This is a genomic window from Pseudomonas sp. ERMR1:02, from assembly GCF_002277815.1.
In the GTDB taxonomy this organism is placed as follows: Bacteria; Pseudomonadota; Gammaproteobacteria; order Pseudomonadales; family Pseudomonadaceae; genus Aquipseudomonas.
The window spans coordinates 1-115,343 of sequence record NZ_NKJI01000014.1; the positions used below are offsets into that span (position 1 = coordinate 1).

The window sequence follows — 115,343 nt, forward strand, 5'->3', positions numbered from 1 at the left end:
CCTGTACGAAGCCTCCGTCCCTGTTTTCCAGCAAATGCTCAATGCCCTGAGCGATGTGCTGAAAAAGGCCGAAGCCCACGCCACCGCCAAGAACATCGACCCGAACGCCTTCCTGCAAGCCCGCCTGTACCCGGACATGTTCCCGCTGGTGCGTCAGGTGCAGATCGCTGTTGATTTCAGCAAAGGCGTATCCGCGCGTCTGGCCGAGATCGAATTGCCGAAGTACGACGACACCGAACCACCTTCGCCGAGCTGCAAGCGCTGATCGCCAAGGTGCTGGCGTTCATTGGCGATATCAAACCCGAGCAGATCAACGGCAAGGAAGGCATCGAGATCGTGACCCGTCCGGGCACGCCGAAAGAGAAGCGCTTCTCCGGCCAGGCTTACCTGCTGAGCTACGGCCTGCCCCAGTTCTTCTTCCACGTCACCACCACTTACGCGCTGCTGCGTCATAACGGTGTGGAAGTGGGCAAACGCGATTACATGGGCGCGTTCTAAAACGCGCGGATACAAAAAAGCCCCCGCAGCCTTGGGTTGCGGGGGCTTTTTCATGGGTAAACATTTTCCTGTACACCGTTGAACCTGTGGGAGCGGGCTGCTCGCGAAAGCGGCGTGTCAGTCAACGTTCATTTTGAAGCTGATGCCCCTTCGTGAGCAAGCCCGCTCCCACAGGGGTGGTGTGAAGCCAGACGTTCGGCTTTCGCTTCTTCACCCAAGGCAAGCCGCAGCGGTGAACAGCGCATCAGTCGAAGGATCAAACCGGCCATGTTGATGGTGGCGCCGAGCGGGATCGTGTCAGACGTGATTTGCAGGTTCGTGCAACCCCGTTCGCAAACACTCTGTTAAGCTTCGCCATCCTCATTTCATGTCTGCCAGTGAGCCTTCGGGCTATCGCTGGTGTCGTCGTTTTCTGGAGTTCTGCATGCTGTTGCCCATTCTTCTGTTGTCGGCCGCCGGTTTTACGGTGCTGACTACGGAGTTCATCATCGTCGGCCTGTTGCCGGCCATCGCCCGTGACCTTGATGTCAGCATCCCGCAAGCGGGTTTGCTGGTGACGTTGTTCGCCTTCACCGTCGCCGCGTTCGGGCCGTTCCTCACGGCATATTTGCCCGCTTCGAGCGGCGCAAGCTGTTTATCTCGGTGCTGATCATGTTCGGTCTGGCCAATACTTTGGCTGCGCTGGCTCCGAACATCTGGGTGATGGCGTTTGCCCGTTTGATTCCGGCATTGGGCCTGCCGGTTTTCTGGGCGTTGGCCAGTGAGACGGCGGTGGACATCGTCGGGCCGGACTACGCCGGGCGCGCCATCGCCAAGATCGGCTTCGGCATCGTCTGCGCCACAGTGTTCGGCATTCCGGTGGGCACGCTGATTTCCGATGCGTTCGGCTGGCGCAGTGCCTTCGCCATACTCGCGTTCATCGCCTTTGCCAAGGCGCTGTTGCTGTTTATCTACCTGCCGAAAACCAACCTGCACCAGCATCAAGTCAGTTTTCGCTCACAGTTAAAGATCCTGCGCAGCCCATTGATGGTGGGGCATGTGCTGCTGTCGATTGTGGTGTTTAGCGGCATGTTCACCGCCTATACCTACCTGGCGGACATCCTTGAGCGCCTGGCCGGCTTCAACGGTACGGTGGTCGGCTGGTGCCTGATGGGCTTCGGCGCGGTCGGCTGATCGGTAATTCGCTGGGTGGCCGCGCGGTGGATCGTCATCCGCTGGTGGCTTCGATGATGTTCTGCGCGTTCATGATTGCCGGTCTGGTAACGCTAGTGCCGAACATTCATTCACCCTTCGGACTGGCGGCGGCGATGGGCATCTGGGGCGTGACTCAGGCCGCGTTGTTCCTGGTCAGTCACGTACGCCTGATGAAGGCCGCGCCCGAAGCGCCGGCGTTCGCCGCGTCGCTGAACATCGCCGGGGCCAATCTCGGGATCGGCCTGGGCGCCATGATCGGCGGTCGGGTGATTGACAGTGTCGGCCTGCAAGGCCTTGGTTTCGCCGCAGCCGGGTTTATTCTCGCCTCGATCCTGTTGGCCATCGCGCTGATGACCTTCAAGCCCCGCGAAGTCTGCGTCTGAAGCCTCACAGTTCGGTAAACAACTCGCGTCGGGCACCTTCGGTAATGGCGACAATGCCGGGGTGCTTGACCTTGCGTTCCACCGAAATGGCGTAGAACGACTCGCTCACCGCGTCGGTCTGGCCAATCACCTCTACGCCATATTGGCGCTTCACTTCATCGGCGATCACGCTCGGACCGATGAAAATCCCGCTACCGGATTGGCCGAAGGCCTGCATCAATGCGCTGTCGTCGAACTCGCCGACAATCTGCGGTTGTATCTGCTGTTCGGCGAACCAGCGTTGCAAGCGACTGCGCACCACGGTTTCCGGCCCTGGAATCAGCAGGGGCGCGCCGTGCAGGCTGTGGGGAAAGTCCTGACCGTAACGCGTCGCCAATTGGACTGTGGCGAAGAAGCTGATCCCGCATTCGCCGAGTTTCTGGCTGTAGCCCTTGATGTCCAGGTGCGACGGCATCGGGCTGTCGGAAATCACCAGGTCCAGGCGCTGGATCGCCAGGTCGGCCAACAAACGTTCAAGCTTGTCTTCGCGGCAGGTGATGCGCAGCGGCTCGCTCAATTCCATGGTCGGCGCGATCAGGCGATAGACGATGGATTTGGGCACCACATCGGCGACGCCGACCCGAAACAGAATCTGCTGTTCATTGGGCTGCGCCCGCAGCATCAATTCCAGTTCGCCGCCCAGCTGAAACATTTGCTCGGCGTAGGGCAGGGCCTGCCGCCCGGCTTCGGTGAGTTCAAGTTGGCGGCCGACTCGCCGAAACAACTCTATGCCATAGGTTTGTTCGAGCAGCGATATCTGGCCGCTGATGGTCTGGGGCGTGAGATTAAGCTGTTCGCAGGCGCGCACGATGCTGCCGGTCTTGGCCACCACCCAGAAGTAATGCAATTGCCGATAGTTGAGCATGGCGATCTACAGTTCGTAAAAACCGAAGTATAACCGCTGAAAATACGAATTTTCCTGAAGTGTTCATCTCCCTAGAATGCGTCGCTATCAACGGGCCATCGTTATGGTGCCGTTTGTTCTATCGAGGAAAACAACATGAAGCTTAAAACCACGGCACTGCTGATTGCGTCTTTACTGGTTCTGGCCGGTTGTGACCAAGCCGAAAAAAGCGCTCAGCAACTGATGGGTAAGGCTGCCGAAAGTGCCAAACAGGCCATCGACGACACCCACAAAGCCGCCGAGCAGGCGCTCAGCCAAGCCACCGGCGGGTTGACCAGCAAAAAAGAATCATCGGAAAAAGATGCGGAAAAAACCGAATCTTCCTCCCAGGAAATCTAAACCGTCTTACAGCGAGTCAGGACTGACCCATGGAATACCTTTTACAGCTAGCCGCCAGCCCCACTGCCTGGGTTGCCTTGGCCACCCTGGTGGTGATGGAAATCGTGCTTGGCATCGATAACCTGATCTTCATCTCGATCCTGACCAACAAACTGCCCGAGCAGCATCGCCAAAAGGCGCGGCGCATCGGTATCGGCATGGCGCTGATCCTGCGACTGGGCCTGCTGAGTACCATCGCGTTCATTGTCCAGCTGACAGCGCCTGTGATCGAAGTTCTCGGCCACGCGTTTTCGTGGAAGGACATGATCCTCATTGCCGGTGGTCTGTTCCTGTTGTGGAAAGCCACCACCGAGATCCATCACAGCATGGACCCGGCACCGGAAGATCCGAAGTCGGCGACCTCGACCGTGACCCTGGGCTTCGCCGCGGCAATCGGTCAGATCCTGATGCTGGACATGGTGTTCTCCATCGACAGCATCATTACCGCTGTCGGCATGACCGAGCATTTGCCGATCATGATCATCGCGGTAGTGGTGTCGGTACTGGTGACGTTGCTGGCGGCTGATCCTTTGGCCAAGTTCATCAACGACAACCCGACGGTGGTGATGCTGGCCTTGGCTTCCTGATCATGATCGGCATGACGCTGATCGCCGAAGGCTTCGGCGCCCACGTACCGAAAGGCTACGTCTACGCTGCCATGGCGTTCTCGGCTGCGATCGAGGTGTTGAACATGATGTCCCGTCGGGCCAGGCAGAAGCGCGTCGCCGCTGAAGCTTGACGTGCGCTAACTGAAACGGCCGCATGAATTCGAAAGAGTTCAGGCGGTCGTTTTTTTTTGCGGTTTAAAATGCGCGCTAGTGGGCGGTAGCGTGACGCATAGCGGCTTTATCGGCTTTATCGGCTTTATCGGCTTTCGCCGGGGCTGCCGGTGGAACAGGGAGGTGATGGTGGCGGCGGGTGATACGCAGAACTCCCCATAACATGGCGGTGGCAACGGCCAACCAGCCGGAAATCAACATCACGATTGTCAGTGCCAGGCTCATCGATGCCTCCTCTTTGCCCTGCGGCGGGCGCACGCGCTATGCAAGTGACAGTCTAGTCGCTGGCGTGTTTCAGGCTATTGACCGAAGGTCGACTGTGACCAACCAGTTCGCTCTATCGATCGCAATCAACTACCGGTTAAAGCTATACCGCTGCCGCGCGGCGCCCTATGATCGACGGCCAAGCCGGGAAGAGGATTGCCTGGCGTCTGAACAAGAGAGTGATGATCGTGCGGGTAATTTCTCGAATTCTATCGGTGGCACTGATTGCGGGTTGTGTTGCCGGGTTGGCCGGCTGTGCGGGGAACGTTGCGCCGCAGATCAAGCGTCTGCCGGAACGGGTCGAACTCACTGGCAGGTTCTACCGAGGCGTGGCCAATCAAAGCGGGCCGCAAGTGCTGGCAAGCATGTTGTCCCAGCAAGGCATCGTGATCACCCCGGGTCTGCTCGACAAGCCGCTGCATTTGCCGGGTGGTGAAGCCCAACTGCAACAAAACATGCAGAACCTGGCCCGTGAATACGGAATAATGGTCTATCCACTGGACAGCAATCTGCCAGCCTTGTTGACTCAAGTGGCGGCCGGTTATCCGGTGATGGTGCGCTTTACCGAGGGTTCTGCGCTCTGGGCCGAGCCGCGTTATGCCATTCTGTCCGGGTATAACCGTCAGAAGCAGACCGTTTTGCTGCGTGCCGGGATGGATCAGCGTTTGCTGATGAGCTTCGGCTCGTTCGAATCGGCTTTCAAAGACGCTGGCGGATGGGCGGTGCTGATTCAGGCACCGACGCAGGTTCCGGCCGAAGTCGATCAGCAGCGCTGGCTCAAGGCGGCGAACGAGCTCGCCCAGGCCGGGCAGGAGCAGGCGGCGGCCAGGGCCAAAAATGCCTTGAGCGCAAAATAAGCCCGTTCGTCAACTGCCGTGCACCGCGGGGCGCAGGAGGTATCTGATAGATAAGTCCCTGGACTCCGCGGAGGTGCGTATGTCTACCGATTCGAGTTTCAACGACAAACGTCCGGAAAACGTTCCGACAACACCTGAAGAAAGTATCGATCCAGTGTTGGATCCGGACAGCCCGTTGCGAGATCCGCTGGCTCGACCGAATGTGACGCCAGCGGAGCATCCGAAAGTCTGGAGAGATCCAAGCACTGGCGACGGTATTCCGGATGACGACCAGATGCCGTTGCCCAACGATTGATAGACGAAAAAAAGCCCCGAGTGATCGGGGCTTTTTGATGCTGCTGCGTTGTTACTTCGAAGCTTCAACCACGCCACTCTGACGATGCTTGAGGTTCTTGTCCGATTTGTATTGCAAGGCGACGGAAGGCACGGTTGTACCCTTGCCGGTTTCAACCCAATTGCGAATGCGAGTGGCGTCAGCAAAGTGGGTGTACTTGCCATAGGCGTCGAGAATCACCAGTGCAACAGGGCGATTGCCCATGTGAGTCACCAGTACCAGGCAGTGGCCTGCTTCGTTGGTGAAGCCGGTTTTAGTAAGTTCGATGTTCCAGTTCGCTTTATTGACCAGATGGTCGGTGTTGCGGAAGCCCAAGCTGTAGTTGGGCTTGCGGAACGACACGGTTTTTTCCTTGGTGGTACTCAATTGCGTTAGCAGCGGGTACTTGTGCGCGGCGATCAACAGTTTGCTCAGGTCGCGGGCAGTGGATACGTTGCGTGGCGAGAGACCGGTCGGCTCGACGAAATGGGTGTTGGTCATGCCAAGCGCCCTGGCCTTGGCATTCATCGCGGCGATAAACGCGGCATAACCGCCCGGATAGTGGTGGGCAAGACTCGCGGCAGCGCGGTTCTCAGAAGACATCAGCGCAATCAGCAGCATTTCCCGGCGCGGCATTTCGCTGTTGAGTTTGACCCGGGAAAACACGCCTTTCATTTCTGGCGTGTCGCTGATGTTGATGTTGATGTACTCGTCCATGTTCTGCCTGGCTTCAACAATGACCAGGCCGGTCATCAGCTTGCTGACGGAAGCGATCGGTACAACCACGTCAGGTTTGCTGGCGTAGATGACTTTGTTGGTCTGCAGATCCAGCAGCAATGCACTGCCGGAAGCGATCTTGAGTTGCGAGGTGTCTCGCGGCGCCGCGGTAGTATCGCCAGCGCTGGCAATTGGCGTGATGAAAGTCCCTGTAACTGCAAACAATACGCTCAGGATGGAAAGACGGATTTTCACGCTGGCAGACTCATAAAGTGTTGATACGCCGTTTATGTAACGGGCTATTTCGTAAAAAGCGCGACATTCTGGAGTATGGCTGAATAACTGTCGATGGTTGTTCGCGGGAGGGGTGAAAACCCTTGGAAACATGAAAAAAAAGTCATTTTCCGGCGGATGGTCGATCCTGTTTCGCGGGCAAAAAAAACCCCGCCATGGGCGGGGTTCCTTGAGTCACTGGCTAGCTCGGCAACGAGGCTCAGCTGTGCAGGGTTTCGGCCGCGTACAGCGTGTTTTCCAGCAGGCAGGCTCGGGTCATCGGACCGACGCCGCCCGGTACCGGAGTGATCCAGCTGGCGCGGGGCAGGGCGGTTTCGTAAATAACGTCACCGACCAGTTTGCCGTCGTCCTGACGGTTGATGCCGACGTCGATCACGATCGCGCCTTCCTTGATCCACTCACCCTTGACCAGGCCAGGCTTGCCGGCGGCCACCACGACCAGGTCGGCACGACCGACGTGGCCGGCCAGATCCTTGGTGAAGCGGTGAGTGACGGTCACGGTGCAACCGGCCAGCAACAGTTCCATCGCCATCGGGCGGCCAACAATGTTGGAAGCACCGACAACCACCGCGTTCATCCCGTACAAATCGGCACCAGTGCTTTCCAGCAAGGTCATGATGCCTTTGGGCGTGCATGGACGCAGCAGCGGAATGCGTTGGGCCAGGCGACCGACGTTATAAGGATGGAAGCCGTCAACGTCTTTGTCCGGGCGAATGCGCTCCAGCAATTTGGACGCGTCCAGGTGTTCAGGAAGGGGAAGCTGCAACAGAACGCCGTCAATCGCCGGATCGTCATTGAGGCGATCGATCAGATCGGCCAGCGCTTCTTGAGTGGTTTCGCAAGGCATGTCATAAGCTTGGGAAAGGAAGCCAACCTCTTCACAGTCTTTACGCTTGTGCGAGACATAAACCTGAGAGGCAGGATCGCTGCCGACCAGGATCACCGCGAGGCCTGGCGTGCGCAGGCCTTGCTGGCGACGCTCGGTGACGCGTTGGGCGATCTGCTGGCGCAGGCTGGCGGCGATCGATTTGCCGTCGATTAGTTGTGCAGTCATTGCGCGTGATTAACCATCGAGAGGGGAAAAAAAGAGAACGCATTCTCGCATGTCGTGAGGTGAGGGCAAAGGCGCTTGGTCTGCAAATTGCCCTAACTCCTTTAATTAAATGAATTTTTTTTAAAAAGCATTTGACGACCTTCGGGGGGCTCTATACTATTCGTCGCACTTGTCGGGCACAGCCTAGCACTGGTTAAGAAGGTCGAGTGGAATCAAGGTTCTGCAAGGCTGGAAAGCACTTAGTATGTAGTCCTCCAAGAGTACAGACTAATAAGGCGCCCGTAGCTCAGCTGGATAGAGCATCCGCCTTCTAAGCGGATGGTCGCAGGTTCGAGTCCTGCCGGGTGCGCCATTAGGCAGCTTTGGCACAAGTAACGCGATATGGTGGGCGTAGCTCAGTTGGTAGAGCACGGGATTGTGACTCCCGTTGTCGTGGGTTCGATCCCCATCGTCCACCCCATATTTCGAAAGGCGCCAGATGAACAGTCTGGCGCCTTTGCTTTAAGGCTTCAATCCGCGGATGTGGTGGAATTGGTAGACACACTGGATTTAGGTTCCAGCGCCGCGAGGCGTAAGAGTTCGAGTCTCTTCATCCGCACCAAATAAAGCTTCACTCATGCCGGTTGGCTTGGTTGGGGCTCAACAAGAAGTCGTTTGGCTTCGTTGTTGGTAAGTTGTTACGCAATATGGTGGGCGTAGCTCAGTTGGTAGAGCACGGGATTGTGACTCCCGTTGTCGTGGGTTCGATCCCCATCGTCCACCCCATATTTTGAAAGGCGCCAGATTTAACAGTCTGGCGCCTTTTTTGTTTCAGAGATTTGAGAGTTCGGCGGCCGCCGGTTCCGGGTCGCAGGGGTAGGGCGTTTCGTCGTATTTATGTTTCTCGATGATGCTGCGCTGCCCGCCGGCCTTGCGCGCAAGATCGGCTGTCAGGGAGATGATTGGCAACCTCTTCTATATATAGAAGGGTTGGCGCAGAGCCTTGGCGTGATTGGCTGTATTTGCCACCGGGGCGAGGTGCATTCGTGCATTCGCACCTATAAATTGCCTGGTGCGTTTTTACCCGTTTTCAGTAGGGTGACTTCTTGAGTTTGACCCACTAGAATGCATGCCCTTGATTCTGGGGTCGGAAACGGCCGGCTAACGTCTGTGCAACGAGGAATATCCATGCAAGTTTCTGTTGAAAATACTTCTGCTCTTGAGCGCCGCATGAGCATCACCGTGCCGGCTGAGCGCATCGAGACTCAGGTCAACAAGCGTCTGCAGCAGACTGCCCAAAAGGCCAAGATCGCAGGCTTCCGTCCAGGCAAAGTGCCTATGAGCGAAATCAAGCGCCGTTTTGGTGCTGAAGCTCGTCAGGAAGCTGTAGGCGACGTGATCCAGTCCTCCTTCTACGAAGCAGTCGTTGAGCAAAAGCTGAACCCGGCTGGTTCGCCTGCCATCGAGCCAAAGTCGCTGGAAGCGGGCAAGGACCTGGAATACGTCGCTATATTCGAAGTGTTCCCTGAGTTCACCGTTGCCGGTTTCGAAGGTATCACCGTAGAGCGTCTGAGCGCTGATGTGGCTGATGCCGATCTGGACAAGATGCTGGACATCCTGCGCAAGCAGAACACCCGTTTCGAAGTGGCCGACCGTGCTGCTCAAAACGAAGACCAGCTGAACATCGATTTCGTCGGCAAGGTCGACGGTGAAGTGTTCGCTGGCGGTTCCGCCAAAGGTACTCAGCTGGTTCTGGGTTCCGGCCGCATGATCCCTGGCTTCGAAGATGGTCTGGTTGGCGCCAAGGCTGGCGAAGAGCGCGTTCTGAACCTGACCTTCCCAGAGGACTATCAAAACCTCGACCTGGCTGGTAAAGCTGCTGAGTTCACCGTGACCGTGAACACCGTTTCCGAGCCAAAACTGCCAGAGCTGACCGAAGAATTCTTCGCTCAATTCGGCATCAAGGAAACTGGTCTGGAAGGCTTCCGCACCGAAGTTCGCAAGAATATGGAGCGCGAGCTGCGCCAGGCGATCAAATCCAAGGTCAAGAATCAGGTAATGGACGGTCTGCTGGCCACCAACCCGATCGAAGTGCCTAAGGCTCTGCTGTCCAACGAAATTGACCGTCTGCGCGTGCAGGCTGTTCAGCAGTTCGGTGGCAACATCAAGCCTGACCAGCTGCCGGCCGAGCTGTTCGAAGAGCAAGCCAAGCGCCGTGTTGTCCTGGGTCTGATCGTGGCCGAAGTGGTCAAGCAATTCGACCTGAAGCCTGACGAAGGCCGCGTTCGCGAAATGATTCAGGAAATGGCTTCGGCTTACCAAGAGCCTGAGCAAGTTGTGTCCTGGTACTACAAAAACGACCAGCAACTGAACGAAGTCCGTTCGGTTGTGCTGGAAGAGCAAGTTGTGGATACTGTTCTGCAGAAAGCTAGCGTGACCGACAAATCGGTCTCTTACGAAGAAGCTGTCAAGCCGGTAGAAGCTCCACAAGCCGACTGATCGTTTTTGCGGTAAGAAGTACACACCATAAGCCAGCTTTCGAGCTGGCTTATGCGTATTCAAGACATAACTATTTGGGAGTGACTGCAGAGCATGTTCCGTAATTCGTATATTCAGCAGAACTCTGATATCCAGGCCGCAGGCGGCCTGGTCCCGATGGTTGTCGAGCAGTCCGCTCGTGGCGAGCGCGCCTACGACATTTACTCGCGTCTTCTCAAGGAGCGAGTGATCTTTCTGGTCGGCCCGGTAGAGGACTACATGGCCAACCTGATTTGTGCGCAGCTGCTGTTCCTTGAAGCGGAAAACCCGGACAAGGACATCCATCTCTATATCAACTCCCCGGGCGGTTCGGTGACGGCGGGCATGTCGATTTATGACACCATGCAGTTCATCAAACCGAATGTATCGACCACCTGTATCGGTCAGGCGTGCAGCATGGGCGCGTTTTGCTGACGGCCGGCGCCCCTGGCAAGCGTTACTGCTTGCCGAACTCGCGTGTGATGATTCACCAGCCACTGGGCGGTTTCCAGGGCCAGGCGTCGGATATCGAAATCCATGCCAAGGAAATCCTCTTCATCCGTGAGCGTCTCAACATGCTGATGGCCAAGCATAGCGGGCGCACTCTTGAAGAAATCGAGCGCGATACCAACCGCGATAACTTCATGAGTGCAGAAGCCGCGCGTGAGTATGGGTTGATCGATGAAGTGATCACCCAGCGCCCCGCTTAAAATAAGCAGCTCAAATAGGGTTGGTCGGCTGGTCTGATCACCGGCGGGCTTGAAAAAGCCCGCAATAGCCTTCATCTTGTGTTGCAAGCCTATCGGATTTGGATCGAACGAATGACTGACACCCGCAACGGCGAGGACAACGGCAAGCTGCTCTATTGCTCCTTCTGTGGCAAAAGCCAGCATGAAGTGCGTAAATTGATTGCCGGCCCCTCGGTCTTTATCTGCGACGAGTGCGTCGACCTGTGCAATGACATCATCCGCGAGGAGGTGCAGGAAGCACAGGCCGAAAGCAGCGCGCATAAATTGCCTTCGCCTAAAGAAATCAGCGGCATCCTTGATCAGTATGTGATTGGTCAGGAACGCGCGAAAAAGGTTCTGGCCGTAGCGGTGTACAACCACTACAAGCGTCTGAACCAGCGTGACAAGAAAAATGACGACGTCGAACTCGGCAAGAGCAACATCTTGCTGATCGGCCCGACAGGCTCGGGTAAAACCCTGCTTGCCGAAACACTGGCCCGCTTGCTGAACGTTCCGTTCACCATTGCCGACGCAACCACCCTCACCGAGGCGGGTTACGTGGGTGAAGATGTCGAGAACATCATTCAGAAGCTGCTGCAGAAGTGCGATTACGATGTGGAAAAGGCTCAGATGGGCATTGTCTACATCGATGAGATCGACAAGATCTCGCGCAAGTCTGACAACCCGTCGATCACCCGGGACGTTTCCGGTGAAGGCGTACAGCAGGCCCTGCTCAAACTGATCGAAGGCACGGTCGCTTCCGTTCCGCCTCAAGGTGGTCGCAAGCATCCACAGCAGGAATTCCTTCAGGTTGACACCCGTAACATCCTGTTCATCTGCGGTGGTGCGTTCTCCGGTCTGGAAAAGGTTATTCAAAACCGTTCCACCAAGGGCGGCATCGGTTTCAACGCGGAAGTACGCAGCAAGGAAGAAGGCAAGAAAGTCGGTGAGTCCCTGCGTGAAGTCGAGCCTGACGATCTGGTCAAGTTCGGTCTGATCCCGGAATTCGTCGGTCGTCTGCCGGTCCTCGCAACGCTGGACGAGCTTGATGAAGCTGCTTTGATGCAGATACTCACCGAGCCGAAAAATGCTCTGACCAAGCAGTATGCCAAGTTGTTCGAGATGGAAGGTGTGGACCTGGAGTTCCGGGCCGACGCGCTGAAGTCGGTAGCCAAGCGCGCGCTGGAACGTAAAACCGGTGCTCGTGGGCTGCGTTCGATTCTAGAAGGTGTATTGCTCGACACTATGTATGAAATCCCCTCGCAGTCCGAGGTGAGTAAAGTAGTGATCGATGAAAGCGTTATAGAAGGCAAGTCCAAGCCACTGTATATCTATGAAAACAGTGAGCCTGTTGCCAAGGCTGCGCCAGACGCCTAAGCGTCACGCTGTCGGTACAAAGAAGGGGCCTTCGGGCCCCTTTGCTATTGTGGGCGCTGGCCAATGTGGGCGCTGGCTTGTCGGGCCGCCGCATCGCAGCGAAGGCGGCATGACAGCCGACCGGATTTTTCGATGTATCCGGACCTCGCAGGCGCTGCCGTAAAACAGCGATCTTTTAAGTCGTTCTTTTATCCGCTTGTTTTTTTCCAAACGAGCCCCCATCTTGGTTTCAAGCTTACTTCCATCTGTTTCCGGCCTTATGGCCGCGTAGAGGCGAAATCATGAAGACAACCATCGAATTGCCTCTCCTGCCATTGCGTGATGTCGTGGTTTATCCGCACATGGTTATCCCGCTGTTCGTGGGGCGCGAGAAATCCATCGAAGCCCTCGAGGCAGCGATGACGGGTGACAAGCAGATCCTTCTGCTTGCTCAGAGAAACCCCGCTGACGACGATCCCGGTGAAGACGCGCTTTATCGCGTGGGTACGATTGCCACCGTACTGCAGCTGCTGAAGCTGCCTGACGGCACGGTCAAGGTTCTTGTAGAAGGCGAGCAGCGGGGCGCCGTGGAGCGCTTCAGCGAAGTGGACGGCCATTGCCGTGCTGAAGTCTCGTTGATCGACGAAGTCGACGCGCCTGAGCGCGAGTCGGAAGTGTTTGTCCGCAGTCTGTTGTCCCAGTTCGAGCAATATGTGCAGCTGGGCAAGAAAGTCCCCGCTGAAGTCCTGTCGTCGCTCAACAGCATCGACGAGCCTGGGCGCCTGGTCGACACGATGGCCGCGCATATGGCCCTGAAGATCGAGCAGAAGCAGGAAATCCTCGAAATCATCGATTTGTCGGCACGTGTCGAGCACGTCCTGGCGTTGCTGGATGCCGAGATCGACCTGCTGCAAGTTGAAAAGCGCATTCGCGGTCGCGTCAAAAAGCAAATGGAGCGCAGCCAGCGCGAGTACTACCTGAACGAGCAGATGAAGGCCATTCAGAAAGAACTCGGCGACAGCGATGAAGGTCACAACGAAATCGAAGAGCTGAAAAAGCGTATCGATGCCGCCGGCCTGCCAAAAGACGCGCTCGCCAAGGCTCAGGCCGAGCTGAACAAGCTCAAACAAATGTCACCAATGTCCGCGGAAGCGACTGTGGTGCGTTCGTATATCGACTGGCTGGTTCAGGTGCCGTGGAAGGCTCAGAGCAAGGTGCGTCTGGATCTGGCGCGCGCAGAAGACATTCTCGATGCCGACCACTATGGTCTGGAAGAAGTAAAAGAGCGGATTCTCGAATACCTCGCCGTGCAAAAACGGGTGAAGAAAATTCGTGGTCCGGTGTTGTGCCTGGTAGGTCCTCCTGGGGTGGGTAAAACCTCTCTGGCGGAGTCGATCGCCCACGCCACCAACCGCAAATTCGTGCGCATGGCCCTCGGTGGTGTGCGTGATGAAGCGGAAATTCGTGGTCATCGCCGTACTTACATCGGTTCGATGCCAGGAAGATTGATTCAAAAGATGACAAAAGTGGGGGTCCGTAACCCGCTGTTCCTGCTCGACGAAATCGACAAAATGGGCAGCGATATGCGTGGCGATCCAGCGTCGGCGTTGCTGGAAGTGCTCGACCCAGAGCAGAACCACAACTTCAACGATCACTATCTGGAAGTCGACTACGACCTGTCCGATGTGATGTTCCTGTGCACCTCGAACTCCATGAACATTCCACCAGCCTTGCTGGACCGGATGGAAGTGATTCGTCTACCGGGCTACACCGAAGACGAGAAGATCAACATCGCTGTCAAATACCTTTCGCCGAAGCAGATTACGGCCAACGGCTTGAAGAAAGGCGAGCTGGAGTTCGACGCCGAAGCGATCCGCGACATCATCCGCTATTACACCCGCGAAGCCGGTGTGCGTGGCCTGGAGCGCCAGATTGCCAAGGTTTGCCGCAAGGCGGTCAAAGAGCATGCACTGGAAAAACGCTTCTCGGTGAAGGTCTCCGCAGACGATCTGGAGCACTTCCTGGGCGTGCGTAAATTCCGCTACGGCCTGGCTGAACAGCAAGACCAGATCGGTCAGGTAACCGGGTTGGCATGGACTCAAGTGGGCGGCGAATTGCTGACCATCGAAGCCGCTGTCGTACCGGGCAAAGGCCAGTTGATCAAGACCGGTTCCCTGGGTGACGTGATGGTCGAGTCGATCACCGCAGCCTTGACAGTGGTGCGTAGCCGCGCGAAGAGCCTGGGGATTCCCCTGGACTTCCACGAGAAGCGCGATACCCATATCCACATGCCGGAAGGGCGACGCCTAAGGACGGTCCTAGCGCTGGTGTGGGCATGTGCACGGCGCTAGTGTCGGCATTGACCGGCATTCCTGTGCGTGCGGACGTGGCCATGACCGGTGAAATTACCTTGCGTGGTCAAGTACTGGCGATCGGTGGCTTGAAAGAAAAACTGCTCGCCGCACACCGGGGTGGAATCAAGACTGTGATCATTCCCGAAGAGAATGTTCGCGATCTGAAGGAAATTCCTGACAATATCAAGCAAGATCTCCAGATTAAACCGGTTAAATGGATTGACGAGGTCCTGCAAATTGCGCTGCAATACGCGCCGGAGCCCTTGCCGGATGTGGCTCCGGAGATTGTCGCGAAGGATGAAAAGCGCGAGTCCGATTCTAAGGAAAGAATTAGCACGCATTAATACGTATTTGCCTGGGGGGCTTCCTTGACAGTTTTTTAGAGCCCTTGTTATAAAGCGGCTCTTAAGTGTCTGTAGGCCATTCAGCACTCGTTTTTGCTTTCACCAAAAAACTTAGAATCATACTCAAATAGATATAAGGGACTTAGAGTGAACAAGTCGGAACTGATTGATGCTATCGCTGCATCCGCTGATATCCCGAAAGCTGCTGCTGGCCGTGCGCTGGACGCTGTAATCGAATCCGTCACTGGCGCTCTCAAGGCTGGCGACTCCGTTGTTCTGGTTGGTTTCGGTACTTTCTCCGTAACTGATCGTCCAGCTCGCATTGGTCGCAACCCACAGACCGGTAAGACGCTGGAAATCGCAGCAGCTAAAAAACCAGGTTTCAAAGCCGGTAAAGCACTGAAAGAAGCTGTCAACTAAGTTCGATTCAGGTTTTTACCTATCCGGGTCGGGGTCATGCCTGACCTGGCAGCGGAGCGGTAGTCCAGTCGGCAGGTCGCCGGTCCGAGACACCGAGGCTCGCAAGTTCGAGTCATCGGTCCGCTCCGCCAGTTACGAGAAGGCGCATCCTCGGATGCGCCTTTCTTCTATCCGGATTCTACCCACGCTCCACGGTTGCCTAATCTTTGAAGTTCAACCGTTTATGGGGGACGCATGCTGCAGAATATCAGGGACAATTCACAAGGCTGGATTGCCAAGACCATTATCGGGGTCATCGTTGCACTGATGGCTTTGACCGGTTTCGACGCCATTTTCAAGGCCACGACGCACAAAAATGAGGCGGCGAAGGTCAATGGTGATGAAATCAGCCAGAACGAGCTGAGCCAGGCGGTCGATATGCAACGCCGTCAACTCATGCAACAGCTGGGCAAGGATTTCGATGCTTCCTTGCTCGACGAAAAGATGCTGCGCGAATCGGCCCTCAAAGGGCTGATCGATCGCAAGCTGCTGCTGCAAGGCGCAGAAAGCTCGAAGTTCGCCTTCTCCGAAGCGGCACTGGACCAGGTCATCCTGCAAACGCCTGAGTTTCAGGTGGATGGCAAGTTCAGTTCTGAGCGTTTCGATCAGGTTATTCGTCAACTCGGTTACAGCCGTATGCAATTCCGCCAGATGCTGGCTCAGGAAATGCTGATCGGCCAACTGCGCGCCGGGCTGGCGGGCAGCGGTTTCGTCACCGATGCACAGGTGCTGGCCTTCGCCCGTCTGGAAAAGCAGACCCGCGATTTTGCTTCCCTGAACATCAAGGTTGACCCGGCGGCGGTGAAGTTGACCGACGATGAAGTCAAAGCCTATTACGACGAACACGCCAAGGAATTCATGACGCCGGATCAGGTGGTCATCGATTATCTGGAGTTGAAGAAGGCTTCCTTCTTTGATCAGGTCAGCGTCAAGGACGAAGACCTGCAAGCGGCGTATCAGAAAGAAATCGCGAACCTGTCCGAGCAACGCCGGGCTGCGCATATTCTGATCGAAGTGAATGACAAGACTACCGAGGCGCAAGCCAAGGCCAAGATCGACGATATCCAGGCCCGTCTGGCCAAAGGCGAGAAGTTCGAGGCCCTGGCCAAGGAATTCTCCCAGGATCCGGGTTCGGCGAACAATGGCGGTGACCTCGGCTACGCAGGTCCTGGCGTCTATGATCCGGTGTTCGAAAAAGCACTGTATTCGCTGGCCAAGGATCAGGTTTCCGTGCCGGTTCGCACCGACTTCGGTTTCCACCTGATCAAGCTGTTGGGTGTGGAAGCGCCTGAAGTGCCGACATTCGCCAGCCTGAAAGACAAGCTGACCCGCGAATTGAAGACCCAGCAGGTTGAGCAGCGTTTCGTCGAGGCAGCCAAGCAACTGGAAGACTCCACGTTCGAAGCCTCCGACCTGGCCCAACCGGCGCAGGACCTGAAGCTGACCGTTCACACCTCCAAGCCGTTCGGCCGTGAAGGTGGCGAGGGTATCGCGGCCAACCGTGCCGTGGTCACCGCAGCGTTCAGCCCGGAAGTGCTGGATGAAGGTGCCAACAGCACCGGCATCGAGCTGGATCCTGAAACCGTGATCGTGTTGCGCGCCAAGGAACACCTCAAGCCTGCGCAACTGCCACTGGAAAGCGTGGCGGGTCCCATCCGCGCGCAACTGGCCAAGGAGCACGCCAGTGCTGACGCCAAGACCAAGGCTGATGAGCTGATTGCCAGCCTGCGCGATGGCAAGACCCCACTGGACAGGCCAATCGACGGTCAGAGCTGGAAGGTTACCGAAGCTGCGACCCGCGCCCAGGAAGGGATTGACCCAACCGTGTTGCAAGCGCTGTTCCGCATGCCCAAGCCTGCCGCCAAGGACAAGCCGACCTTCACTAGCGTGACGTTGCCTGATGGCAGCCTGATGATCGTGCGACTGAACGGCGTCAACGAAGCCGCAGCGCCGACCGATGAAGAGAAGGCTCAATACCGTCGCTTCCTCGCTTCGCGCGTTGGCCAGCAAGACTTTGCGGCTTACCGCAAGCAGCTGGAAAGCCAGGCCGACATCAAGCGTTTCTGATGTTGGACTGAGTTATGCAGTACACAAGAACCCCGGCCGAAAGGCCGGGGTTTTTTTGTTATGGCTGCTCTGACAAACGTGCGGGACTTTTGCCGAATATCGGAGTCAACACCTCTGTAACTGTTTTAAGACACAATCGATGCCACGCTAAGCATCGATCTGTTGCACAATACGCCCCGAACCGTTTTTCTCAGGATGTTCAATGTCTAAATCATTTCCCATGCGTGTTGCCGGGCTGGCGCTGGTACTGGCCGCTGCGGCCGGGTGCTCGTCGAAGAAAGCCGCCATCTATGAGCATGAGAATTTCGACGACTCCGGAACGTTTTCCCGCAACTACCCCGTGACTGACGCACAAAGCTGCGAAGCCGCTCGTCGGGCCTTGCTGAGCCAGGGCTACATCATCACCAGCAGTGATCCGAAACTGGTCAGCGGACACAAGAGCTTCCAGCAGACAGGCGAGACCCACATGGAAATCAGTTTCAGTGTGGTCTGTGCCGATGACGGCAGCGCCGGGCATCACGCCACAGTGTTCGCCAACGCCTTGCAGGATCGTTATGCGCTGAAGAAGACCAACAACTCCGCCAGCCTTGGTGTAGGCGTGTTGGGTTCGGTATCGATGCCGATCGGTTCGTCGGATGACTCGATGGTCAAGGTGGCGAGCGAAACCGTGTCGGCGGCCAAGTTCTACGAGCGTTTCTTTACGCTGGTCGAACTGTTCCTGCCCAAGGAAGCGAAAGAAGCGGCACATATCACCGAGAAGCCGAAAACCGATCTGGGCGTTCCAGAGCCTCAAGCCGCACCGGCGCCATTGGCCCCGCAAACCACGGCTGAACCTGTTCCGTCTGCAGGAGCCGCGAAGACGCCGGCCGAAACCGCGCCCGTTGCATCCGAGCCAGTAGCACCACCACCTGAACCCGCGCCGTTTACAGCGACCCCGAGCGCGGAACCAGCGCCTTCTACGGAAACGATTACGCCACCAGCCAACCCGAGCGATATCCCGCCACCTTCAGAGCCGATTAAGGCCATGCCGATCACTGGTCAGTGATGGCATTGCGGGGCCGTGTGAACCCACACCGGTCCCGTCATTGCGGTAAAGATTGATCCGCGTCAAACAGATCGCCGTCCTGCGGCCTCTAACGAAAAAATCCTGTGATAAATTCCTGACTGCCTGCTACGTTTTATCTTGTAGCGACGAAGCGTCGTGCCCGCGTCATTTTTCTTTCATTCGGGCACTTTATGCTCAAGGCGCTGGTCATTTATTCAGATTTTTTTCAATGAGCTTTGGGGATTCGAAAATGGACGATTATCAAGAAGAACTGCTCGAGTATCAGGCATTTGAACTGGACCCGCTTGAGCCGGCCGAAGATGCTACAGAGCTCTAATCAACGCTTTTAAGGCTTGTAGCTTATAGCTTGCAGCTTCAAGCTGTTTTTCTATGACTGCGGCGAAATTCGCCGGGTGTCTGGCCGGTCCAGCGTTTAAAGGCGCGTTGAAAGGCTTCGGCTGAGGCAAAACCCAGCAGGTAGGCGATTTCTCCGAACGCCAGTTCTGTATCGCGAATGTAGGTCATGGCCAGGTCGCGACGGGTGTCGTTGAGAATCGCGCGAAACTGCGTGCCTTCTTCAGCCAGTTTGCGGCGCAGCGTCCAGATGGGCAGCTTCAGGCGTGCCGCCACTTCTTCCAGGTCGGGTTCCCGGCCGCCATTGAGTAACGGCCCCAGCAACTGGGTGATGCGTTCACGCAGGCTGCGGGTGCGTGTCAGTTGCTCCAGTTCCCGTTCACACAGCTTCAGTAAATGCCTCCAGGTGCTCGGGCAATGCTCCGGGTTACGCTGAGCGAGACTGGCGAGGCTCAGGCGCAGTTGATTGTGCTTGGCACCAAACTGAATCGGGCAGTCGCCCAGTATGTCGTAAGTCGCGTGATAGTCAGGTTCTTCGAACTCGATTTCGATGCGTTCGGCGCGTAGCGGGGCAGGGCTTACGCTGGATAGCTGCTGCAACCAGCCAGCGATGATCGAGTCCACAACGAAGCGGTTATAGCTGTTGTAGGGGCTGATGGAATAGAAGCGTAGCCAGGCACCCTGGGCGTCTTCGTGAAAGCTCGATTGGCCGCGATAGTTGGAACCATACAAGGCTTCGAAGCGAATCAGGCAGCGCGCCGCCTCGCGCACGGTCGGTGCCTGGGCGGCAGTGACTCCGGCGAGGCCGGCCTGGCTAAGGCGACTGAGTTGACCCATGCGCAAGCCGAGCGCCGGGTTGGCGGTCAACTGAATGGCACTGTGGCCCAGGCGCATGTAACGCGGAATCGAGAGTCGGGCACCCGCTTCGCTCAGACGGGCCGCATCGAGGCCGTATTGCTCGAGCAGCGGTTGCGGGTCTGCACCATGGCTGCGCACGGCGTCGGCCAGGCTGTGAACGAAGCCCACCGAGAGATCGCCGAGACGCATAGGCTGCGGCTTCATGGTTTATAGCCACAGGTTCAGCAAACGCGCACCACGGGAGTTGCCGTCGGCGAAGTGCTGACCGTTGCTGCTGAGAAAACTTTGGCCGGTACTGGCCTGATCCCAGAACTGCCCACGCAAAAACACGCTCATGCCGGCAATCGCCTGGCTGGAAGGTGGTTGAGCGGTCAGGGTCAGGCGATGCCAGGCCTGGCCCTCACTGAGCTCACCGGCCTTGAGGCTGACGGAGCCTGGTGTCGACGAGCCCTTATAACCGCGCCATGGTTGATCCCAGATACCACGGCCAGCAATGAATGCCGGGACCGCGACGATCCGTGCCTGCTGATCGTCGAGCTTGCGATAGTTATCCGGGTACCAACTGTCGCTACCGATCAATACGCCCAGGCGTCCAGCCGGGGTATCGACAACGTTGAGCGTGTGCTCGCCATTGGCCTTGATCGCGTCCTGATGTTCAAACGCCGGGTGCATCTGCCGCTGTGGCTGGCCGATCGGTACGCCGTTGCTGCCGAACACAACGCTGCTGTTGTACAGCGCGCCGCGACCGACTTTCAGGGTGCCATCGATGATGCTCGGTTCGGGCAATACGATGGAGCCCGCCACCAGGGTCACGTGGAATTCTCTCGCCAACCCGCCGAACAATGCTTGGTAATCCTTGGCCATGCCTTTGGCTTTCATGCGCAGGTGGGCGTCATCCAGACGGCTGCCGCCCTCGGCGCTGATCAGTGCACGAATGAATTTCAAAGGATTGCTCACTGCCAGCCAGTTCATCGCTTCCTTGAGGGTGGTGGCCTGGTACAACTCATCCTTTTCGCCGCTGACCATCAGCCAGGTGCCGATATGTTCGGGCAGCACGACGATGGTTTTCTCGCTCAGCAAACCTTGTTCCTGGGCTTTCTGCAGGTAAGCCGCGAGTTTGCGGTGCAAGCGCTCGGGGCTTTGATAGTCGGTGGGAAACAACTCGGGCTGGATGCCCAGCAGGTTGCCACGGTCGGCGGGGGTGCCCTGATCGATCGCCAGATCGATCCGCAGGTCCGAAAGGTAATGCCCCACCGGGCGGTCCGCGGCCCACATGGCGTAGGTCGTAAGTGCGGCGATCAGCGCCATGGAGAAGGTTAGGTACAGAAGTTTGCGCATGGAAAAACAGTCAACGGCCGTGTGCAGGGTTCATGATTGTGCGTCTCGATTTTGATCGAGCCTACGCTAAAACAATGGGTTAGGTATAAACCTCTCGTTCTTTTCAAAGTTCATCGCTCATGTAAAGCCAATCTACGCGAGCATTCTGTTCGAAAAATGGGCGAGCGTCTGCTCTCTTGACCCCGGGAAAGCTTTAACCTTTCGGTCGTATGGCGATGTCGCCTCGATGGCGGGCAAGGATGGCGTGCAGTACATTTCGGCCTATTCGGCCTATTCGGCCTATTCGGCCTATTCGGCCTATTCGGCCTATTCGGCGGCCAAGGCGGGCGTGATCGCCTTTATCAAAGCGGCGGCCAAGGAGTTGGCGCCAGGCTTCTCACTCTGGAGACATTCTCAATGTGCAGGATCAGCGGTTAGGCTGGTTTAAAGCAGTATACGGCTAGCTTGTTCCCATCCAAGTCTCGCGCATAAGCGGCATAAGCCTCCGGCGCCCAGTCACGAGTACCTGGAGCGCCTTCGTCGGTACCACCGGCAGCGAGGGCCGCTGCGTGGAAAGCATCGATCGAGGCGCGATTCGGGGCTTCGAAGCTGACGGTCACGCCGTTACCTACGCTGGCAGGGGCACCGTTGGCCGGCTTCAAAACGAAAAAGGAGGGGGCGTTAACGCCCCAGATCGAGCCATTGTCGGCCAGATCGGCAATGCGCTTATGGCCCAACTGACCCAAAGCACTGTCGTAGAAAGCACGGGCTTTGTTCAGATCGGCGCTGATTGAAAATTGACCCAGGCGGCTGATTTTGACTGACCCCATATCCAACCTCTGAAATCCCGCGCAAAGCCATCGCTGGCTGAGTATTCGAATGGGGCAATGAGTTCCGGCAGCTTGGGTCAAAATCGCATCAGCACCTACAACGGTCCAGACATCCTAGCGAATGAGAACGGCCTTACAGGTGTGCCAGTCGACGTGCCATGGTTCTTCAAACAGCTCGCGCTTGAGGTCGCTATCAACTACGTCATGCCATGGATAGTGTTCAATGTCTGCTTTTGGCCCAGGCGGTGTGAAAACGTTTTAGAGCGAACTTGGCAGTCAGAACCGCAAAGAAAATCGCGCACCTACTCAAATTTCAGGTCTGCTGACTATCCAAACACTGGCAGATTTTACGTAGCAACGCAGACTTCCAAACGGTGCCTGCGTTTTTTCACAGCCTGGGCCGATTGCTGCCTGTCGCGACGGACCGCAAACGACCCAATGGCAAACTTTGAAAGTACGCGAACTCAGTAAAGGTTTTCGCAACGAGCAATGGATCTCCTCCATCGCCGCACCCTTGCTCAGTGAGATGCTGCAGGAAGTCGTCTGGCCTACCGACCTGTGCACGCTGGGCGGTAATGCCATGGCTATTAGCGAGACCATTCACCGCTTCGGCCGCGTGTCGTTTCACCGCTCAATGGTCGGTCTGCGTCTTCTTTGCATGTCACGCAGGTAGTGCTTCAGGAATCAGAATGTGCGCCATCCGAGCGCTGCGATCTTTGCGGTCCTGCGCAGTGTCTTCGCTGTGCAGCAATGACAAGCTGATTTGATAGGCATAGATCAGATAAGCGCGATCGCTGGCTTCGCTCTGCGTCACGTCAGCTTGTATCAGCAGCCCCTCGATATAGTTCAGGCGGTAGCGGTCGACTTCGTCGATGGCTTGTCGGGCTTTATCGTCCCGGCGTGCCCAGGCGCGTATCCCCAATTCAATGGCGGCGGCGTCGCGAGCTGTCTGGCCATGGGATGGCAGCTCCAGCAGGCGTTGCAATTGCTGCAGCGGTGAGGTGTGTGCGGTACGCAGTTGAAGGATGACATCCTCGGTCGCACGGGACCGCCAGTTGCCGAGAATGCCTTCGAGTAATTCACCACGGCTTTTGAAGTGGTAGTAGAAGCTGCCACGGGTGATCTTCAACTCCTTGGCCAAAGTGTCGACCCGAACGGCGTCTACGCCGCTGGTAACCAGGACATGCTGTGCGGCATGAATCCAATCTTCTCGAGTGAGACTGGTGCGTGTTGACATTGTGCTAGGGCCTTGTCCAACCAATTAGATTAGTGCCGGGGGCGGGTAGGGCGCCTCGGGCAAGGAAAAACATTCTAACGCCTGGCGGCTTTCCAGGCAGCCGCAATTCACTGGTGTATTGAACAGCTCTTTTTTGTACCAGGCTGACCGTTCATCATAAAGATACAGTTCTGTATCCTTTCAGGAAAATGATTTTTCCGCTCTAGCACCTCATTCCGCGCCCAATACTGAGATACATGTCTGTATTTTGAGTGTTGACGCGTCCGGCTTTCCTCTCTAGCATACAGATACACATCTGTATCTTAATAAATAAAAACAACCGGAGGCCTTATGGACGGTATTGGAAAAACCCTGCTGGCAGCAGGACACAAGACCAACTATCACGAAGCAGGTCAGGGCGATGCCCTGTTTCTGCTCCATGGCTCCGGTCCTGGCGTTTCGGGCTGGACCAACTGGTCGCGAAGCATGTCGGCCTTCTCTGATAAGTGGCGAGTCATCGTGCCGGACATTGCCGGCTTCGGTTTCACGGAGTTCCAGGAAGAGGCCAAGTACGACATCAAATTGTGGGTCAGCCACCTGGTCGGCATCATGGATGCGCTGGATATTGCCAAGGCCTCTTTCATCGGCAATTCCTTTGGTGGCGCGGTCGCCATTGGCCTGGCGGTGTTCGCCCCGGAGCGGGTCGACAAGCTGATCCTGTTGGGAACTCCTGCCGGTGAATTCGTGCAGACGCCGGGGCTACGCGGTGCCTGGGAGTACGAGCCATCGCTGGAAAACATGCAGCGCTTGATGGAGTTGTTCCCTTACAACCAAGCCTTGATCACGCCCGAGTTGGTCAAAGCGCGTTACGAAGCCAGCGCCCGCGCCGGTTCCCAGGAAGCCTTGCGCAAGCTCATTCCCAAGCCGGCCGCCGAGGGCGAAACGCTGGTCAAGGGTTTCCCTGCCGCGGCACTGGCCAAGATCGTCGCGCCGACCCTGGTCGTGCATGGCCGTGAAGATCGCGTGGTGCCGCCATCCTGCGGAATGCTGATCGCCAATAGCGTACCGAATGCCGATTTGCATCTGTTCGGCCGTTGCGGCCACTGGGTGCAAAGCGAGCAGCCGCGTCGCTTCGTGGCGCTGGTTCGCGACTTCCTGAGCGAGTGATCCGACATGAGCCGAAATCTACTGGAGCGAGCGCTGTGGCAACTCTCAGTTGATCGCGCCTCCAAAGAGCGTTTTCGCGAAGACCCCAAAGGCTTCCTCGGGCGTTTCGCATTGAGTGAAGAAGAAGTTGAAATGGTCGTGGGCTTCGATGTCGCCGCTCTGCAAGCGGTCGGGGTCAATCCGATGCTGACCATGGGCTTCTGGCAGGAGTTGGCACCTCAGCGAAGCATGTCGCTGTACAAGCAGCGCTTGGGTGCAACCGACGAACAACGCGCGGCTTTCTCCGCGGCACTCAAGGGGTGATCCGATGGGCAAGATAGTAGGTGGTTTCTGGATGCCGCATGACCCGGTCATGTTCGTTGCCCCCAACGCGCCGCCGCAGGCCCAAGGTGATGCGGTCTGGGGTGCATACGAGCAATGTGCTCAGCGCCTGGCGCAGTTGGCGCCGACCTCGGTGATCATCGTGGGCTGCGATCATTACATCCTGTTCGGCACCCAGTGTCTGCCGCGCTATGTCATCGGTACCGGTGATGTCGATGGTCCACTGGATCGGTTGCCGGGGCTGGAGCGAGGTGTGGTGCGCAACCAGGAAAAACTGGCCGGTCATATCGTCTCGCATGGCGAAGGGCAGGGCATCGACTGGACAGTGGCGCGCAGCTTCACCGTGGATCACTCGTTCTCGATTCCTCATCAGCTGACGGTCAAGCCGGCTGAGCAGATTCTCGGTCGAGAGTTGCCGACTATTCCTGTGTACCTGGCCTGTGGCGTGGATCCTTTCATTTCGCTTAAGCGAGCTGCTGACCTGGGTCGCCAGATCCGTGCGGCGGTGGAGTCGTTCGATGCTGACGAGCGCGTCGTCATTATCGGTAGCGGCGGCATCAGCCACTGGGTAGGGACGGCGGAAATGGGTCGGGTTGCGGAGGACTTCGACCGAGAGATCCTTGCCCACGGCGTCAACGGCGATCTGCAAGCGCTATGCGCCTATTCGGATGAAGAGATTTTGCGCCGCGCCGGCAATGGCGCCATGGAAATCCGCAATTTCGCCTGCGCTATGGCTGCCGTCGCCAATCCGGCCGGTCAAGTCATCGCCTATGAAGCCGTGCCTGCCTGGGTCACCGGGTTGGGTTTCTTGCAATTGATCGTCGGGGAGGAAAAGCCATGAGCCGTGTATTGCTGTGCCAGCGCGATGAACTGTCGCCGGGCGAATTGAAAAAAGTCAGCCATGGCGCTGCCGACGATATCTGCGTGTACAACCTGGACGGCACGTTCTATGCCACTTCGGACATGTGTACACACGCCACGGCCTCACTGGCGGAAGGCGATCTGGAAGATCACCTGATCACCTGTCCGGTGCATTGGGGGCAGTTTGATATCCGGACGGGCGAGGCAGTGACTTTCCCCTGTGAAAAGCACCTTCGTACGTATCGGATCATCGTCACTGACAAAGAGGTCTATGCCGACCTCGAACATGCCAGCGATGCCGCACTGGCCGATGCCTGACGCCCGGCACGAAGGCCTGTCTTTCCACCCGTATTCCTTGTGAGTCCAGAACAATGGATAACTGCAAACACATACCCCTCAGAACTATTGAGCCCACACCCAGCCTGCCCAACCTTGATCGGGTGTGCGACATGCAGGAAGGCCGCTTGTCCGGCAAGGTGTTCTGGGACCAGGCGATCTACGAGCAAGAACTCGAGAAGATTTTCGCGCGGTGCTGGCTGTTCGTCGCCCATGAATCGCAATTGCCAAAGTCGGGTGACTACCTCGCCACCAGCATGGGCGAGGACGAGGTTCTGGTGGTACGTCAGAAGGACGCATCGCTGAAGGTGTTCCTCAATGCCTGCCCGCACCGTGGCAACAAGATCTGTTTCGCCGAGGCGGGCAATGCACGGGGCTTTATCTGCAACTACCACGGCTGGTCATTCGGCGCCGATGGCGGCCGGTTGCTGGGTATGCATGAATCCAAGTGCTATGAAGAAAGCAATTTCGACAAGTCTAAACATGGACTGCGCGAAGCGCGCGTTGCGACATACAAGGGCCTGGTGTTCGCCACTTTTGCCGACGACGCACCGACCCTGGAAGAGTACCTGGGGCCAATGACCTGGTACCTGGATGTCATGCTCGACATGGACGAGGGCGGCAGTGAGTTCCTCGGTGGCTGCATCCGTTCCACCATCGAATGCAACTGGAAAGTCGCGGCGGAAAATTTCGTCGGCGATATTCTCCATGGCGGCTGGACTCACGACTCCGCAGCCAAGGCCATGCTGGGCGGGCCGGTGGCCAATGTCGGCGACCTTCCCGAGTCCTACTCGGTGAACTGGAATGGCCACGGCTACGAGTTCGCCACCGATGTGGTCGGCAATGCTGCCACCCTGGGCGAGAAAGACATCAACAAATACCTGCACGTATTGCGCCCGAAAGTGGCGGAGCGTCTGGGCGAGTTCCGCTCCAAGCTGATCGGGTCAATTTCGTCGTTCACCGTTTTCCCTAACTTCTCCTTCTTGCCAGGGCAGAACACGGTGCGCATCTGGCAGCCGCGCGGGCCACACAAGATCGAGCTGTTTACCTGGGTCATCGTCAACAAAAATGCGCCGCAGGACATCAAGGACAAATGGCGCCGTGGCGCAATGATGACCTTCTCCCGACTGGCGTGTTCGAAATGGACGATGGCGAGAACTGGGAATACTGCACCAAGACCAGCCGCGGCATGGTCACACGCTATCAGGATCTGTACGTCGGCCTGGGCATGAATACGCGCATTGAAAACAGCGAACTGCCTGGCAATGTGTTCAAGGGGCAACTCAACGAATGCAATTCCCGTGCGTTCTACCAGCGCTGGAAAGACCTGCTGCAATCGCCCACCTGGGCGGACGTACCAGATCGTAACGGCACGATGCGTTGAGGGGATCGAAGATGAATGCTTTGCCAGTGGAACAAACAGTTGCAATCAACGATACGCGCGCGGTCGAGGCCTTCTTGTTGCGTGAAGCCCGCCTGCTCGACAACGAATCCTGGGATGAGTGGCTGCAGACCCTGAGCGAGACCATTCACTACTGGATGCCTGGCATCGAGAACCGCCGACGCGAGGACAAGTCTGGCCCCTACCGGCTGGAACACATGGCCTTCTTCGACGATGGCATGCGCGATCTGCAACGCCGCGTGGCGCGCTTCAAGCAGCCGTCGGCCTGGGCTGAAAATCCCCGACGCGCAACGTTCACCTGATCAGCAACATCGAGGTGTTTGCCGGTGAGCAGGAAGACGAGTTCATTGCGTTCTCGTGCTTCATGAACATCCGCAGCCGTGGTCTGGACGAGTCCCATCAACTGGTCGGACGCCGTGAGGATGTGCTGCGCCGCGAGGCTGACGGGCTGAAGTTGTTGAAGCGCAAGATCCTGATTCCAAACGCGATGTTGTTGTGCAAGAACATCAACACTTTCCTCTGAGGGCACGCACATGGGTTGGCTCGAAGGACAAGTAGCATTAGTCACTGGCGGTACCGGCGGCATCGGTAGCGCCATCGTTCGGCGCTATGTGAACGAAGGCGCGCGGGTGTGCGTGATGGCGCGTGACGACGAACAGTTGAGTGCTCTGCGTGATGAGTTGGGTGACGCCATCATCACGGTGCAGGGCGACGTATCCAGTCATGAGGACAACCAGCGTGCGGTCGCGGCTGCGCTGACCACGTTCGGCAAGCTCGACACGTTTGTCGGCAATGCCGCGGTGTTTGACTATTTCACACGCCTGGACCGCATTGCCCCTGAAGACTTTGAAAGTGCGTTTCAGCGCTTGTTCGCCATCAATGTTCAAGGCTACATGCTCGGTGCACGATGCAGTATCGATGCCCTGCGCGCCAGTCGCGGCAGCATGATCTTCACGCTGTCCAACAGTGCTTTTTATGCCGGTGGTGGGGGCATTCTCTATGTCACCGCCAAGCATGCGCTGGTCGGAATGATCCGGCAGCTGGCCTACGAATTGGCACCGGATATTCGCGTCAACGGCGTAGCGCCTGGCGCGACCAATACGCCTATGAAAAGTCTGGAGGGGCTTAATACGCGCAGTGTTCCGCTCAACCAGATTCCAGGTTTCGAGCAAGGTGCTGCGCAGGCGGTTCCGCTTCAGCGTATCGCTGAACCAGAGGATCACACGGGCCACTATGTGCTGTTGGCCTCGCGTGAAAACTCAGGGTTGACCACCGCCAACATCATTCACAGCGATGGTGGCTGGGAAGTCCGCAGCCCGGGCGCGGCCAGTCACAGAAAGGTCTGACGCCAGGCCTGTCCGTGTAACCCATAACAAGAGAAAAGACCGATGAGCGCCAATAGCCGTTCCTTGAGTGCACCCCAACAGAAGTTGCTGGATCTGTTTGCTGGCTTACCTTTGCCGGTGCTAGCCGCGCCGATGTTCCTGGTTTCCGGGCCGCAGTTGCTCAATGCCTGTTGTCAGGCCGGCATTGTCGGCAGCCTGCCGGCGCCCAATGCGCGTACCGTCGAGCAACTGGACCACTGGCTGGCTCAGATCGTTGTCGAACGTGAAGTCGCGAAATCACAAGGCCAGGCCTGGGCACCCTGGATGCTGAACATGATCGTGCACAGCACCTACGATCGGTTCGAATCCGAGTTGGAATTGATCAAACGCTACCAGCCGCCGATCGTTTCCACGGCCTTGGGTAGCCCCAAGCGTGTGCTGGAAATTGTCCATGGTTATGGCGGTGTAGTGATCGCTGACGTCATCACTCCGGCCCTGGCACGCAAGGCGGTCGATGCGAGTGTCGATGGTTTGGTGTTGGTCTGCAACGGTGCCGGCGGCCATACCGGTAGCTACAACCCCTTTGCCTTTGTAGCAGAAGTCCGCGAGTTCTGGACGGGCCGCTCGGTCTGGCCGGTGCTGTTTCGAATGGGCGCGACATCCATGCAGCGCAAGTCCTGGGTTGCGATTTCGCCCTGGTGGGCACCCGTTTGGTCGCGGCTCACGAGAGCTTGGCCGAAAACGCCTACCGGGACATGCTGGTGAACTGCTCCATGGATGACGTGGCTACAACCAAAGCGGTCAGTGGCGTACTCGCCACCTGGATGAAACCCTCGCTGGAAAAGGCCGGTATCGACCCAGCCGCCGACAATCGTACCGCCATCGATTTTTCCGGTGACATTGCCTCCGCCAACAAAGCCTGGAAACACGTGTGGTCAGCGGGGCAGGGCGTAGGGCAGATCAAGCGCAGCTACAGCGTCGCCGAGTTGGTCGATGAGCTGCATCAGGGTTACCTGGCAAGTCAGCAACGCTCGCATTGAGCGTCCACCACCATCTGTTGAGGAGTTATCCCCGTGAGCCACGATTCCATCCAGGCTGCCGCCGCGGTTCTTGCGCAAGCGCGCATGACGCGAACCCCGTGCGGTCGTATCTCCGAGCGCTTCCAGATCTCCACACTGGCTGATGCTTATGCCGTACAGGAACTCAATACCCAGGCCGCGTTGGCCGCGGGGCGCCGTCTCAGCGGGCGTAAAATCGGCTTGACCTCGCTGGCCGTGCAAGATCAGTTGGGTGTCGATCAGCCAGACTTCGGCATGTTGTTTGCCGATATGGAATACGGCGATGGCGAGGCCATTGACAGCTCCCGCCTGATTCAGCCCAAGGCAGAAGGTGAGATCGCTTTCGTGTTGGGGCGTGACTTGCCCAATCCGGACACAACACTGGGCGAGCTGATGAGCGCGGTGGAGTACCTGGTGCCGGCGCTGGAAATTGTCGATTCGGCGATCGAGAACTGGAAAATCACCTTGGTCGATACGGTGGCCGACAATGCTTCTTCGGGGCTCTACGTCCTGGGCAAGAGCCCTGTGCGCCTGGCCAATCTGGACCTTGCGCTGGAAGGCATGCTGCTGGAAAAAAATGGTGCTCAGGCGTCGATCGGTGTGGGCGCAGCCTGCCTCGGCAATCCGCTGGACGCCTGCTTGTGGCTGGCGCGAACCATGGCCGAATTTGGCCGGCCATTGCGCGCAGGCGACGTGCTGTTATCCGGAGCCTTGGGGCCCATGGTGCCAGTGACAGCCGGTGACAGCCTGCGCCTGAAACTGACCCGTCTGGGTGAAGTGAGCTGTCGATTCGTATAAGTGTGAAGCGCTGACCAACTGCGTCTTGCGAAAGGGGGCCGGGTTATTGAGCCGGCACTCGTAACAACAAAAACAATGATGATGAGACAACAGGCCTGCCTGTTGATCTCGTGAGGGCGTGCCGTGTACGACTTTTTCGACGATCCTGCCAAGTTGGCACCTGCTCGTGTGTCTGTCGAGCCAGGTGAGGCGGGCAGTTTCATACTGCGATCCCCTGAACAGCTGCAACCTTATGCCCGTTGTATCGGCGAGTGGCTGGAGCGATGGGCGCGCGAGACTCCGCTGCGTCCATACCTGGCTGAGCGTCGCAATGGCATCTGGTTCACCCTGAATTACAGCGAGGTTCGCCAACGCGTCGGCGCTCTGGCGCAGGGGTTGCTGGAGCTCGATACGGTGCCCGGTCGGCCGGTGCTGGTGTTGTCGGAGAACGACATCGACCAGGCATTGATTTCGCTTGCAGCCATGCATGTCGGGATTCCCGTAGCCACGGTTTCGGTCGCGTATTCGCGCAATACACAGAGCGGCTGCAGCAAGCTCAAGTCTATCGTGGCGCAGCTGCAACCCGCGTTGATCTTCATCAACGATGGAGACACCTATCGCCGGACAATCGAATTGATCCGGCCGGACTGTCCCGTCGTGGTTGCGCGCAACGCCCAGGCAGTTCCTGGCGCGCTGCCGCTGCCCATGCTTTACCGGGTCGAAAGTGCGCAGGTCATGGAGACTTTTCTGCGCCTCGATGGCGACGTCCCCGCCCGCTATATGCTGACCTCCGGCTCCACTGGCACACCCAAGGTGGTCATCAATACCCATCGCATGCTGTGCGCCAATCAGCAATCGATCGCCCAATGCTGGCGCTTCCTCGAAGGCAGTGAAATGGTCGTGGTGGATTGGCTGCCGTGGAGTCATACCTTCGCCGCGAACCACAACTTCAACATGGTGCTGCGCAACGGCGGCACGCTCTATATCGATGATGGATTACCGGTGACCGGGCGAATAGAGCGCACGGTGGAAAATATCAAATCCGTCCAGCCAACGGTGTTCTTCAACGTCCCTCGTGGCTATGAAGCGCTACTGCCTTATCTGGAGCGCGACGAGGAGTTGGCGCAAGCGCTTTTCGGTCGCCTAGACATGCTGTTCTATGCCGCTGCGGCTTTGCCACAGAGCACGTGGGATCGGTTGATGGCCTGTGCGGAAAAGGTCCGCGAAAAGCCCCTGTTCTTTACCAGCGAATGGGGAGCGACCGAGACCTCTCCAGTGCTCACCAACGTTCATTACCGTTTGGACAAGCCAGGCAACATCGGCCTGCCAGTACCGGGCGTAGAGATCAAGTTCGTGCCCAGCGGCGACAAGCTGGAAATGCGTGTACGCGGACCCTCAGTGTTTCAGCAGTATCTCAATGACCCGCAAGGCAGCCTTGAGGCGTTCGATGAACAGGGCTTCTATCAGATTGGCGATGCCGGTCGACTACTCGATCCCGAGCGCCCGGAGAAGGGCATCGTGTTTGATGGGCGAGTCACCGAAGACTTCAAGTTGACCACTGGCACGTGGGTTTCCGTCGGTACGTTGCGCCCGCGGCTGGTGAGTGTCTTGGCGCCTTACGCTTCTGACTCTGTCATTTGCGGTCACGATCGAGACGTGATCGGCGCATTGATCTATCCGACACCGGCGCTGCGCGCGTTGGCCGGAGCCGCCGGCAAGCGAATGACCGCTGAACAACTGTCTATGCAACCTGCCGTTCGTCTGGCCCTTATTACGGGCATGCAAACACTGGCCCAGCAGTTTCCTGCGTCCTCGCAGCACGCCGTGCGCATGGTCATCCTCGACTCGCCACCGAGCCTCGATGATGGGGAAATAACTGACAAGGGCTACATCAACCAACGTGCTGCGCTAGGCCTGCGTGCTGGTGCGGTCAAGCGTCTGTATGCAGAGACGCTGGACCCGGCCGTGATTCTTCTCGACGAAGCTTATGGAGAAAGTAAATGAGTGCCAGAAAACTGAAAGTCGCCATTATCGGTTCCGGCAACATAGGCACCGACCTGATGATCAAGATCCTGCGTAACGCCAAACACCTGGAAATGGCGGTCATGGTCGGTATCGACCCGGCCTCCGATGGTCTGGCCCGCGCCCAGCGCATGGGCGTGGCCACCACCCACGAAGGCGTTGAAGGCCTGACCCGCCTGGACGTGTTCAAGGACATCGACTTCGTGTTCGATGCCACTTCGGCTGGCGCCCATGTGAAGAACGACGCGTTCCTGCGCTCGATCAAACCCGGCATCCGCCTGATTGATCTGACGCCCGCGGCCATTGGCCCGTACTGCGTGCCGGTGGTCAACCTGGAGCAGAACCTCGCTCAGCTCAACGTCAATATGGTGACTTGCGGCGGTCAGGCGACGATCCCGATGGTGGCGGCGGTGTCGCGCGTGGCCAAGGTGCACTACGCGGAAATCGTCGCCTCGATTGCCAGCAAATCTGCCGGCCCCGGCACTCGCGCCAACATCGACGAGTTCACCGAAACCACCTCCAAGGCCATCGAAGTGATCGGCGGCGCGGCCAAGGGCAAAGCAATTATCGTGATGAACCCGGCCGAGCCACCGCTGATGATGCGCGACACGGTGTTTGTGTTGTCCGAGGCAGCCGATCAGGCTGAGATCGAGGCGTCTATCGTGGAAATGGCGGCGGCCGTGCAGGCCTATGTGCCGGGCTATCGCCTTAAGCAAAAAGTCCAGTTCGACGTGATTCCTGAAGACGCGCCGCTGAATATCCCCGGCCTCGGCAAATTCTCCGGGCTGAAGACCTCGGTGTTCCTCGAAGTCGAAGGCGCCGCCCATTACCTGCCGGCCTACGCCGGCAATCTCGACATCATGACCTCCGCTGCCTTGGCCACCGCCGAGCGCATGGCGCAGTCGATGCTGAACGTCTGAGGAACCCGACATGACTTTTAACCCCGGCAAAAAGCTCTACATCTCCGACGTGACCCTGCGCGACGGCAGCCACGCAGTGCGTCACCAGTATTCGCTGCAGAACGTGCAGGACATTGCCCGCGCCCTGGACAAGGCCAAGGTCGACTCGATCGAAGTCGCCCACGGTGACGGTCTGCAAGGGTCGAGCTTCAACTATGGCTTCGCCGCGCACACCGACCTGGAGTGGATCGAAGCCGCCGCCGACGTGATCAGCCACGCCAAAATCACCACATTGCTGCTGCCCGGAATCGGCACGGTGCATGACCTCAAGGCTGCCTACAACGCCGGAGCCCGGGTGGTGCGCATCGCCACCCATTGCACCGAAGCGGATGTCTCGAAACAGCACATCGAGTACGCCCGCGAGCTGGGCATGGACACCGTCGGTTTTCTGATGATGAGCCACATGATCCCGGCCGAGCAGCTGGCCGCGCAAGCCAAGTTGATGGAAAGCTACGGCGCGACCTGCGTGTACATGGCCGACTCCGGCGGCGCGATGAACATGCAGGACATCCGCGACCGCTTCCGTGCCTTCAAGGCCGTGCTTAAACCGGAAACCGAAACCGGCATGCACGCCCACCACAACCTGTCGCTCGGCGTGGCCAACTCGATCACCGCGGTCGAGGAAGGCTGCGACCGTATCGACGCCAGCCTCGCGGGCATGGGCGCGGGTGCCGGTAACGCGCCGCTGGAAGTGTTTATCGCCGCCGCTGAACGTCTGGGCTGGAACCACGGTACCGATCTTTACACGCTGATGGACGCAGCCGACGACATCGTCCGCCCGCTGCAGGACCGTCCGGTACGGGTGGATCGCGAAACCCTGGCGCTGGGTTATGCCGGCGTTTATTCGAGCTTCCTGCGCCACGCCGAAATCGCTGCCGCGAAGTACGGCCTCAAGACCCTCGACATCCTCGTCGAACTGGGAAAACGCCGGATGGTGGGTGGTCAGGAAGACATGATCGTCGACGTCGCGCTCGACCTGCTGACGGCCCAGCGCCGTTAATTTTTCATCACACAGTGAATGAGCAAATGCCATGACCTATCACGTAGATATTCAACCAGCTGGGCAACAATTCGATCTGGATGCAAGCAAGACCATCTTGGATGGTGCGTTGGCGGACGGGCTGATGCTAAAGCACAGTTGCCGTGAAGGGACGTGTGGCAGTTGCAAGGGCAGGGTGGTGAGCGGCAGTGTCGATCATGCCAATAGTCCGCTGGAGGTTCTGAGCGAAGAGGAACGTGCTGCCGGCCTCGCTTTGTTCTGCTGTGCCAAAGCGACCTCGGACCTGGTCATTGATGCGCCGGAGGTGACTGAACTGCGCGGTATTTCGATTCAGCAGACGGCTGCCCGCGTGGCCAGCGTCGAAAAGGTCGCCGACGATGTAATGATCGTGCGACTGATGTTGCCGCCCACGGTCACCTTCAACTATTACCCTGGCCAATATGCGCAGGTATTGCTTAAGGACGGCAGCCGTCGAAGTTATTCGATGGCAACTCGTTCGACAGTGGACAATCAATTTGAGTGGCATATCCGTCATATGCCAGGGGGCAGTTTCAGTGGGCATGTATTCAATACGTTGAAACCACGGGAATTGCTTCGTCTGGAAGGTCCTTATGGATCTTTCTATTTGCGTGAGAACGATCAACCGATGATCTTTCTGGCCAGTGGTACCGGTTTTGCGCCGATCAAGGCGTTGCTTGAGCAACTGCGAGAACAGGGTAATAACACACGTCCGGTTTATCTCTATTGGGGGGGCCGGCAACGCAAGGATCTTTACCATCACGAACAGTTGCTGGAGTGGCAGGCCGAGTTGCCTTGGTTGAAGTACATCCCGGTGCTCTCGGAACCGAATGATGCCTGTCAATGGCAAGGCGCTTGCGGATTTGTACACCAACAGGTCCTGTCCGACTTTGCTTCGTTGAAGCGCTTCGAGGTGTATGCCTGTGGAGCACCGGTCGTTGTGGACTCCGCCCGTCGCGACTTTATCGGGCAGCGAGAGTTGCTGGAAACCAATTTCTACGCCGATGCATTTGTATAAACGCAATAACGTTAACTAACGGATTAAAACGCTATACAGCCGAGCTTGATTGGGCACGCCTGCGTGGTCGCTTAACAGGTTCGGTGGCAGGGACACGCCGGCAGTAAGGATCCGTTCAATACTAATAAAAATAGAGAAAACCATGAAAACTCAAGTTCGCGTTCCCTCGAGTATCGCTGTTTGTTTTGTTCTTTCAGTTCTGGCAGGGCAAGTAAAGGCCGCCGGTTTTGTCGAAGACAGTAAAGCCAGTCTGACAATGCGTAACTATTACTTCGATCGCGACTACAAAGGCACTTCCGCGCAATCGGCAGCCAGGGAGTGGGCCCAGGGCTTTATTCTCAAATACAGTTCGGGATTCACTCCGGGGCTTGTGGGTTTCGGTATTGATGCCGTGGGGCTGCTGGGCGTCAAGCTTGACTCGTCGCCGGACCGTACCGGTACGGGTTTATTGCCGTACAACCCGAGTACTCGTGAGCCCAACGATGATTATTCGGAGCTTGGCTTGACCGGGAAAATGAAGATCTCGAAGACGGAACTGCAAGCCGGGACCATCAGCACGTTCCTGCCGATCGCCTTCGCCAGCCCCACACGCCTGCTGCCGCAAACTTTTCGTGGCACTTACTTGCGCTCGCAGGACCTGGACAATCTGTCGTTGAGTGTCGGGTGGTTGGACCGCATCAACCTGCGCGATTCCACCAATTACCAAAAAATGACCGTCGCCTCGCCCAATGGTCGTTTCAACCCCAAGGCCGAATCGGACAAGTTCATTTTCCTGGGGGGTGACTACAAATGGTCCGATAGCCTGACACTGAAGTACTACCACGCCGTACTGGACCAGATGTATCGCAAGGACTACTTCGGCTTCGAGCAGATACAGCCTATCGGTCCCGGGAAATTGAAGACGGACGTCCGCTACTTCATCACAGGGGAAGACGGTGCGGCCAAGGCCGGGCATGTCGACAACCGAAACCTGGGGACGATGTTCACGTACTCCGTGGGCGCCCACAGCCTGGGAGCAGGCTACATGCAGCTCAACGGCGACACCGCGATGCCGTATCTAACCGGGACCGAACCCCTGGTGGTTTCCGAAGGCTCGCTCAGTTCCGAGTTCATCAACCCTAAAGAGCGCAGTTGGCAAGTGCGCTACGACTACGACTTCGTCGGCGTTGCTCTGCCGGGACTCAAAGGCATGGTGCGCTACCTGAATGGCAGCAATATCGCATTGCCGACGGCTTTGGGGGGAGATGGTCTCAGCGAAAGCGAAAAAGATGTCGAGCTGTCCTATGTGGTGCAGTCGGGCACGTTCAAGGGGGTCAGCTTGCGTCTGCGTCATGCCTGGTACCGCAATGATTTCGCTCCGGCGGCGACCTTCCGCGATGACAACGAAACGCGGGTCAACATCGATTACACCTTGGCGCTCTGGTAACCCTCTAAGGCAGTAACGGCGGGCCGAACAGACGTCATCGCGCGGTTGTTCGTCTCTTGCTGTGGTCCATGGCAAGCCAAAAGAGACACCTGCTTGTGTGTACATATGATCTCAAATAGGAGCCTTTCCGTGCCCAGTCTGCGAAACATGCCCATCAGCCGGCGCCTTTGGCTGATTTTGCTAGCGTCCATGTTGATGTTGTTGGCACTTGTCACGTTGATGCTGCAAAACAGTTACAGCCATCTCTACATGGCCAAGGTTCAGCAAACCCGAAACGCGGTGGAAAACACCCTCGGTGTATTCAGTTACTTCCAAAGCCTGGAGCAGGCTCACAAGCTGACTCGAGAACAAGCCCAGGAGCAGGCTCGGGAAATGGTTCGCGGCATGCGCTATGCCGGCCAGGAATACTTTTTCATCGAGAACCTGCAGCCGGTCATGATCATGAATCCGGTCAACACAAAGTTGGAGGGGCAGGATGTCAGCGACTTGAAGGATAGCAACGGTTTTCAGTTCAGCATGGAGATCATGCGCATCGTCCGAGAGCAAGGTGCAGGGATGCTTGCGTACACCTGGCCCAAACTGGGTCATAACGAACCCGTGGACAAGGTTTCCTACGTCGCCTTGTTCGAACCCTGGGGCTGGGTGCTCGGCACGGGTATGTACATCGATGACATCAACGCACAGTTTCGCAAAGACCTGACGCAGATGGCGCTGTTGGGGCTATTGAGCGCTCTGGTGCTGGCCACTTTCATCAGTCTGATCGTGCACAGTATTTCACGCCCCCTCAGGCAAACCGTCGAAGCCATGGCCAATATCGCCAGTGGCGAAGGCGATCTCACTCTTCAATTACAGGTCAGCGGTCGTGACGAGCTAAGTGCTTTGGGCACGCACTTCAACGTGTTCACTGACAAATTACGCCAGGTCATTGCAGAGTTGCTGGGGGTGGCGCAGCTACTCGAGGACGCCGCCCATTCCCTCAGCGACAGCGCCAATATGGCGCAGCAGCAAAGCGGCGAACAATCCCAGCAAATGGAAATGGTGGCAACTGCAATCAATGAGGTGGCCTACAGCGTGCAGGATGTTGCCAAGAATGCTGAGCACGCCTCCAATGAAGTGCGCAGTGCCGAGCAGCAGGCTGAGCGCGGTTTAGTCAGTATCGATCGCAGTTTGAACCAGATTGATCAGTTATCCACGACCATTGCGCAGGCCGTCGATGCGATTCAGGCGCTGGCGCTGGACAGTACTCAAATTGGCGGCGTGCTGGCAGTGATCCATGCGATCGCCGAGCAGACCAACCTGTTGGCGCTTAACGCGGCCATTGAGGCGGCTCGAGCGGGGGAGCAGGGGCGAGGTTTTTCCGTGGTGGCTGACGAAGTACGTCTGCTGGCTCAGCGCACCCAGCAGGCAACGTCGGAAATTCAAGTGATGGTCGAGCAGCTGCAGAGCAAATCCAGCGCGGCGGTCGAAGCGATCAACGACAGCAGCGAAGCCTCCAGACTGACAGTGGAGCAAGCCAGTCAGGCCGGTGCCAGCTTGAATCAAATCGCCGGGATGTTACGCAACATCAGCGGGCTGGGGGCCTCTATCGCCAGCGCGACGCTGCAACAGACGCATGTGGTCGACGAAATCAATCAGAGCGTCGCCCATACGACCAGCCTGGCGCACAACAACGCGCAATCGGCAGCGGAATCCAACACCGCCAGCAAGAACCTGGGGCAGGTGGCGTTGCAATTGAATCGGCTGCTGGGGCAGTTTCGGGTCTAGAGCATCGTCGTTGCAGCAGTGTACCGGTTGTTGTTCCGTTCACTATCGACCCTCGATAGTGCCTATTGAGAGCGTGAGGTTGCCAGGATGTTTGTTGTTGATGCTGTCGAGTCGCAGGGGCTGTGCCATGACCTCGACGAGCCCAAAGCCTGTGCGCAACGACTCAGGCAGATGATCGAACTGCAGGAGCGCGAGCGTTGTCATCTCGCACGGGAACTGCATGACGATGTGGGGCAATTGTTAACCCTCATCAAGATCAGCGCCAACTCGGTCCTGCGTCATCTTGTAGGGGACCAGGAACAGCGTCAGGCCGCGTTGGTCCGGGTAGTCGACGAGGCGCTGGACAAGGTGCGCGATCTGTCGAATATGTCGCGTTCGGCGCATTTGGACGGCGTGGGCCCGATCGAAGCCATACACCGGTTGGTGGAGAGAATTCCGCCTGATATGCCCGATAGCATGCGCGTTCGATTGGAGTGTGCCGAGTTGGAGCCGCGTCCGGATGCCTGTGTTGAAGTCGTGCTGTTCCGAATATCCAAGAGGCATTGAACAACGTGCTCAAGCATGGCAGTGCCGGCCTGATCGAAGTAAGACTCAGGCGGCGCAATGACGGGATTCACTTGATGATCGACGATAACGGAAGCGGTTTCGACACGGCCGCCGTGATGCACAGCGGTAAGGGTACGGGCTTGAGGAACATGGCCGAAAGAGCCCGGCTTTTAGCCGGGGAGTTCACATTGGACTCAGGCTTAGGTAGAGATACGCGGATAGAGGTGGTTATACCGGATTCAGCGGCTTGATCACTCTGGCAACTTCTTCAGCCTGTAGGCTAAGTGGGCGTCTGTTTATCCACGCACGATGTAGGCGGATGCTACGAGAATGATGCCTTATAACCACAACAGGTTATGGCATTCTGAATCTTAATTCGGCTTCAAGAAACTAATTGGAAAGATGTTAAGGAGAGAAGTTATGAACCGTAAGATTGTTTCCGGGCTTGTTTTATCAGCAATTGGAATATACATCCTAGGGCCTCAATCGCCGTTACGTACGGAGGCGCAAGAACTGTCCACCGCAAGCCCTGTAGCGGTTGTGGATAGCCAAACCACACCTACAGCGGTCGCATCTGATGGTGCTGATCATGTCGCCGCCGGCGCATTGGCACGAAGCGGTGCTGAGCATGGCACAGGCCAGGTGGCCGCCGATGGCGCCGATCATGTCGGCGCAAAAGATCTGGCCGCTGACGGCGCCGATCATGTCGGCGCAAAAGATCTGGCCGCTGATGGAGCCGATCATGTCGGCGCAAAAGATCTGGCCGCTGACGGCGCCGATCATGTCGGCGCAAAAGGTCTGGCCGCTGATGGCGCCGATCATGTCGGCGCAAAAGATCTGGCCGCTGACGGCGCCGATCATGTCGGCGCAAAAGGTCTGGCCGCTGACGGCGCCGATCATGTCGGAGCAAAAGGTCTGGCCGCTGACGGCGCCGATCATGTCGGCGCAAAAGGTCTGGCCGCTGACGGCGCCGATCATGTCGGCGCAAAAGGTCTGGCTGCTGACGGCGCCGATCATGTCGGAGCGAAAGGTCTGGCTGCTGACGGCGCCGATCATGTCGGCGCGAAAGGTCTGGCCGCTGACGGCGCCGATCATGTCGGCGCAAAAGATCTGGCCGCTGATGGCGCCGATCATGTCGGCGCAAAAGGTCTGGCCGCTGACGGCGCCGATCGCGTGGGTAGAAATCAAGTAGCTTCCAATGAAGCTAGAATTCGGATCGGTGGTATTGGCTCCGATGCGGTGGCTTCATATAGGTAGTTTTTCTATCTGTAGGAGTGGCTTCCTCATTCGATTCCTATGGATATGTATCTCTAAAGTAGGCGTCCGCCCAACACACCGTGTGTGGTTAAACGGACGCCCACTTATGCGGTAGCAGGTCGGTGATCTCACTCACGCACGAACCCGTTTTTTTTCAAAAAGGGATCGTCAACTTCACCCGGTAGGCATTGCCTTCTGCGCGGTTACGAACCCGGGTCTCCTGCTCCCACTTGGCTGTTAAAAACCAGCCCTTATCGTTCGTATATTTCACAGAAGGGCCGATCGCTATCGTTCTGCCCTTATTGCTTTCGATACGATCACCGTCTTGCCGGTCGTCCGTGGTCTGGTAGAGCATGTAACCGCCCACACCCACCACCCAGCCATTACCCAGGCCCCAACCTACTGCTTAGTCCACGTGCAGTTCCTGGCCGGAGCGGTAGTCAGTAGCGTTATTGCGCTGGTTGAAGTCATACATGGTTTTCGCATCGACGTTGAGCCCCTGCGGGTCAACGGAGGACACCGCCACCACTGGTTCAACCACCCAGTAATTACGCCCAATATTGGCCAGGTCACCGCGATCGTATTCACCTGATGGCGCAATAAAATCCAGGGCGACAATGCTGTGTAGCTTTTCGCTGTGATGAAAGCCGAGCGCCGGCCCGAAGATGATGGCGCCCAATCCCTGTTTACTCTGCGACTGGCCGTTGAGCTCAACCTTGAGGTCCACCAGCGGCACGATGGCGTGGAAGGCAAGGTTTCCACCCAGCGCCTGCTGCTCGGTGACCCAGATCAATCGCGGTGCTATGGCGTTTGCCCGTACCCTGAAGTCCACCGGTACTTTCTCGCCATGTTGCCTCGCAGGGAATCGGCCTCGTAGTGGCTGACAAAGAACTGCGAATACAAGCCCGGTGGTGGCATGGCGCCGGACATGTAGTTTTCCGCCCCCATCGGGTAGGAAGATCCACCGCCTTCGGTGGCGTGAACCCCTGCACTGGCAGCCGCCAGCAGGTTCAATCCGACACGGCACAGATGACTCGCATGCTTGATTCGCGATACAGCGTTCATGGTTAATGACCTTTTGTTGTTTTTATGGTCACCCGAAACCCTACTGACCGTTTGAAGGTCAGCAGCGTCCGGCGTTTTGTTGTGGTTGAATTCAGATGCGTTTGAACAGCGCCGACCGTGTGGTCTCAGTGGCGCCATCGGCAGCGCTGTAGAAACGCTCCATGAAGATGTCGCGTTCAAACAGTCGCCCTTGCATTAGGCAAGAAATCGCCGAATCGATCATCACGGGCGGGCCGCACAAGTACGCTTTGCGGCTGCTGAAGCGACCGTCGAAATGCTGTTTCGCAGCGTCGTGCACGTAGCCCTTGAAGCCCGTCCATTCGGCGTCTTCCGCGGCTTGGCTGAGCGCGGGCACGTAGGTGAAGTTGGCATGGTCCCGCGCCAACGCCTCGAACAATTCGTGGTTGTAGAGTTCGGCCCGGTTGCGTGCTCCCTGGAACAGCACAATCTGACGCGTATCGCCGGACTCCAGCAGGTCGAGAATCATCGATTGCGGGCTCGATAGCCCCGAGCCTCCAGCGATGAAAATCAGGTCGCCGCTTTGCGAGGTGCGGACGAAAAACTGCCCATACGGCCCGGATAATTCCACCGCATCACCGACCTTCAAGCCTTCGTGAATCTTGCCTGTGGCCCGCCCGCCCTCGACCCGCCGCACGTGCAGTTCAACCTCATCGGCCCGGCTCGGTGGATTGGCCAGCGAGAACGCCCGCGTGCCGTCCACCCCGGGCAATTGCAGGTTGATGTACTGACCGGCCTGGAATGCCATCGGCCGCTCGAGTTTGAGGTGCACGCCCTTGATGGTCGGCGACAGATCCACCAGCGCGCTGACCACGGCGCGATAGTCCTCGACGGGATGCCCGAGGAAATCCGGGTCGGCGTCGATGTCCGCCTCGATCACCATGTCGCTTTGCGGAATCGCACAACAGGCCAGCACCTTGCCTTCGTCACGTTCGATATCCATCAAGGCAAAAGACGATGCCGCGCCCAGGTCAGCTTCGCCTTCCAGCACCTGAACCTTGCAGGTGGCGCACGTGCCATGGCCGCAGGCGAATGGCAGCCAGACGCCCTGGCGCAACGCCGCCTGGAGAATGGTCTGGCCCTCTTCCACTTCGATCTGCTCGCCAGTGGGTTCGATGGTTACTTGGTAGCTCATCGCCGTATCCTCAGTTGAAGCTGCCGGCAATGCCGTTCAAGCCAGGTGTATTGAGGTGCAACAGGCTTTTGTGGGCGATTCCGTTATCGATCAGGCTCAACCCGTTGTCTGGGGTGAACGGGTGATCGTTCAGACGCCACAGCGCCTGGCTGAAGTCGACCCGCTCGGCATCCGGGTGCTGGGAAATCGAGGGCTTGACCACGTGTTCGATGAAGTCGGCGAAGGGCATCGCCGGTGGCAGGGGAAAAGTAAACGGGGCGCAGAACATCAGGTGTTTTTCCCAGCACAGGTACACCAGTTGCAGGCCATGGAAATTTTCCTGGCGATCCAGGGGTTGGGCCTCATAGGCACCGATGGAAGTCACGGGCATAATCTTGTCCTTCTTGTAATGTGGGTTTGAAGTGGGCCCGCAGGGCCACTTCGGCGCATGGGGTCAGCCGGTCTTGAGCAGGTCCGGGTCTACGGGGGGCGCAGGCGCGCTGTTGCGATCGTTCGGGTGCCAGTCCTGCCAGCGGCGATGCTCGGCGGAGCCCAGGTATTCGAAGTTGTCTTGGCCAGGATTGATGTTGTAGTAGTCGCGCACCACCGACTCGACATCGCTGCCACCGCAGTTGCCTTGCAGAATCTGGTGCACGGGTAGCCAGGCCTGGATGTACTTGGTTGGCTCGTATTGGAAAATGTCGCAGCAGCCCTGGGAGCAAAAGTGATAGCGCTCGCCTTCGTGCTCGGCACTGCGATGGCTGAGGGTGGTTTGGTCATCCGGTTCGCCGAACGACAGCGGGATCTGGCAGATCTGGCACAGCATCGGCAGGGTCGGGTTGTAAAAACGCTCGCCCTTCTCTTGCAGCGCACGCCAGTGTTCAAAACGTGGGCGATAGATCTTGTCGAAGGTGTCCGGGTACTTTTCCGAGAGCCAGTCGAGCTCTTCGTCGGTTGGCATCCAGGTGTGGAAGTTGGTTGCTTGACTGTATTGGTAGAAAATCGACCAGGCTTGGTGGCTGACGTGATCCTTAGCGATATTGGCCTCTTCGACATGTTTGGGCGGACGGATGCCGTAGCGCTCAAGGTCCTTGAACAGCGCACCACCCGCCTCTTCGAAATACACGCCCCAGGCCTCGGACCAGGACATGACTTTGTTGGGCAACATGTAGTCCATCATCATTCCGACCAGCGTCAGCAGGCGGTAACCGCGCCAGAACCACTTGTCGATCCAGCGCTGGATAATCGGCACGTTGTCTTCGTGTTGCTCCAGCAGAAACTTGATCACCTCAAGGCCCAGGGTCATGTGCCGGGCTTCGTCGGACTGCGCGGAGAAACCGAAGGTGACTGTGGCCATGTCGCCGTTGAACGCCGCACCGGACATAAACGGAACAAACAGCAAGTTGGTCAGCACGTACTCGAACGAAAACGAGATCGCCGTGAGGAACTCGAACGGACCCGCTGTGCGCGCATCTTCGAAGAACGATTTGGGCACCGAAAGGAACCACACGCGGTCGTGCATGTGGGCGAAATCATGCAGGCCGTTGAAGTGCTTGTTGTAGTGACTCATCGCGTGAATTTGGGTCTGCACGTGGCGCAGTTCGTCGATGGCCTGCATCTGGCAGGCGATGCGCGCACCGGCGCCGCTGAATTGCCGGCCGACCCGGGCGAAGCCTTGATAGGCCTGGTATTCCAGCGGCGTGACGCCTGACAGGAACAGCTTCAATGCGTTGACGTAACGGGCGTCTGACAGTGTGGTATGGCCGTTGTTTTGCGAGAACGCATCGAAGATCGCGTAGAGCTTTTTCTCTTTTTCGGCCTGGTATTTCCAATAGGTGTCCATGGTCAGGCGGAACGGATCTTCCCACTTGTCCCAATCGGTAATCTTGATCCCTTCAAAACGTTCGTGCGGGTAGATGTCCTCGTGGGTCTGGTAGCTCGGCTCCCAGTCCAGGTCACGGGTCATGCAGCGATATTTTTCTTTGGCATTAAGGCGTTTTTTCACGGCCATGATGGCGCTCCCGAATTCTTGTTATGGATCAAACGCGGCTGGCGGTTGGTGATCAGCTGTTCCAGTACAGGGAGAAGCTGTCGTCCTCTTCCACAACGTTGCCGCCCAGGGTGATCACGTACATCAGCATTTCCTGGATATCCCACGGGCTGCCGGTCAGTTGCTCGACGGTTTCACGACGAATATCCAGCCGGCCCTTGGCCTCGATGCGGATCATCGAAGGCTGGTGCTGGATCTCGACATGCGGGTTGTCTTGGACAATCGCGTCGACGATCGAGCGCACGTAGTCGGTGTCTTGCAGGTTCATGTAAACAAGGGAAGTCATACGCTTGCTCCTGTCAGGCCGATTTTCTTCAGGCGTGCGCTGAACTCGGTACACACCGCGTCCAGCGCGGACTCATCGAGGCCCAGGCCGGCCAGTGGCTGCAGCGCCTCGACGGAACGGGCACTCCAATGATCGATCCAGGCTTGCACCAGCGACCCGTTGGCGGGGCTTTCGTTGATCACGGTCTTGAGTAGCGCATCGACCCAGCGCTGGCTCTCGGCGAACCACAGGCGCATGAACTCGGTCAGCATGCCGACCTGGCCGGCACCGTTGGCTGACAATTGCTCGTCGAGTTTATGGAACAGCAACGGGTACACCAGGCCATCGCTGACCAGGTTTTGCGCCACAGTCAGTTCGAACCAGTCACGGACCACCAGTGTGTCTTCGACATAGCGGCGCAGGCCCTGCCATGCCGGGTCGTTCAGCCACTGTTGTTTGGCCTGGGCCAGCAGTAACACGTCGCCGTCATCGAGCATCAGACCGATGCGCGACAGGTACTGGGCGATGCCCAATCGGTCCATGGCATGAAACATGTGCATCTGCGTGACGCTGGTGCCAAAGCCGTCGGCGGCGATGTTGCTGTTGTTCATGTTGGCCCCCATTTCGGCGTGCCGAAGGGGCAACAACAGCTTGCTGATCAGTTGGACGTTCCGGGCGGACAGGCTGGCGAGCATGTCGCGCTTTTCGCAGAACGCGTAATCGTGCTCGGCGTTTTCCTGCATCTTGGCCCGGGCCTGGACATAGGCGCCGTAGTAGTACTGGCGCGGGTCAGTGACCGCGTACCAGTCGGCCATGACCACCGCGGTGCGGGTGGCGTCATTGAGCAATTTGTCCGGCTGCCACAGCGGCCGGTAATGGAAATTGGTCGCGGACTCTAGATCGAAACTCGCTTCCTGGTAGCGGCTGGCAACTTTGTCGCCAAACCGGCGACGCGTGTGGCTGAAGGTGTTGCGGATCGTCTCGACGGTGGTCGTCTTGATCTCGACGCTCATGGAGTGGACTCCTGTAGTTATTGTTGGGGCTTATTCGGTGTCGCGGGTTTCGCCGTAGCGCCACTTCCGCGCATCGGCGTCGAGGGCATCGGACATTTGTGCGTCCATGTGCTGCACGTGGTTGTTTTCGCAAATTGCTGGAACGCCTGATGCGGCAGCACCAGCTCGACGAACAGGTCGGGATAGCCGATGGCGAAGTCGAATTCGACGAACGCATCGCCTGGCTCGCTGCGTACACGGACGTACCGCGGCATTTGATCGAAAGTGCTGTCAGATTGGGCCATGCTCGGGTACTCCCTTGTTGTTATGCAGGGGTACAGAGCAACAACAGTGCCAGCGTTGTAACCGCTATTTAATAAACCAATAAAAACAATAAGTTAAATACCTTTTTAAACTCTATACGAGTGACCAATGCGGTACTTGGGAGAGATAGCAATTAGACGAGTTGATCATTTAATCAACCTCAATCCGACCTCTCGAGCAAATGATCAATCAGGAAAGAACAGGCCTGCACCCGGTCCCGCAGCGACCGCAGTGAGTTGCTGAATTTCAATTTGACTTTCAGGAGCATTTCAGGACGTTCTATATAGACTTTAAGCGAACCCAAGTCGTCGCGAGAGTTCTGACACACTGCCTCGATCACGCCTCAGCCTAGGCGTCAGGCCCGGGTCATCCCCACAAACAAAAAGATAGAGGGGTGTATTTGCATGACCATGAAGTACCGAGCCGCTGAGCATTCCGCACTGCTCAAGGATCTGACCGATCGGATTCATTTCCTCGGCAGCGAAGGAAAGATCTGGCTTGATGAGCAACGCATGTTGCTGATGCAGGTTTCGGCTATGGCATCGTTTCGTCGGGAGCTGATCGAGATGATTGGCGAAGAACGTGCAAAGGGCTTTTTCCTTCGCCTGGGCTACCAGTCCGGGCTGAAAGACGCGGAGCTGGCGCGAAAGCTACGACCCAACGGCAGTGACATCGATATGTTCCTGATAGGACCTCAGTTGCACTCGCTCAAGGGCATGGTCAACGTCCGTCCGGTGGAGATGGACATCGATATCGAGGCTGGAATCTTTTATGCCGAAATCGAATGGGTTGACTCTTTTGAAGTAGAAAACCACCAGAGTGAACACCTGCATTCTGATCAGCCGATTTGCTGGACGCTGCTCGGCTACGCGATCAGCTATTCGTCGTTCTTCATTGGCCGGCAGATCATTTACAAGGAAGTCAGTTGCCGCGGATGCGGAGACAAAATGTGTCGGATCATCGGCAAGCCAGCTGAGGAATGGGAGGATGCCGATACGTTCATGCGCTATTTCCAAAGTGATTCAATCATCGACGAACTGCACACCCTGCAGCTCCAAGTCGAGAATATGAGCCAACGTCTTCAGTTGCGTGCAGGTCAGTTTTACGGCATCGGTCGTTCGGCGATATACCGCAAAACCTGCGAGCTGATTGATAAGGTTGCCCCGGGTAAAGCATCGGTGTTGTTGCTAGGTGAAACCGGGGTTGGCAAGGAAGTCATCGCTCGAAGTTTGCATTTGCGAAGCGAGCGCCCCGGAGGTCCGTTCATTGCCCTTAACTGCGCAGCCATTACGCCAGATCTGATTGAGGCCGAGCTATTTGGAGTCGAAAAAGGCGCCTACACCGGTGCTCAACAATCTCGCATGGGTCGCTTCGAGCGGGCACATGGCGGCACGCTGTTTCTCGATGAAATCATCGAGCTGACGCCACGGGCCCAAGCCAGTTTACTGCGCGTTTTACAAGAGGGGGAACTTGAACGGGTGGGCGATAGCCAGACCCGCAGTGTCGATGTGCGCGTCATCGGTGCTACTCATGACGACCTCGGCCAGGCTGTGAAGGAAGGACGTTTTCGCGCTGACCTTTACTACCGATTGAATGTCTATCCAGTCCGAATTCCCGCGTTGCGTGATCGTCGGGAAGACATCCCGCCGTTAATTGAGCATTTCCTTGAAAAGCTGCATTTAAGCTACCAGAAAAAAACCCTCGGCCTTTCGGATCGTGCCAGCGAGGCCTGCTTGCGCTACGACTGGCCAGGCAATATTCGTGAGTTGGAAAACCTTATAGAGCGCGGAGTGATTATTACCGATAGCAACCAGAGCATTTCGGTAGAGGCACTGTTCCCACTCCAGTCCGCCGAAGCTCATAGCATTGGCCTGTCGAGCGAAGGTAATTTGATCAGTCAGAAGTTAGAGCCAACGCATGCGTGGGTGGATCAGTTGCTCGACTTAGGGGTGAGCCTGGATACGATGGAAGAACAGCTCTTGCAAGGTGCTATGGAGCGCGCTGAGCAAAATGTCTCAGAAGCTGCGCGTCTGCTAGGAATGACTCGGCCTGCACTAGCCTACAGGCTTAAGAAGTTGCCAGAGTGATCAAGCCGCTGAATCCGGTATAACCACCTCTATCCGCGTATCTCTACCTAAGCCTGAGTCCAATGTGAACTCCCCGGCTAAAAGCCGGGCTCTTTCGGCCATGTTCCTCAAGCCCATACCCTTGCCGCTGTGCATCACGGCGGCCGTGTCGAAACCGCTTCCATTATCGTCGATCATCAAGTGAATCCCGTCATTGCGCCGCCTGAGTCTTACTTCGATCAGGCCGGCACTGCCATGCTTGAGCACGTTGTTCAATGCCTCTTGGATATTCGGAACAGCACGACTTCAACACAGGCATCCGGACGCGGCTCCAACTCGGCACACTCCAATCGAACGCGCATGCTATCGGGCATATCAGGCGGAATTCTCTCCACCAACCGGTGTATGGCTTCGATCGGGCCCACGCCGTCCAAATGCGCCGAACGCGACATATTCGACAGATCGCGCACCTTGTCCAGCGCCTCGTCGACTAAACGGACGCCCACTTATGCGACAGCAACTCGGTGATCTCACATCGTTATTGAAACGCCCGTCCGCTTTGGCGCCAGAGGTCATAGGCTTGGCTAGGTAACACAACGTCGCAAGCGAGATCTCCATGAGACCTTGCGGCTCACTGATCAAAGCCATGGAATGTCGTGAAGCCCGCAACCGGTTCCGGTGACGAGCACAAGAACAAACCCGGAGAAATACCCATGGCCAACAAAGCAAGCTTCAACTGGATCGACCCACTGCTGCTGTATCAGCAACTCTCTGAAGAAGAGCGCATGGTGCGTGATAGCGCTCAACAGTTCGCCGCTGACAAACTGGCGCCCCGCGTGATCGAAGCTTTTCGCCAGGAGAAAACCGATCCGGCGATCTTCCGCGAGATGGGCGAAACCGGCCTACTGGGCGCGACCATTCCCGAAGCCTACGGCGGCAGCGGTCTGAACTATGTGTGCTACGGCCTGAGCTTGGGTCGGATCAGTGAGAGATCGCTGTCCAAGTGCTCGTGGAATGAGTGTCCAAGTCAGCGTGGAATCGCTGTCCAAGTGTTCGTGGAATGGGTGTCCAAGTGCGCATGGAATCCCCAACCCGGGCGAAGAAAGTCGACGGCGGCTACCGCCTGACCGGTGCCAAGATGTGGGTCACCAACAGCCCGATCGCCGACGTGTTTGTGGTCTGGGCGAAAGACGATGCCGGTGAGATTCGCGGTTTCGTCCTGGAAAAAGGCTGGCAGGGCCTGAGTGCTCCGACGAATTCACGGCAAGGTCGGCTTGCGTGCGTCGATCACCGGAGAAATCGTCATGGACAACGTGTTCTGCCCGGAGGAAAACGCCTTCCCGGATGTGCGCGGTCTGAAAGGTCCGTTCACCTGCCTCAACTCTGCCCGTTACGGTATCAGGGCGCTTTGGGTGCTGCTAAAGATTGCTGGCACACCGCACGCCAGTACTGCTTGGATCGCAAACAGTTCGGTCGTCCCCTGGCACAGACCCAACTGATCCAGAAAAAGCTGGCCGACATGCAGACTGAAATTACCCTGGCCTTGCAGGGTTGCCTGCGTCTGGGGCGGATGAAGGATGAAGGAATCGCGGCGGTGGAAATAACCTCGATCATGAAGCGCAACAGTTGTGGAAAGTTACTGGATATCGCCCGTCTGGCTCGCGACATGCTCGGTGGTAATGGCATCAGTGACGAGTTCGGTGAAGCGCGCCACTTGGTCAATCTGGAAGTGGTCAACACCTACGAAGGCACCCATGACGTCCACTCGCTGATCCTTGGTCGTGCTCAAACCGGCCTGCAGGCGTTCTATTAAACTACTCTCGGATCCGTCAAATTCGCGCCTGTTTTGCAGGCGTCGAGTCTAGGGGAGGCGAGCTATGGAAAATCATTTTTTACAGAGGTCGTAATCCTGTATAGAAAGTCTGCTTTTGGCCGAGAGTATGTAAAACTCATCCGCGAACCCTTGCAATGATTTCTGAGGATTTCATCGCAGGGATCGCCCATGAACCGGTTTATTCTGTTCCTGGGCGGGTAAGAGTTCACTTAAAAGCGGATTACTTTAGCTTTCAAGTTTTTCGAGTCGATAAGCAAGCTGAGGACGAGTCAATCCTAGCATTCTGGCAGCTTTTGACACATTACCGGCAGATCTGGCCATCGCCGTGCGTATAAGTTTCGACTCAAACTCCTCGAGATCGAAATTTTCATCAAGTAACGACTCGCACAATGGATCCGTACCTGCGGTTGGTGTCGGCCGATCCGGCCTGAGGTTTCCTTTTGTGTCGACATGATTTGACGATGGAGGAGCACCCTGTAGCAAGGGGAATAACGCCTGCATCTCAATAGCCTGATTATTATCAGAAAGAATAACGCCACGCTCCACCATGTTTTCCAGTTCACGAATATTGCCAGGCCAACTGTAGTCCATTAGCGCTGTCATGGCTTTATCGGAAACACCGGTAATTCGCTTGTTATACAGTGCTTGATATTTACCCAAGAAATGCTCAATCAGTAGCGGAATATCGTCCTTGCGCTCCCGCAGTGCAGGAATGGGTATTGGGTATACATTCAGGCGGTAGAACAGGTCCGCGCGAAACTTACCTTCCTTCACGGCTTCTGAGAGGTCGACATGACTGGCCGCAACAAGGCGTACATCCACCGTTCTCGTTTGGGTGTCACCCACTCTTTCCAGCTCGCCTTCCTGCAAAACTCGAAGAAGGGCTGCCTGTGCTCGAGGCGTTAACTCAGCGACCTCATCGAGAAATAACGTTCCACCGTTAGCGCGCTCAAATTTACCTTCTCGGCTAGTGTTTGCTCCCGTGTAGGCGCCTTTCTCGACGCCGAACAACTCTGCCTCGATCAGATCAGGGGAGATACAGGCACAATTTAGCGCGATGAAAGGTTTGGATGCTCTGGGTGAGTTCAAATGCAGGCTACGAGCGAAAATCTCTTTGCCAACTCCCGTCTCACCTTGCAAAAGGACGCTTACACGGCCATTGGCAGCACGCTGCAACAACTGGGTGGCATGCCGAAAGCTGCTCGAACGGCCAACAGAGTTTACGATCAGATCGTCGTGGTCATCGTTGTCCCGAACACGGTCTTGTAATTGACTCAGCTGGTATTGAAGTGACAGCAATTCGTCAGCCATTGAATCAGGTTGCAAAAGTCGTTCGATTTCCTCGTGGTCTTCCCATTCTTCTGCCGGCTTACCTACGATTCGGCAGTGACTGGCCCCGCAGCCTACACACTCAACTTCCTTAAAAAATATGTTGCGGCCCATGTAATAGGTGGTGAATCCGCTGGAGTAACCGACGAGTAACCAGCAGACCGGATCACTGACAGGACCGTACTCCTTAAGGTGCATCTCCGCTTCATACGCATCCTGCCATTGGAACTCACCGTAAAAGGTGCCTTTGCCAACATCGAATTCGAGCTTTATAGGTTTGACGTTCACCATGCCTTTGATGAGCGCCAACTGAGGGCCTGCGAAGAAGGCATCAGCCGTGGATAGATTCGGACGAACATTGCGAGCCAGGGTGGCGTCTCGCCATCCTGAGTGATACCCCAGACGCATCAGCATCCCTCGGGCACGTTCAGTGCCCAATGTCTGGATCAATTCATTGCGTAAATTGGCGAACAAGCTGCTGTGGACAAGCAGCATGCGCTGCTCATGCATCCAGATTTTTCCCTGTTCAGTATCAAAACTGATTTGCGCGACGAGATCACGGCTAGCAGGAAACTTTGGATCGATGGTGTTAGGCATTAATTTCCCGCTTCTTAATGAGCTTGATCGAGGGATTGGTCGATGGGGAACTGCGCCACGCATTTTTCGGGTTCAAAAACTCGTGTGCAGAATTCCTGATTTGCTTAACCAGCTTGCGCAAATCGTGAAATCTTTCCGTTCGTTGCTGACCATCCAATCTGGATCACCACTCAACCAAGTATTTTTATTGTTATAAAACATAGCATTAAAGGTAACAGGGCCTCTCAGAACATAGTGGCATAGCCATTGCTCTACGTTCAATAACAACAAAAAAAACACAGAGGTGATTCATGGCTCTTGATGCTGCAAGTCTTGCCCTCCTTGGCCAGTTGGCTGAGCAAGGGGTCAAACCCTTCCACAAAATGGACGTTTTCCAATCACGATCCATCATGTCGAGCCTACGCGATCTTCTCGGCACGGGGCCGGCAATGCATCGCATTGAAGAAGTTGTTCTCGGTCAAGGCAAGGAACGCATCCGAGTCCGCGTTCTATTCCCTGATGTTTTGTCAAAGGGAACCATCATTTATTACCATGGCGGTGGCTGGACCCTCATGTCGATCGACGACTATGACAGTCTAGGGCGATTCATCGCCGCAGAAACAGGTTGCACCGTAATACTGGTCGATTACCGGCTAGCCCCCGAACACCCTTACCCTGCGGCAGTCGATGATGCCTGGCTAGCCTTGACCTGGGCGGATGCTCAGCGAAGCGCACTGACGGGATCGTCGGATACTCCATTGATCGTAATGGGAGACAGTGCGGGTGGCACTCTTGCAGCAGTCATCGCACAAAAATCACGGGATGAGGGGGGGCCAAAACTAGCTCAACAGGTACTGGTATACCCAGTGACTCAACCTGACTTGAATACGCCAGGGTATCTCGATCCGCTCAACCAAGGTCTGCTCGGGAAAGAGGATATGGCTTGGTTTTGGGATCAATATCTGCCAAATGTCCACTTGCGGAAAGATCCCCAAGCATCGCCGCTGCTTGCCACATCGTTGAAGGGGCTACCCCCGGCAATATTAATTACCGCAGAACACGACATATTGCGTGACGAAGGGGAAGCATACGCTTTAGCGTTAATGTCCGCGGGAGTTATGGTTCAGCGCCGATGTTTTGAGGGGCAGATTCACGGTTTTTTTACGCTGCTTAATCTCCTGCCGGAAAGCGCAACTGCCCGCGCATTTGTTGTTCAAGCGATCAAAAAAATATCCAAAGCTATGAGCATAAAGCAGCCTAGGTGTATTGGGAAAAATAAGATTTAGGCTCGAACTACCTAATTGATCAGGATAATAATAATGACTAGTTTATCTCTGTTGTTACGCCTCTTGTTTGCCGTTTTGTTGTGTGGTCAAGTTTCCCTTTCAATAGCTTCGGAGAACGGAGGGACAAACTGGCCGCTAGGCGTGAACACTGTAGTTCCCGCGATCCTGCCACCTCCAGGAGGAACTGAATTATATAACTATACCGCGTTTTATTCTGCGGACAGCTTTCGAGGTAACGACGGTAAATCGTCGCTTCCAGACTTCAAACTTAGCGTCGCTGTTGAAGCCTTGCGTATGGTGCATACATGGGGGTATCAAACAGATTCGGGCGTTAAATTTAGCACGGGCGCAATTCTGTCTGGTGGGCGAAATACGCTGGAGGTCGCTGGTTTGAAAGACCATAAGTCCGGATTGAATCAGCTGTATTTTACCCCCTTGTACCTGACGTGGTCGCCGACCCCCGAACTGTTTTTGTTAACGGGTTTTAGCGCATTTATTCCAATGGGGAATTACGATAAAAAAAGCATCATCAATACGACAAGTAACTACGCATCCTATGTTCAAGAGTTTGGATTGACCTGGTTACCCAGTCCTGCTTGGGAACTTTCTATATCGCCGACAGTGTCATTCAATCAGAAGAACAATGATACCGATTACAAGTCAGGGAATATTTTTGACCTTGATTATAATGCGGGCTACAGGTTGCCTTTTAATCCAAAATGGCAGGTCGGGATCGCTGGGCACTATACTAAACAATTTAGTGACGATCAGATAAATGGTAACGACGTCGCAGGAGGTAATCGGCTGAGTAAATTTTCCATCGGACCACAAGCCGTGTACTACTTCGATCCGGCAACGGCCTTGGTGTTCAAGATATTAACTGAGACATCGGTGAAAAACGGGCCGAAGGGAAATTCGTTTTGGTTTGAGTTCGCACTGCCGCTCTGAGAGAACAAAAGTGCTGCGTGCATTTAGATGTTTCCAAAGCCCGTGAAAAAAACTCGTGCTGTCATGTCACAAATAGGCGCCCCTGGCGCCTTTTTTATTGACAAGTATTTCGTAATTCTAAGTTTGATTTTATCAAATGCATAAGCGGCGGACTTTTTGATTTTATGATTTCATTAAAATTTTTTGGATGGTGTGTTTTTTTTAACGAGAAGTACGCATAGATCGTTGATGTTTAAGAATTTTTTGTTGATGGCATGCGAGTTGCTAAATGGATGGTAAGCACGCTGAAAATCCAAGGCGTGTTGAGTGAAACCAAAATCTTATGCTGCGAGTGTATCGAAAGCTTCCCCCGGTGCTACCCGCGTAATTAACAAAAATAAAAGGTGAGTCGCATGCCCCATAACAATCAAGTTGTCTCCTCTGTGAATTCCGTTGTTGAAATCGACGCTGTTGTTGTCGGTGCTGGCTTCGCAGGTCTCTACATGCTTCATTTATTACGAGATAAGCTCAAGCTGAACGTTGAGGTTTACGATTCTGCGGAGGGCGTGGGTGGAACATGGTATTGGAATCGTTATCCGGGTGCTCGCTGTGATATTCCAAGCCATCACTACTCCTATTCCTTTTCTGCCGAATTGCAGCAAGAGTGGACGTGGTCTGAGAAATACGCAGCTCAACCTGAGATTCTTAGTTATCTCAATCACGTAGCTGAACGGTATGACCTGCTGAAAGATATCCAGTTCAGCACCCGTGTGGTCGCAGCTCATTACGACGCAACCCAACAGCGTTGGCTCATCGAAACAGACTCGGGTAGACGCCTCAGTGCCAAGTATTTTGTTCCTGCGGTGGGGACCTTATCCTCTGCAAATATCCCTAAGTTTAAAGGTCATGGTTCTTTCGAAGGTGAAGTCTATTTCACAGGGCACTGGCCAAAAGAAGGCGTAGATTTTACCGGTAAACGTGTTGGCATTATTGGCACCGGTGCCACAGCAATGCAGGCAATTCCTCTTATTGCCGAGCAGGCTGCACACCTCACGGTATTTCAGCGCACCCCTAATTTCGCCGCTCCGTTGGTCAATGAGCCAATGCGTCGTGACGTCGATCAGGCTGCCAAAGCCAACTATCCGGAACTGCGCCGCCAAGCGTGGGAAACTTTTGCAGGTGTTCCATTCGATCGACTAAAACCGTCAGCATTGGAAGAGTCTGAAGAACAACGCCGCGCTCATTATGAAGCATGCTGGCAAGATGGCGGTTTTAGCCTTTGGATCGGCAGCTATGGAGACATTCTTTTCAACAAGGAAGCTAACGAAACAGCTGCAGAGTTCGTTAGGGCGAAAATTCGCGAGCGAGTTAAAGACCCGGTCATCGCAAGTGTTCTTTGCCCTCCAGCAGGTCAAACCTATGGCACCAAACGGCAACCTTGTGAGACCAATTATTATGAAACCTTCAATCGTCAGAACGTATCTCTGGTCGACATCAAGAAGGCACCCATCGAGGAAATTACCGGCACCGGCATCACCACTGCCGGTACGCAACACGAGTTCGATGCCATCATCTATGCGACAGGTTTTGATGCCTTCACCGGCGCTCTATTCAAGATCGATATCCGTGGGCGCGATGGACGGACCCTCCAGGAATATTGGTCGCAAGGACCTCGTACCTTAGTCGGCCTTGCCGCTCATGGTTTCCCCAATATGTTCACCATCACCGGGCCGCAAAGTCCTTCGGTCCTTTTCAATATGCCGCTGGGCATCGAGATGCATTGCGAGTGGATTGCTGATTGTATCGAGTACATGGAACTCAATGGTTTTGGCAGCATTGAGGCCAATCGCAAGGACGAAGATGAGTGGATTTCTCACGTTAAAGAAGTCGCTGACTCGACGCTCCTCCCGGAAGCAACGTCTTGGTATTCGGGCGCTAACATTCCAGGAAAACCCCAGGTCTTCATGGTGTATCTCGGTGGCGGGAAGCACTACAAGCAGGTGATTACTGAGATGGCCGATAAGGGGTATGCAGGTTTCAAGCTCGAGCAAGCAGCAGTCGCTGATTCAGCGCGGAAGGTTTGTGAGGCTTTGTAAGCCCGACAACTCCAAGCGAATACTGAGTACTCGCTTGCTTCCATTGCATGGGTGAACGGTTGCGTACGTACTGTTGTATTAAGCGCCGATTTACTTATGAAGCCCCCCTGCGCCAGTTGGGGGGCGATTTTTTATTTTAGTGAATTCACGGTCCGGCAAATTTAGCTCTATGGGCAGGTCACGAGCACTGTGGGTGGTTGCCTTGAATTTCCGTTGTCCTTTCCCGAATAGATCATTTCGAGCGCCCGGCTGCTCGGCGAGACATGCTACAACGTCCAAACAGCGGTCGATGACAAGCACCACCTGATCATCGCCCACGAGGTGGTTGTAACCCGTGGTGCGAAAGACAGAACTGGCCAGCGGATCGTCATCGCCAATTACCACGTTCAGCCGGCCGTGAGGCGTGCAGGTATTGCCTTGAACCAGTGAACAGCCATCCGGTGAAGGGCAGGGTAACGACTGGATGCCGTGCTTGGGCAAACTCTTGCAGGTCACACCGTTTCCGACACACAGCGGCCGGCCGGTATTAAGGTCGAACAAGCTGTAGTCAGCCCGAAAGTTGAGGTCTGGCTCGTTGAACAGCAAACGGATCGGAACGCTGCGTAGCATGCTGTCTTAGCGCGTTGTGCAGCTCCTCATTGAGTGGATGCAGCAGCCAGATGATCTTCCATCAGCGAGATGCGTGGATCGTCTTTGTAAGTAGGGTCACACTTTTCTCTATTCGCGAAATTCAACTCAGTGATCGCTGCAATTTAAGTTGTAATTAGAAGCACTTTAGACTTTGATGAAATGTCACAGACGCGAGCGTTACCGCCAAGGGCATGTTGTGGTCGAGAGCGCAGAGAGCGCACAACCGCGATCCAAACAGTGGGCCCACAAAACTCGTAATCACTCATTCTCGATCCTTTCTTCTGCGTTTTCACCCACTCCATTTGAATGCCGCAGCATGCGCAGCCCCACGCAGGCGCCTGTTGTGACACCAAACCCTAGTGTTGGCCCACCAATTTCAAATTCTGGTGACACCGTTTTACTTTCTGCTGAACGCCTACGCTCTGATCCCCTAGTTCAAATCGGAGTGATCAAAATTCAAAACCTAGTGAAAAGTCATGCAGGGTTCGATGCCTAGGGTATGGCCCATGCCGACGCTTGCCAAGGGTGGCTGCGCATTTAGATCATTAAGTTGTCAGTTACGGTCATTGAGCGGTCCGGGGAGTACTCATAGTCTGTAACACATGACTGAGGGGCGCCGAAGAGTGCCCACATTTTTCCGTGATCGCTCGTTGTGGAGTTACCGATGACCGCCGCTCATTACCCGCACCTGTTGGCCCCGCTGGACCTGGGTTTTACCACGTTGCGCAACCGCACCCTGATGGGCTCGATGCACACCGGTCTTGAGGAGAAACCCGGTGGCTTCGAGCGCATGGCGGCGTATTTCGCCGAGCGTGCCCGTGGTGGTGTCGGCCTGATGGTGACCGGCGGTATCGGCCCGAACGACGAGGGTGGCGTGTACTCCGGTGCGGCCAAGCTGACCACCGAGGAAGAAGCGCTCAAACATCAAATCGTGACCCGCGCGGTGCACGAGGCGGGCGGCAAGATTTGCATGCAGATCCTCCATGCTGGCCGTTACGCCTATAGCCCCAAGCAAGTTGCGCCAAGCGCCATTCAGGCACCGATCAACCCGTTCAAGCCTAAAGAGTTGGACGAGGAAGGCATCGAGAAACAGATCAGCGATTTCGTCACTTGCTCGACCCTGGCGCAACAGGCCGAGTACGACGGCGTGGAAATCATGGGTTCGGAAGGCTATTTCATTAACCAGTTCCTTGCCGCCCACACCAACCACCGCACCGACCGCTGGGGCGGCAGCTACGAAAACCGCATGCGCCTGCCGGTGGAAATCGTTCGCCGGGTCCGTGAAGCGGTCGGCCCGAACTTCATCATAATTTTCCGCCTGTCGATGCTCGATCTGGTGGAAGGTGGCAGCACGTGGGAAGAATCGTGCAGTTGGCCAAGGCCATCGAGCAGGCCGGTGCGACAATCATCAACACTGGTATCGGCTGGCACGAAGCGCGGATTCCAACCATCGCCACCAAAGTTCCGCGTGCGGCGTTTAGCAAGGTCACGGCCAAGCTGCGTGGTTCGGTGAACATTCCGTTGATCACCACCAACCGTATCAACACCCCGGAAGTCGCCGAGCAGATCCTTGCCGAAGGCGATGCCGACATGGTTTCCATGGCGCGGCCGTTCCTCGCCGACCCGGACTTCGTCAACAAGGCCGCTGAAGGTCGTGCAGATGAAATCAACACCTGCATCGGTTGCAACCAGGCGTGCCTGGACCACACTTTCGGCGGCAAGTTGACCAGTTGCCTGGTCAACCCGCGTGCTTGCCACGAAACCGAACTTAATTACCTGCCAGTGCAGCAGCTCAAGAAAATCGCCGTGGTCGGTGCCGGTCCTGCCGGTTTATCCGCCGCGACCGTGGCTGCCGAGCGGGGTCATCAGGTGACGTTGTTTGATTCGGCCAGCGAAATCGGCGGCCAGTTCAACGTCGCCAAGCGTGTGCCGGGCAAGGAAGAGTTCTATGAAACCCTGCGTTATTTTGGCCGCAAACTGCAGACCACCAACGTCGAGGTGTGCCTGAACACCCGTGTGGATGTGGCCAGACTGGTCGAGGGCGGTTATGACGAGATCCTCCTCGCCACTGGCATTGCGCCGCGTCTACCGGCGATTCCCGGCGTGGAACATGCCAAGGTGCTGAGTTACCTGGACGTGCTGCTTGAGCGCAAACCGGTGGGCAAGCGCGTCGCGGTGATCGGCGCTGGCGGTATCGGTTTCGATGTCTCGGAATTCCTGGTCCACCAGGGCCAGGCCACCAGCCTGAACCGCGAGGAATTCTGGAAGGAGTGGGGTATCGATACGCACCTGGAGGCGCGCGGCGGTGTTGCCGGGATCAAGGCTGCACCCCATGCACCGGCCCGCGAAGTGTTCCTGCTACAGCGCAAGAAATCCAAGGTCGGCGACGGCCTGGGCAAGACCACCGGCTGGATTCACCGCGCCGGTCTGAAGAACAAGCAGGTGCAGATGCTCAACAGCGTCGAGTACCTGAAGATCGATGACGATGGTCTGCACATCCGCATCGGCGAAACCGGTGAGCCACAAGTGCTGCCGGTGGACAACATCGTGATCTGCGCCGGGCAGGACCCGCTGCGCGAATTGCAGGATGGCCTGGTGGTGGCGGGGCAGAATGTGCATCTGATCGGCGGCGCGGATGTTGCGGCGGAGCTGGATGCCAAGCGGGCGATCAATCAGGGGTCGCGGTTGGCTGCGCAGTTGTAATCCGCAGGCCAAATATGCCAATGGCCTTCGCGGGCAAGCCTCGCTCCTACAGGTATCGCGGTACTCTTGTAGGAGCGAGGCTTGCCCGCGAAGGGTCCCTAACTGCTGCTAAGATGCTGGCTGTTTACCCAGAGCCGGCATCGATGCTTTTCCCTCCCAACGATTGGCTACCCAAAGCCCCCCTCGAACTCCTTCATCTTGACTGGCTTAGCCATGCCGGCATCGACGTCGCGATCCTGCGCCTGGACCAAATCGACCCGCTGATCAGCGGCAACAAGTGGTTCAAGCTGATCGAACACTTGAAGGCGGCGGACCAGACCGGTGCCGAAGGCATCATCAGCCTGGGCGGTGCTCACTCCAACCACCTTCATGCGCTGGCCGCTGCCGGCAAGCGCTTTGGTTTTTCCACGGTGGGCCTGCTGCGCGGGCATCCCCAGGAAACGCCCACGATCAAAGATTTGCAGGCGTTCGGCATGCAGCTGCATTGGCTCGGTTACGGCGGTTATCGGGCGCGGCATGAAGCGGGTTTCTGGGAGTCATGGCAGACACGATACCCGACGTTGTATCCCGTACCCGAAGGCGGTGGTGGCTTGCCCGGTGCGCGCGGTTGCATGCAGCTCAAATCGCAGGTTTGCGCACAACTCGCTGCTTTGGGCTGGAGCGACTACGACGGCTGGTGGCTGGCCTGTGGAACCGGCACCACCCTGGCCGGCCTGGTGCTGGCTGAAGCGGGGGAGCACCCGGTGTACGGTGCGCTGGCAGTGCCCGACGATCATGGTGTGGCGCAGCAAGTCGAGCGGATAGTGGCGGAGGCGGGCGTGAGGGGTGCGGCTTATGAGCTGCTCGATACCAGTCGTGGCGGTTTTGCCAAGATTGATCCGCAGTTGCTTGAATTCATCGAGCAGACAGAAAAGCTCAGCGGCATCGCGTTAGAGCCGCTGTACACCGGCAAAGCACTGCTGGCGCTTAAACAGCAAGTCGAAGCGGGGAGGTTTGCCCGAGGCACGCGACTGGTCTTCGTGCATACCGGTGGCTTGCAGGGGCGACGGGGGTTCAACCTACAAGCCTGAAGTTCAGCGCAAGCCAAATGTAGGAGCGGGCTTGCTCGCGAAAGCGGAGCGTCATTCGACTTTAATGTTGCCTGACACGCCGCTTTCGCGAGCAAGCCCGCTCCCACATTCGATCTTCGTTTCCTCAGGAATTTCGGCTTACCCGCTTGGGCATCATCCGCAGCAGCGTGTTATCACCCACCACATAGTGATGATAAAGCCCTGCCACGGCATGCAAGCCGATCAGCCAATAGCCGATGGTGCCACCCAGCCCATGCCAGCCCTGTAGCTGTTTGGCCAGCTCCTTGTTCTCCGCAACCAGCAGCGGCAGGTCCAGGCCGTAGAACATCACTTGGTTGCCTTTGGCGCTGGTGACCAGCCATCCAAGGATCGGCATGGCGATCATGAAAAGGTACAACGCCCAGTGCATCAATTTGGCCAGCACTGTCTGCCAATGGGGCGAGGCGGGAAAGATTTGCGGTGCGGGGCCGAGGCTGCGGGCGAACAGCCGTAACCAGACCAATACGAACACGGTCAGGCCTAGCATGAAGTGCGATTCGACGATCAGCGTTCGCCCGCCACTGCCTTTGGGAAAGATGCCGCGAAGTTCGATAGAGGCGTAAACCACCCCCAGCAGGACCAGCATCAACCAGTGCAACGCGATCGATACGGTGCTGTAGCGTGAGTCGGAGTTTTTCCACGGCATACGGTGTTTCCTCAGAGGTCCGGTTTGCAGCGACCGTTCTTGATCGACGGTATGCTTTAACTGTAATCCTGTTTTACCGGGTTTGCCTGAGGTTATCGGTCGCTGGATGCTCTGATTCAGGGAATTGACAGCAATGCCTTCTGTAGGAGCGAGCTTGCTCGCGATGGAGTGTCAGCCAACACTGATTTGGCTGACACTCCATCGCGAGCAGGCTCGCTCCTACAAGGGGCAGATGTGAATCAGTTGGTCTGTGGCATCTCGCCTTTGGCCAGGCGTTTGTTGATGTCGGCTATCACTTCTGGCAAGTCGGTGATGGTGTCGATCATGTAATGCGGTCGCGAGCCTTCGAACATTGTGTGGATACGTTTGCGCTCACTGTCCAGTGTGTCGCTGCCCAGCGCACGATAGCCTTCGTAGTCCAGGCCCAGCGCGTTGCCCGAGCAGATCAATGCCACGGTCCACATGCCGGCACGGCGACCTTCGAGGATGCCCGGCACGGTGTCGTCGATCTTCACGCACGCGGCGACATCGTCGATACCCAGAGCGATCACGTTGGCCAGGGCCTGGGCCGGCCATGGGCGGCCATTGGGCACTTCGTCGGTGGCGACCACGTGGTCAGCAACGTAACCGTTGGTGGCGGCCAGCTCTACGACCTTGTCCATGACCTGTTTCGGGTAGCCAGAGCAGGAACCGATCTTGATCCCTTGCTGGCGCAGGTTGGTGATGGTGTCCAGGGCGCCGGGAATCAGTGCCGAGTGCTCGGCGATTTTCTCGATCTGCAGCGGCATGAAGCGCTGGTAGATAGCGGTGACGTCATCGTCGGTCGGCGTACGGCCGAACACTCTGCGATAACGCTCGGCGACCTCCGGCTGATCGCACAGGGTGCGGATGTGGTCCCACTTGCCCATGCCCATCGGGCCACGGGCTTCGTCGATGGACACCTGAACGTCGAACTCGGCGAAGGCTTCGACAAAAATCTGCGTCGGCGCGAAAGAGCCGAAATCGACCACGGTGCCGGCCCAGTCGAGGATGGCGGCCTGGAGTTTGGTTGGGTTTTTATAGGTCATGGTGCAGATGTCCTGTAGGAGCTGGCTTGCCAGCGAAGGTCGATAACGATGACGTGTGTTGATTGGATAAACGCGGTGCTGCTGAGTCCATCGCTGGCAAGCCAGCTCCTACAACAGCAGTTCGTGGTAGATCAGATTTCGAGGACTTCCATCTCTCGCAGTACTTCGCCGATGGCCGCTACGGCTTCACGCATTTCGGCCGGCTGGACATGGCCGATGCAGCCGACGCGGAAGGTTTCGACCTGGGTCAGTTTGCCCGGATAGAGGATGTAGCCCTTGGCCTTGACCCGTTCATAGAACTCCTTGAACTGGTAGCGCGGGTCTTTCGGGGCGTGGAAAGTGGCGATGATCGGCGCCTGGATCGCGGCCGGCAGGAAGCTGCTCAGTCCCAGTGTGGCCATTTCTTCCATCAGTGCCTGACAGTTAGCGGCATAACGCGCATGCCGCGCCGGCAAACCGCCTTCTTCGTTGTATTGCAGCAAGGCTTCATGCAACGCCGCGACCACATGCGTCGGCGGTGTGAAGCGCCACTGACCGGTCTTGGCCATGTAGCTGTGCTGGTCGAACAGGTCCATCGCCAGCGAATGCGAATTGCCGGCGGCTTCTGCCAAAGACTCTTTGCGAGCGAACACAAACCCCATCCCCGGCACACCTTCCAGGCATTTGCCGGAAGCAGCGATCAGCGCATCGAACGGCACTCGTTGCGCGTCTACCGGCAGCGCGCCGAAGGAACTCATGGCGTCGATAATCAGGCGCTTGCCGTGTTGCGCCACGACCTGGGCGATTTCCGGCAGCGGATTGAGGATGCCGGTGCTGGTTTCGCAGTGGATAAGGGCAACGTGGGTGATGCCGGCATCGGCCCGCAGCAGGCGGTCGACGTCGGCGGCGGTGGTCGGTTCGTCTTCGGCGGTTTCGAAGGTGCTGAACGAGCGGCCAAGCACTTCGCAGATTTTCGCCAAGCGTTTGCCGTAGGCGCCGTTGATCAGCACAAGGACTTTGCCATCGCGAGGCACCAGCGTGCCGATGGCCGCTTCCACCGCGAACGTGCCGCTGCCTTGCAGGGGCACGCAGTGGTGGCTGGCGGCGCCATTGATGATCGCCAGCAGTTGTTCGCAGAGGCTGGCGGTCAGTTGGTTAAAGCGGTCATCCCATGATCCCCAGTCGACCATCATCGCCTGGCGGGTGCGGGCCGACGTGGTCAACGGGCCGGGTGTGAGCAGGATGGGGGCGGCAGTACTCATTCTCGTGTCCTCGCAATCGATGGGCTGAAGCTACGGGGCTTAAATTGCAATTTGCCGAGTTATCAATCAAATTGTTTATTGTTATGCCAGCCATCAGTGAGAGTTATTCATGAACCTGTTTCAGCTCCGCGCTTTCGATGCCGTGGCCCGCGAGGGCAGTTTCACCAGGGCCGCCGAGCGGCTGTTCATCAGCCAGCCGGCGGTGACCGGGCACATAAAGGCGCTGGAGGAGCACTACCAGATCACCCTGTTGCGCCGCACTGCGCGACGGGTGGAGTTGACGGAGGAGGGCACCAAACTGGCGGCCATCACCCGGGCAATGTTCGGTCTGGCCGAAGAAGCGCAGGTGATGCTGGAGGCCAACCGGCAATTGCTCACCGGGCGTCTGGAAGTGGCGGCGGACGGGCCGCACATGGTCATGCCGATGCTGGCGAGCCTGCGCGCACGTTATCCGGGGATCACCGTGAACCTGCGTTTGGGCAATGCCCAGGAGACCCTCGCGGCTTTGTTGTCCGAGCATGCCGACGTGGCGGTGCTGACCGAAGTCGAGCCGCGCAAGGGCCTGCATTTGCAAGCCCTGAGCGAGTCACGTATCTGTGCGCTGGTGCCCGAGGGCCATCCTTGGGCGCGAAGAAGCAAAGGCGTGCCGCTCAATGAACTGGATCAAGTGATCATGGTGCTGCGTGAGCCGAGCTCGATCACCCGGCGCACGTTCGATGAGGCCTGCGCTCAGGCCAACGTGAACCCACGGGTACTGCTGGAGCTGGACAGTCGCGAAGCGGTGACCGAGGCGGTAGCGGCCGAGTTGGGGGTGGGCGTGGTGTCGTCGGTTGAAGTCAGCCACGATCCGCGGGTGGCGGCGGTGCCGATCATTGGCGAAGGGTTGGTGAATCGGCACATGATGGGGTGCATGGAACGGCGGCGGGATTTGCGCTTGATTCAAGCATTTTTCGGGTTGGCGCCAGCCTGATAGACCGCGGCGCGGCCTTCGCGGGCAAGCCTCGCTCCTACAGGGCAACGCGATTGCTGTAGGAGCGAGGCTTGCCCGCGAACAGGCCGGACCTGCTTACACCAGGCTTTCGCGCACCATCTCCAGAAACGTCGCCACAATCCGCCGCGAACTCTGCTCGCGCAAGCACACCAGCGTCTCGGTCAACCGCCGTTTGCAGTCGGTAATCGGCAACGCGCACACCCGCGAATCGGCACCGAATTCCGCCGCCGAAACCACCCCCACACCAATCCCCACCACCACCGCCTCACGCGCAGCTTCGCGACCTTCGACCTGAATCGCCGCACGGACGCGAAACCCTGCGCCGGCCATTTCTTCTTCCAGAGTCTGGCGGGTCACCGAGCCGATTTCCCGAAGTACCAGCGGCGTGTCGTCGAGGTCCGCCAGGCAGATGGATTCGCGGTCGGCCCACGGGTGATTGCGTGACACGAACGCCACCATCGGGTCATTGCGCAGCGGCAGGGAGATCAGGCGTTCGTCGCTGACTTCGCGGCCCAGCAACGCCAGATCGGCCTGATAGTTAAAGAGCCGGAACAGCGATTCATCGGTGTTGCCGGTTTCGATCTTCACGCTGATGCCGGGGTAACGCTCACAGAAGCGGGCGATCTGCGGCAACACATGAACCGGCGCATCCACCGCCAGAATCAGGCTGCCGGTCTGCAACGCCTGGGAGTCCTGCAACAGCTCCTGAGCCTCGGCTTCGATCACGAACAGTTTCTGGGTGACGCCGAGCAAACGCTCGCCCAAATCAGTCAAGCGTACCGAACGTTTATTGCGGTGGAACAGCAATACCCCGTAGCGCTCTTCGAGCTTGCGCACCTGATCGGAAATTGCCGGTTGCGTGAGAAACAGTCGCTCGGCGGCTTTGGTGAAGCTTCCGTAGACGGCCACCGCGTGAAAGGCTTTGAGCTGGGCGTGGGAAACCGACATCGAGACCTCCAGTAACAAGCTGAGCTTATATTGGAAATACGATAAATCGATTTCACTTATTAATCAGTAATTGTTTTTATCCACCTCAGCCCCGCTGACGGGTCAGTCGACAGCAGCGGGTGCCATGAGCCTGTGCGTGCAACAGCAGGACTCATCTGACCGCAATCGCCCACAGGGACAAGGCGATTTCGCAGTGCTCAACAATAAAAACACAGGCGTTTTCTTCCAATTCTGCCGGCACACTCACACCCTGAGGTCAGAACCACAATGAACAAGCACATCGGCACCATCAAGCGTTGGCGCGTGCAGATCTTCGCGATCACCTGGCTCGCCTACGCCGCTTTCTACTTCACCCGCAAAGCGTTTGCCGTTGCCAAACTCGGCATAGGCGAAGACCCGACGTTCATGCTCGACAAAATGGCCATGGCCAACCTCGACGCCATCTACCTCACCGCTTACGCCATCGGTCAGTTCACCTGGGGCATTCTTGCCGACCGCTTCGGTCCCAGAGTTGTAGTACTCGGTGGATTGCTGATTTCCGCGGCCGCCGCGCTGGTGATGGGCAGTTTCGCCACGTTGCCGATCTTCGCCACGTGCATGCTGATTCAGGGCCTGGCGCAATCCACGGGATGGTCGGGGCTGTGCAAGAACCTTGGCAGTTTCTTTCCCGCTCAGCAGCGCGGGCAGGTGCTGGGCCTATGGAGCTCCTGCTACGCCTTTGGCGGTCTGGTGGCGTCACCGTTTGCCGGATGGTGGGCGTACACGCTGATCGGCTCGTGGCATGCGGCGTTCATTTCCAGTGCGGCGGTGGTTGGGCTGGTCGCCGTGCTGTTTTTTATTTTCCAACGTAACAAACCCGAAGACGTGGGCTTGCCGGCAGTGGAGCCGGAACCCGAGTTGAGCGCTGAAGAGGTGTACGCCCGAAGCAAGATCAGCGTCCTGGAACCTTTGAAGGAAATCCTGCGCAACCGGACCGTGCTGATTCTCGGCCTCGCTTACTTCATGCTGAAACCGGCGCGCTACGCGATCCTGCTCTGGGGGCCGGTGATCGTTTTCGAACAGATGCCACAGGTGGGCAAGGTGGGCGCGGCAATCATTCCCACCGCGTTCGAACTGGCCGGGTTGCTCGGGCCGATCATGATCGGTCTGGCCTCGGACAAACTGTTCGGCGCTCGACGCATGCCGGCCTGTGTGCTCAGCCTGCTGGCACTAACGGTGTCACTCGCCTTCTTCATGGGGGCCTTGCATACCGGTAGCGTGATGCTGGTGGTGGCGCTGTTGTTTGTCATGGGCCTGACGCTCTACGGGCCGGACTCGATGATCAGCGGCGCGGCCGCCATCGATTTCGGCACTGCCAAGGCCGGCGCCACGGCGGCGGGTTTCGTCAACGGCTGCGGCTCGGTCGGGGCGATTCTCGGCGGGTTGCTGCCGGGCTACTTCGACACCGTTACCGTTTTCATTGTCTTCGCCGGCTGCGCGATGTTCTCCGCGCTGGTGCTGATCCCGCACTGGAATAGCCGCCCCGGTGGCCTGCGAACCAACTATCCATTCGTGCCTAACCGGCCGATGAACGTCAAACCCCTGCGTACCTGAACCCTGCACCCTGAACCCTGCCCTTGCCGCCTGCTGCGCTTGCGGCAGGTCGGCGTGTGGGCATCTGACCGGAGATCAACCCCATGAGACCCTTTTGGCTGGACCAGGCCCTGAAGGCTGAAACGTGCGAAACCTGTCCGCCACTGCAAGGCGATGCCCGCGCCGACGTGTGCATCGTCGGCGGCGGCTACACCGGGTTGTGGACTGCGATCATGCTCAAGGAGCAGAACCCTGAACTGGATGTGCTGCTGATCGAAGCGGACATCTGCGGCGCCGGTGCCAGCGGGCGCAATGGTGGCTGTGCATTGTCGTGGTCGGCCAAGTATTTCACCCTTGAACGACTGTTCGGCGTCGAAGAAGCGGTGCGACTGGTCAAGGAATCCGAGCGCAGCATCCACGCCATCGGCGCCTTCTGCGAGCAGTACGCGGTGGACGCCGATTATCGCCTCGACGGTACCCTCTACACCGCCACCAATCGCGCCCAGGTGGGCTCGACCGATGCCGTGATTGCGGCGCTTGAGCGCAACGACATCAACTCGTTCACCCAGCGGCCAGTGGCCGACGTGCAGCGCATGGCTGGCTCGAGTAAACACCTGGAAGGCTGGTTTTCCCCGGCTGCCGCCAGTGTTCAGCCGGGAAAACTGGTGCGCGGCTTGCGCCGGGTCGCCTTGGAATTGGGGGTGAGAATTCATGAAAACACCGCCATGACCGGGTTGGAGGAAGGCAAGACTGCGGGCATTCAAACCGCGAACGGCACCATTCGGGCGGATCGGGTGGTGCTGGCGATGAATGCGTGGATGGCCCGGGCATTCCCGCGGTTCGAACGCAGTGTGGCAATCGTTTCCAGCGACATGCTGATCACCGAACCCCGGCCCGGGCTGCTCAACCAAATCGGTTTGACCAGCGGCGTGACCGTGCTCGATTCGCGGATTTTCGTGCACTACTACCACAACACCCCGGACGGTCGGATCATGCTCGGCAAGGGCGGCAACACCTTCGCCTATGGCGGCCGCATGTTGCCGGTGTTCGATCAGCCGTCGCCTTATGCCGGTCTGTTGCAAAACAGCCTGGCGGATTTTTTCCCGGCCTTTGCCGAGGTCAAGGTCGAGGCGACGTGGAACGGGCCGTCAGACCGTTCGGTCACGGGCCTGCCGTTCTTCGGGCAAATGAGTGCCAGTGGCAATGTGTTCTACGGATTCGGCTACTCCGGCAGTGGGGTCGGGCCGTGCCACATGGGCGGGCAGATTCTCGCGTCTATGGTCCTGGGCCTCGACAACGCCTGGACCCGTTCGCCGCTAGTGAACGGGCCCCTGGGTTTTTTCCCGCCGGAACCGATTCGTTACCTTGGCTCGCTGATGGTACGCAACGCCATTCGCCGCAAGGAGCGCGCCGAGGATCACGGGCGCAGGCCACGGCACTTGGATGTGCGCCTGGCGAAGTTCGCCGCGGCGGCCGGCAAGGCTGATAAGGGCTGAGCCAAGGCTCAGAGCTTCAAGCTTTCAAGCTTTCAAGCTTGTGGCTTGCAGCTTGCGACTAATCAATCAGTGTCCGTGGGCTTGGTCAGCCAGTCGAGCAGCAGACGGGTATCGCTGCGCGGCTCCCGGCAGCGGACGGGCGCAGGCGTGTGGGGTTCCCCCTGGCTTGCGCAAAACACCGGTCGGTCGGCGTCGCCATCGAGGAAACTGACCAGCCCGTCGCTGCCGGCCAGTGGCAACTGCGACAGATCGATACGGTTGTCCGACGCAGCAAGGGCGATCGGTATCCAGAGGCCCTCGAAGTCCTCGGGATCAGCGTCCGGCGCGGGCCATAAGCTGACTTGTATTAGGCCTCGTTCATCCAGCGTCGTCGGTTGCCCGACCTGGCCACACACCCGGGCGAGCTGATAGCCGGGGATGCTCGGTCGGGTCTGCTTGAACCGCGGACGAAACACCGTCGACCAGGGAATGGCGGTGAACTGATTGCGGTAGCGCGGCAGTAGGTCGGACGTATCCGACGCCAGAATCGATCCCTGTCGCCCCTGATGCCGCACCTCAGTCACCAACCATTGATCGTTGAACCCCGGCCGCGGATGTTCAGCCACCTGCACGATGTTCGCGCTGCGCAATTGGTCGTGATTGCTTTGGCCGTGGATTTGCACCTGCTGGCAACGCAGGCGCTCCAAATGCCGGCGGGCGAGTTGGTCGCGATGGCACTGTTCGATAGGGGGCCGGGGCACGGGCGGCATTGTCTGGGCAAAGGGGTGATTGGCCGCTCTGTCGTCATGCCCCTCTGCACCACGGTTTCTGGTATCTGGTCGCTGGGACATAGAGGGCGCGTCATGGCGCTGGAACAATTCACTGATTGTCGGTGGGTTGCCTGCGTCGGGCGCATCGCTATCGAATGGCATCATCAGCGGTTCTTGCGGAAAACTTAAGCAATCTTCGGCGAAAACCAGAACATGAGCGTCGCGATAATGTTCGAAGTGATAGTGAATGCCTTCTTCCTCGCACAGCCGTTGCAGCAGGGCCAGGTCGGTTTCGTCGTACTGAATGCAAAATGGCCGCAGGGGATAGTGCCCGGTCGGCAGCTCAAAGCGATAGCTGCTGTCGGGCAGGTCATGTTCCACCAGCAACTGGCGCAGGATCATCGGCACGCTGAGGTGCGCAAAGACGCGTCGGGATCGGTATCGATCCAGCGCTTGCAGTGCGGGCACCAGCACCAGTTTGTAGGCGACCCGGCGTGGCCCACGATGTTCGCGGCTGACGCTGTTCAGCACGCCATGAATACCCGGACCGTGCCCCAGGCTCAGAAGCACCGGTTGTTGCAGAAAGCGTTCGAGGGGTAGGGCCGGGGCCAGGCCGAGCACCTCGATGTCGAATCGATAGGGTTGATTGAGGGCCTCATGACCGCTGAATTGCACCACCTGCAAACTCAAGTCGTCGTCGAGGAGGGTCAGGGTGAAGGGACTTTCCTTGTCGTTGTGCATCGAATGCGCTTCTGTCATGGATTACGGGGCGAAGAGGGTACGAAACCACAGCACTTTGTAGTCATCGCAAATCGAAGTTTCAGAATCGCCCTACAACGGTTGGTGAAGATGTCGATTGGTGGCGAGAATTTTTGGTCGATTGCCAACTTTAGGCCGTATAAACTTGGCGCCATGCGTCGGCCAATAGATGTCTCGGCGCCACAGATAAGAGAGTGAGTAATGGGCGCACAGTGGAAGGTTAAACACAAAGAAGCGGCATCCAATGCCAAGGGCAAGATCTTCGGCAAACTGGTGAAGGAAATCACCATTGCTGCGCGCAACGGTGCTGATATCGCCACCAACGCACACCTGCGCCTGGTGGTTGAACAGGCCAAGAAAGCTTCGATGCCCAAGGAAACCCTGGATCGCGCCATCAAAAAAGGCGCGGGTTTGCTGGGCGAAACCGTGCAATACCATCGTGTGACCTATGAAGGCTTTGCTCCGCATCAGGTGCCGCTGATCGTTGAGTGCGTGACCGACAATATCAACCGCACCGTCGCTGAAATCCGCGTTGCGTTCCGCAAGGGCCAGTTGGGCGCTTCCGGCTCAGTGGCCTGGGATTTCAACCATGTCGGCATGATCGAAGCCTCGCCGGACACCCCGGATGCCGATCCGGAAATGGCCGCCATCGAAGCCGGCGCCCAGGATTTCGAGCCGGGTGAAGACGGCGCGACCTTGTTCCTGACCGAGCCAACCGACCTTGATGCGGTACAGAAAGCCCTGCCAGAGCAAGGTTTCACTGTGTTGTCGGCCAAGCTGGGCTACCAGCCGAAAAACCCGGTCAGCGGCCTGAGCGACGAGCAGATGGCTGAAGTTGAAGCCTTCCTTGAAGGCCTCGATAACCATGACGATGTGCAGGACATGTTTGTCGGGTTGGCGGGTTAATCTGTTTCTTCAGTGACACCCTCATCGCGGGCAAGCCCGCTCCCACAGTGGTCTCGGTCGTTCACAAATGTTGTGTACACCAAAGAACCTGTGGGAGCGGGCTTGCCCGCGAATGACCGCGAAGCGGTCACAGATTTTCCAACGCTCGAACAATCTCGCTGAACCCCGGCCGCGCCAGCACATCCGGCTGATAGCAGCGCTGCTGCAACGCTTGCAGCCGCAAACGGCTCTCATCGCTCAACCCCGCATCAATCCGCTCCAGCAATTCCCCTAGCAGAATCCCGAACGCTCGTACTTCGATCCGTTGCAGTGCGCGGCTTTCAAGGCTGTCCGCCGTGGCATGGAAAGACGCCGCGCCAAAGTCGCCCAACAGACAATCGCCGTGTTCGTTCCACAAAATATTGTGGCCATAGAGGTCGCCGTGGGTGATGCCCTGGTGGTGCAGGTGCCCGGCCACCGACGCGATGCCACGGGCGATACGCAGGGCGACATCGGCACTGAAACGGGTGTCGTCGGCGTAGACGTCGCGGCTGCAGGACGCCAGGCTCGGCAACGCGGCGAGGTTGCGAAAGTCCGGTTCGATCAACTGCATGACCAGCCCGGCGGTTTGTTGCGGATGATCGACAATCTGCCCTTCAACGCGGATCAGGTTGGGGTGAATGCCAGCGGTGATGCAGGCGTTCATTTCGTGCAACGGCGAGCCGTCGCTGGTCATTTCGCCTTTATAGAGCTTGATGGCAACGGCTGTGGCAGTTTCGTCAGGTTTTACCCATGTGGCCCGATGGATCACGCCCGAAGCGCCTTGACCGAGTTGCTGCTCCAGACGCAGCTGCGGCCAAGGGATGCTTGCGGTTGCTTCGAGGGCGGCTTCGGTTTCCAGCGGATTTCCGGCGTAGGCCAGCCAGGCCAGGCTCGGCAGCGACAGCAGCCATTGAGGCAACTCGGTCAGGCAGTTGGCGGCGATGCGGATCAACTCGAGTCGATGGCAGTTGCGTAGACTCTCGGGCAAGTCCTGCAAGCGATTTCCCGCCAGCATGAGTTTTTGCAGGTGCGGGCGCTCACCCAGTTCGGTCGGCAGGGACTCGATGCGATTATCGGTGAGGATCAGCCAGCGCAGCATTGGGGGGAGCGCATCACCGGGTACGTGTTCGATGCGGTTGGCCTTGAAGCCAATCATGGTCAGTGCGGTGCAGCGGCCTACGCAAGCGGGCAGTTCGGTAAACAGATTGTCCGAGCAGAACAACACGCGCAAACGGGTCAGTCGATGCAGGTCATCCGGCAGGCTGCTCAGGGCATTGCCGGTGAGGTTGAGCACTTCCAGGGTGTCCGCCAGGTCGAAGATTTCCCGGGGAAACTCGGTCAGGCCGCAGCTGAGGTCCAGGCGAGTGATGCCTGTCAACGTGCCGGCGCGTAGTTGTGCAAGGGTGTGCATGGACGGGTCCGCTATCGATCGAAGGAATGGGCGGCATGATAGCGGGAAAAAAGTGTTGTCTGTCAGGCCGTCATCGCGAGCAGGCTCACTCCTACATTGAACCGCGTTCGTTGAGACAACTCGGTCAACTGTGGGAGTGAGCCTGCTCGCGATAGCGGTTGCAGTCGCACCACAAAACTTAGGGTTCCCGCACTTCCACCAACTGCCCCAACCGACTCCGCGTTCGCGCCAGGTCGATGGCATCGCCACCCAGGCTTTCACGCAACGAGCGCTGGCCGAGCAATATCAGGTGCTTGTCCTGATCGTACAAAACGTCCACCAGATTGATGAAGCGCTGCTGAGCGGCAATAGAACAGTCGGCCAGGTTGGGCAGTTCGTCGATGATCCAGTGATCGAAGCGCCGGCACAGCTCCAGGTAATCCATGACCGCAGTAGGGTGGTCGCACAGATCGCTGAAGGTAAAACCGATGGTGCGTCCTTCGCAGTAGCGTGCAGACAGATGGCGCGTGCCGACCGTCAGGGCAACGGCCGGCGCATCGAAGGCGAGCAGTTTCAATGCCTGACGCTGCGCCTGCGTGCCGGGCCAGACGTACTGGCCCTGGGTAAACAGTTGTTGCGCGTGGGTTCTGGCCTGACTGCGGTAGTCGTGTGGCCCGCCGACTTCCATCACCTGCATGCGCGTGTTGATCAGGTCGATCACCGGTTTGAAACGCGCGTGGTACAGCGGGTTGGGCAACAGGCCTTCCGGCGGGTAATTGGAGGTGACCAGCAGCAGGATGCCACGGCCGAACAATGCCTTGAACAGCCGCGTGATCAGCATCGCATCGCCGATGTCATGGACGTGGAACTCGTCGAAGCACAGCACCCGGCAATCGCACAGCAATTCATCGAGGGTGGTCGTCAGCGCATTGGCTTGATCGCGATGACGGAACATCCCCTGGTGCAACCTGGCAAAAAACTCGTGAAAGTGCAGGCGCTGTTTTTCCGCAAGGGGGATGGCCTGGAAGAAACCGTCGAGCAGCCAGCTCTTGCCGCGGCCCACTGCGCCATGCAGGTAAAGACCCGGCAAGGTTTTCGCCTCGGCACCCAGCAGCGTCGAGGCGTACTGTGCCATGCACTCGATCACGCGTTGCTGGCTGAGGCTGAGGGTGTAACCCTGGGAATGGGCCTTGTGGTGAAAGTAGTCATGGATGACCCGGCCACTCGCGGCGCTGCTGGTCGACGTCGTCGATGCCCTGCCGAAGAGGCGGCGCAACGATGGCCAGCGCGGTGTAAGTCGCGAACGGTTAGGCGGTCGAACGGACACTGTGATGTCACCCCGTGATCTTCAGGCTCCCCGAGCCGCGGCGGCATAGTGTAACCAGAGGTGGGAAAAGTCTGTAGGAGAAAAGCTTGCCAGCCAAGGCGGCCTTCCAGTCGAAAGACGTGTTTCTGATCCACCGCTTTCGCTGGCAAGCCAGCTCCTACAGGGGGTGGTCAGAACTGTGTGGTCTGCCTGAGCATCTGCGCCGCCGGGGTATCCGTCGGGCTGACCATCGCATAGTTGTAGCCGCCACCTGACCAATACTCGGCCTGCAACCCGCCATCACTGCGACTGCCCCTGGGCAACAGGAAATTCTTCGGTCCCGGTGGACGCACGTAGAAGCTGATCTTGTGTCCGCCCTGGTCCTCATAAACCACCATCGCCGCCGGCCCTTGCTCGGTGCTGAGCAAGCGCCCGCTCACCGGTTTGAATCCGGCGCCGGCAAGGTCGGGCAAGCGATTGGCCTGGATGAAATAACGGTCGAGCCAGTCCTGCATGTCGCCGTCATCGCGGGTCTTATAGTCGGCCGGCAGGAGCCCTTGCTGGGCAATCAGGCGATAGGCCTGCAGGGCGTCGGTCATCGGAAGCGGGGGGCTCGCGAGGGTCATTTCCCGGGCCTGCCAACCGCTGAACCCGCCGACGCTGACGGCAATCAGCAACACCGCGGCGCTGGCGAGGTGGCGTCGGGATTGGCGTTTCAGGCGCTGACGAATCAGTGCCGGATCGAGATCCGGATTGGCCGGTTGCTGCAAGGCACCACTCAGGGCCGCGCGCAGTTGCTGGGCGTCCTGTTGCCAGGCGCGAACCTGTGCGGAAATTTGCGGATTGCTGGCGAGAAAAGTCTCCACCAGCTGTCGGTCGTCCTCGCTGAGTTGGTGGTCGACGTAGGCGTGCAGGTCACGCTCGCTTGGGGCATGCTGATCATTTGAGTCTCCGCAGAGCAGGGCGGGTGATTTCACCATCGCTGAGTTGGCGCAGGGCCTGGCGGGCCCGGGACAGGCGGGACATCACGGTGCCGGTGGGTACGTCGAGAATCTCGGCGACCTCTTTGTAACTCAGGCCTTCTACCGATACCCAGAGCAATAGTGCGCGCTGTTCGGTGGGCAGTTGGTCGAAGGCGTTGAGGGTCGATTGGGCGATCACGGTGCGCTCCACCGAAGGCTGCGCATCATCGCGCCCGGTAAAGAATTCGAGCATTCGCGCATACCGACGGGAGCGCCGGTGCGCATCGAGAAACTGTCGATACAAAATCGCAAACAGCCAGGCGCGTAAGTCGCCTTCGGGCCGTTTGTCGCCCCAGCTCGACAGCGCGCGCTCCAGGCACGACTGCACCAGATCGTCGGCGCTGCTGGAATTGCGCGTCAGCGATACGGCGAAGCGGCGCAACCTGGGAATGATTTCTCTCAGTTGTTCGTCGATATCGTTCATGAATTTTCGGCCAGTACTACGCTTGGTCCAGGAAGACGCTTGGCGTTGGAGGTTATTCCACGCCTGAAAAAATAAATACCGCACGAAGGAATAAACCGTTGTGCGGTTCGTCTGCCTGATTCTTCTCACTTGTGGCCGATGGCCCTGGAGTCTTTCATGGTAGATCGATCATCACCGCCCACCCGGCCACCCTTGAGCGCCGCCAGCCTCACGTTGCGTCTGGCGGGCATTGCCGTGGTCGTCGCCGCAGTGGCCGGGGCCTTTGCCTACGTCAACGGCACCTTTGACCCACAGCGCCTGACGCCGAAAAAGCTGGTCAATGTGCTGGAGACCAACAACGGCGTGCATCCCGGATTCCGGCGTAATCATGCCAAAGGCGTGTGCGTGATCGGCCATTTTGAGAGCAGCGGCGAGGCACGCAGTTATTCCACCGCGCAGGTATTCAATGAGGCGCGCACGCCGGTGGTCGGTCGTTTCGCCTTGCCGGCGGGTAATCCCTACGCGCCGGATAGCGCAGTGCCGATCCGCAGCCTGGCGTTGCGCTTCACTCAGGCCAACGGCCAGCAATGGCGCACCGGGATGAACAGCATGCCGATGTTCCCGGTGGGCACACCCGAGGCGTTCTATCAATTGCAGCAGGCCCAGTCGCCCGTTCCCGCTACCGGTAAACCGGACCCCGCTGCGGTGCCGGCGTTCTTCGGCTCGCATCCGGAAGCTGCACCGTTCCTGGCCTGGATCAAGACCGCCAAACCCTCGGCCAGTTACGTGACGCAAACCTACAACAGCGTCAATGCGTTTTATCTGGTCAACGCCGCCGGGCAGCGCCAAGCGGTACGCTGGAGCATGGTGCCAGTGGCACAGGACGCTCCGGGCGCCGCGGCACCGGAGGGCGGCGATTTCCTCGAAAAAGACCTGGTGCAACGCATAGCCGCAGGCCCTCTGCGCTGGCAACTGAACATCACCCTGGCCAACCCCGGCGACCCGGTCAACGACGCCAGCAAGGCCTGGCCCGAGGGGCGCAAGGTGTTGAATGCCGGCACGCTGGTGGTGGAAAAAACTCAGCCACAACTCAACGGTGAGTGCCGCGACATCAACTACGACCCGCTGGTGCTGCCTGCCGGCATCGAAGGCTCCGACGACCCGTTACTCGCCGCTCGTTCAGCCGGTTACGCCAATTCCTACCTGCGTCGCACCAGCGAAGTCAGCCAATTGCCCGCCGCCAAACAGGAGGCCCAGCAATGAGCACTCAACCCAATCATTTCGCTCCCCTGGCGCGCCTGCTGCACTGGCTGATGGCGTTGATGATCGTCGCCATGCTGTTTATAGGCGCAGGCATGGTCGCCTCGGTGTCCGAACGCCATGAATGGCTGATCCACCTGCACAAGCCCTTGGGCGTTGCGATTCTGTTGCTGGTGATCGTGCGCCTGGCCGTGCGTTTTTCTACCCGGCAACCGCCATTGCCGGCGGACCTGCCGGGTTGGCAAGCGCTGGCAGCCAAGGCGTCGCATGTGTTGCTGTATGCCTTGATGCTGATTTTGCCGTTGCTCGGTTGGGCGATGATTTCGGCGTCGGGCGAACCAGTGATGCTCAGCACTTCGTTGCAGTTGCCGTCGATTGTGCCGGCGAATGCGCAGGTGTTTGCGTTCCTGCGCAAGGCTCATGGGTATCTGGCGTATTTGCTGTTTTTGACGGTGCTGTTGCATTTGGCGGCGGCGTTGTTTCACGGTTGGGTGCGTCGTGATGGGGTGTTGGAGAGTATGTTGCGGGGGAAGGATCGTGATTGATCCGATACAAAAAATGCACTTGCTTTCAACCTGAAACCAGTTTGTCAACCTGTCAACTTTGCAGTTACGCTTTCCGGAAATAGTACGTTTAATGTTCAAAGACTGCAGTGGCTCCGGATGGGACCAGTCGATCAACATTGAATGTGCCATTTCTGGAGAAACGCTATGTTCAAGATTTCAGATCTGAAGTGGGGGCGATGGATTGTACCTGCGGCTTGCAGTGTTTCGCTGGCGGGGTTACTTGTTGGGTGTACACACCCGCCGTCTGATCCTGGGGAGATGGAAACACGAGTAATCGAGAATTTTGCCGGTAAGACACCCGTAGAGTTGTACGCCGACTTGATCGGGCCGGGAGTATTTGAGCAGTCGGCGTCTTATGACAGTGATGGTTATCAGGTTGTAAGTGGAAACTTGCGAATGAAAGATAACTCAATGGGGTATCTGATCGATGTTCGCTCACCGGACGGGAGCCATTTTGCCTTCGTTGGAGGCCCGGGTAAAGATGGAGTGGTGAAGCTCACTAAAAACGGAGAACGAACCTTCGTGCCCTCACCGCCAGACGATGATGAACCCTTGCGAGATGATGTTGTCGAGGGGGGCGAAGAGGGTGAAGTGAAGTTCTCGACCTCACCGGAAGATAAAACAGTATCGCCACGTGCTCCTGTAGTTATTGACGTGTTAGCGGTCTATGCCCGAAGCGCGGTTAATTCCTTGGTTGTTGATCGAGATCTTAACGCTGATGCTCGAGCAAGATTGGAAACTGTAAATTTGTCACTTCGAAACGCCCGGATTAACGACATTTCCCTGAGGTTGGCCAAGACTGTAATTCATGAAGAGAGCCTTAAAGTGACTGGCGGAACATTAGGGCAAATGCGAGGGTTGTTTGGCAAAGCGGCAAAAGATAACGGGGCAGACCTTATAGCCCTATTCGTTGAAACTGATTCTTATGTATGTTGTGGCTATCCAAGGGGAAAAGCGTTCATGCCTGGAAGAATCTCCATCAGTTCGGTTGCACGTAGGTGGATTTTTCCTCATGAAATCGGCCACAACGTCGGTGGCCTTCATTGCGCTGGCGATCGTCGGGGCTATGCAAACGGATATATGAAAAGTGCTCAATGTTTGGACAAGCAAATGTATTATTCAGGATTGATAGGCTGGGAGCCTGGTGATCCCGTCCAGGGTAATTGGGCTGATGCCGATATGGCAAGAAAGTGGACAGAGCAAAAATACCGCATGGCCTCTTATGAGCCGCCTTATCCACCAAAACCCCAGTTTCAAGAGTTAGCACCTGAAAACTTCAAAGGAATTCCAGGTAAAGGCAGCATTCAGTTTTCTTGGGCGCCGATACCTGATGCAGTTGAGTATAAAATAATAAAGACGTTGGGACTTCCACCGGTAGTTGCTACTTCGGTCAACCCAAACTTTCTGCTAGAAGGCCGTCAAGCGACCACCGGGAGATATAGCGTCGAAGGCGTTGATGCGAAAGGCACACTTTCTAAAAGAAGTGTGTATTTAGAAATTGTGGTACCGAAGTAGCATTTGATTAACTGCAACGGACATGGCCTCCTTGAGGCCATGTTTTAAACTTGTGCTAGCGTAAAGTCCCAATCATATCCGTCACCGTCGTCAACACATCCTTGCCCAACTGCTTCGAACGCTTCCCTGACCATCCTGTCAGCGCATTCGGTGCATCATTGTTGTCCTTGAACGGCATTTCCAAAGTCAGCGACAAGCAGTCGAATTTCTGCCCGACGCTGTTGCAGGCCAGGGTCATATTCGCCTTGCCCGGCTCGTCACGGGTATAGCCATGCTTGGTCTGGAAGTCCTTGGTCAGGTGCTTCAGATGGCTGCGGAAGTGTTCTTCGAGTTCTGCGATCCGCGGCGTGTAACCCGGATTGCCTTCGCAACCGGCGGTGAATACGTAGGGGATTTCTTCATCGCCGTGGATGTCGAGGAACAGGTCGACGCCGTACTTTTCCATCTGCTGCTGTACGAAAAAGACTTCCGGGCTGATCTCCTCGCTGGCGCTCTGCCAGGCGCGGTTCAAGTCCTGGCCCATGGCGTTGGTGCGCAGGTGGCCGTGGAAAGCGCCGTCCGGGTTCATATTCGGCACTAGGTACAGGTCGGCGCTGGCCAGCAGTTTGTTGAGCACCGGGTCATCGTGTTTTTCCAGGCGTTCGATCACGCCTTCCATGAACCACTCGGCCATGTGCTCGCCCGGATGTTGCTGGGCAATGATCCATACCTTGCGGCGGCCGTCGGCACCGGTGCCTTTACGCAGCAGTTGAATGTCACGGCCTTCAACGCTCTTGCCGGTGGCCAGCAGCTCGGTGCCGGCCTTGGTCAGTGCCTGCTCGATCAGCCAGTCGTGGCGGCCACGGCTGTAGGGTTCGAAGTAGGCGAACCAGGCATGGGTTTGCGTGGTTTCGAGGCAGAAGCGCAGGCAGTCGCCTTCGAAGATGGTCGGTACGCGGAACCAGTTGACGTGATCGTAGGAAGCCACCGCCTGATAACCATCCCAGGCTTTGTTGTACGAAGACTGGCTGGCGTTGTTCAGACGAAACCAGTGCTCCTGGCCGACGTGCAGGCCGCTGGCCTTGAAGTGGAACCATTGAAAGTGGTTGCTTTTGGTATCGGGTCGCATGGCCAGCAGCGGCTTGAGCGGGTCGCTGACATCGATCACCTGGATGTTGCCGCTGTCGAAGTTGGCAGTGATGTCGAGAGTTTTAGCCACGGTCAGGGTTCCTGATTAAAGTTTTTATGGCGGCTACTTTACACGCAAGAGAAGGGGGTTAGGAGCGCAGATAAATCGGTTCACCCGCCATGCCGAAGATTTGGTTCGTGGCTTACTGTGGTGGGCTGATTTCTGAGGACTTTGCGATCGATGATCGCCAGGACGTGCAGAGCGGATGACGGGAATATGGGCTTGAAACGGGGGGGGCGTCGTCCTTGACGCCGACGCAGCTTAGAGATTGTGCGATTGACTCTCAAGTGCTATTTGGCATTACTTTGCCCCAATGTTCAAAGGCTTCTCTTGCCAACAAATATTCTTTTGATATCATCCGCGCCATCGAATTTGCGGCACCTACAGACTTCATTAGCCTGAAGCCATAAGCCAGAAAACTGGCAAAAAAAGACCCGGCAAAAAGCCGGGTCAAAAACCGTGATTAGCCTGATGAGGAGATAGTCCAGGAGACCGACCTAAGGTCCCTTGGTCCATCGACTGATCTCGCGACCAGCTGATGCAATAATAATCATTCTCGTTTGCAAGTCAATTGATTTTATCTGCGCGATTGGAAAACTCTTTCCAGTCCTCTCTTTTTACACCCTCGCTTCAACCGTTCTGATGTCTTTCCAATGATCGATCCACCATGGCTTTGGCCATGTCGATCATATGCACCGTCGAAAACGCCAGGTCCCGACTTGCCCCATGCAAATGATTGGCTGACTCGTGCGCTGTTGCAGCAGCGCAACGCAGCAGGTCCGAGGCATGGACCAGCGCCTCCTCGCTGCTGATATTACGGTTTACATCAAAGAAACGTGACTCGACCTGTTCCTCTGAACCAGCCGGTTTCAGGTAGTAGTCCAGTGCGCGCTGAGCGGCGGCCGATCCCTGAGGGGAGGTGAGGGACGTGTCGATTTGCATATCAGGCAGATCGTTAGCGGGTTGGTTCATGGTGATGACAAGCTCCGTGATAGATTCAGATCCGTGAACCAATCCTAGCGACCAGTCTCATTAAATTGTGAACTTGGCCAACGCTCTAGAGCAGTTGCTTAATTATTGGTGTCATTAGTTTGAATTTCAGTGTCAGCAAATTGTGAATTTGTTGACGTTTTTTTCATTTTGAAGCGAATTTTTATATTCTCTGAGTCGAGATTGAATCGGATAAGTTATGCGGTGTGCTTATAAGGGGCGTCTGATTATGAGGCGTAAATGCGCCTCGTCCCATCATCAGAGTGCGGGAAATTTTGGCCTGGTAGATGCAAATGAGGGAAGTTATAAAAGTATATTTCGAGCGTTGCGGAGGCCGTGCTTGCAGGCTAAGATGTCCGAGGTGTAATACAGCAGAATACAACTTGAAAGTGTATGGTTCGTACACCGAAGTTTCCGAATTAATCCGGCTTTAACCATTCTAGTTATTTGGCTTTCGGAGAAATTACCAAGGGAGCAGGCATTTAGTATATTGACATATTTTTCAGTGTTGATACGTATTTTATTTAATATGGTCTTATCATAAAACGTCTCTTGAAGGATGTTCTCAAGGCATGCTGGCTTTTTTCTGAAGAATCGAATGTTGAATTCTCTTGGTGTAGTGTGTAACAGTTTAGTTATTTCAGGTATGGTATAATGGCTGTCACGCCATTTTTTAAATTCTTTCAATAATGCGGTTGGCTGGTCGTCGTTAGGGAGATGCTGTATGTGAGCTATATTTTTTACAAAATGCTGCGGGTTTTTTATCATGCAGGATGCTGTAGAGATTTTTACACTTAGTTGTTTTGCAATGCTCTGCACCCTTAGTCTAATGGTTTTTTTTGTCTTTTGACGGGTAATTGATTTGGTTAGAACAATTATCTGGTTTTTGATCTCGGGTGTTAATAGTTTTCTTGGGTAAATATTTGTTTTGTCACGTGTGAGAACACTGATTTCGATGGATTCGATGTTAAGGCTTTTTATTATTTTTTTCATTGTAAATTGCCTGGCTGTAAGAGAGAGCTCTATAGCCAGTGCCGCGCTGCTTATGTAAATTGAGTTGAAGGTTTTTGTTTGCTTTTTTGATATGAGTGTGACCCTTTTGTTCAATTTTTTTGTTTGCCCGAGCAGTCCGATTTTTATTAGGGCTTTCAGCGGGTTGTTGGGGATGTGTAGTATATTTACGACGTCGCTCAAATGATGAAATCTGGCCCTATAGCCATTTTTATTCTTGGCTTTTATTTTTATTTTTTCAAGTTGGCCATCCACGAAGTCACACATGTTTTGGGATGAGTAGTAGTTTAAAACTCCAGAATGGGTTTTTTTTAATTTCCCACCAGTAACGGCTTCAGATAAGACGGTGGCTGACATTGAAAGATTTTTGTGAAAGAAAGAGGAGGTGAGACCAAGTTGTCTGCAGCAACAATCAGTCGCGCATAGCCTCTTTTCCCACCGAAGTTGTGAGTATAACTCGCTGGCAGTTGCCTGCATCCATTCGTTTTCAGATGTAAGCCAAGGGTGAAATATCGCTATCGGATGCAGCTGTTTATAGGTTTCGAGGTCACCAGTTAAAATGTGGTGTAAAGTTTCCTCACTTTTAAAGCCGATTTGCAATGCTGGGGCCATGAAGTCAAAGTTGCGCATGGTGTCAAGATTGCGGGGCTTTAAGCATTTTAATGCTGCGATCGTTCTGTTGAATATCTCTTGATTCTGCGTGCGGAATAATTGAAGCAATTGGATTGCTGAACTGTTATCACCTAAGGTGACGGGCGATTTTCGAAAATCGTAGCCACATCGGCACAAGCTATCAATTGAGTTTCGCCATTTGTAGGGGCGTTGACACGCCGGGCAATTCCTTAAGTATTCTGCAGCATGGTAGGGACAATACTTAAAATCAGCGATATCTTGGATGTAGCGTGTGTAACCCTCTTCAAGACACATTGGGCAAAACACTTGTGGTCGCCTTAACATCATCCAGGGCACACGCATTCCCTGGACAATGACGTCATCTGATCTGCCTAATGGCTTTTGGGATTGAAAGTAAAAACATTCTTTCAACTCTTGTTGAAGGTTGGGCGCTGCCTTGCAAAACGTCGCACACATCATGCCGTCATTTAGGATCCATTCCCCCATAGTGCGTTCTGTAATTTGGAGGTCTGCGCTCATGTTGAGAATTGAGGAGTATCCATTATGCAAGGCGGTCCTCGTTAGTACGCTGCTTGGGCTTTCCTCAAAAAACGGATTGGCCACAAAGCATAAAGGCCTCAGCATGGTGACTTACTCATCAAGTTGTGAATTGCATGTGAGTCCAGGGTGAACGGATTGTCCTGCGTGGGAAAGCAACAAGGGATGTCTAACTCATCAAAGGCGTCGACGCAGTCTTCTCGTGTTATGGTATTTTCTGGGTTGTTCAGTGATCGTTGAAAAATCTCTAACAGTAAAATGCAAAGTGCATCTAAATTGCCGCCACTGATGACATAGAATGTTCTGAGGGCCTGTTCTCCCATGATGAAAGAATCTGTGCGGAGTGTGCCAATTTTTACCATTTCACCAATTAAGGTAGTGAAAAGTGCCTTGAATTCTGAGTTGTACCCAAGGTTTTTTAGGCGAACTCGGTACGGGTAGCGTCTTGCCAGTTGTGGATGCTTATCTATGATTTCCTCACAGCTTGGCGTGCCGGCCAAAATGATTGGGATAAGCGTGCTGTTCATGAGATTTTTTACCCAGTTACACAATTTCTCGCGGGACTTGTCTGCTCCTTTTTCAAGAAGGTGATGAAACTCATCAAAGATTATGACCTCGACTTGGCATGTTTTGAGTCTAGCGATTATGCGAGATTCAAGTATTTGGTCTCGGGTGTTCTTTGCGATGCCTCCAAGTTGGTCTAGAATTTTAACTGATAATCTGTTAATCGTGCAGTCGGCGGGGATAGGGCAAAGAAGTACAGGGACCTTTTGAAATTCGCCATGTGTTTCAAGGGTGTCAATGGGTTGCCCAATTATATTCAATAAGTGCCCGCATATTGTTGATTTTCCCGTGCCAGAATTGCCCAAGAGTAATACACTGCTGGGTGCTCCACGAACCGTTGATGTGTGTACGCTGTGTAATATTTTTTTTATTGCCTTCTCATACGAGGGGAATAAGACTACAATCTTAGCGAAGGCGTTAAGTTTTTCGTCGATATTTTCACTCATGTTGGTTGCCCTTGTTTATGAGCTTCACTACTGGATAGGTTATAGGCGGTGGAAGATCTTCCAATGGAGTAATTGCCCTTTCAGATTTTCCTACTGACAGGGAGGCTTGTGATACCGAATTGTTGTGAGTGTTTTTTAAGCGTTTATTTTTCAGTGCTTTTTTTTCTGATTTTTTGTTAGTTTTGCTTTTTTTGTATCCAGAACGATTTTTTTGTTGTTCGTAGATTTCCTGAATTTCTGTGTGGATTTCTAAAAGGGCCTGTCGCGCGTGAGCCTCAGAATAGCATTGACGTTTTTTTTTCAGTTCGGCTTGTACCAACTCGTGTTCAAATAGCGTCAAATGATTTTGATAGTTTGGATCGGTAGCAAAAGCTTCAACTTGTTCGGTGGGGCGGTCTGGGTGGGCAACCCAGACTTTTGACAAGTCACTGCTGTCATAATGGACCAACGCTTTTTGATTGGGTTTTAAGCGGTGAGCGATTTCCGATAGTGATGGCCCTGTCCAGCTTAAACCGAGAAGGCGCACCACGCCATTCCGGACTCTGCGAAAAGTCAAACTTCTACATAGTTCGTCCATATCGTTTTTAGAATACCGCTCTGGCGGTAATTGGTGTTCCATTGCAGCCTCCCATGCCATGCGCGGAGATTGATCGAGTCCGGAATGTGGTAGTTCGTGATAGACATCTTTAATCCATCGTGCAAACTTCTCATTTAATTGCTCAATAGTTAGACAGGCTTTTTTTTTGAGTTGTAATCGCCCCGTTCTTGTGGATTTGAGTAAGTAGTACCTGGGATCATATGGATCAATCCAGTGTTCAGCGTCCCAAAGAAACGCTCGATCTGGGCTTTTACATCTGGGCAACCAGGTGGGCCGTAGGTCAGTTCAAAGCCAACGATGTTGGCCAAATTTTGGATGGCTGGATTGGCGGTTTCTACCCCATTGTCTAATCCTACTTCCTCCGAACGTCCACCCGGCTGATTGTCTTCGGAAACCTCAAGGGACATACGAAAGGCACGGAGGGCTTTTTCCGCACAGGGGGGCGTAAACGACAACTCCCAGCCGATAATGCAGCGAGTCATTATTTCGATTAACACGAACAACCAAGGTCGCCCCAGGTTATTACCCTCATCGTCGATCAGTTCAAGATTAACCAGGTGCGAGTCGCCTTGAATCTGCGCCAAGAGGGTGAGCGAAGGTGCATGTTTTAATCCAAATTTATGAGCGTTGTCCGCAAATTTTTTGCCGTGATGTTTAAGGTCCAACAAATATCGGTTGATTTTATTTATGGCTCGATGCACCGAACTCTTTGAGGGGCTATTTAGGAGTGGGGCGTTAGTCAGCATGCGAGTGTTGTTTTCATGTTCGATGTGCGTTTTTATAAATCCATGCAGTATTTTCACACTGGGGTGAGGCCGCTTTAAGTAGAAAGTGTGGATGTGCTCTCTAATGATGGCGTGGACTTCTTCGCCAAGTTGTTTGCCCGAGGGCGATGGCTGGGTTTTTTTAGCAACGCTAGGGGTTATAGTTTGCTGCCTTGTAGCGCCGGAACTTATTATATAGTGTGGTGTAACCGGGTGGTTTCGAGTCGCCACGGCTGGCCGCTAATAACTTAATTGCCTCGATAGTTTGTGCGCGCGGTAATGTGCCCTGAAATTTTTTACCAATGCCCCGTAAATAGTACATGTCTCGCTGTAATGCCTTTGATTGCTCAGTGTCTAAGTTGGTCAGGATGGAAGCAAGTGATTTGTCAATGGGGGCCAGTTGATGAAGGATAACTTCCCCGTTGATTTGTAATACGCGAAACGTGTCGTGTGGAATATACACAAAACGTTTATGTTGAATGGACCGTAGTGATATCTGTGTGGGATCTACGGATACCACTTCATGCAGATCTTGGTACACAAGGTATTGGGCACCGGGACTGACAGGGGAGTTAATATTCATACTGAGGCCTCGATGCGTAAGAGTGTGCATAGGCTCAACGGTTTATTGAGGTCCATCCATATGTCACCTCGTAGGATTGCCTTGGCAACTACAGCCATCGGAGGCGCGGTCGGCTGATGAAGTAGCTCGCCAAGGGTAAGAGGCAAGATATTACGGATTAGTTCAATGAAGTAATTGTATTGTTTGTCGGAGGTGTGCAAAGAGCGGAGGTACAATGTTTTTAAATTAAAGTGTTTTGGCTTTTGTTGGATTTGTCGGTCATCCACTTTCCGAAAGCCATATTTTAGTTTTTTAGCCATTGTTTCAAATGCTTGTAAAACGTCCACATACTCTTGTGGGCACACATCAAAGCTGGGTTTGACCTCTGCAAAGTAATCCTCGTGGCAGTGGCAGCGGACAAAAAAATCGGGGGTGTAATGAGTTTTTTTTCTGCCCAAACGAATCTCAGCCGTTACGGGCTGAAAGAAATAGCTTTTGACGTCTTTATCAGTCTCCAAGTAAATGCAATAAGCGGCTTCGTGGCGGCTCTCGCAGATGATTTGTTTGTTATTTTTTTGCGACGGAAATAGGACAATGTGTTTGCCAAAGTGGGCGCGGCTGAAACTCCTGACCGGTTCTCCATCTTCTGGTCTCCACTCACGATTTAGCATGGGTTGCCTCCTTCAAAAAATAACTGTTTCGAGGATCGATAGCAGTTCGAGACGGCCGAACATGGGCATCTGGAGGCGAAGCCGGCTTTATGACGAAATGCGCAGGTAGCAGACGGCGCATATTTATAATATTTGGCGATATCCAATCCGCTCTTGGGCACTTTTTTCATTGACCGTTCGCGATCGGTTTTGGGGTGTTGGATATAAGCAACGCTACACCTGGGGTTTAAAAAAAACTAACCCCTTAAAACGTGTATTTTGTTTTTGGTTATATCGCTCTAGCTCAGGGGATTCGAATGGAGCACATGAGGGAGGTCGATCAAATTTTGAAACAGTGGCACTGTTCGCACAGGTATTGTGCCTTCGGAGTATGCTAATCGGCCTGCCGCCACTGATCGGGTTCGGGAGAGGGCCTATGGCCAGGCCACAGAGTTCAAAGTGTCAACACTTTCGTGGCATGCTTATTGCCCACGGGCTTGCTGATTTGGTACAGGTGAGCCATACGGGACCTGGGTTGACCCGCTGGTTTGAAGTCGCCTCTGGCGTTCCTAAATATTCGTTTCGCGATAAAATGTTCGGTAAGTATCTGGACGGCTCGCTGCCTTCCCGGAACGATTAGATAAATTCAGGAGTTCTGTCCGGAGGTAAAACACTGGATCCGGCATCCACTCTATTTCGCGTTAAATACTAATTGGGTTAGTCCTGAAGGTTGGGAGGCGTTGATTTATACAGAGGATGGTGGTGAGATTCCCTACGGTGAAACCACTCTCTTTTTCAAATACCTCCCTAAGTTCTGGCACGTGGACGTGGACTTGGCATTTTTACTAATGCTGATTCACAGCGCAGGTTGTCATAAGGAGCGCCTAAGACGTGAATGCTTTTTGTATTTGCCGACGCTCTTTGCAGTAACGTGTCATTTGACGTCGGTGGGATACGTTAAATATATACTGTTCGACCTGATCAGCGAGATACTCGAGTTGGATTCGCCGGGAAGCCTGAAGTTGGCAGGTGGAGGTTGGCCAAAAACATATGCGGAATTCGATGCATTGATAGCGGCATGGGGTGCCTGGATCGATACCGCTCGTTTGGTGGGTTTGGTGTCTTCTAATCAAAGTGCGGCTAAGTTTTCCAGGCTTGTTCAGAAACTGCGTGACGATGAACGAAAACATTTGATTGATACGCTGTCGCTCGCAGCAGGCGAGCATGTATCCATATTTCATTTCCCTATTTTGCGTCGTTTCTATCACGCTATGCGCCGTCATCCGCCTTTTTTATTGAACGTTGGTTATCCTCCTAATCCAAGTCTTCTGGTTAGCTGAGTGGCTGCACGTGAGGAGTCGCCTATTCTAGGCGAGGTGGGCTTTCCATACCTGAACCAATTAACTATTGAATCTTAACCGCCTACAAATTTTGCAGGCTGGTTTCATCAACGTTTCTGCCAGGTGGGCAGGATTTCGTGCAGACGAAAATTCGGATAAAGCGTGAGAGGTGGCTTCAAGAGATGTAAATCCTTACGTGAGTTCCGGTCGTGGGCAAGCGCGAAGGGTCGTTGATCGTCTACCACAACTGCTTGTTTTCAGGCGCGGGGAGCCTTACCGCACTCCTCAGCCAATTGAAGTTGGAGCGCCTTAATTTGCTCGGATGCCTTGCGAAGACTTCTTGAATCCTGTCGATGCATAAGTAAATAGCGCTTGGCTTTTTCGTGTAATGCCGCTCGCTCGGCGAACAAAGCCTGGATGTGCCGCTGGTCCGTTTGTTGGCTCGTCACACACACTTGAAGTTGCAGCCGTAGCTCTTGCAGTTCGCGCTCGCAGGCCCGGGTTTGCTGCTGTTGTTGCCGTTGTTCGCCGTTCAAGCGTTCCAAGTCACGATACATCTGGCCGGCTTCCTCCTGCTTGGCCAGCACTTGCCCCAGTAGGGTACGGCGTTCCTGCTGTAACTGTTGCAGTTGCACTTCATGTTGACGCAACTCGTGTTCGCGCTGTTCCGCTTGTTGTTGGCGATAGTGTTTGAGGGCGGCACGAGCATGTCGATGCTTGTCTTCGAGAGACAGGATCTGAGTGGCACGCTCCTCCAGCAGCCGGTCTGAGCTGTGCTCGGCCTCGCGCAGGCGTTGGCGTTCGCCTTCGGCCTCGTGCAGTCGCTCGCTCAACGCGCGCTCGCGCTCCAACCCTTCGCGGCGTTCAGTCAGTGCCGTGGTGTGGGCCAACTGCAGCTGTTCAAGGCGCGCCTGTTCGGCGACGCGTTGGCGAACCAGTCCTTCTTGTTGGCGTTGCAGGCGTGCCCGGTCTTCGGCCACGGCCGCCAAGGCGTGCTCAGTTAAGCGCTCGGCTAGACTGCTGATGTACTTCAACAACTCGTCACTCAGATTGACGGCACGAGCACTGGGGTCGCACTCCGAAAGTTCTTTGAGATAGCGTTGAATGGTGCTTTTGGAGCCGGTGTTACCCAATTCGACGCGGACGGCGTCGATGCTGGGATGTACGCCGCGTGCGCGCAAGGCGTCACACGCGTCCTGCACCAGGGCCTTGTTGATGCCTGCACGGGCCATAAGGGTTACTCCAATTCGGAGCCGTACGCAGATTATTTCGTACTGTTTTACAGGGTATGTGATTACACCTAACACACTACACAGGACTGTGAACAAAATCGGACGAACTGGCGTTTGAGAATCAGGATTTCTTGAACGTGACAAGCCTTTTTCGATGCCGGGTCCCGAAATCGCGGTATGCGGGAGGTGGGATGAGCGATTCAGCCGAGCGGTACCTGCTAGCGGCGCGCCGCGACAGTACGCGGCGCCGCTATGCACAAGCCGTTGAACACTTTGAAGCGGAGTGGGGCGGGGTGTTGCCGGCCTCCAGTGAAAGCGTGGTGCGCTACCTAGCGGCTTATGGTGCCCAGTTATCCAGCAACACCTTGCGCACGCACCTGGCGGCTTTGGCGCAGTGGCATCAGCAGCACGGCTTCGATGACCCGACCAAGGCGTCGCGGGTGCGTGATGTGCTGCGCGGCATTCATGCGCTGCATCCGCAACCGATCAAGCAGGCCGAAGCGCTGCAGTTACAGAGGCTGGAAGCGTGCATTGAGGGCTTGGATCTGCAGTTGACCTTTGAACAAGGGGCGGTGCGGCTGCGTGCGGCGCGGGACAAGGCGTTGATCCTGATGGGTTTTTGGCGTGCGCTGCGCGGAGACGAATTGTGCCGACTGCGGGTCGAGCATATCCAGTTGCGCGAAGGGCAAGCGCTGGAGATTTTCCTCGCCAGCAGCAAGACCGATCGCGACCATCGCGGCCGTACCCTGGTGCTCCCGGCACTGAAGCGATTATGCCCAGTGGACGCCTATCAGCAGTGGCTCTTGGTCAGTGGCCTCCACCACGGGCCAGTGTTTCGCTCTATTGACCGTTGGGGCCATTTAGCGGAGGAGCGGGTCAATCCGAACAGCCTCTCGCGTATTTTGCGTCTGGCGTTTGTGCGCAGCGGTGAAGCTGGCGAGGGTTACACCGCGCATTCGTTGCGCCGCGGCTTTGCCACCTGGGCCAGTCGCAACCAATGGAGCAGCAAGGCGTTGATGGAGTATGTCGGCTGGCGCGATGTGCAGTCGGCGACGCGCTACATTGAGGCTGATGCGCCCTTCGGCAATTGGGCGCGTTGAGCGCACGGAGGGCCCAAGGGGATGAGCTGGCGGGAGGGGCATGGGTGCATTCCCGCCACTGACTCGAGGATGATATCGGCGGTATTGCTTCGCCAATTGTCGAGCGGCAAGCCGCCACAGTCGGTGAGCTGAGAATGGTAGGCCGACCGTGTTGGTGGTGGCGCCGGAGCGGTCGCTGACGAAATGTTTAAACCCTGTGTAAACCGTTTATTTGATCGATAAACCATCGAGGTTAACGCTTCAAAAAATTGGTTTGCAGCAGCCGTTTCTCTTCAACCGATTACCCTCCACTTTCCATCTTCAGCCTTGAGTGCATGCAGTTAATGCACAAGGCCAGTGCCCGCTTTTGGTTGGTTCAAAATGCTGTCATAGGAATCGACAATCGACAGGGACGCTCAAGCAGCGGGAAAAGGGCTGTCAAAATCGACCGACCGCGCTGGCGATCGATCTCCAGAGTGCTGTCATTCTGGGACGCCGTAACTGCAAAGCGTTGGACGTTGGCTCCGCGAAATCTTTAGATTTTGCACAGGAATGCATGTGTGCGTTGAAGGAGGCTTTTTTGCCAGATTTCACTTGGCTCTGTACTTGACTAGCGTCAACACGGTGTAGCTAGTAGGCTACAAATGATACTATAAGTAATGGATCAGCAAGGCGCCCGAGTTCGATACATGGCTTGACGGTGTGAAGGGGGGCGGGAAAGGCGGCTGTTCTGTCGCGATTGGACCGAGCCCGGGAAGACAATTTTGGAGATTGCGAGCCTGTAGGTGACGGCGTGAGCGAAATGCGTGTTTTTGTCGACCCAGGTTACAGCGTTTCGCGCTGGCCAGACTGCTTACCTAGTGCTTTGGGGAAGTGATAAAACCGACCAAAAGAGAGGAATCGAGCAGGCAAAAGAGATCCTTTTCACCTGAGAGTTAAATGAGATGAACAAATCGAAATTTAGTCCTGAGGAAATGCTGATCCTCGACCTTGATACTTCCGGTACCAGCCTCTACGAAGCTTCGCGCTTCCTCGACAGCCCGGAAACCATCAGCGCTTATCTTGCTGAAAGTATAAAGGCTCAAGACCCGCAAATGCTCATGAAAGCGCTCGCCGAGGTCGCCAAAGCCCAAGGCGTGAACAAGGTTGCCCAAGAAGCGGGAGTTAATCGAGAGAGCCTTTATAAATCGTTTAAAGGCGGCGCAAAAATTCGCTTTGAGACCGTCAAGAAGCTGTTGAGGGCGGTAGGGGTAGAACTCACCGTGCAGCCGATTGCAGCAAACCAGTCGGCTCCAAACTTCACCAAACCCGCTGCGGGTGTTGCCAAAAACTGCGACAGCGAAAATTGCTGTAGCAACCAAACCAGCGGTACCGAAGCCAGATGCCTCGGGAAAAACACGCAAAGGTAAAGCCTTTGCTGTTGCGCGGGGGAAGAAGGCCAAGTTGAAATTGAGGATAGCCTCGCCGCGGGTTGACATCCGGAGATACGACCGTACCCCTGAGCAAGACGAGTGCATTTCCAATCTGCGGGGGCTTTCTGATCTGAATGGTCAATTGCTGTCAGTCACGAAGGGCAGCAGTCGACGGAGGCTGTGTGAAAACGTTTTTCAGCGCGACAGGTACTCAAAATCGGACTGCAAATCGCTCTTCTACGCGAAATCCACATCTGCTGACGTGCCGATAAATTTCAGATTTAACGTAGACGCGCACACTTCAATTTTGGCAAAGCGTTTTTACACAGTCTCGGTCCATAGCTGCCGGCCAGCAACGACAGAGTTCGGCCAGAAGCGGATTCGAGAACGCCTGCTTTCGGCAAATCTCCGTGTCATCCCAAGACTAGTGTTGCTGAATGTAGATGGCAGCGTAGCTGTGTTCGCTGCGTAGCGGCAAACGGGCTGCCGTGATCATGAGCTTGATTCAGTCGGCGCGTCTAAACGGACATGATCCATATGCTTATTTGAAGTACGTCCTTACGCGGTTGCCGACGCAGCGGGCAAGTTAGATTGACGAGTTGCTACCGCATCGGTGGCAACCGGTTTAGTTGCGCAAGATGGGATGCCCGGACGCATACGGCCCGCTCAAACTGCCCGGGTACTGACCGGTGAAACGCCACTTCTGCACGGCCCGGACGCTTACGAATAAGGTTTATAGGGGATTATACAGCGATTATAGAGCGATTATAGAGCGAAGCCCGGAGACCGACGCACTACCGACATGCACCGGTCAGCCGGTCACCACAGGCAGAAAACGGCCAATAGCGGTCATCAAGTGTCTAGATAAGCCGGGACGGTTCACTGGCCCTCCCTTAGCCAAGCGGCACGCACTGTAGCCGAGCGATATCTCCTCCACCACTCCTTCTCCCGCAAACCCGCACTGACTGCCAGCCCCTCGTTCCGGGAGAAAAACACCAAGGCCAACGCCTTTCATGACTCTGCGCCTCATCGCAGACTGGCCATCGGCGATAAACCCTCTTTTCTCTCAACAAGAATGGCCTCACACCTATTCACACGAAATTTTTTAAGGCTATAATCTCGCTACTCGAAACCAGAGAGTCGCTCAATGATTAAACCCCGCAGCTTTACCATTCCCGAGTTGCTGATCCAGCACGTTCCGCGCGACTTGATCATGGGCGTTGAAGACGCCTGCGAGGTCGGTGCAGTGCGCGCCCATGAAGCGACAAAGGAGATGGACGAGAACCATCGTAAGAATGCGTTGGGTCAGATGCGAGCGTTTTTCATGAATGAAGCGTTCGACGAGACCCTGCGCGCCGCGGATGCCATCCACACCCCGCTCAAAGGCAACAGCGTTGTGGTGGGACACGCTGGGATTTTCAAATTCAGCCGGGTCAACATGTCCTCGGACACATGGAATAACTGTGGTCGCAGCGCTATCCGCCGGCAGCTTGCCGAGGCCAACCAGTCGATAACCCAACTGGTGCAGCCATCGCTTTTTGCTGCGGAACCGGTCATCACCGCTACGTTTTTCTTCGTAGCGTGCTTCAGCGGCTCTTTGACCAATCAACCAGAACGGCCACGGGAAATACACATAGCAGTGCCAGATGCCAAAATGAAGGGTTGGCTTTTCCGTGAGCCACTGAGCCGGTTCTTGGCTCGCTACGACGAAGCGACTCAGTTGCAAGTCGACCTGGCAACGCCGAAACTCAAAAAAAGCCTACTCAAAACAGGAAAGCAGACAGCATCATGAGTCGTGGAATTACAGGGTTTGAGCCAGGGCGGCTGATGCAAGCGCTCTCGGCACGCGGCCTTTCTCAAGTTGCCCTGGCCAGTATGGTCGGGGTTTCACCTGCTACCGTGAGCAAGTGGAAAAATGGCCAGCAATCCCCTGAAACTGAGGCGTTGACGAGCCTCTCCCAGGTCATCAACGTGAACCCGGAGTGGTTCACTCGCCCCTTACCAGAGAAGTGCTCACTCCCGCTGTTCAGGAGCAACGCCTCGGCGCATTCCGACGCCCGAAAAATGCTCGAAGCCCGGTTGGAGTGGGCTCAAGACATCGCGCTGGCCCTCAGCGAATTCGTGGATTTTCCAGAAGTGAATTTGCCTGTGCGCTCATTCACGGATCCGGAGCAGATCACAAACGCTGATATTGAGGAGGCTGCAGATGAATGCCGCGCGCTGTGGAATCTGGGTCGACGCGCTATTCCAGATCTGGCCATGGCAGTCGAAGGTGCTGGGTAATCCTGGTTCGTGAAGAAACTGGCGTCGCGACAATCGAAGGCCTTTCTTCCTGGAGCCAGGCATTGGATCGTCCGATGATATTACTGTCAGCGGACAAGCAAAATGGCTTTCGTAGCCGTTTCGACCTGGCTCATGAGTTGGGTCACCTGATCCTGCACAAAGGCATCGAGCGATCGACCGACCCCGTTCGACACAAGATGATGGAAGACCAGGCTCACCGATTTGCGGGTGCATTCCTGCTCCCGGCTGAAACCTTTGCCGCCGATGTACGGAGCCCGGTCACACTGGACAGCCTGCTGTTGCTAAAACAGCGCTGGGGTGTATCCGTTGCCGCCATGTTCATGCGTTTATGGGCACTGCAGATCATTGATGACGAGACCAAGAGCTTGCTCTTCAAGCGCCGCTCTGCTCGCTGGGGCGTCAAGGCTGAGCCAGGTGACGATGGCCGTGCACCGGAGCAAACGCGGCTCCTCAAGCGCACCATTGAGCTGCTGGCGTCATCAGGGGTTATGCCCGTCGATGCGGTAGCTGCTTACATCGGCCTGTCGGCAAACGATATCGAGATGCTCACCGGCTTGCCTCTGCGCTACCTAAGCGGCAACGCTGCTGTGGTGCATCTGGCCAAGCTCAAAAGTGTTGATGCTCCCCATTCCAAGCCTGCGAGCGAACCAGGGGTTGTAGTTCCTTTCACCCGGGGTGGCTGACCGTGGGTGGCCAAAGCAGTTGATCGGAGGTGCTCACACCGACTGACTGCCCCTTGCAGGAGAGTGCGGCCGGTACTCTTCTGCCCCTCTGTTCCCGGGCCGGGCTCATGTGTTTCCAGTACTTTGAATTCCGGTCGTTTCAGGCTGAATGCTGTCCTCGGATCAAACTGTTTCACGACTGTTGTGGCCAATATCACCCTTTTGACATTTACGGGCTGAATGACCAGGACGCGGTTAAATTTACACAAGGGAAACCATGCTTTTGTATAAGTATCGGCCCGCAATGGGGGTCGCAGCTGAAGACAACACACGCCGAATTTTTCGTCGTCGAGCTTGTATTACGCCAAGGCTACAACCTTCAACGATCCCTTCGACGCGCAAGTGAATATAGAGGTTAACTCCACGCACGCAGAAGCCATAGACCGGCACTGGTTAATATTACGCGAGCGAGCCCGTGGAAGGGGCGGATTTGTCGACACCGTTCAAAGCACTTACACGCATGCGAAATTTAACGTCGACCGCATATACGACAAAGTGCAGAACGGCACCCATATTGATCACGACCGATACTACCGGGATATGATCGACTCACTCGGAATAGTGTCGTTGGCGGAAAATCGCGACAATCTCCTGCTCTGGGCTCACTACGCATCTAACCACTACGGAATGTGCTTAGGATTCGAGTGGGACGAGACAGGCTTACCACTGCTGCAGAGGTCATCTATCAAAATCGCTATCGCACGCTCGAATACTATTCACACACTGAAGCTGAACTCGCCGCGATTTCCCTTTTGCAGAAATCGGCAGATTGGGCATATGAGCGCGAGTGGCGTTCGGTGGCTAAGCCCGAAGTGGAGTACACCAGCAGCTTTGCGCCTGATGAACACTACGAAAAGAACTAAAGGTACTGAGGTCGAATCCAGATCGTTCACCTTACTACTCCGAAGAAAACCTCAAAGAAAAGTACACATTCTTGGTGAGTAATGTGAAGGTTGAAGGTTCTGGGCCCAAGGCTTTCAACCAAAGCGCTCTAAAGGAAGTCGTGTTTGGCATGCGCATGAGTCAATGTGACATGGAAAGCCATATCAACATGATTGAGGGCTACGGGTTCAAGCCAAAATTTTTCCAGGCTCGCAAGAATCCGAAGCGGTACCAAGTGGATATCCACGAACTGTAGGGCCTCGGCACTAAGCCTTTTTGAGTATTGTGCAGGGTAAGGGCTAACCGTCGCCTACCATGAATGACGGTAGCGCTGGACTCCGGTCACGGACACCCAGCGCGCTGGCCAAATCCGATGCAAACGACTGGTCAGGTCTAATGCAATTGAGAGGTCAGTGGCAATGCAATCGGTTGGTCAGGTGGAATGCAATTACGCACTCTGCGGTTGATGCCAAGGAAAGCAGGAAAAAAACGTCATGTCAGTCGATTACCCAACCCTTGATGAAGCCCAGGAAAAGCGGATTGCTGCTGTCCATGGAGGCTTCCTGTATCAGCATCTGTTCGCGGTGGCTTGCCTGCTCAAAGCCAAGGCATCAAACGTCCTGAGTGTGGTGATCGAGCGAGATGAGGACGTCGAACTCGTGCTCACCGATACCCGGATTTATGTCCAGGTTAAAACCCGCAGCGCCCCCCTTATCCCGAGCGACCTCGGCACCGCACTAGATCGATTTCAGCTACTTCGCGAACAGCACAAGCAAGGCCTTCGGCATGGCACGCCTCTCTTTGTGGTCGCCTCTAACCAGCTCCCTGGCCCGAAACTTGGTGCCCAAATTAAGCAGGGTGAATTGGGTGAAGATGTCCAGTTCATCCATCCGGGCGAGACGCGACCTGCGGAGTTCGCGTGCCTGCCGGACTGCTGGACTGATCTGAGTAGCGCAGTGGCTGAGTGTGTGAAGCTGGCAGAAACGATTCCTCATGGGGCGTTGGTACCTGAATCGCTGGTATGGAAACTGGCGGGAAAGGTGCAAGCCGCCGCCACTGGCCTCCAAAACCTTGGTGGTTACACCTTCCACTCAGAATCGCTGCCAGCCCTCTTCGAGCAGCTACTGACGCAGCTGCAAAGATTGCCGGCGCTTCAAACCCACTATCTCCCGCAAATTGACGAGCCTGCACTCATCAACGGTGAGCGCATTCGGATCATTTGCGGCTTCTCCGGTGCGGGCAAGACATCCTGGTGCGCTCAGGCCGCAATGCATACCCCGGAACCCTGCATCTACTTCGACGCACGTGAGACCGCGGGCCCAGCTTTCGCAAGATCCCTGGTGAGGGAGATCGCCGGGGGTCTGGTCGACAAGCCCCATGAAATTGGCGAAGTCTTTTCCCCTGGCGCTTCAGGCATCGACTCGATGACAGCACTGGGTCGTCACCTGGAGATCCAGGGCATAGAGCCATTGGTGATCATCGACAACGCACACGAAATTCCTGCGGCAGATCTACAAGCCGTGTTCGGTTGCACCACGCAAATGCGTTTCATCCTTCTGTGCCAACCCATCGGGTCGATTCAGGAAATGGAGCAACTGTCGGGGGTGAGTCGGGAGGTGCTTCAGGGGTGGAGCCTGGACTCCGTGGCGGCGGAGGCCTCTCGCCTCGGTGCCAAGGGCAATGTTGAGACCATGGAAAGGGTGCGCGTACTGACAGCCGGAATGCCGCTGTATCTCCAAAGCGCCGCTAGACTCGCAGCCAAGGACTATGCGGGGGATCTATCAGCGCTTTGTACCGCGCTGGAGCAGCAAGCCACGCTGGAGACGACCGCACAGGAACTCATTCTTGCCAAGGTGTACCAGGGGCTCCCAGAAACGAGCCAGCACATCGTTACCCTTCTGAGTATGGTCGATGTCGCCATCACTCAAAACGAGCTGCAGAGCTTAATGGCAGCTTACGCGACAACACCTCCTGCTGCGGTTAATCAGGCCATCCGGGCACTTCGTGCACTTGGCGTCCTGGAGGTGCAAGGCAGCCTCGAAATCAAACTCCACGATGCTATGCGATTGGTTGGAGCAAGCGGGTTGCACGCCGTGGCGGACCCACGCTTGCTGGCAACCAAGGTGGTGCTCAAAGATCTACTTCTGACCTCCTTGAAGCAAACGCGTAGCCACCATAAGCTCAGGCTCCTCATCAAGACGTTGATCGATCTTGAAGAGAGCGAGGTTCTCATTGACCTGGCCGGGGAAGAACCTTTCCAGGAGACGGGGCTAGGGCCGCTGCTCATTGATTATCTGGAAAAGGCATCTACCTCTGCTGATCTTGACGCAGAGACTAGATTTTGGGCGTTCGACTCTCTCTTCTTCATTTTGAATCGAGCGGAGAACCTAGAACAGAAATCGATCTTTCTGTCCTCGATGGCACAATTGGTAGCCAATCACGAGCTATCAGATCGGGCGTTGCTTTCCTATCACCAAAAAAATATGGAGTGGCAGGGCTTACAAGAAAGTGCCAAAGGTGTTCACGACGCTATCGAGCTCATCAAAAAATCACCCGCCCTGTCCCCAGACCGACGTCTTACCTTGGATTACAACACCGCGGTGGCGCTATGGCGAGTCCATGAAGACAAGGCAGCCGAAGCACTGATCGAGAAAGTCATCAATGAACACCTCAAGCTGCTCCAGATAAGTCAGCGGTGGATCCAGGGGCGCTCGATCAACTCAGTCGTAGACCACCTCAGCAAGTTATCTCCGGAGGTAGCATTGGTAACCCACCTTGCAAATGCCTACGAAGTCAAAGCAATCCTACTGAAAAAACGAGGGGTGAACCCACAGCTCTATCGCCTGTATGCATGGAAATTTTTTGTGTGTACGCAGTCATTCAGTTCCGTGGTGAGGACAGGCCTAGACGCTGCTCAGGACATGTTGGATATGCGGGATTTTCAAGCTGCACGGACAATGGTGGGTACCAACATTATCCCTCAGATCAAGCAAGCGCACTTACTGGGTGAGCTCTCCAGTGCTCGCAGCTTCTATGCTGTGATCTTGGCCTACTGCAGAGACTTCAAAGCCGCCGATCGCGAGATGGCATCAATCGCACCATTTCGTGCAGGGTTCACAGATGCCCAACGCCACGAGTTTGATTCCCAGTTGAGCTTGATCGAGGACATTCGGGCGGGTCGAGTAAGGTAGCATTATTGCCCTTCTGCTTAGGCTCTGTATGAAAACCCTTGAAATCCCGCCAACGCCCCAGCCAGCTTGAGTTTCCGTTGAGTTTTGCCCTTTTCAGCTCAAGACTCCGTGATGCCCAAGCAGTGATATGAGATTTCCGATGCGGACTTGGAGTTGGTTTCGGACCTCCTCAATTCGCCTCGACGCACGGGGCGTCCGCGAGCCGATGATCGACTGATGCTCAACGGCGTGTTCTGGGTGCTTTGCTCGGGCGCGGCCTGGCAGGACATGCCTGAGCGATACGGACCTTGGTCTACGGTTTATCAGCGGTTTCGAGATTGGCGAAATTAGGGCGCCCTCAACAAGATGCTCAAGTGGATTCACGTCAAACTCAACGAGCATGGACTGATCGATCTGGATACTTGGTGCATTGAATCGCCCCGGCTTATGTAGACACTCGATGACCGCTATTGGCCCAGAGTGTGTAAAAACGCTTCACCAAAATTGAAGTATGCGCGTCTACGTTGAATCTGAAATTTATCGGCACGTCAGCAGATGTGGATTTCGCGTAGAAGCGCGATTTTCAGTCCGGTTTTGAGTACCTGCCGCGCTCAAAAACGTTTTTACACAGCCTCGGCCGAAAGCGGCCATGCATGAAGGCCTTCTCAGGAAGGTTGCCGGGCAAGCGAGATGGCAAAAAGCCATATGTGTCAGTCCTGCCATTCCGTTATGCTTCAGGGGCAGTTTTGCATTCCAGGTACGGAGAGATTGGTAATGGGGATTTCAAATGATTAGTCGCGGGTCTGAATGGCATCGGTGGGAGCCGCACATTCATGCCCCGGGTACGGTTCTAAACAATCAATTTGGCTCAGACAATCCATGGGAAGCCTACCTTCAGTCGCTTGAAGAACTGATACCTGCAGTTGAGGCGATAGCTGTTACTGACTACTACGTCACGGACACCTATGAGACCTTCCTGAAGCACAAAGACGCTGGCAGGCTGCCAAACGTCCAGCTTCTCTTTCCGAACATTGAGCTTCGCCTGGATGTTGCCGCGAAATCCGGCTTTGTGAACATCCATCTGCTGGTCAGTCCAGAGGATCCTAATCACCTGTCAGAGATTAAACGCATCCTCAAACGCCTTCAGTTTCAAGCTTTTGGCGACCGGTTCGATTGCACGCGAGATGAACTGATTAAACTCGGGAAGTGCGCTGACCCCTCGATTGTTGATGATGGCGCTGCTTTACGACATGGAGCGACGCAATTCAAAGTCAATTTCGACCAGCTGCGAAAGGTGCTTGGTGAAAGCGACTGGGCGAAAAAGAACATCCTAGTCGCTGTAGCCGGGAATGCGGGCGATGGAACATCCGGAGTTCGTCAGGCTGCGGACGCGACCATACGCCAAGAAATAGAAAAGTTCGCTCATATTATTTTTTCTAGCAGCTCTGCACAACGGGAGTTCTGGCTCGGCCAACGTTCTAACATGACTCCAGAGGACCTGCGCATTCGCTATGGAGGATTAAAACCATGCCTCCACGGCAGCGACTCCCACGACCAGAAATCGGTGGGACAGCCGGTAGATAAACGTTTCTCGTGGATCAAGGGGGCTCTCGAATTTGATGCCCTCCGTCAGGCTTGTATTGACCCAGAGGGGCGCGCTCACGTTGGCGAGCTGCCTCCTCGTTCTGCCATGCCTTCCCAAGTCATTTCCCATGTCAGAATCAATAACGCAGCCTGGGCGGAATCGCCCAGCATCCCTCTAAATCCTGGTCTTGTGGCAATCATTGGCGCGCGAGGTTCGGGCAAAACCGCTCTCGCCGACATCATCGCTGCCGGCTGTGATGCGATTACCGAAGAGAGTTGGAACGCAGATGAGAACAGCAGCCCATCCTTCCTTGCACGTGCTCGACGGTTGATGGGAGATGCATCCACAACTCTTACCTGGGGAGGGGGAGCCTTCATCGAACGTGCTCTTGATGGGAGGGACGCCAATGGCCATATGTCCTTTGCGCGGGCTCGCTACCTTTCTCAGCAATTCGTTGAAGAGCTGTGCTCGGCAAAAGGTATGTCCGACGGCCTGGTGGACGAAATCCAGAGGGTCATCTTTGATTCGCACACCCCAGATAGTCGCGATGGAGCTATCGATTTTGACCAGCTTCGCGAGCAGCTGACAGCTCGCTTTCAACAAGCTCGCGCTCGGGAGGCTGCGGCAATTGATGACATATCAGAGCGAATCTCGATCGAATTTGAGAAAGAAAGCTCAGTTGCTTTGCTGACAACCCAAGTCGCTCAGAAAAAGCAGCAGCTACATGGGTATTCCATCGATCTGGCAAAGCTCGTAGTCAAAGGTACAGAGACGCATGCGACTCGGCATGCCCAGTTAAGTGCCGTGGCCGAAAGTCTGCGAGGCCGAATCCAAGTCTACGGTAATCAGCGTCGCACCTTCGTCGCGTTACAGGACGAGGTACGGAGCATGCGAGCAACAGGTGCGCCTGAAATCCTTCGGCAGGTACAGGCCAGGCACACTAATAGCGGCCTAGGGCCAGAGCAGTGGGACCAGTTCCTCCTAATTTACAAGGGGGATGTCGACCAGAGTCTTACTGACTATATCAAATGGGCTGACGATGAGATCGCAAAGCTTAGGGGCGTTCCCCCACCACCGGGCAATCCGCTGACTCCTCTAATCGCCGATACCGTGGACATCACGTCTTTGGCACTAGCACCTATCACTGCTGAGATGACAAGGCTCGAAGCGCTTTTCAGTGCCGATAAGCTAATTCAAGAGCAGTTCAAAGCTCTGTCCGACCGTATCACTCAAGAAAACACAATCCTCAAATCTCTTGAGACCAGGCTTACAGACGCCCAAGGGGCAGAAGCGCGGCGCAAGGTGCTCCAGGCCGAGCGTAGTGACACATATGGTCGTGTATTCGATGCAATCATCAATGAGCAGAGTGCCTTAGCCGATCTCTACCACCCGCTAATGGTACGTCTGGAGGCCTCATCAGGAACCCTACAAAAGCTCGGCATATCAGTTCGTCGATCATCTGATGTCGCCGCATGGGGAATCATTGGCGAAGAAAAGTTGCTCGATAGACGAAAGGGCGGGCCGTTCAACGGTCGAGGCTCGCTGATCGATGCTGCAACAAGAGAGCTCAAGCCTGCATGGGAGACGGGTTCCGCTTTGGAAATCCAGACCGCAATGGCGGCTTTCATGGATAAGTACCGCAGGGACTTCATCGCTCATGCCCCAGTTGCTCAGTCCCAGCAAGGGGAATTTCGCGCTTGGTCTAAGCAATTTGCAGCTTGGCTGTACAGCACTGACCACATGACGGTCAGCTACGAGATTTTGTACGACGGTATCGACATCAGGAAGCTGTCGCCAGGGACACGGGGTATTGTGCTGCTCCTGTTGTATCTGGCGCTCGACGACGCAGATGATCGACCTCTGATCATCGACCAGCCTGAAGAGAACCTCGACCCTAAATCGGTTTTCGACGAGTTGGTCTCTCTCTTCGTAGCCGCCAAAGCGAAGCGTCAGGTGATTATCGTCACCCACAACGCCAACCTTGTGATCAATACCGATGCCGACCAGATCATCGTGGCAAGCTCGGGCCACCATACTCCAGGTGGCCTACCGCCTATTTCCTATGTGTCAGGCGGGTTGGAGAGCTTAGAGGTTCGTAAAGCAGTGTGTGAGATTCTTGAAGGGGGCAATACTGCGTTTCAGGAGCGAGCTAGACGACTGCGGGTAAGATTGGAACGGTGAAGTGTGAACGGGGTGGGAAGTCACCCACCCCGTTCAGTGTCTTATGGCTGCCAGCAGGTGCGATAGCGCTCATGATTCACGATGACTACGGGTATGACCAGAACGATATCCAGTGTGAAGAATGGATCTACGGACTCACTACCATCAGCTGGTTGTGGCAGTTATCGGTGTTGACAACTGACCGCTTTCGGCCAAAAGGAGTCAGTCGTAAGTGTCCAAATCGGTGAGTAAACTTGGTCGTCTCGTTCACGGTTTATCTGTCGTGCTTCCGCCATCATTGAAGAAATCGTCCGCTGCAACCATGCCGAAATCATCAGTTAATTTGTCCTTTTCATTTTCACTGAACATCGTTTGGGCACGCCTTTCCTGCTTAAGACTGGCAACTGTCTGGAAAAAGCAGCGTTCACACAGGTGTATCTCATAGCGCTCACCATCGTGGGCCGAGCCGTATCCCCAGTGGGCCTGCAGCATGGCGTATTGGAGGCCATAATCCTCGACGCGAGTGCTTTCGAGGCAGACATCGCACAGGATGTCGCTGACGATCTCAACTTCTTTCTTTTCTTTGATCTTCATCATCACCTCCCGTAGCCCAAAACAAACCCACCTAGAAAAGCATAGTAGACACTGAACAACGACAAAACACTGCCCACGGGAAGCCGCATACACCGCATTCATTCTTTCCGACTTAGTCCCCTGCAATCTCGGATTGTTGCCTTATGATTTAGCCAGCCGCTATCGGCCACAAGCAGTCGGTGGACGGACCAGAGGCAATTAGGTAACTTCAACTTGCTGCGCTGAATCTCACCGCAGCAGGGCTTGTCGTCACCCCAGTCGCGTCTTCCGTAGATAGATGGGTCAAGGACTGACAGGACGACAAGGAACGTTATACGACATTAATGTCGCCCAATAGGCGCTATGACATGCCCGGATTTAATGAGCTGATTGCAGAGCTAGAAAAAAAACATCCAGATGATTGGTGGATAAAGAGCAGACGTGACACAGAGTCTTTGTTTCCAGACTCTTTTCCTCAGGTGCATATCTACGAAAATGCACTCCGTATACTGGATTCAGATTCTTGGTTGGTTCTTTCTGAAAAAGCACATGATGTATTTCCCGGGCCACAAGGAGCTCGGGGAAAGAATCAGTTCTTTAATCTACTGAATGAGGCATTGGCATACGAGTATCTTGCTGGGCAAGAGCTACGCAACATCCGCCTGTTGCTCCCCGTACCAAAGAAAAAGACCCCAGACATTTCGTACGACGTTAATGGTATGGTGCGCTACTGCGAAGTGAAAACCATCAGTGTTTCCGAGGAAGAACTAGGTAGAATCGGTGCCGGAGAGGCATTTGATAGCTCCATTTACTATGAGTTAACCCCAGAGTTCCTTGATAAACTTGGTTCAACTATTCAGAATGCGGCAGCGCAGATTAAATCTTTTTCGCCGTCTGGCTTGATCTACGTAATAGTCCACTTTGATGATTTTTCGCTAGTCCACTACGACACATATCAGCGCCAGATATCCGATTTTTTGGCGTGTAGCTTTCCGGCGCTTGAGATCATTGTTCGCGTCGGTGTTCTAGGAGCGCATTACATTCGGCATGGCGTTTGCTAAAACTTTTCGGTCATGCATAGCAAGTCACTCAAGTCGTTCGCTTCGTTCACTGGGACTGCGTTCCGCCGCCCCTTAACCTAAGTCTGCAAAGGGTCGGTCTTTGAAGATTTCGATGGATGGTTAGAGCGAGATGAGAGCTATCGGGCGGGCATCAGCCTCGTGCTTTGAGAGAGAAACAGCTCTACTCTGGCATCCAGAGCATTGAGGAGGTCGATCCAATGGGTCCTACAATCATGCGTCCTCATGCGGGGGCCGTAGCTCTAACTCCGACGCTTCATTTGACTCATGCAGAGAACGACAGCTTGAGCCATTTGGGAGTCCTGCATCTTGTTCAAGCTGGATTTCTGCTCAATGACGTGCAGGCCATGGTCGGCTCATCGAGCCTCTTCAAGGCTCGCAAGCTCCTGGAGCGAATTATGGGGAAGTCGATCAGGACCATCCAACGTCTGAACAACCCCAAAGATGCCGTCAGATTGGATGCTCACCAAAGCGCTGTGGCTTTCCAGTATGCAAAAGTGCTTGAGCTCGCAATGTCGGTATTCGGCTGCCAAACGCTCGCGGAGAATTGGCTGGACCGGCCATGTAGGCAGCTGTCAGGGATCGTTCCTTTTGAAATGCTCGATACTGCGATCGGTTTCAATGTAGTAGTGGATTACCTAGAGCGTGTTCGCTTAGGTGTGTATCAGTAGCCTCGTCCCCAGCCAGGCCGAGATTGATCTTGAGCGACGTAGCCGCCCGATTTTGGCCCACACCAGCCCTGACCAGCGTCTACTTTGGGTCGACTTCTGCCGGTCAAGACAGGCAAAAACCGGCCAAAGGCGGTCATGCAAAGACCCAACGTTGCAACCGCCATCAAACAACATTACTCTGACCTTTCGAAGCTAAGACGCAGTCAAAAACCATTTAACTGCGCGGATTGCATGGGTGTGTAGAAGAAATATATGTTCAACTTTTTGGTAGGATTGAAATTAATGCGCAGCCGGTTACTGCGGCGTCCCATTGTTCTCCGAATGCCTTTCCCGTACGAGCCAACGCGGGATTCGGCGGTTGTCAGCAGATTCCACTCTAAACCCTTGTTGCTGCAGACAGAACCTTTTCTCACCGCAATGCGCGCCTTAGGGTTTGGCACCCCCCAATAACCAGCTTTAACATGTCGTTGTTTGTTCGGCGCGCATCACGCTTCGTTTCGGATATGGACAGTTAGCTCTTTTCGATACTTTGTCTTTGGATAGTGTCGTAATCGTAGGGTTTAGTTCCATAAAAAGAGTGGATTTCCGTTGCCCAAGACTCGTCGGCCATATTAGGCCAACTGTCATTGTCAAAACCGGGTGCATTTTCCAAGTGCTCTTTCTCTACATTTAATACAAAGCGCTTATTAACTGTGTCGAGTGTCAATGCATTCCAGGGTACCGCAAACAGTTTTTCTCCCATGCCAAGAAAGCCACCAAAGGATAGAACGGCATAACTCACTCTACCGCTGCGAACATCTAGCATGATTTCCTTAATATCCCCAAGTCTTCTTCGTTATGGTTATAAACATCATTTCCAATGAGTGTGTCTGCTCCCATTAGGTCGGGGCCAGGCCCCTGTTCCTCGGAGCCGGCATCTCGTAGGAGGTTGGTTTGTACATGCCATAGGTATCGCGATCTACGTAGTTCATTACTATCTCCTATCAGTAATTGCCAAACAATCAGATAATGTACACACGGCCTTGATGGCTGTATTGGTAGGAGTCACCCGCTTTAGAAAAAGTTGAATTTTTTTTTCGGCATGGCGACGAGTGGTTACTTAGAAATAAAATGGTTAATGGGCTTTTAATTAGGCTGCTATCAATGTGTAATGTTATGTGTTGTTTTTATATGGTCATTAAGCCATGCCGATATCATATTGTTTGAATGAAGCGACTTACTATTGTGGCAACTACGTCTGCGGCTTGCATATAACTTCATAAGTATGAAGATTAAGCTTGGGCAGCCGCGTTTTCGGTCGGCCAGTTCACTTTGAAGGTGCCGCGAGGGTGTGGGATTTCGAGGCAAATAGTCGCAGCGGTGATATCTGATCGTGACGTCGGCGACGGTAAGGTCAGCGGAATGAAGGCAGGTTGCAGGGCGACAGTTTTTTGCGATTGCAGCCGAATCCACTTATGGACGAGGTTTGCGTTGAGGTTGTGGCCCAGCGCGACGCTGGCAATCGAGGCGCCAGGTTCGGAGCACTCTTGAATGACTCCAGCTTTGAAGGATTTGGAGTAGGAACGGCGTTGTGGCTGCATGAAAGACCCGCTTAAAAGGCTAGAAATGGTGTCCACTTAAGTGCACACCATCGCCCTTTGGCGTCGGGGTCAGGAAGGTGTGTTCGCCGGACGGATACCGGCAGCATGCACATTTCACCAAAATAATGGCTTCTATCCTGAATGCTAGGAAGCACTTTTCCAAAGCAGATAGGAGTGAGTTTTGGCGTAGCATTGCCTACTACAACTTCATCCAAGAGTTTTTACCCAGCATCCGAAAAGCGCCGTCGGGCGCAGTTTGGGAGAAAGGTAACCGACCGTTTACTGAAGTCTTGGAGGTCTTGGCACCAGAGTTGATCGTCTGCTTCAGCAAGCGAAACGGTGATAGTTTCCGCGCTAGCGGGTGGTGTGCCTGTGGCAGTGGCTAATCACCCGTCTTCGCAGTTTGCTTACTCCACAGTCAATCCCATTATCGCTGAGCAGATCGAGCTGGCATTGGCGCGCAAGGCGCTGGTAGCAGATTTCGCTAGTACCAGCGCTCTGTATTCACGCTGGTGCGAGGCCACAGTTTCTGCCTTGCCCACACCAAGAAAACATCTTTCGGGTTCGGACAGGCTTGAGCTAATTGCGAAGCGAATGGAATTGATGGCTGCGCTCGACGAAGCTGCACTGGCGTAGGTCAGCTGCCTAAGCGTGGGTCGTTGAATCCACACAGCCGTTAACAGCCATTAGTGAACGTCCGCTTCAGCCGATTGTTGCCTGTCGCCAAGGGCAGTAAACGACCCATTGCAAGCGATCGCAGCCAATACAGTTACGGTCAGTTTTGCCCGCGCCGAGAGTCGTGGCGTGCAAGATCTACCCAGTTGCGCCGCACTAGAGCATCACGCTGCGTCAATACCTGTTGCAACCGCCGAGCCACTGCTACGCCAGGACAATACGTTTGAGCTTGGCGTTCAATGCGGCGAACGCCGCTTCGGTACTGGCCTTGTGGTTGGTGATGAGCACGTCGATGCGTTCTGGCGGGCAGAAAGCGACGCGGCTCTCCACGCCGATCTTGCTGTAGTCGGCGAGGATGACCACGCCTTCGGCATTGTCGGCCATGGCGCGCGCCACTTCGGCTTCGCGGTGGTCGTAGTTGCTGGCACCGCGCTGGGCGTCGATGCCGACGGGCGATAACAGCGCGAGGTCGGCCCGATAGCGGCCAATTTCCGCCACCGTGGTGCCGCCAACCGTAGCGGGAGCACGGTCGTCGAGCGAACCGCCCAGTACGATCACCTCGTTGTGCTGGCCGCCTGGCACAGCGGGATTACGCAATTGCAACGCCACGTTGAACGAGTTGGTGATCACGGTTAGCCCTCCCAGCTTGGCCAGCTCTTCGGCGAGGATGACGGTGGTGGTGCCCGCGTCGATAAACACAGTCTGTCCGTGCGACAGCAAACTGACCGCTGCACGCGCGAGGTCACGCTTGAATTTGACGTTGATGTTCGCCCGCTCGGCGATGGGCGCTTCGTCTTCAACGCGGATGGCGCCGCCGTGTATCCGCTTCAACTCCCCCTGTTCTTCCAGAGCGACCAGGTCGCGTCGCACCGTCTCGCGTGAAACGTTCAGCTCCGTGACGATGCGGTCGGTGGTGACGCGCTGCAAAGTCGATAGTAGTGCGCGGATCCGCTGGTAACGCTCTTCTTGCCACATACCGGGTGTCCCTGCTGTTCGAGTCGCTATCCGAGCACGCATTGTGGAGGGGCGTCAGTCGCTGTCAAGTTTGGCGCGGCCTCATGATCATTGGGCTGGCGCAGCCTGCGCGTCATATTTGTGCGATGTTGAGGCATTATTGTTTTTTTGTGTATTTGGAGCTAGCCTCGTGGCCGGACGGCTTCTTCCCCTCGTCCGCATTTCGAAACACGCTTTCGCCATCGCCTCGGTTGCAACCTCTCATCTAGAAGTAGGAGCTATGCCATGCAGCGTCGCCAGTTTCTGAACACCCTCGCCACCGTTTCCGTTGTCAGTCCGCTGTTGTTGTCATCCCGCATAACACAAGCCGCCACGCCCCCGGCCACACCAAGTGCGCTGGACCCGGCGCGCTGGTCGCCGTTCAACCAAAAGCGTCTGCAGGCCGTGATCGATGAACACGGTGTCAAGAGCGCGTCCTACCGCCCTGACCAGCGCCCGTACGCAGTGTTCGACTGGGACAACACCTGCATCATGAACGACTGTGAAGAAGCGCTGCTGGTCTACCAGATCAATCATCTGCAGTACAAGCTGACGCCCGATGAGTTCGCTGAGGTGGTGCGTCAGGACGTGCCGAACGGCGCGTTCATGAAGGACTACACCACGGTGGACGGCAAGCCGGTCAAGATGGAAGACATCGCCAGCGACGTAGAAGCGGATTACCGCTGGTTGCACGCCAACTACAAGGGACTCGCCGGCGACAAGAGCCTGGAAGAGATTCAGGCCAGCGAGCAGTACAAGGATTTTCTCGCCAAGCTCTACTTCATGTACGACGCAATCTGCGACAGTTACCCGGTGGAGATCGGCTACAAGTGGATTCTGTATTTTTACAAGAACATGACCACGGCTGAGTTGCAGGCGATGGCCGAGGCTTCCAACAATTACGCCATTGGCGACGCGCTGCGCAAGGTCAAGTACGAGAGCTCACGCACGTTGCCGGGCAAGGCCGGGGTGGTGGCGGATACGCACTTTCATGGCATCCGCATCCATGAGGAAATCCGCGGCCTGATGCACACGCTGCGCGCCAACGGCATCGACGTCTATGTCAGTACCGCCTCGATCGACGATGTGGTACGCGTGTTCGCGGGCAATCCTCATTACGGATACGGCGTGCCGCCTGAGAACGTGATCGGCCTGCGCATGGCGATGGAAGGCGGCAAGTACACCACTCGCTATCAGCCGGACTGGCACTTTAACTACGGGCCGGGCAAGACCGTCGGCATCAAGAACGTGCTAGTTAAACAGAAGGGCTATGGCCCGGTGTTGGTGGCTGGCGACAGCGATGGCGATGCCTGGATGCTGCGCGACTTCAGCGATACGGCGGTGGGGGTGATCGTCAACCGCATGAAGAAGGGCGAGATCGGCGCCGACAGCCAGCAGGCCGCTACCCAGTTGGGCACCCCGAACGCCCGCTTTATCCTGCAGGGGCGCAACGAGCACACTGGCCTTATGATTCCAGACGAGAAATCGCTCAAGTACGGTAAAGACGAGCTTAAGCTACTGGCTTGATGGCACTGCCTCGCGGGTGGCCGGCGGCCATCCGCGAGCCTCAGTGCAACTTGCCTTGTACCTGCGGGAATGATGATTCTGCGTCTGAAAGTCGATACCGCTACCGGCCCGAGTGAGTCAGTCGTATCGAGTCAAAATGGTGAGTGGCCATGGATTACGAGGCGCGCCGCACAGACCGCTTTTGGCTGATTCTGTTGAAAAAGTCCGGCTTGGTTTCCACGGCAGAAAAGTACGCGCCTGAGATTGAAATCCTTGCTTTCAGCAGAGGCTACCGGACTCGGATTTACGTAGCAGCGTGCAAAAGAGGTGTTTTCACCCACCAGTATTCGAGCATTTTTGGGAAACCGACTTTTTCAACAGAATCGGCTCTTTCTGCCTGTCACGACCAGTTGAATTCACAACTCATAGTGGACGAGATCAAGCAGCGAGAGCCTGCTAGCCTTGAGTGTCAGCTAGCCACAAGAGTACTGACGATGCAGATGATTAAAGTAGGGGGCAGTGGATTGAATCATCTCCGTGCGTCTTTGCGTCAGGCTGGATTGCCTTACGACGATGTGAGCTATCCAGGACGGCAGTTTTACCGATTCGAAGTGGATGAGAAATGGGTAGCATATGGAGGATTGGAGGGGGCTGGTCCCGATCTTCTGCTGCGCTCTCTAGTTGTTTGCGAGGAGCATCGTGGAGCGGGACTGGGAAAAGCGGTGTTGTCGGAACTAGAACAATTAGCGGCCTCCCAAGGCGCAGCCCGACTGCATTTGTTGACCCAAAACGCGGTTAATTTTTTTGCAACCAGTGGGTACGAACTGCTTGATAGGGAAAAGGCGCCTGTCGCAATTACCCAGACAGCTCAGTTCAAGCATTTGTGCCCTTCCTCAGCAAGCTACCTGCGGAAAACTTTAAGCGCTTCCCATTGTGCGAAGTAACCCATCGAATCGCTTCTGGGCCGTCGCTAGCGTGGATAGTCACGCTAGCGATGGCTGAGTGCAATTTATATAATTCAAAGCTTCCGAAATTGGGTTATTGGCTGGCAAGGGCGTGGAGCGCGACCCGCGAAGCGGCCAAGTCCCAAGCCGCGGTACCAACGCTTTTAAATACAACGGGCCGAGACGAATCGATTGGGCCGCGAATGGCTGCGGCCAGCGATCTGACTTGAGACCAATCCACACCTGCCCGCAACAGGTCGCCTGCTTCGTGCTGCGCACCGGCAGTATCGTCAGCATAGAGAACGCTACCGTCCAGAGTGACTTTGCCAAGCTCCGCCATCTCTGGCTTGAAAGCGCCTACACCAATAATCAATCGACCAGGTTTGGCTAGCTCGTTGTAGACCGGCTCTGTGCTGGTGGTAACGGTGATTACCACATCCACGTCGGGAATGCTGTCGCCGCACGGGTGCAAATGCTCGTGCAGGTCTCGATTGTTGTTGCAGAAGTCTGCCGTCGCTTGCGCGTCAATTCCTCGAACCCACAGCATGCACCGTGGGTAGAGGGCATTGATAGCTTGTATGTGATGACGTGCTTGTGCGCCGGTCCCGAACAGTAAGATCTGTTTCGGTTCATGCTTGAACAGCGTCCGAATCGCCAGGAGGGTTACTGCCGCAGTACGACGCCCTGTGACCTCTGGGCCGTCGAGCAAGCACTTTATTTGTCCGGTTACAGCATCACATACGGTTACCGTGCCGTTGATTGTGGGCAGCTGACGCTGCACATTCCCCGGCTGGACGTTAACCAGTTTGTGGATGCCGATGTCCTTGGCGGTGGCGGGCATGCTCAGCAAAACACCGCCGTCTCCCAAGGGTACAACCAAGCGTTCAGGGCTCAGAATTGAACCAGCTTCCAGCTCGGTTGCGGCTTGGGCAATAGCGTCAACGAGTTTTTTGAAATCTAGCAGTGCCGCTGTCTGCGCTTGATCACAGACGGTAACCGAAAGGTTTTTCGGGACGGCATTTTTCGCCAGCATATTAGTCATTGAATATTCCTTTTGCTGAGATCAGTAGTGGCGGATGTCGGAAAGAAACTGCTGTGCGCGCAAGTGCATTGATAAACGGCCTACGCCTGGCGCCTGGACGGCTCCGCTATCGCAGGCAAGCCGTGCTCTTATGTGGCCTCAGTGTAAAATTTGCGCAAGAAAGGCCTTGGCACGCACGCTGTTCGGGGCGCTGAAGAAGTCCTGAGGCGGTGCGTCCTCAATGATCTGGCCGCCGTCGAGAAACAGCACGCGCTCGGCCACTTGCCGTGCAAAGCCCATTTCGTGGGTCACGCAGAGCATGGTCATACCGCTGCCGGCCAGGTTAACCATCACATCCAACACTTCGCTTACCATCTCCGGGTCGAGCGCCGAGGTGGGTTCGTCGAACAGCATGATTTGGGTTCCATGCACAACGCCCGGGCGATGGCCACGCGCTGTTGCTGCCCCCCGAGAGCTGGCTGGGGTACTTGCTGGCCTGGCTGGCGATACCGACTTTTTGCAGGAAGTGCTGGGCCAGTTCCTCGGCCTTCTTGCGGCTCATGCCACGCACCGAAATTGGGGCCAGGGTGCAGTTATCGAGCACGCTCATGTGCGGGAACAGGTTGAAATGCTGGAACACCATGCCAATTTCACTGCGGACCTTGGCGGCCTCGCGGTTGGTCTGGGCCAAGTCGGTGTCGTTGACCAGAATGCGGCCTTTTTCGGCGATTTCCAGGCGGTTGATGCAGCGGATCAGCGTCGATTTTCCGGAGCCGGAAGGCCCACAGAGCACAATGCGCTCGCCTTCGCGCACTTTCAGATCGATGTTGTGCAGCACATGGAAGGCGCCATAGAACTTGTTCAGGCCGGCGATATCAACCACCACCTTACGGGTGTCCGGGCTTGCGGCGAGCGGAGTGTCTACAAGGGCAGAGAGGGCATGCATGGTCTTGTCTCCGGCAATCAGTGAAAGCGCTCAGCGCTGTACGGGGCAGGGTTGGTAAAGGGAGTGGCACCGGTCATCAACTCGGCCAGCAGACGGCCGCAGACCGGGCCGAGGGTCAGGCCATGGTGGGCGTGCCCGAAGTTGAACCACAAACCTTTGTGTCGTGGCGCGGGGCCGATCACCGGGCACATGTCCGGCAAGCATGGACGGCGTCCCAGCCAAGGCTCGGCATCCAAGCGTTCGCCCAGCGGGTAGAAGGCGCGCGCCAGCTCTTCGCAGCGACGTAGCTGGATTTCGTTGACCGGGTCCTGGCTGTCGGCGAACTCGATCCCGGTGGTCAGGCGAATGCCGCCGACCATCGGTGCCAGGACATAACCGCCCACCGGGTCAAGCAGCGGTTGTTGCAAGCGCGTGCCAGGCAGGGTGGCATAGTGCATGTGATAACCGCGCTTGATCGCCAGTGGAATGTCATACCCTAGTGGCTCGAAAATGCCCCGCGCTTGCGGGCCGAGGGCGACCACGGCTTCGTCTGCAATCACCAGGCCCTGTTCGCTCTGCACTTCCCATTTACCCACGCGCTGGCACAGGGAGAGGGCATCACCGAGCACGAACACGCCACCGCGCTTGACGAACAGTTCGGCATAGCCACGGGTCAGGCCGCCTGGATCGCTGACGGTCTTAGGGTCCAGCCAGTGAATGCCGCCGAGCACGCTGGTGTGCAGGCCCGGTTGACGGGCATGGATCTGGTCCAGGCCGAGCACTTCATACTTCAGGCCGTAGTCCTTGAGTGCGGCGGCATCGCCCTGGGCCTTGGCAAAAGCCGGTTGCGAGCTGTACGCCTCGACCCAACCATTGGCCTGGATCAACGGGCCCATGCCGGCCGGTTCCGAGAGTAGGTCATGTTCGCTGACGCAGCGCTCCACCAACGGCAACATGGCCCGGGTCGCGGCGGCCAGCCCCTTGGCCCCGGAGTGCCGCCAGTATTGCAGTAACCACGGGCCGGCCTTGGGCAGGTACTTGAGGCTGTAACGCACGTCCGACTGCTGGTTGAGGGCGTAGCGCAACAGGCTCGAGAGCTGGCGCGGGAACGAATAGGGGATCACGCTGGCGCGTTCGATCAGCCCGGCGTTGCCATGGCTGGTGCCATTGCCCGGCTGTTGGCGGTCGATGAGTACGACCTTGCGGCCGCGAGCCTGTAACTGGAGTGCGGTACTGACGCCGACAATCCCGGCGCCCAGAACGATAGTTTCGCAATGCATGGGTAGATCCTTGGTGCAGGGGCGCCCACGGCAGCCCGAGAGAAAATCGGTTTACTGCAGGTGACGGCCGAGGCGTCCCTCGATCGCTTTCAGGCTGCGCCTCACCACTTCCACGATTAGCAGGTAGAGCACGGCGGCCCAGAGGTAGATCTGGAAGTCGAAACTGCGCGAGAAGGCGAGTTTGGTCACCCCCATCAAGTCGTAGATGGTCACCAGGGAGGCGATGGCGCTGGCCTTGATCATCAGGATTAGTTCATTGCCCAGCGGGCCGATGGCCACCAAGAGGGATTGCGGCAGGATGATTTTGCTAAAGGTGGTCCAGCGCGACAAGCTGAGGGCTTTGGAGGCTTCGCGTTGGCCCTGGGCAACGGCCAGGATGCTGCCGCGCAGAATCTCGGCCTGATAGGCCGCCGTGTTCAGGGTGAAGGCCAGCAGCGTGCAGAACCAGGCGTCGCGGAAGAACCACCACAGACCCACGTCCTGCCAGAAGCTTTTGAACGAACCCAGGCCGTAATAGAGCATGAACAGCTGGGCCAGCAATGGCGAGCCACGGAAGAAATACACATAGACGCCGGTAAAACGGCTGATAAGGCGGTTACTCGACAGGCGGCCCAAGGCGATCAGCAGACCGAGAAGGGCGCCCAGCGTGAAGGAAATCGCCACCAGCTTGGCCGTCACCAGCAGGCCATCGATGAAGCGTGGACCATAACGCTCCAGCAAATCAGGACTAAGGAACAGGTTCTGCAATTCATCGAAGCTCATGGGCGAGCGCTCCGTTGATGGCGGCTGAAATGCTGCTCCAGGAACTGGAACAGTCGGCCGGAAATGGCCGAGAAAAACAGGTAACCAAAGCAGGCCACGGCGTAGAACAGCATCGGTTCTTTGGTGACGCTGACCGCTAGGTTGGTCTGGCGCATCAGGTCCACCAGGGAAATGGTCGACACCAACGAGGTGTCCTTGAGCAGCGACAGCCAGTTGTTCGACAGGCCAGGCAAGGCAATGCGCACCAGTTGTGGCAGTACCACTTTGGTAAAGGTGGTGCGCCGGGACAGGCCCAGGGCCGCTGCGGCTTCGAACTGGCCTTTGGGCACGGTCTTGAAGGCGCCCAACCAGATCTGGCTGGAAAACGCGGCGAACACCAGGCTGAAGGCAATCATCGCGGCGAGGAAGGTATTGATGGCGACTTCGGTCTCGTAGCCCATTGCGGCCAACAGTTTCTGCGCGCCGATCTGGCAGCCGTAGTAGATGATCAACAGTGTCAGCAATTCGGGTAGCCCACGGAACACGGTGGAAAACACTGTGCTCATGGCTTGCGGCCAACGTCTCCGGGAACGGGCGGCCAGCGCGACGCCCAAGCCCAGCGGCAGGCCGATCGGCAGGCAGCTCAGGGCCAAGGCAATGGTCACCAGAGCGCCGGCCAGCAAGGCCGAACCCCAGCCGCCGCTGGCGAACGATAGCAGTGACAGATGTTCGAACATGCTCGAACCCTCTCGGTAAATTAAGCTCGCATGTGCTCGCCGCACCCGTTGAGGGTGCGGTGCAACATGTCGGAAATGAACGACCCTCAGGCTCGCCGGAGGGGCAGGGGATCAATAGATATCGAAAGCGAAGTAGCGGCTGGAGATCTTCTTGTAAGTGCCGTCCGCGACGATTTCATCCAGCGCCTTGTTAAAGCGCTCGCGCAGGGCAT

The 115,343-nt window shown here is 56.0% G+C and carries 96 protein-coding genes, 5 tRNA genes and 16 pseudogenes (1 of these 117 running past the window's edge); 71 read left to right on the plus strand and 46 right to left on the minus strand.

Annotated features, from left to right (window positions below; translation table 11 throughout):
- Positions 1-34 precede the first annotated feature (34 nt).
- Positions 35-498, plus strand: a pseudogene (locus tag CES87_RS21920) (DUF1993 family protein).
- A gap of 424 nt (positions 499-922) precedes the next feature.
- Positions 923-2,075: pseudogene (locus CES87_RS21925) on the plus strand (MFS transporter).
- 4 nt (positions 2,076-2,079) lie between these two features.
- Here the strand turns inward: CES87_RS21925 and nhaR are convergent.
- Positions 2,080-2,979 (minus strand): transcriptional activator NhaR, encoded by a 900-nt coding sequence (gene nhaR / locus CES87_RS21930; protein WP_128607752.1) that lies wholly within the window; start codon positions 2,977-2,979, stop codon positions 2,080-2,082.
- Between the two features lie 135 nt (positions 2,980-3,114).
- On the opposite strand from nhaR, the gene CES87_RS21935 reads away from it, so the two are divergent.
- Together CES87_RS21935 and CES87_RS21940 are read left to right on the plus strand one after the other, a co-directional pair.
- Entirely contained in the window at positions 3,115-3,357 is a 243-nt protein-coding gene (locus tag CES87_RS21935) for a hypothetical protein (RefSeq protein ID WP_128607753.1), read from the plus strand.
- A 29-nt stretch (positions 3,358-3,386) separates the two neighbouring features.
- Positions 3,387-4,135 (plus strand): annotated as a pseudogene (locus tag CES87_RS21940) (TerC family protein).
- A 76-nt stretch (positions 4,136-4,211) separates the two neighbouring features.
- On the opposite strand, the gene CES87_RS21945 reads toward CES87_RS21940, so the two are convergent.
- Positions 4,212-4,400, minus strand: a complete 189-nt coding sequence (locus tag CES87_RS21945; RefSeq protein WP_256591032.1) for a hypothetical protein — start codon at positions 4,398-4,400, stop codon at positions 4,212-4,214.
- Positions 4,401-4,567: 167 nt separating this feature from the next.
- On the opposite strand from CES87_RS21945, the gene CES87_RS21950 reads away from it, so the two are divergent.
- A complete protein-coding gene (locus CES87_RS21950) occupies positions 4,568-5,296 on the plus strand; it encodes a peptidase C39 family protein (RefSeq protein ID WP_128607755.1) in 729 nt (242 codons plus the stop codon).
- 79 nt (positions 5,297-5,375) lie between these two features.
- Entirely contained in the window at positions 5,376-5,591 is a 216-nt protein-coding gene (locus tag CES87_RS21955; protein ID WP_128607756.1) for a hypothetical protein, read from the plus strand.
- A 51-nt stretch (positions 5,592-5,642) separates the two neighbouring features.
- Here the strand turns inward: CES87_RS21955 and pbpG are convergent, their stop codons facing one another.
- Positions 5,643-6,581, minus strand: coding sequence for a D-alanyl-D-alanine endopeptidase (gene pbpG, locus CES87_RS21960; RefSeq protein ID WP_128607757.1), 939 nt, complete (start codon positions 6,579-6,581; stop codon positions 5,643-5,645).
- Positions 6,582-6,819: 238 nt separating this feature from the next.
- Entirely contained in the window at positions 6,820-7,674 is an 855-nt protein-coding gene (folD, locus tag CES87_RS21965) for a bifunctional methylenetetrahydrofolate dehydrogenase/methenyltetrahydrofolate cyclohydrolase FolD (protein WP_128607758.1), read from the minus strand.
- A gap of 275 nt (positions 7,675-7,949) precedes the next feature.
- On the opposite strand from folD, the gene CES87_RS21970 reads away from it, so the two are divergent.
- The 13 genes and pseudogenes from CES87_RS21970 (at position 7,950) to CES87_RS22030 (ending at position 18,860) form a co-directional block, all read left to right on the plus strand.
- Positions 7,950-8,026 (plus strand) — tRNA-Arg (locus tag CES87_RS21970).
- A gap of 32 nt (positions 8,027-8,058) precedes the next feature.
- Positions 8,059-8,134, plus strand: a tRNA-His gene (locus tag CES87_RS21975).
- Positions 8,135-8,190: 56 nt separating this feature from the next.
- A tRNA-Leu gene (locus CES87_RS21980) sits at positions 8,191-8,275 on the plus strand.
- 88 nt (positions 8,276-8,363) lie between these two features.
- A tRNA-His gene (locus CES87_RS21985) sits at positions 8,364-8,439 on the plus strand.
- A gap of 402 nt (positions 8,440-8,841) precedes the next feature.
- Positions 8,842-10,152: a trigger factor gene (gene tig / locus CES87_RS21990; protein ID WP_128607759.1), complete on the plus strand. Its 1,311-nt coding sequence runs from the start codon at positions 8,842-8,844 to the stop codon at positions 10,150-10,152.
- Positions 10,153-10,245: 93 nt separating this feature from the next.
- Positions 10,246-10,880 (plus strand): annotated as a pseudogene (gene clpP / locus CES87_RS21995) (ATP-dependent Clp endopeptidase proteolytic subunit ClpP).
- A 111-nt stretch (positions 10,881-10,991) separates the two neighbouring features.
- Positions 10,992-12,275, plus strand: coding sequence for an ATP-dependent Clp protease ATP-binding subunit ClpX (clpX, locus tag CES87_RS22000; protein WP_128607760.1), 1,284 nt, complete (start codon positions 10,992-10,994; stop codon positions 12,273-12,275).
- A gap of 281 nt (positions 12,276-12,556) precedes the next feature.
- Positions 12,557-14,952: pseudogene (lon, locus tag CES87_RS22005) on the plus strand (endopeptidase La).
- Between the two features lie 147 nt (positions 14,953-15,099).
- Positions 15,100-15,372: an HU family DNA-binding protein gene (locus CES87_RS22010; RefSeq protein ID WP_002552737.1), complete on the plus strand. Its 273-nt coding sequence runs from the start codon at positions 15,100-15,102 to the stop codon at positions 15,370-15,372.
- A 53-nt stretch (positions 15,373-15,425) separates the two neighbouring features.
- A tRNA-Leu gene (locus CES87_RS22015) sits at positions 15,426-15,503 on the plus strand.
- A 103-nt stretch (positions 15,504-15,606) separates the two neighbouring features.
- Positions 15,607-17,478, plus strand: coding sequence for a SurA N-terminal domain-containing protein (locus tag CES87_RS22020; protein WP_128607761.1), 1,872 nt, complete (start codon positions 15,607-15,609; stop codon positions 17,476-17,478).
- A 202-nt stretch (positions 17,479-17,680) separates the two neighbouring features.
- Entirely contained in the window at positions 17,681-18,523 is an 843-nt protein-coding gene (locus tag CES87_RS22025; RefSeq protein ID WP_128607762.1) for a DUF2242 domain-containing protein, read from the plus strand.
- A gap of 52 nt (positions 18,524-18,575) precedes the next feature.
- The gene (locus CES87_RS22030; protein WP_128607763.1) at positions 18,576-18,860 is read left to right on the plus strand and encodes a hypothetical protein; all 285 of its coding nucleotides are present in this window, start codon (positions 18,576-18,578) and stop codon (positions 18,858-18,860) included.
- Between the two features lie 38 nt (positions 18,861-18,898).
- Here the strand turns inward: CES87_RS22030 and CES87_RS22035 are convergent, their stop codons facing one another.
- Positions 18,899-19,939 (minus strand): AraC family transcriptional regulator, encoded by a 1,041-nt coding sequence (locus CES87_RS22035; protein ID WP_128607764.1) that lies wholly within the window; start codon positions 19,937-19,939, stop codon positions 18,899-18,901.
- A 3-nt stretch (positions 19,940-19,942) separates the two neighbouring features.
- A complete protein-coding gene (locus CES87_RS22040) occupies positions 19,943-21,073 on the minus strand; it encodes a carbon-nitrogen hydrolase family protein (RefSeq protein WP_128607765.1) in 1,131 nt (376 codons plus the stop codon).
- A gap of 226 nt (positions 21,074-21,299) precedes the next feature.
- Between CES87_RS22040 and CES87_RS22045 the strand changes: the two genes are divergently transcribed.
- Entirely contained in the window at positions 21,300-21,500 is a 201-nt protein-coding gene (locus CES87_RS22045) for a hypothetical protein (protein WP_128607766.1), read from the plus strand.
- Here the strand turns inward: CES87_RS22045 and CES87_RS22050 are convergent.
- A complete protein-coding gene (locus CES87_RS22050; RefSeq protein WP_128607767.1) occupies positions 21,487-21,882 on the minus strand; it encodes a VOC family protein in 396 nt (131 codons plus the stop codon). The genes CES87_RS22045 and CES87_RS22050 overlap by 14 nt on opposite strands.
- Positions 21,883-22,330: 448 nt before the next feature.
- On the opposite strand from CES87_RS22050, the gene CES87_RS22055 reads away from it, so the two are divergent.
- The gene (locus CES87_RS22055) at positions 22,331-22,555 is read left to right on the plus strand and encodes a hypothetical protein (protein ID WP_256591033.1); all 225 of its coding nucleotides are present in this window, start codon (positions 22,331-22,333) and stop codon (positions 22,553-22,555) included.
- On the opposite strand, the gene CES87_RS22060 is transcribed toward CES87_RS22055, so the two are convergent.
- On the minus strand, positions 22,544-23,119 hold the full coding sequence (locus tag CES87_RS22060) for a TetR/AcrR family transcriptional regulator (protein WP_128607768.1): 576 nt from the start codon (positions 23,117-23,119) through the stop codon (positions 22,544-22,546). The genes CES87_RS22055 and CES87_RS22060 overlap by 12 nt on opposite strands.
- 330 nt (positions 23,120-23,449) lie before the next feature.
- On the opposite strand from CES87_RS22060, the gene CES87_RS22065 reads away from it, so the two are divergent.
- From CES87_RS22065 to CES87_RS34500, 20 genes and pseudogenes are all read left to right on the plus strand, one after another.
- Entirely contained in the window at positions 23,450-24,265 is an 816-nt protein-coding gene (locus CES87_RS22065) for an alpha/beta fold hydrolase (protein ID WP_128607769.1), read from the plus strand.
- Positions 24,266-24,271: 6 nt separating this feature from the next.
- On the plus strand, positions 24,272-24,568 hold the full coding sequence (locus CES87_RS22070; protein ID WP_128607770.1) for an extradiol ring-cleavage dioxygenase: 297 nt from the start codon (positions 24,272-24,274) through the stop codon (positions 24,566-24,568).
- Between the two features lie 4 nt (positions 24,569-24,572).
- Positions 24,573-25,427: a protocatechuate 3,4-dioxygenase gene (locus CES87_RS22075; RefSeq protein WP_128607771.1), complete on the plus strand. Its 855-nt coding sequence runs from the start codon at positions 24,573-24,575 to the stop codon at positions 25,425-25,427.
- Positions 25,424-25,765: a non-heme iron oxygenase ferredoxin subunit gene (locus tag CES87_RS22080; protein ID WP_128607772.1), complete on the plus strand. Its 342-nt coding sequence runs from the start codon at positions 25,424-25,426 to the stop codon at positions 25,763-25,765. The genes CES87_RS22075 and CES87_RS22080 overlap by 4 nt, the downstream gene beginning before the upstream one ends.
- 53 nt (positions 25,766-25,818) lie before the next feature.
- Positions 25,819-27,015: an aromatic ring-hydroxylating dioxygenase subunit alpha gene (locus CES87_RS22085; RefSeq protein WP_256591034.1), complete on the plus strand. Its 1,197-nt coding sequence runs from the start codon at positions 25,819-25,821 to the stop codon at positions 27,013-27,015.
- Positions 26,973-27,167 carry a hypothetical protein gene (locus CES87_RS33460; RefSeq protein ID WP_256591035.1) on the plus strand — a complete coding sequence of 65 codons (195 nt, stop codon included), beginning with the start codon at positions 26,973-26,975 and terminating at the stop codon, positions 27,165-27,167. The genes CES87_RS22085 and CES87_RS33460 overlap by 43 nt, the downstream gene beginning before the upstream one ends.
- A gap of 11 nt (positions 27,168-27,178) precedes the next feature.
- Positions 27,179-27,708, plus strand: a pseudogene (locus CES87_RS22090) (3-phenylpropionate/cinnamic acid dioxygenase subunit beta).
- 10 nt (positions 27,709-27,718) lie between these two features.
- Positions 27,719-28,531, plus strand: coding sequence for a 3-(cis-5,6-dihydroxycyclohexa-1,3-dien-1-yl)propanoate dehydrogenase (gene hcaB, locus CES87_RS22095; protein ID WP_128607773.1), 813 nt, complete (start codon positions 27,719-27,721; stop codon positions 28,529-28,531).
- A gap of 42 nt (positions 28,532-28,573) precedes the next feature.
- Positions 28,574-29,275, plus strand: coding sequence for a nitronate monooxygenase family protein (locus CES87_RS22100; protein WP_256591036.1), 702 nt, complete (start codon positions 28,574-28,576; stop codon positions 29,273-29,275).
- Positions 29,170-29,550: a nitronate monooxygenase family protein gene (locus CES87_RS33465; RefSeq protein WP_256591049.1), complete on the plus strand. Its 381-nt coding sequence runs from the start codon at positions 29,170-29,172 to the stop codon at positions 29,548-29,550. The genes CES87_RS22100 and CES87_RS33465 overlap by 106 nt, the downstream gene beginning before the upstream one ends.
- 84 nt (positions 29,551-29,634) lie before the next feature.
- Positions 29,635-30,366 carry a fumarylacetoacetate hydrolase family protein gene (locus tag CES87_RS22105; protein ID WP_218196369.1) on the plus strand — a complete coding sequence of 244 codons (732 nt, stop codon included), beginning with the start codon at positions 29,635-29,637 and terminating at the stop codon, positions 30,364-30,366.
- Between the two features lie 123 nt (positions 30,367-30,489).
- Entirely contained in the window at positions 30,490-32,349 is a 1,860-nt protein-coding gene (locus CES87_RS22110) for a feruloyl-CoA synthase (RefSeq protein WP_128607775.1), read from the plus strand.
- Complete coding sequence (locus CES87_RS22115; RefSeq protein WP_128607776.1) at positions 32,346-33,287, plus strand: acetaldehyde dehydrogenase (acetylating); 942 nt, start codon at positions 32,346-32,348, stop codon at positions 33,285-33,287. The genes CES87_RS22110 and CES87_RS22115 overlap by 4 nt, the downstream gene beginning before the upstream one ends.
- A gap of 10 nt (positions 33,288-33,297) precedes the next feature.
- Positions 33,298-34,326, plus strand: a complete 1,029-nt coding sequence (dmpG, locus tag CES87_RS22120; RefSeq protein WP_128607777.1) for a 4-hydroxy-2-oxovalerate aldolase — start codon at positions 33,298-33,300, stop codon at positions 34,324-34,326.
- Between the two features lie 31 nt (positions 34,327-34,357).
- Positions 34,358-35,362 (plus strand): CDP-6-deoxy-delta-3,4-glucoseen reductase, encoded by a 1,005-nt coding sequence (locus tag CES87_RS22125; protein ID WP_128607778.1) that lies wholly within the window; start codon positions 34,358-34,360, stop codon positions 35,360-35,362.
- Positions 35,363-35,504: 142 nt separating this feature from the next.
- A complete protein-coding gene (locus CES87_RS22130) occupies positions 35,505-36,788 on the plus strand; it encodes an OprD family porin (protein ID WP_128607779.1) in 1,284 nt (427 codons plus the stop codon).
- A 129-nt stretch (positions 36,789-36,917) separates the two neighbouring features.
- The gene (locus CES87_RS22135; protein WP_128607780.1) at positions 36,918-38,552 is read left to right on the plus strand and encodes a methyl-accepting chemotaxis protein; all 1,635 of its coding nucleotides are present in this window, start codon (positions 36,918-36,920) and stop codon (positions 38,550-38,552) included.
- Positions 38,553-38,639: 87 nt separating this feature from the next.
- Positions 38,640-39,098, plus strand: a complete 459-nt coding sequence (locus tag CES87_RS22140) for a sensor histidine kinase (RefSeq protein WP_128607781.1) — start codon at positions 38,640-38,642, stop codon at positions 39,096-39,098.
- Positions 39,099-39,103: 5 nt separating this feature from the next.
- Positions 39,104-39,349, plus strand: coding sequence for a sensor histidine kinase (locus CES87_RS34495; RefSeq protein WP_371858251.1), 246 nt, complete (start codon positions 39,104-39,106; stop codon positions 39,347-39,349).
- Between the two features lie 625 nt (positions 39,350-39,974).
- Positions 39,975-40,355, plus strand: coding sequence for a hypothetical protein (locus CES87_RS34500; RefSeq protein WP_371858252.1), 381 nt, complete (start codon positions 39,975-39,977; stop codon positions 40,353-40,355).
- 154 nt (positions 40,356-40,509) lie between these two features.
- On the opposite strand, the pseudogene CES87_RS22155 reads toward CES87_RS34500, so the two are convergent.
- The 7 genes and pseudogenes from CES87_RS22155 to CES87_RS22185 all read right to left on the minus strand — a co-directional run bounded on the left by CES87_RS22155 (position 40,510) and on the right by CES87_RS22185 (position 46,164).
- Positions 40,510-41,420: pseudogene (locus CES87_RS22155) on the minus strand (transporter).
- 91 nt (positions 41,421-41,511) lie between these two features.
- Positions 41,512-42,573, minus strand: coding sequence for an NADH:ubiquinone reductase (Na(+)-transporting) subunit F (locus CES87_RS22160; protein WP_128607782.1), 1,062 nt, complete (start codon positions 42,571-42,573; stop codon positions 41,512-41,514).
- Between the two features lie 10 nt (positions 42,574-42,583).
- The gene (locus CES87_RS22165; protein ID WP_128607783.1) at positions 42,584-42,943 is read right to left on the minus strand and encodes a phenol hydroxylase subunit P4; all 360 of its coding nucleotides are present in this window, start codon (positions 42,941-42,943) and stop codon (positions 42,584-42,586) included.
- A 63-nt stretch (positions 42,944-43,006) separates the two neighbouring features.
- Positions 43,007-44,563, minus strand: a complete 1,557-nt coding sequence (locus CES87_RS22170) for an aromatic/alkene/methane monooxygenase hydroxylase/oxygenase subunit alpha (RefSeq protein WP_128607784.1) — start codon at positions 44,561-44,563, stop codon at positions 43,007-43,009.
- A 52-nt stretch (positions 44,564-44,615) separates the two neighbouring features.
- Entirely contained in the window at positions 44,616-44,888 is a 273-nt protein-coding gene (locus tag CES87_RS22175) for an MmoB/DmpM family protein (RefSeq protein ID WP_128607785.1), read from the minus strand.
- Positions 44,885-45,880, minus strand: a complete 996-nt coding sequence (locus CES87_RS22180) for an aromatic/alkene monooxygenase hydroxylase subunit beta (protein WP_128607786.1) — start codon at positions 45,878-45,880, stop codon at positions 44,885-44,887. Before CES87_RS22180 ends, CES87_RS22175 begins: the two co-directional genes overlap by 4 nt.
- 30 nt (positions 45,881-45,910) lie before the next feature.
- Positions 45,911-46,164, minus strand: a pseudogene (locus CES87_RS22185) (phenol hydroxylase subunit).
- Positions 46,165-46,587: 423 nt separating this feature from the next.
- On the opposite strand from CES87_RS22185, the gene CES87_RS22190 reads away from it, so the two are divergent.
- Positions 46,588-48,270, plus strand: coding sequence for a sigma-54-dependent Fis family transcriptional regulator (locus CES87_RS22190; protein WP_128607787.1), 1,683 nt, complete (start codon positions 46,588-46,590; stop codon positions 48,268-48,270).
- Here the strand turns inward: CES87_RS22190 and CES87_RS22195 are convergent, their stop codons facing one another.
- Positions 48,271-48,525, minus strand: coding sequence for a sensor histidine kinase (locus tag CES87_RS22195; RefSeq protein ID WP_178081470.1), 255 nt, complete (start codon positions 48,523-48,525; stop codon positions 48,271-48,273). It abuts the gene before it with no gap.
- Positions 48,526-48,962: 437 nt separating this feature from the next.
- Here CES87_RS22195 and CES87_RS22200 point away from each other — a divergent pair.
- Positions 48,963-50,062: pseudogene (locus CES87_RS22200) on the plus strand (acyl-CoA dehydrogenase family protein).
- A 246-nt stretch (positions 50,063-50,308) separates the two neighbouring features.
- Here CES87_RS22200 and CES87_RS22205 read toward each other — a convergent pair.
- Positions 50,309-52,009, minus strand: a complete 1,701-nt coding sequence (locus CES87_RS22205; protein ID WP_128607789.1) for a sigma-54-dependent Fis family transcriptional regulator — start codon at positions 52,007-52,009, stop codon at positions 50,309-50,311.
- A gap of 290 nt (positions 52,010-52,299) precedes the next feature.
- On the opposite strand from CES87_RS22205, the gene CES87_RS22210 reads away from it, so the two are divergent.
- The 3 genes from CES87_RS22210 to CES87_RS22220 all read left to right on the plus strand — a co-directional run bounded on the left by CES87_RS22210 (position 52,300) and on the right by CES87_RS22220 (position 56,297).
- Complete coding sequence (locus CES87_RS22210) at positions 52,300-53,274, plus strand: alpha/beta hydrolase (protein ID WP_128607790.1); 975 nt, start codon at positions 52,300-52,302, stop codon at positions 53,272-53,274.
- A 33-nt stretch (positions 53,275-53,307) separates the two neighbouring features.
- On the plus strand, positions 53,308-54,222 hold the full coding sequence (locus tag CES87_RS22215; protein ID WP_128607791.1) for a transporter: 915 nt from the start codon (positions 53,308-53,310) through the stop codon (positions 54,220-54,222).
- A gap of 392 nt (positions 54,223-54,614) precedes the next feature.
- Entirely contained in the window at positions 54,615-56,297 is a 1,683-nt protein-coding gene (locus CES87_RS22220; protein WP_128607792.1) for an NAD(P)/FAD-dependent oxidoreductase, read from the plus strand.
- Positions 56,298-56,615: 318 nt separating this feature from the next.
- Here CES87_RS22220 and CES87_RS22225 read toward each other — a convergent pair.
- Positions 56,616-56,955 (minus strand): annotated as a pseudogene (locus CES87_RS22225) (hydrolase or metal-binding protein); the annotation flags it as partial.
- Between the two features lie 636 nt (positions 56,956-57,591).
- Here CES87_RS22225 and CES87_RS22230 point away from each other — a divergent pair.
- Both CES87_RS22230 and CES87_RS22235 read left to right on the plus strand, forming a co-directional pair.
- Positions 57,592-59,630: pseudogene (locus CES87_RS22230) on the plus strand (FAD-dependent oxidoreductase).
- Positions 59,631-59,773: 143 nt separating this feature from the next.
- Positions 59,774-60,700 (plus strand): 1-aminocyclopropane-1-carboxylate deaminase/D-cysteine desulfhydrase, encoded by a 927-nt coding sequence (locus CES87_RS22235; RefSeq protein ID WP_128607793.1) that lies wholly within the window; start codon positions 59,774-59,776, stop codon positions 60,698-60,700.
- Between the two features lie 124 nt (positions 60,701-60,824).
- Here the strand turns inward: CES87_RS22235 and CES87_RS22240 are convergent, their stop codons facing one another.
- The 3 genes from CES87_RS22240 to CES87_RS22250 all read right to left on the minus strand — a co-directional run bounded on the left by CES87_RS22240 (position 60,825) and on the right by CES87_RS22250 (position 63,693).
- Entirely contained in the window at positions 60,825-61,385 is a 561-nt protein-coding gene (locus CES87_RS22240) for a cytochrome b (protein WP_128607794.1), read from the minus strand.
- A gap of 239 nt (positions 61,386-61,624) precedes the next feature.
- The gene (phnX, locus tag CES87_RS22245; RefSeq protein WP_128607795.1) at positions 61,625-62,452 is read right to left on the minus strand and encodes a phosphonoacetaldehyde hydrolase; all 828 of its coding nucleotides are present in this window, start codon (positions 62,450-62,452) and stop codon (positions 61,625-61,627) included.
- Positions 62,453-62,583: 131 nt separating this feature from the next.
- Complete coding sequence (locus tag CES87_RS22250; protein ID WP_128607796.1) at positions 62,584-63,693, minus strand: 2-aminoethylphosphonate--pyruvate transaminase; 1,110 nt, start codon at positions 63,691-63,693, stop codon at positions 62,584-62,586.
- Between the two features lie 109 nt (positions 63,694-63,802).
- Here CES87_RS22250 and CES87_RS22255 point away from each other — a divergent pair, with 109 nt between their 5' ends.
- Entirely contained in the window at positions 63,803-64,663 is an 861-nt protein-coding gene (locus CES87_RS22255; protein WP_128607797.1) for a LysR substrate-binding domain-containing protein, read from the plus strand.
- A gap of 96 nt (positions 64,664-64,759) precedes the next feature.
- Here the strand turns inward: CES87_RS22255 and CES87_RS22260 are convergent, their stop codons facing one another.
- Positions 64,760-65,632, minus strand: a complete 873-nt coding sequence (locus tag CES87_RS22260) for a LysR family transcriptional regulator (protein WP_128607798.1) — start codon at positions 65,630-65,632, stop codon at positions 64,760-64,762.
- Between the two features lie 267 nt (positions 65,633-65,899).
- Between CES87_RS22260 and CES87_RS22265 the strand changes: the two genes are divergently transcribed.
- Entirely contained in the window at positions 65,900-67,225 is a 1,326-nt protein-coding gene (locus CES87_RS22265; protein WP_128607799.1) for an MFS transporter, read from the plus strand.
- 83 nt (positions 67,226-67,308) lie between these two features.
- Complete coding sequence (locus tag CES87_RS22270) at positions 67,309-68,700, plus strand: FAD-dependent oxidoreductase (protein ID WP_128607800.1); 1,392 nt, start codon at positions 67,309-67,311, stop codon at positions 68,698-68,700.
- Positions 68,701-68,762: 62 nt separating this feature from the next.
- On the opposite strand, the gene CES87_RS22275 is transcribed toward CES87_RS22270, so the two are convergent.
- On the minus strand, positions 68,763-70,190 hold the full coding sequence (locus CES87_RS22275; protein ID WP_128607801.1) for a type VI secretion system Vgr family protein: 1,428 nt from the start codon (positions 70,188-70,190) through the stop codon (positions 68,763-68,765).
- 219 nt (positions 70,191-70,409) lie between these two features.
- Here CES87_RS22275 and CES87_RS22280 point away from each other — a divergent pair, with 219 nt between their 5' ends.
- A complete protein-coding gene (locus tag CES87_RS22280) occupies positions 70,410-71,114 on the plus strand; it encodes a YebC/PmpR family DNA-binding transcriptional regulator (protein WP_128607802.1) in 705 nt (234 codons plus the stop codon).
- Between the two features lie 127 nt (positions 71,115-71,241).
- Here the strand turns inward: CES87_RS22280 and CES87_RS22285 are convergent, their stop codons facing one another.
- From CES87_RS22285 to CES87_RS22300, 4 genes are all read right to left on the minus strand, one after another.
- Positions 71,242-72,546 (minus strand): leucine-rich repeat-containing protein kinase family protein, encoded by a 1,305-nt coding sequence (locus CES87_RS22285; RefSeq protein ID WP_128607803.1) that lies wholly within the window; start codon positions 72,544-72,546, stop codon positions 71,242-71,244.
- A 178-nt stretch (positions 72,547-72,724) separates the two neighbouring features.
- Positions 72,725-73,852, minus strand: coding sequence for a cell division protein ZapE (gene zapE / locus CES87_RS22290; RefSeq protein WP_128607804.1), 1,128 nt, complete (start codon positions 73,850-73,852; stop codon positions 72,725-72,727).
- A 170-nt stretch (positions 73,853-74,022) separates the two neighbouring features.
- Positions 74,023-74,811, minus strand: a complete 789-nt coding sequence (locus CES87_RS22295) for an anti-sigma factor (protein ID WP_128607805.1) — start codon at positions 74,809-74,811, stop codon at positions 74,023-74,025.
- Positions 74,771-75,277: a sigma-70 family RNA polymerase sigma factor gene (locus tag CES87_RS22300; protein WP_128607806.1), complete on the minus strand. Its 507-nt coding sequence runs from the start codon at positions 75,275-75,277 to the stop codon at positions 74,771-74,773. Before CES87_RS22300 ends, CES87_RS22295 begins: the two co-directional genes overlap by 41 nt.
- A gap of 156 nt (positions 75,278-75,433) precedes the next feature.
- Here CES87_RS22300 and CES87_RS22305 point away from each other — a divergent pair, with 156 nt between their 5' ends.
- The 3 genes from CES87_RS22305 (at position 75,434) to CES87_RS22315 (ending at position 78,597) form a co-directional block, all read left to right on the plus strand.
- Positions 75,434-76,519 carry a catalase family peroxidase gene (locus tag CES87_RS22305; protein ID WP_128607807.1) on the plus strand — a complete coding sequence of 362 codons (1,086 nt, stop codon included), beginning with the start codon at positions 75,434-75,436 and terminating at the stop codon, positions 76,517-76,519.
- Positions 76,516-77,061, plus strand: coding sequence for a cytochrome b (locus tag CES87_RS22310; protein ID WP_128607808.1), 546 nt, complete (start codon positions 76,516-76,518; stop codon positions 77,059-77,061). The genes CES87_RS22305 and CES87_RS22310 overlap by 4 nt, the downstream gene beginning before the upstream one ends.
- 165 nt (positions 77,062-77,226) lie before the next feature.
- Positions 77,227-78,597 carry a hypothetical protein gene (locus CES87_RS22315; RefSeq protein ID WP_128607809.1) on the plus strand — a complete coding sequence of 457 codons (1,371 nt, stop codon included), beginning with the start codon at positions 77,227-77,229 and terminating at the stop codon, positions 78,595-78,597.
- Between the two features lie 55 nt (positions 78,598-78,652).
- Here the strand turns inward: CES87_RS22315 and CES87_RS22320 are convergent, their stop codons facing one another.
- The 8 genes from CES87_RS22320 to CES87_RS22355 all read right to left on the minus strand — a co-directional run bounded on the left by CES87_RS22320 (position 78,653) and on the right by CES87_RS22355 (position 86,541).
- Positions 78,653-79,801, minus strand: a complete 1,149-nt coding sequence (locus CES87_RS22320; protein ID WP_128607810.1) for a M14-type cytosolic carboxypeptidase — start codon at positions 79,799-79,801, stop codon at positions 78,653-78,655.
- A gap of 594 nt (positions 79,802-80,395) precedes the next feature.
- A complete protein-coding gene (locus CES87_RS22325) occupies positions 80,396-80,737 on the minus strand; it encodes a DUF6124 family protein (protein WP_128607811.1) in 342 nt (113 codons plus the stop codon).
- Positions 80,738-81,058: 321 nt separating this feature from the next.
- Positions 81,059-82,918 carry a hypothetical protein gene (locus tag CES87_RS22330; protein WP_128607812.1) on the minus strand — a complete coding sequence of 620 codons (1,860 nt, stop codon included), beginning with the start codon at positions 82,916-82,918 and terminating at the stop codon, positions 81,059-81,061.
- A 98-nt stretch (positions 82,919-83,016) separates the two neighbouring features.
- Entirely contained in the window at positions 83,017-83,946 is a 930-nt protein-coding gene (locus tag CES87_RS22335) for a TniB family NTP-binding protein (RefSeq protein ID WP_128607813.1), read from the minus strand.
- Entirely contained in the window at positions 83,939-84,565 is a 627-nt protein-coding gene (locus tag CES87_RS22340) for a hypothetical protein (protein WP_128607814.1), read from the minus strand. The genes CES87_RS22335 and CES87_RS22340 overlap by 8 nt, the downstream gene beginning before the upstream one ends.
- Before the next feature lie 107 nt (positions 84,566-84,672).
- Positions 84,673-85,290, minus strand: coding sequence for a DDE-type integrase/transposase/recombinase (locus CES87_RS22345; protein ID WP_128607815.1), 618 nt, complete (start codon positions 85,288-85,290; stop codon positions 84,673-84,675).
- 169 nt (positions 85,291-85,459) lie between these two features.
- Positions 85,460-85,891, minus strand: a complete 432-nt coding sequence (locus CES87_RS22350; protein WP_128607816.1) for a hypothetical protein — start codon at positions 85,889-85,891, stop codon at positions 85,460-85,462.
- Positions 85,888-86,541: a TnsA endonuclease N-terminal domain-containing protein gene (locus CES87_RS22355; protein WP_128607817.1), complete on the minus strand. Its 654-nt coding sequence runs from the start codon at positions 86,539-86,541 to the stop codon at positions 85,888-85,890. The genes CES87_RS22350 and CES87_RS22355 overlap by 4 nt, the downstream gene beginning before the upstream one ends.
- 719 nt (positions 86,542-87,260) lie before the next feature.
- On the opposite strand from CES87_RS22355, the gene CES87_RS22360 reads away from it, so the two are divergent.
- The gene (locus tag CES87_RS22360) at positions 87,261-87,860 is read left to right on the plus strand and encodes a hypothetical protein (protein ID WP_128607818.1); all 600 of its coding nucleotides are present in this window, start codon (positions 87,261-87,263) and stop codon (positions 87,858-87,860) included.
- 257 nt (positions 87,861-88,117) lie between these two features.
- On the opposite strand, the gene CES87_RS22365 is transcribed toward CES87_RS22360, so the two are convergent.
- On the minus strand, positions 88,118-89,092 hold the full coding sequence (locus tag CES87_RS22365) for a DNA-binding protein (protein ID WP_128607819.1): 975 nt from the start codon (positions 89,090-89,092) through the stop codon (positions 88,118-88,120).
- 191 nt (positions 89,093-89,283) lie between these two features.
- Here CES87_RS22365 and CES87_RS22370 point away from each other — a divergent pair, with 191 nt between their 5' ends.
- The 10 genes and pseudogenes from CES87_RS22370 to CES87_RS22410 all read left to right on the plus strand — a co-directional run bounded on the left by CES87_RS22370 (position 89,284) and on the right by CES87_RS22410 (position 102,427).
- Positions 89,284-90,192, plus strand: a complete 909-nt coding sequence (locus CES87_RS22370) for a site-specific integrase (protein WP_128607820.1) — start codon at positions 89,284-89,286, stop codon at positions 90,190-90,192.
- Between the two features lie 642 nt (positions 90,193-90,834).
- Positions 90,835-91,103: pseudogene (locus tag CES87_RS33475) on the plus strand (type II toxin-antitoxin system RelE/ParE family toxin).
- A 12-nt stretch (positions 91,104-91,115) separates the two neighbouring features.
- Positions 91,116-91,487 (plus strand): annotated as a pseudogene (locus CES87_RS22380) (addiction module antidote protein); the annotation flags it as partial.
- Between the two features lie 557 nt (positions 91,488-92,044).
- Positions 92,045-92,173, plus strand: a pseudogene (locus CES87_RS22385) (transposase domain-containing protein); the annotation flags it as partial.
- A 557-nt stretch (positions 92,174-92,730) separates the two neighbouring features.
- On the plus strand, positions 92,731-93,375 hold the full coding sequence (locus CES87_RS22390; RefSeq protein ID WP_128607822.1) for a hypothetical protein: 645 nt from the start codon (positions 92,731-92,733) through the stop codon (positions 93,373-93,375).
- Positions 93,372-93,866 (plus strand): helix-turn-helix transcriptional regulator, encoded by a 495-nt coding sequence (locus CES87_RS33480; protein ID WP_256591037.1) that lies wholly within the window; start codon positions 93,372-93,374, stop codon positions 93,864-93,866. Before CES87_RS22390 ends, CES87_RS33480 begins: the two co-directional genes overlap by 4 nt.
- Positions 93,867-93,928: 62 nt before the next feature.
- Positions 93,929-94,570, plus strand: a complete 642-nt coding sequence (locus CES87_RS33485) for an ImmA/IrrE family metallo-endopeptidase (protein ID WP_256591038.1) — start codon at positions 93,929-93,931, stop codon at positions 94,568-94,570.
- A 1,415-nt stretch (positions 94,571-95,985) separates the two neighbouring features.
- Positions 95,986-98,682, plus strand: coding sequence for an ATP-binding protein (locus CES87_RS22400; protein ID WP_256591039.1), 2,697 nt, complete (start codon positions 95,986-95,988; stop codon positions 98,680-98,682).
- A 132-nt stretch (positions 98,683-98,814) separates the two neighbouring features.
- Positions 98,815-99,099 (plus strand): annotated as a pseudogene (locus CES87_RS22405) (transposase); the annotation flags it as partial.
- 349 nt (positions 99,100-99,448) lie between these two features.
- Positions 99,449-102,427, plus strand: a complete 2,979-nt coding sequence (locus CES87_RS22410) for a TrlF family AAA-like ATPase (protein WP_128607823.1) — start codon at positions 99,449-99,451, stop codon at positions 102,425-102,427.
- A 246-nt stretch (positions 102,428-102,673) separates the two neighbouring features.
- Here the strand turns inward: CES87_RS22410 and CES87_RS22415 are convergent, their stop codons facing one another.
- Positions 102,674-103,000, minus strand: coding sequence for a hypothetical protein (locus CES87_RS22415; protein WP_128607824.1), 327 nt, complete (start codon positions 102,998-103,000; stop codon positions 102,674-102,676).
- Between the two features lie 347 nt (positions 103,001-103,347).
- Here CES87_RS22415 and CES87_RS22420 point away from each other — a divergent pair, with 347 nt between their 5' ends.
- Positions 103,348-104,040, plus strand: a complete 693-nt coding sequence (locus CES87_RS22420; RefSeq protein ID WP_128607825.1) for a hypothetical protein — start codon at positions 103,348-103,350, stop codon at positions 104,038-104,040.
- Between the two features lie 218 nt (positions 104,041-104,258).
- Positions 104,259-104,729, plus strand: coding sequence for an antitoxin Xre/MbcA/ParS toxin-binding domain-containing protein (locus CES87_RS22425; protein WP_128607826.1), 471 nt, complete (start codon positions 104,259-104,261; stop codon positions 104,727-104,729).
- A gap of 511 nt (positions 104,730-105,240) precedes the next feature.
- Here CES87_RS22425 and CES87_RS33490 read toward each other — a convergent pair.
- Both CES87_RS33490 and CES87_RS22435 read right to left on the minus strand, forming a co-directional pair.
- Complete coding sequence (locus CES87_RS33490) at positions 105,241-105,534, minus strand: PRC-barrel domain-containing protein (RefSeq protein ID WP_256591040.1); 294 nt, start codon at positions 105,532-105,534, stop codon at positions 105,241-105,243.
- Positions 105,535-106,000: 466 nt separating this feature from the next.
- Positions 106,001-106,309, minus strand: coding sequence for a transposase (locus CES87_RS22435; protein ID WP_256591041.1), 309 nt, complete (start codon positions 106,307-106,309; stop codon positions 106,001-106,003).
- Positions 106,310-106,687: 378 nt separating this feature from the next.
- On the opposite strand from CES87_RS22435, the gene CES87_RS22440 reads away from it, so the two are divergent.
- A complete protein-coding gene (locus CES87_RS22440) occupies positions 106,688-106,945 on the plus strand; it encodes a hypothetical protein (RefSeq protein WP_128607828.1) in 258 nt (85 codons plus the stop codon).
- 243 nt (positions 106,946-107,188) lie between these two features.
- Here CES87_RS22440 and CES87_RS22445 read toward each other — a convergent pair whose 3' ends face one another.
- Positions 107,189-107,959 carry a DeoR/GlpR family DNA-binding transcription regulator gene (locus tag CES87_RS22445; RefSeq protein ID WP_128607829.1) on the minus strand — a complete coding sequence of 257 codons (771 nt, stop codon included), beginning with the start codon at positions 107,957-107,959 and terminating at the stop codon, positions 107,189-107,191.
- A 264-nt stretch (positions 107,960-108,223) separates the two neighbouring features.
- Between CES87_RS22445 and CES87_RS22450 the strand changes: the two genes are divergently transcribed.
- A complete protein-coding gene (locus tag CES87_RS22450) occupies positions 108,224-109,504 on the plus strand; it encodes an HAD family hydrolase (protein WP_128607830.1) in 1,281 nt (426 codons plus the stop codon).
- Positions 109,505-109,653: 149 nt separating this feature from the next.
- Complete coding sequence (arsN2, locus tag CES87_RS33495) at positions 109,654-110,427, plus strand: arsenic resistance N-acetyltransferase ArsN2 (protein ID WP_256591042.1); 774 nt, start codon at positions 109,654-109,656, stop codon at positions 110,425-110,427.
- Between the two features lie 94 nt (positions 110,428-110,521).
- Here arsN2 and lhpI read toward each other — a convergent pair whose 3' ends face one another.
- The 6 genes and pseudogenes from lhpI to CES87_RS22490 all read right to left on the minus strand — a co-directional run.
- Positions 110,522-111,469, minus strand: coding sequence for a bifunctional Delta(1)-pyrroline-2-carboxylate/Delta(1)-piperideine-2-carboxylate reductase (gene lhpI, locus CES87_RS22465; RefSeq protein WP_128607832.1), 948 nt, complete (start codon positions 111,467-111,469; stop codon positions 110,522-110,524).
- Between the two features lie 138 nt (positions 111,470-111,607).
- A pseudogene (locus tag CES87_RS22470) lies at positions 111,608-112,331 on the minus strand (amino acid ABC transporter ATP-binding protein).
- Positions 112,332-112,411: 80 nt separating this feature from the next.
- Positions 112,412-113,653: an FAD-binding oxidoreductase gene (locus CES87_RS22475; protein ID WP_128607833.1), complete on the minus strand. Its 1,242-nt coding sequence runs from the start codon at positions 113,651-113,653 to the stop codon at positions 112,412-112,414.
- Between the two features lie 51 nt (positions 113,654-113,704).
- Positions 113,705-114,415 (minus strand): ABC transporter permease, encoded by a 711-nt coding sequence (locus CES87_RS22480; protein WP_128607834.1) that lies wholly within the window; start codon positions 114,413-114,415, stop codon positions 113,705-113,707.
- Positions 114,412-115,131, minus strand: coding sequence for an ABC transporter permease (locus CES87_RS22485; RefSeq protein WP_128607835.1), 720 nt, complete (start codon positions 115,129-115,131; stop codon positions 114,412-114,414). Before CES87_RS22485 ends, CES87_RS22480 begins: the two co-directional genes overlap by 4 nt.
- 111 nt (positions 115,132-115,242) lie before the next feature.
- Positions 115,243-115,343, minus strand: partial view of a transporter substrate-binding domain-containing protein gene (locus tag CES87_RS22490; protein WP_128607836.1) — the end only. It continues 655 nt past the right edge of the window; only the last 101 of its 756 coding nucleotides appear in the window; its start codon lies off the right edge, out of view; its stop codon occupies positions 115,243-115,245.

Coding starts and splice junctions, on each gene's coding strand:
- nhaR (WP_128607752.1), bottom strand. CDS start 2,979: ATGCTCAACTATCGGCAATTGCATTACTTCTGGGTGGTGGCCAAGACC.
- CES87_RS21935 (WP_128607753.1), top strand. CDS start 3,115: ATGAAGCTTAAAACCACGGCACTGCTGATTGCGTCTTTACTGGTTCTG.
- CES87_RS21945 (WP_256591032.1), bottom strand. CDS start 4,400: ATGAGCCTGGCACTGACAATCGTGATGTTGATTTCCGGCTGGTTGGCC.
- CES87_RS21950 (WP_128607755.1), top strand. CDS start 4,568: ATGATCGACGGCCAAGCCGGGAAGAGGATTGCCTGGCGTCTGAACAAG.
- CES87_RS21955 (WP_128607756.1), top strand. CDS start 5,376: ATGTCTACCGATTCGAGTTTCAACGACAAACGTCCGGAAAACGTTCCG.
- folD (WP_128607758.1), bottom strand. CDS start 7,674: ATGACTGCACAACTAATCGACGGCAAATCGATCGCCGCCAGCCTGCGC.
- tig (WP_128607759.1), top strand. CDS start 8,842: ATGCAAGTTTCTGTTGAAAATACTTCTGCTCTTGAGCGCCGCATGAGC.
- clpX (WP_128607760.1), top strand. CDS start 10,992: ATGACTGACACCCGCAACGGCGAGGACAACGGCAAGCTGCTCTATTGC.
- CES87_RS22020 (WP_128607761.1), top strand. CDS start 15,607: ATGCTGCAGAATATCAGGGACAATTCACAAGGCTGGATTGCCAAGACC.
- CES87_RS22025 (WP_128607762.1), top strand. CDS start 17,681: ATGTCTAAATCATTTCCCATGCGTGTTGCCGGGCTGGCGCTGGTACTG.
- CES87_RS22035 (WP_128607764.1), bottom strand. CDS start 19,939: ATGAAGCCGCAGCCTATGCGTCTCGGCGATCTCTCGGTGGGCTTCGTT.
- CES87_RS22040 (WP_128607765.1), bottom strand. CDS start 21,073: ATGCGCAAACTTCTGTACCTAACCTTCTCCATGGCGCTGATCGCCGCA.
- CES87_RS22045 (WP_128607766.1), top strand. CDS start 21,300: ATGGCGGGCAAGGATGGCGTGCAGTACATTTCGGCCTATTCGGCCTAT.
- CES87_RS22050 (WP_128607767.1), bottom strand. CDS start 21,882: ATGGGGTCAGTCAAAATCAGCCGCCTGGGTCAATTTTCAATCAGCGCC.
- CES87_RS22060 (WP_128607768.1), bottom strand. CDS start 23,119: ATGTCAACACGCACCAGTCTCACTCGAGAAGATTGGATTCATGCCGCA.
- CES87_RS22065 (WP_128607769.1), top strand. CDS start 23,450: ATGGACGGTATTGGAAAAACCCTGCTGGCAGCAGGACACAAGACCAAC.
- CES87_RS22070 (WP_128607770.1), top strand. CDS start 24,272: ATGAGCCGAAATCTACTGGAGCGAGCGCTGTGGCAACTCTCAGTTGAT.
- CES87_RS22075 (WP_128607771.1), top strand. CDS start 24,573: ATGGGCAAGATAGTAGGTGGTTTCTGGATGCCGCATGACCCGGTCATG.
- CES87_RS22080 (WP_128607772.1), top strand. CDS start 25,424: ATGAGCCGTGTATTGCTGTGCCAGCGCGATGAACTGTCGCCGGGCGAA.
- CES87_RS22085 (WP_256591034.1), top strand. CDS start 25,819: ATGGATAACTGCAAACACATACCCCTCAGAACTATTGAGCCCACACCC.
- CES87_RS33460 (WP_256591035.1), top strand. CDS start 26,973: ATGGTCACACGCTATCAGGATCTGTACGTCGGCCTGGGCATGAATACG.
- hcaB (WP_128607773.1), top strand. CDS start 27,719: ATGGGTTGGCTCGAAGGACAAGTAGCATTAGTCACTGGCGGTACCGGC.
- CES87_RS22100 (WP_256591036.1), top strand. CDS start 28,574: ATGAGCGCCAATAGCCGTTCCTTGAGTGCACCCCAACAGAAGTTGCTG.
- CES87_RS22105 (WP_218196369.1), top strand. CDS start 29,635: ATGACGCGAACCCCGTGCGGTCGTATCTCCGAGCGCTTCCAGATCTCC.
- CES87_RS22115 (WP_128607776.1), top strand. CDS start 32,346: ATGAGTGCCAGAAAACTGAAAGTCGCCATTATCGGTTCCGGCAACATA.
- dmpG (WP_128607777.1), top strand. CDS start 33,298: ATGACTTTTAACCCCGGCAAAAAGCTCTACATCTCCGACGTGACCCTG.
- CES87_RS22125 (WP_128607778.1), top strand. CDS start 34,358: ATGACCTATCACGTAGATATTCAACCAGCTGGGCAACAATTCGATCTG.
- CES87_RS22130 (WP_128607779.1), top strand. CDS start 35,505: ATGAAAACTCAAGTTCGCGTTCCCTCGAGTATCGCTGTTTGTTTTGTT.
- CES87_RS22140 (WP_128607781.1), top strand. CDS start 38,640: ATGTTTGTTGTTGATGCTGTCGAGTCGCAGGGGCTGTGCCATGACCTC.
- CES87_RS22160 (WP_128607782.1), bottom strand. CDS start 42,573: ATGAGCTACCAAGTAACCATCGAACCCACTGGCGAGCAGATCGAAGTG.
- CES87_RS22165 (WP_128607783.1), bottom strand. CDS start 42,943: ATGCCCGTGACTTCCATCGGTGCCTATGAGGCCCAACCCCTGGATCGC.
- CES87_RS22170 (WP_128607784.1), bottom strand. CDS start 44,563: ATGGCCGTGAAAAAACGCCTTAATGCCAAAGAAAAATATCGCTGCATG.
- CES87_RS22175 (WP_128607785.1), bottom strand. CDS start 44,888: ATGACTTCCCTTGTTTACATGAACCTGCAAGACACCGACTACGTGCGC.
- CES87_RS22180 (WP_128607786.1), bottom strand. CDS start 45,880: ATGAGCGTCGAGATCAAGACGACCACCGTCGAGACGATCCGCAACACC.
- CES87_RS22190 (WP_128607787.1), top strand. CDS start 46,588: ATGACCATGAAGTACCGAGCCGCTGAGCATTCCGCACTGCTCAAGGAT.
- CES87_RS22205 (WP_128607789.1), bottom strand. CDS start 52,009: ATGCCTAACACCATCGATCCAAAGTTTCCTGCTAGCCGTGATCTCGTC.
- CES87_RS22210 (WP_128607790.1), top strand. CDS start 52,300: ATGGCTCTTGATGCTGCAAGTCTTGCCCTCCTTGGCCAGTTGGCTGAG.
- CES87_RS22215 (WP_128607791.1), top strand. CDS start 53,308: ATGACTAGTTTATCTCTGTTGTTACGCCTCTTGTTTGCCGTTTTGTTG.
- CES87_RS22220 (WP_128607792.1), top strand. CDS start 54,615: ATGCCCCATAACAATCAAGTTGTCTCCTCTGTGAATTCCGTTGTTGAA.
- CES87_RS22235 (WP_128607793.1), top strand. CDS start 59,774: ATGCTTTTCCCTCCCAACGATTGGCTACCCAAAGCCCCCCTCGAACTC.
- CES87_RS22240 (WP_128607794.1), bottom strand. CDS start 61,385: ATGCCGTGGAAAAACTCCGACTCACGCTACAGCACCGTATCGATCGCG.
- phnX (WP_128607795.1), bottom strand. CDS start 62,452: ATGACCTATAAAAACCCAACCAAACTCCAGGCCGCCATCCTCGACTGG.
- CES87_RS22250 (WP_128607796.1), bottom strand. CDS start 63,693: ATGAGTACTGCCGCCCCCATCCTGCTCACACCCGGCCCGTTGACCACG.
- CES87_RS22255 (WP_128607797.1), top strand. CDS start 63,803: ATGAACCTGTTTCAGCTCCGCGCTTTCGATGCCGTGGCCCGCGAGGGC.
- CES87_RS22260 (WP_128607798.1), bottom strand. CDS start 65,632: ATGTCGGTTTCCCACGCCCAGCTCAAAGCCTTTCACGCGGTGGCCGTC.
- CES87_RS22265 (WP_128607799.1), top strand. CDS start 65,900: ATGAACAAGCACATCGGCACCATCAAGCGTTGGCGCGTGCAGATCTTC.
- CES87_RS22270 (WP_128607800.1), top strand. CDS start 67,309: ATGAGACCCTTTTGGCTGGACCAGGCCCTGAAGGCTGAAACGTGCGAA.
- CES87_RS22275 (WP_128607801.1), bottom strand. CDS start 70,190: ATGCACAACGACAAGGAAAGTCCCTTCACCCTGACCCTCCTCGACGAC.
- CES87_RS22280 (WP_128607802.1), top strand. CDS start 70,410: ATGGGCGCACAGTGGAAGGTTAAACACAAAGAAGCGGCATCCAATGCC.
- CES87_RS22285 (WP_128607803.1), bottom strand. CDS start 72,546: ATGCACACCCTTGCACAACTACGCGCCGGCACGTTGACAGGCATCACT.
- CES87_RS22295 (WP_128607805.1), bottom strand. CDS start 74,811: ATGGTGAAATCACCCGCCCTGCTCTGCGGAGACTCAAATGATCAGCAT.
- CES87_RS22300 (WP_128607806.1), bottom strand. CDS start 75,277: ATGAACGATATCGACGAACAACTGAGAGAAATCATTCCCAGGTTGCGC.
- CES87_RS22305 (WP_128607807.1), top strand. CDS start 75,434: ATGGTAGATCGATCATCACCGCCCACCCGGCCACCCTTGAGCGCCGCC.
- CES87_RS22310 (WP_128607808.1), top strand. CDS start 76,516: ATGAGCACTCAACCCAATCATTTCGCTCCCCTGGCGCGCCTGCTGCAC.
- CES87_RS22315 (WP_128607809.1), top strand. CDS start 77,227: ATGTTCAAGATTTCAGATCTGAAGTGGGGGCGATGGATTGTACCTGCG.
- CES87_RS22325 (WP_128607811.1), bottom strand. CDS start 80,737: ATGAACCAACCCGCTAACGATCTGCCTGATATGCAAATCGACACGTCC.
- CES87_RS22330 (WP_128607812.1), bottom strand. CDS start 82,918: ATGAGCGCAGACCTCCAAATTACAGAACGCACTATGGGGGAATGGATC.
- CES87_RS22335 (WP_128607813.1), bottom strand. CDS start 83,946: ATGAGTGAAAATATCGACGAAAAACTTAACGCCTTCGCTAAGATTGTA.
- CES87_RS22340 (WP_128607814.1), bottom strand. CDS start 84,565: ATGGAACACCAATTACCGCCAGAGCGGTATTCTAAAAACGATATGGAC.
- CES87_RS22345 (WP_128607815.1), bottom strand. CDS start 85,290: ATGCTGACTAACGCCCCACTCCTAAATAGCCCCTCAAAGAGTTCGGTG.
- CES87_RS22350 (WP_128607816.1), bottom strand. CDS start 85,891: ATGAATATTAACTCCCCTGTCAGTCCCGGTGCCCAATACCTTGTGTAC.
- CES87_RS22355 (WP_128607817.1), bottom strand. CDS start 86,541: ATGCTAAATCGTGAGTGGAGACCAGAAGATGGAGAACCGGTCAGGAGT.
- CES87_RS22365 (WP_128607819.1), bottom strand. CDS start 89,092: ATGGCCCGTGCAGGCATCAACAAGGCCCTGGTGCAGGACGCGTGTGAC.
- CES87_RS22370 (WP_128607820.1), top strand. CDS start 89,284: ATGAGCGATTCAGCCGAGCGGTACCTGCTAGCGGCGCGCCGCGACAGT.
- CES87_RS22390 (WP_128607822.1), top strand. CDS start 92,731: ATGATTAAACCCCGCAGCTTTACCATTCCCGAGTTGCTGATCCAGCAC.
- CES87_RS33480 (WP_256591037.1), top strand. CDS start 93,372: ATGAGTCGTGGAATTACAGGGTTTGAGCCAGGGCGGCTGATGCAAGCG.
- CES87_RS22400 (WP_256591039.1), top strand. CDS start 95,986: ATGTCAGTCGATTACCCAACCCTTGATGAAGCCCAGGAAAAGCGGATT.
- CES87_RS22410 (WP_128607823.1), top strand. CDS start 99,449: ATGATTAGTCGCGGGTCTGAATGGCATCGGTGGGAGCCGCACATTCAT.
- CES87_RS22415 (WP_128607824.1), bottom strand. CDS start 103,000: ATGAAGATCAAAGAAAAGAAAGAAGTTGAGATCGTCAGCGACATCCTG.
- CES87_RS22420 (WP_128607825.1), top strand. CDS start 103,348: ATGCCCGGATTTAATGAGCTGATTGCAGAGCTAGAAAAAAAACATCCA.
- CES87_RS22425 (WP_128607826.1), top strand. CDS start 104,259: ATGGGTCCTACAATCATGCGTCCTCATGCGGGGGCCGTAGCTCTAACT.
- CES87_RS33490 (WP_256591040.1), bottom strand. CDS start 105,534: ATGCTAGATGTTCGCAGCGGTAGAGTGAGTTATGCCGTTCTATCCTTT.
- CES87_RS22435 (WP_256591041.1), bottom strand. CDS start 106,309: ATGCAGCCACAACGCCGTTCCTACTCCAAATCCTTCAAAGCTGGAGTC.
- CES87_RS22445 (WP_128607829.1), bottom strand. CDS start 107,959: ATGTGGCAAGAAGAGCGTTACCAGCGGATCCGCGCACTACTATCGACT.
- CES87_RS22450 (WP_128607830.1), top strand. CDS start 108,224: ATGCAGCGTCGCCAGTTTCTGAACACCCTCGCCACCGTTTCCGTTGTC.
- arsN2 (WP_256591042.1), top strand. CDS start 109,654: ATGGATTACGAGGCGCGCCGCACAGACCGCTTTTGGCTGATTCTGTTG.
- lhpI (WP_128607832.1), bottom strand. CDS start 111,469: ATGACTAATATGCTGGCGAAAAATGCCGTCCCGAAAAACCTTTCGGTT.
- CES87_RS22475 (WP_128607833.1), bottom strand. CDS start 113,653: ATGCATTGCGAAACTATCGTTCTGGGCGCCGGGATTGTCGGCGTCAGT.
- CES87_RS22480 (WP_128607834.1), bottom strand. CDS start 114,415: ATGAGCTTCGATGAATTGCAGAACCTGTTCCTTAGTCCTGATTTGCTG.
- CES87_RS22485 (WP_128607835.1), bottom strand. CDS start 115,131: ATGTTCGAACATCTGTCACTGCTATCGTTCGCCAGCGGCGGCTGGGGT.